The sequence below is a fragment of the Peribacillus simplex genome (assembly GCF_030123325.1).
Taxonomy (GTDB): Bacteria; Bacillota; Bacilli; order Bacillales; family DSM-1321; genus Peribacillus; species Peribacillus simplex_D.
Window position 1 is genome coordinate 4465994 of the sequence record NZ_CP126106.1, and the last position, 115343, is coordinate 4581336.

Annotated in this window: 111 protein-coding genes, 4 pseudogenes, 1 riboswitch and 3 other annotated features (2 of these 119 running past the window's edge); of the genes and pseudogenes, 32 read left to right on the forward strand and 83 right to left on the reverse strand. The window is 40.8% G+C overall.

The window, feature by feature from the left end:
• The 4 genes from QNH43_RS21235 to QNH43_RS21250 form a co-directional block, all read left to right on the forward strand.
• Positions 1-837: the 3' portion of an amino acid permease gene (locus QNH43_RS21235; protein WP_283915553.1), read on the forward strand. It extends 585 nt beyond the left edge of the window; only the last 837 of its 1422 coding nucleotides appear in the window; its start codon lies off the left edge, out of view; its stop codon occupies positions 835-837.
• 58 nt (positions 838-895) lie between these two features.
• On the forward strand, positions 896-1741 hold the full coding sequence (gene kynA / locus QNH43_RS21240; protein WP_141994559.1) for a tryptophan 2,3-dioxygenase: 846 nt from the start codon (positions 896-898) through the stop codon (positions 1739-1741).
• A 40-nt stretch (positions 1742-1781) separates the two neighbouring features.
• Positions 1782-2408, forward strand: a complete 627-nt coding sequence (gene kynB / locus QNH43_RS21245; protein ID WP_283915554.1) for an arylformamidase — start codon at positions 1782-1784, stop codon at positions 2406-2408.
• Between the two features lie 436 nt (positions 2409-2844).
• Entirely contained in the window at positions 2845-3477 is a 633-nt protein-coding gene (locus tag QNH43_RS21250) for a LysE family translocator (protein WP_076364297.1), read from the forward strand.
• A 282-nt stretch (positions 3478-3759) separates the two neighbouring features.
• On the opposite strand, the gene QNH43_RS21255 is transcribed toward QNH43_RS21250, so the two are convergent.
• Both QNH43_RS21255 and QNH43_RS21260 read right to left on the reverse strand, forming a co-directional pair.
• Complete coding sequence (locus tag QNH43_RS21255; protein WP_283915555.1) at positions 3760-4611, reverse strand: MBL fold metallo-hydrolase; 852 nt, start codon at positions 4609-4611, stop codon at positions 3760-3762.
• Positions 4612-4743: 132 nt separating this feature from the next.
• Entirely contained in the window at positions 4744-6177 is a 1434-nt protein-coding gene (locus QNH43_RS21260; RefSeq protein ID WP_283915556.1) for a phospholipase D-like domain-containing protein, read from the reverse strand.
• A 215-nt stretch (positions 6178-6392) separates the two neighbouring features.
• On the opposite strand from QNH43_RS21260, the gene QNH43_RS21265 reads away from it, so the two are divergent.
• A complete protein-coding gene (locus QNH43_RS21265; RefSeq protein ID WP_283915557.1) occupies positions 6393-6839 on the forward strand; it encodes a hypothetical protein in 447 nt (148 codons plus the stop codon).
• A gap of 567 nt (positions 6840-7406) precedes the next feature.
• Here QNH43_RS21265 and QNH43_RS21270 read toward each other — a convergent pair.
• Both QNH43_RS21270 and QNH43_RS21275 read right to left on the reverse strand, forming a co-directional pair.
• Entirely contained in the window at positions 7407-7955 is a 549-nt protein-coding gene (locus QNH43_RS21270; protein WP_283915558.1) for a peptidoglycan-binding domain-containing protein, read from the reverse strand.
• A 223-nt stretch (positions 7956-8178) separates the two neighbouring features.
• Complete coding sequence (locus QNH43_RS21275; RefSeq protein ID WP_283915559.1) at positions 8179-8340, reverse strand: hypothetical protein; 162 nt, start codon at positions 8338-8340, stop codon at positions 8179-8181.
• A gap of 192 nt (positions 8341-8532) precedes the next feature.
• Between QNH43_RS21275 and QNH43_RS21280 the strand changes: the two genes are divergently transcribed.
• Positions 8533-9306, forward strand: a complete 774-nt coding sequence (locus tag QNH43_RS21280; RefSeq protein ID WP_283915560.1) for an alpha/beta fold hydrolase — start codon at positions 8533-8535, stop codon at positions 9304-9306.
• Positions 9307-9342: 36 nt separating this feature from the next.
• The gene (locus QNH43_RS21285; protein ID WP_283915561.1) at positions 9343-9990 is read left to right on the forward strand and encodes a DUF2238 domain-containing protein; all 648 of its coding nucleotides are present in this window, start codon (positions 9343-9345) and stop codon (positions 9988-9990) included.
• 27 nt (positions 9991-10017) lie between these two features.
• Here QNH43_RS21285 and QNH43_RS21290 read toward each other — a convergent pair whose 3' ends face one another.
• The 15 genes from QNH43_RS21290 to kdgD form a co-directional block, all read right to left on the reverse strand.
• Positions 10018-10167, reverse strand: a complete 150-nt coding sequence (locus QNH43_RS21290; RefSeq protein ID WP_283915562.1) for an FbpB family small basic protein — start codon at positions 10165-10167, stop codon at positions 10018-10020.
• Entirely contained in the window at positions 10160-10327 is a 168-nt protein-coding gene (locus QNH43_RS27870; protein ID WP_081395464.1) for a Fur-regulated basic protein FbpA, read from the reverse strand. Before QNH43_RS27870 ends, QNH43_RS21290 begins: the two co-directional genes overlap by 8 nt.
• Positions 10248-10859, reverse strand: a complete 612-nt coding sequence (locus QNH43_RS21295; RefSeq protein WP_283915563.1) for a flavodoxin domain-containing protein — start codon at positions 10857-10859, stop codon at positions 10248-10250. The genes QNH43_RS27870 and QNH43_RS21295 overlap by 80 nt, the downstream gene beginning before the upstream one ends.
• A gap of 249 nt (positions 10860-11108) precedes the next feature.
• A complete protein-coding gene (locus tag QNH43_RS21300; RefSeq protein ID WP_283915564.1) occupies positions 11109-11711 on the reverse strand; it encodes a nitroreductase family protein in 603 nt (200 codons plus the stop codon).
• Positions 11712-11990: 279 nt separating this feature from the next.
• On the reverse strand, positions 11991-12641 hold the full coding sequence (locus QNH43_RS21305; RefSeq protein WP_283915565.1) for a DsbA family oxidoreductase: 651 nt from the start codon (positions 12639-12641) through the stop codon (positions 11991-11993).
• A 211-nt stretch (positions 12642-12852) separates the two neighbouring features.
• On the reverse strand, positions 12853-15891 hold the full coding sequence (locus QNH43_RS21310) for an efflux RND transporter permease subunit (protein ID WP_283915566.1): 3039 nt from the start codon (positions 15889-15891) through the stop codon (positions 12853-12855).
• A gap of 1328 nt (positions 15892-17219) precedes the next feature.
• Complete coding sequence (locus QNH43_RS21315; protein ID WP_283915567.1) at positions 17220-17918, reverse strand: polysaccharide deacetylase family protein; 699 nt, start codon at positions 17916-17918, stop codon at positions 17220-17222.
• 86 nt (positions 17919-18004) lie between these two features.
• Positions 18005-18454: an ASCH domain-containing protein gene (locus QNH43_RS21320; protein WP_283915568.1), complete on the reverse strand. Its 450-nt coding sequence runs from the start codon at positions 18452-18454 to the stop codon at positions 18005-18007.
• A gap of 105 nt (positions 18455-18559) precedes the next feature.
• Positions 18560-18880, reverse strand: a complete 321-nt coding sequence (locus QNH43_RS21325) for a hypothetical protein (RefSeq protein WP_283915569.1) — start codon at positions 18878-18880, stop codon at positions 18560-18562.
• Positions 18881-18993: 113 nt separating this feature from the next.
• A complete protein-coding gene (locus QNH43_RS21330; RefSeq protein WP_076364265.1) occupies positions 18994-19446 on the reverse strand; it encodes a GNAT family N-acetyltransferase in 453 nt (150 codons plus the stop codon).
• Positions 19447-19628: 182 nt separating this feature from the next.
• Positions 19629-21164, reverse strand: coding sequence for a galactarate dehydratase (gene garD, locus QNH43_RS21335; RefSeq protein WP_283915570.1), 1536 nt, complete (start codon positions 21162-21164; stop codon positions 19629-19631).
• Positions 21165-21276: 112 nt separating this feature from the next.
• Positions 21277-22596, reverse strand: a complete 1320-nt coding sequence (locus QNH43_RS21340) for an MFS transporter (protein WP_283915571.1) — start codon at positions 22594-22596, stop codon at positions 21277-21279.
• A gap of 199 nt (positions 22597-22795) precedes the next feature.
• On the reverse strand, positions 22796-24145 hold the full coding sequence (locus QNH43_RS21345) for a glucarate dehydratase family protein (RefSeq protein WP_076364261.1): 1350 nt from the start codon (positions 24143-24145) through the stop codon (positions 22796-22798).
• Between the two features lie 88 nt (positions 24146-24233).
• Positions 24234-25697 carry an alpha-ketoglutaric semialdehyde dehydrogenase GucD gene (gene gucD, locus QNH43_RS21350; protein ID WP_283915572.1) on the reverse strand — a complete coding sequence of 488 codons (1464 nt, stop codon included), beginning with the start codon at positions 25695-25697 and terminating at the stop codon, positions 24234-24236.
• A gap of 17 nt (positions 25698-25714) precedes the next feature.
• On the reverse strand, positions 25715-26647 hold the full coding sequence (gene kdgD, locus QNH43_RS21355) for a 5-dehydro-4-deoxyglucarate dehydratase (protein ID WP_076364257.1): 933 nt from the start codon (positions 26645-26647) through the stop codon (positions 25715-25717).
• Between the two features lie 320 nt (positions 26648-26967).
• Here kdgD and QNH43_RS21360 point away from each other — a divergent pair, with 320 nt between their 5' ends.
• The 3 genes from QNH43_RS21360 (at position 26968) to QNH43_RS21370 (ending at position 30581) form a co-directional block, all read left to right on the forward strand.
• On the forward strand, positions 26968-28329 hold the full coding sequence (locus QNH43_RS21360; RefSeq protein WP_283915573.1) for an MFS transporter: 1362 nt from the start codon (positions 26968-26970) through the stop codon (positions 28327-28329).
• 31 nt (positions 28330-28360) lie between these two features.
• Complete coding sequence (gene gudD / locus QNH43_RS21365) at positions 28361-29719, forward strand: glucarate dehydratase (protein WP_179891116.1); 1359 nt, start codon at positions 28361-28363, stop codon at positions 29717-29719.
• A 160-nt stretch (positions 29720-29879) separates the two neighbouring features.
• Entirely contained in the window at positions 29880-30581 is a 702-nt protein-coding gene (locus tag QNH43_RS21370; RefSeq protein ID WP_063232459.1) for a FadR/GntR family transcriptional regulator, read from the forward strand.
• A gap of 379 nt (positions 30582-30960) precedes the next feature.
• Here the strand turns inward: QNH43_RS21370 and QNH43_RS21375 are convergent, their stop codons facing one another.
• On the reverse strand, positions 30961-31719 hold the full coding sequence (locus tag QNH43_RS21375; protein ID WP_101223162.1) for an SDR family oxidoreductase: 759 nt from the start codon (positions 31717-31719) through the stop codon (positions 30961-30963).
• A gap of 190 nt (positions 31720-31909) precedes the next feature.
• On the opposite strand from QNH43_RS21375, the gene QNH43_RS21380 reads away from it, so the two are divergent.
• On the forward strand, positions 31910-32527 hold the full coding sequence (locus QNH43_RS21380) for a TetR/AcrR family transcriptional regulator (RefSeq protein ID WP_283915574.1): 618 nt from the start codon (positions 31910-31912) through the stop codon (positions 32525-32527).
• A gap of 30 nt (positions 32528-32557) precedes the next feature.
• Here the strand turns inward: QNH43_RS21380 and QNH43_RS21385 are convergent, their stop codons facing one another.
• Positions 32558-33259, reverse strand: coding sequence for an alpha/beta fold hydrolase (locus QNH43_RS21385; RefSeq protein WP_283915575.1), 702 nt, complete (start codon positions 33257-33259; stop codon positions 32558-32560).
• Between the two features lie 171 nt (positions 33260-33430).
• Positions 33431-34333 (reverse strand): LysR family transcriptional regulator, encoded by a 903-nt coding sequence (locus QNH43_RS21390; protein ID WP_283915576.1) that lies wholly within the window; start codon positions 34331-34333, stop codon positions 33431-33433.
• A gap of 121 nt (positions 34334-34454) precedes the next feature.
• On the opposite strand from QNH43_RS21390, the gene QNH43_RS21395 reads away from it, so the two are divergent.
• Positions 34455-36458, forward strand: a complete 2004-nt coding sequence (locus QNH43_RS21395; protein WP_283915577.1) for a YhgE/Pip domain-containing protein — start codon at positions 34455-34457, stop codon at positions 36456-36458.
• A gap of 383 nt (positions 36459-36841) precedes the next feature.
• Here QNH43_RS21395 and QNH43_RS21400 read toward each other — a convergent pair whose 3' ends face one another.
• Positions 36842-38347 (reverse strand): DHA2 family efflux MFS transporter permease subunit, encoded by a 1506-nt coding sequence (locus QNH43_RS21400; protein WP_434060136.1) that lies wholly within the window; start codon positions 38345-38347, stop codon positions 36842-36844.
• 141 nt (positions 38348-38488) lie between these two features.
• Here QNH43_RS21400 and QNH43_RS21405 point away from each other — a divergent pair, with 141 nt between their 5' ends.
• Both QNH43_RS21405 and QNH43_RS21410 read left to right on the forward strand, forming a co-directional pair.
• Positions 38489-39442 carry a TetR/AcrR family transcriptional regulator gene (locus QNH43_RS21405; RefSeq protein WP_283915578.1) on the forward strand — a complete coding sequence of 318 codons (954 nt, stop codon included), beginning with the start codon at positions 38489-38491 and terminating at the stop codon, positions 39440-39442.
• Between the two features lie 150 nt (positions 39443-39592).
• Positions 39593-41266 (forward strand): ribonuclease J, encoded by a 1674-nt coding sequence (locus QNH43_RS21410; RefSeq protein ID WP_283915579.1) that lies wholly within the window; start codon positions 39593-39595, stop codon positions 41264-41266.
• Positions 41267-41312: 46 nt separating this feature from the next.
• Here QNH43_RS21410 and QNH43_RS21415 read toward each other — a convergent pair whose 3' ends face one another.
• The 3 genes from QNH43_RS21415 to QNH43_RS21425 form a co-directional block, all read right to left on the reverse strand.
• A complete protein-coding gene (locus QNH43_RS21415; RefSeq protein WP_283918417.1) occupies positions 41313-42650 on the reverse strand; it encodes an amino acid permease in 1338 nt (445 codons plus the stop codon).
• Positions 42651-42839: 189 nt separating this feature from the next.
• Positions 42840-43472 carry a LysE family transporter gene (locus QNH43_RS21420; protein WP_283915580.1) on the reverse strand — a complete coding sequence of 211 codons (633 nt, stop codon included), beginning with the start codon at positions 43470-43472 and terminating at the stop codon, positions 42840-42842.
• Between the two features lie 151 nt (positions 43473-43623).
• Positions 43624-44856 carry an MFS transporter gene (locus tag QNH43_RS21425; protein ID WP_283915581.1) on the reverse strand — a complete coding sequence of 411 codons (1233 nt, stop codon included), beginning with the start codon at positions 44854-44856 and terminating at the stop codon, positions 43624-43626.
• A gap of 386 nt (positions 44857-45242) precedes the next feature.
• Between QNH43_RS21425 and QNH43_RS21430 the strand changes: the two genes are divergently transcribed.
• Complete coding sequence (locus tag QNH43_RS21430; protein ID WP_283915582.1) at positions 45243-45869, forward strand: LysE family transporter; 627 nt, start codon at positions 45243-45245, stop codon at positions 45867-45869.
• A 224-nt stretch (positions 45870-46093) separates the two neighbouring features.
• Here the strand turns inward: QNH43_RS21430 and thrS are convergent, their stop codons facing one another.
• Positions 46094-48001, reverse strand: a complete 1908-nt coding sequence (gene thrS / locus QNH43_RS21435; RefSeq protein ID WP_434060211.1) for a threonine--tRNA ligase — start codon at positions 47999-48001, stop codon at positions 46094-46096.
• Between the two features lie 60 nt (positions 48002-48061).
• Positions 48062-48283 (reverse strand) — a binding site (T-box leader).
• Positions 48284-48314: 31 nt separating this feature from the next.
• Positions 48315-48538: a binding site (T-box leader), on the reverse strand.
• Positions 48539-48568: 30 nt separating this feature from the next.
• Positions 48569-48789, reverse strand: a binding site (T-box leader).
• 121 nt (positions 48790-48910) lie between these two features.
• On the opposite strand from thrS, the gene QNH43_RS21440 reads away from it, so the two are divergent.
• Complete coding sequence (locus QNH43_RS21440; protein ID WP_283915584.1) at positions 48911-49186, forward strand: hypothetical protein; 276 nt, start codon at positions 48911-48913, stop codon at positions 49184-49186.
• 43 nt (positions 49187-49229) lie between these two features.
• On the opposite strand, the gene QNH43_RS21445 is transcribed toward QNH43_RS21440, so the two are convergent.
• From QNH43_RS21445 to QNH43_RS21500, 12 genes are all read right to left on the reverse strand, one after another.
• On the reverse strand, positions 49230-49823 hold the full coding sequence (locus QNH43_RS21445) for a DUF7010 family protein (protein ID WP_283915585.1): 594 nt from the start codon (positions 49821-49823) through the stop codon (positions 49230-49232).
• 229 nt (positions 49824-50052) lie between these two features.
• The gene (locus QNH43_RS21450) at positions 50053-51516 is read right to left on the reverse strand and encodes an amino acid permease (RefSeq protein WP_434060137.1); all 1464 of its coding nucleotides are present in this window, start codon (positions 51514-51516) and stop codon (positions 50053-50055) included.
• 115 nt (positions 51517-51631) lie between these two features.
• Positions 51632-52957, reverse strand: a complete 1326-nt coding sequence (locus QNH43_RS21455; RefSeq protein WP_283915586.1) for a peptidase — start codon at positions 52955-52957, stop codon at positions 51632-51634.
• A gap of 11 nt (positions 52958-52968) precedes the next feature.
• Positions 52969-54150 (reverse strand): thiolase family protein, encoded by a 1182-nt coding sequence (locus QNH43_RS21460; protein ID WP_283915587.1) that lies wholly within the window; start codon positions 54148-54150, stop codon positions 52969-52971.
• 18 nt (positions 54151-54168) lie between these two features.
• Positions 54169-54831 (reverse strand): 3-oxoacid CoA-transferase subunit B, encoded by a 663-nt coding sequence (locus QNH43_RS21465; protein WP_283915588.1) that lies wholly within the window; start codon positions 54829-54831, stop codon positions 54169-54171.
• On the reverse strand, positions 54816-55514 hold the full coding sequence (locus tag QNH43_RS21470; RefSeq protein WP_283915589.1) for a CoA transferase subunit A: 699 nt from the start codon (positions 55512-55514) through the stop codon (positions 54816-54818). Before QNH43_RS21470 ends, QNH43_RS21465 begins: the two co-directional genes overlap by 16 nt.
• Positions 55515-55524: 10 nt before the next feature.
• Positions 55525-56892 carry an aspartate aminotransferase family protein gene (locus QNH43_RS21475; protein ID WP_283915590.1) on the reverse strand — a complete coding sequence of 456 codons (1368 nt, stop codon included), beginning with the start codon at positions 56890-56892 and terminating at the stop codon, positions 55525-55527.
• A 77-nt stretch (positions 56893-56969) separates the two neighbouring features.
• A complete protein-coding gene (locus tag QNH43_RS21480) occupies positions 56970-57200 on the reverse strand; it encodes a ferredoxin (RefSeq protein WP_076364212.1) in 231 nt (76 codons plus the stop codon).
• A 13-nt stretch (positions 57201-57213) separates the two neighbouring features.
• Complete coding sequence (gene ablB, locus QNH43_RS21485) at positions 57214-58077, reverse strand: putative beta-lysine N-acetyltransferase (protein ID WP_283915591.1); 864 nt, start codon at positions 58075-58077, stop codon at positions 57214-57216.
• Positions 58078-58142: 65 nt separating this feature from the next.
• Positions 58143-58409 (reverse strand): YokU family protein, encoded by a 267-nt coding sequence (locus QNH43_RS21490; RefSeq protein ID WP_283915592.1) that lies wholly within the window; start codon positions 58407-58409, stop codon positions 58143-58145.
• Positions 58410-58411: 2 nt separating this feature from the next.
• Positions 58412-59848, reverse strand: coding sequence for a lysine 2,3-aminomutase (ablA, locus tag QNH43_RS21495; RefSeq protein WP_283918419.1), 1437 nt, complete (start codon positions 59846-59848; stop codon positions 58412-58414).
• 262 nt (positions 59849-60110) lie between these two features.
• Entirely contained in the window at positions 60111-61592 is a 1482-nt protein-coding gene (locus QNH43_RS21500) for a sigma-54 interaction domain-containing protein (RefSeq protein WP_283915593.1), read from the reverse strand.
• A gap of 171 nt (positions 61593-61763) precedes the next feature.
• On the opposite strand from QNH43_RS21500, the gene QNH43_RS21505 reads away from it, so the two are divergent.
• On the forward strand, positions 61764-62276 hold the full coding sequence (locus QNH43_RS21505; RefSeq protein WP_434060212.1) for a GNAT family N-acetyltransferase: 513 nt from the start codon (positions 61764-61766) through the stop codon (positions 62274-62276).
• 249 nt (positions 62277-62525) lie between these two features.
• On the opposite strand, the gene QNH43_RS21510 is transcribed toward QNH43_RS21505, so the two are convergent.
• On the reverse strand, positions 62526-63515 hold the full coding sequence (locus tag QNH43_RS21510; RefSeq protein ID WP_283915595.1) for a LacI family DNA-binding transcriptional regulator: 990 nt from the start codon (positions 63513-63515) through the stop codon (positions 62526-62528).
• Positions 63516-63650: 135 nt separating this feature from the next.
• On the opposite strand from QNH43_RS21510, the gene QNH43_RS21515 reads away from it, so the two are divergent.
• The gene (locus QNH43_RS21515) at positions 63651-64499 is read left to right on the forward strand and encodes an HAD-IIB family hydrolase (protein WP_283915596.1); all 849 of its coding nucleotides are present in this window, start codon (positions 63651-63653) and stop codon (positions 64497-64499) included.
• A gap of 81 nt (positions 64500-64580) precedes the next feature.
• Here QNH43_RS21515 and QNH43_RS21520 read toward each other — a convergent pair whose 3' ends face one another.
• From QNH43_RS21520 to QNH43_RS21555, 8 genes are all read right to left on the reverse strand, one after another.
• A complete protein-coding gene (locus QNH43_RS21520; protein ID WP_283915597.1) occupies positions 64581-65498 on the reverse strand; it encodes a peptidoglycan-binding protein in 918 nt (305 codons plus the stop codon).
• 404 nt (positions 65499-65902) lie between these two features.
• Complete coding sequence (locus tag QNH43_RS21525; protein ID WP_179085981.1) at positions 65903-66550, reverse strand: 3-oxoacid CoA-transferase subunit B; 648 nt, start codon at positions 66548-66550, stop codon at positions 65903-65905.
• Between the two features lie 17 nt (positions 66551-66567).
• Complete coding sequence (locus QNH43_RS21530; protein ID WP_034309718.1) at positions 66568-67263, reverse strand: CoA transferase subunit A; 696 nt, start codon at positions 67261-67263, stop codon at positions 66568-66570.
• A gap of 32 nt (positions 67264-67295) precedes the next feature.
• Positions 67296-68681, reverse strand: a complete 1386-nt coding sequence (locus QNH43_RS21535) for a GntP family permease (RefSeq protein ID WP_283915598.1) — start codon at positions 68679-68681, stop codon at positions 67296-67298.
• Positions 68675-68875 (reverse strand): hypothetical protein, encoded by a 201-nt coding sequence (locus tag QNH43_RS21540; RefSeq protein ID WP_283915599.1) that lies wholly within the window; start codon positions 68873-68875, stop codon positions 68675-68677. Before QNH43_RS21540 ends, QNH43_RS21535 begins: the two co-directional genes overlap by 7 nt.
• 640 nt (positions 68876-69515) lie before the next feature.
• A complete protein-coding gene (locus QNH43_RS21545; RefSeq protein ID WP_283915600.1) occupies positions 69516-71186 on the reverse strand; it encodes a sigma-54 interaction domain-containing protein in 1671 nt (556 codons plus the stop codon).
• Positions 71187-71250: 64 nt separating this feature from the next.
• The gene (locus tag QNH43_RS21550; RefSeq protein WP_283915601.1) at positions 71251-72426 is read right to left on the reverse strand and encodes an acetyl-CoA C-acetyltransferase; all 1176 of its coding nucleotides are present in this window, start codon (positions 72424-72426) and stop codon (positions 71251-71253) included.
• A complete protein-coding gene (locus QNH43_RS21555) occupies positions 72426-73370 on the reverse strand; it encodes a 3-hydroxyacyl-CoA dehydrogenase family protein (RefSeq protein ID WP_283915602.1) in 945 nt (314 codons plus the stop codon). The genes QNH43_RS21550 and QNH43_RS21555 overlap by 1 nt, the downstream gene beginning before the upstream one ends.
• Before the next feature lie 258 nt (positions 73371-73628).
• Here QNH43_RS21555 and QNH43_RS21560 point away from each other — a divergent pair, with 258 nt between their 5' ends.
• Positions 73629-74405 (forward strand): 3-hydroxybutyrate dehydrogenase, encoded by a 777-nt coding sequence (locus QNH43_RS21560; RefSeq protein WP_283915603.1) that lies wholly within the window; start codon positions 73629-73631, stop codon positions 74403-74405.
• A gap of 301 nt (positions 74406-74706) precedes the next feature.
• Complete coding sequence (locus tag QNH43_RS21565) at positions 74707-75549, forward strand: CBF family alpha/beta fold macrolide esterase (RefSeq protein WP_283915604.1); 843 nt, start codon at positions 74707-74709, stop codon at positions 75547-75549.
• 70 nt (positions 75550-75619) lie between these two features.
• Here QNH43_RS21565 and QNH43_RS21570 read toward each other — a convergent pair whose 3' ends face one another.
• Positions 75620-75787: a YjcZ family sporulation protein gene (locus QNH43_RS21570; protein WP_283915605.1), complete on the reverse strand. Its 168-nt coding sequence runs from the start codon at positions 75785-75787 to the stop codon at positions 75620-75622.
• Positions 75788-76338: 551 nt separating this feature from the next.
• Complete coding sequence (locus QNH43_RS21575; protein WP_283915606.1) at positions 76339-76518, reverse strand: DUF4083 family protein; 180 nt, start codon at positions 76516-76518, stop codon at positions 76339-76341.
• An 849-nt stretch (positions 76519-77367) separates the two neighbouring features.
• On the opposite strand from QNH43_RS21575, the gene QNH43_RS21580 reads away from it, so the two are divergent.
• Entirely contained in the window at positions 77368-78114 is a 747-nt protein-coding gene (locus tag QNH43_RS21580; protein ID WP_283915607.1) for a hypothetical protein, read from the forward strand.
• 88 nt (positions 78115-78202) lie between these two features.
• Entirely contained in the window at positions 78203-79126 is a 924-nt protein-coding gene (locus QNH43_RS21585; protein WP_283915608.1) for a hypothetical protein, read from the forward strand.
• Between the two features lie 520 nt (positions 79127-79646).
• On the opposite strand, the pseudogene QNH43_RS21590 reads toward QNH43_RS21585, so the two are convergent.
• The 3 genes and pseudogenes from QNH43_RS21590 to QNH43_RS21600 form a co-directional block, all read right to left on the reverse strand.
• A pseudogene (locus tag QNH43_RS21590) lies at positions 79647-80101 on the reverse strand (SRPBCC family protein).
• A 151-nt stretch (positions 80102-80252) separates the two neighbouring features.
• Positions 80253-81125 carry an AraC family transcriptional regulator gene (locus QNH43_RS21595; RefSeq protein ID WP_283915609.1) on the reverse strand — a complete coding sequence of 291 codons (873 nt, stop codon included), beginning with the start codon at positions 81123-81125 and terminating at the stop codon, positions 80253-80255.
• A gap of 117 nt (positions 81126-81242) precedes the next feature.
• A complete protein-coding gene (locus QNH43_RS21600; protein WP_283915610.1) occupies positions 81243-81689 on the reverse strand; it encodes a GNAT family N-acetyltransferase in 447 nt (148 codons plus the stop codon).
• A gap of 240 nt (positions 81690-81929) precedes the next feature.
• Here QNH43_RS21600 and QNH43_RS21605 point away from each other — a divergent pair, with 240 nt between their 5' ends.
• The gene (locus QNH43_RS21605) at positions 81930-82109 is read left to right on the forward strand and encodes a small acid-soluble spore protein H (RefSeq protein WP_283915611.1); all 180 of its coding nucleotides are present in this window, start codon (positions 81930-81932) and stop codon (positions 82107-82109) included.
• Positions 82110-82353: 244 nt separating this feature from the next.
• Here QNH43_RS21605 and QNH43_RS21610 read toward each other — a convergent pair whose 3' ends face one another.
• From QNH43_RS21610 to QNH43_RS21640, 7 genes and pseudogenes are all read right to left on the reverse strand, one after another.
• Positions 82354-83049, reverse strand: a complete 696-nt coding sequence (locus QNH43_RS21610; protein ID WP_283915612.1) for a hypothetical protein — start codon at positions 83047-83049, stop codon at positions 82354-82356.
• A 501-nt stretch (positions 83050-83550) separates the two neighbouring features.
• A pseudogene (locus QNH43_RS21615) lies at positions 83551-84825 on the reverse strand (IS110 family transposase).
• A gap of 733 nt (positions 84826-85558) precedes the next feature.
• On the reverse strand, positions 85559-86566 hold the full coding sequence (locus tag QNH43_RS21620; protein ID WP_283915613.1) for a ketoacyl-ACP synthase III: 1008 nt from the start codon (positions 86564-86566) through the stop codon (positions 85559-85561).
• Between the two features lie 321 nt (positions 86567-86887).
• A complete protein-coding gene (locus QNH43_RS21625; RefSeq protein WP_283915614.1) occupies positions 86888-87400 on the reverse strand; it encodes a DUF3189 family protein in 513 nt (170 codons plus the stop codon).
• A 246-nt stretch (positions 87401-87646) separates the two neighbouring features.
• Entirely contained in the window at positions 87647-88756 is a 1110-nt protein-coding gene (locus QNH43_RS21630) for a D-alanyl-D-alanine carboxypeptidase family protein (RefSeq protein ID WP_283915615.1), read from the reverse strand.
• Between the two features lie 331 nt (positions 88757-89087).
• Positions 89088-89450, reverse strand: a complete 363-nt coding sequence (locus QNH43_RS21635) for a hypothetical protein (RefSeq protein WP_283915616.1) — start codon at positions 89448-89450, stop codon at positions 89088-89090.
• A gap of 304 nt (positions 89451-89754) precedes the next feature.
• The gene (locus tag QNH43_RS21640; protein ID WP_283915617.1) at positions 89755-90726 is read right to left on the reverse strand and encodes an acyltransferase family protein; all 972 of its coding nucleotides are present in this window, start codon (positions 90724-90726) and stop codon (positions 89755-89757) included.
• Positions 90727-91111: 385 nt separating this feature from the next.
• Here QNH43_RS21640 and QNH43_RS21645 point away from each other — a divergent pair, with 385 nt between their 5' ends.
• Positions 91112-91504 carry a thiol-disulfide oxidoreductase DCC family protein gene (locus QNH43_RS21645; RefSeq protein WP_283915618.1) on the forward strand — a complete coding sequence of 131 codons (393 nt, stop codon included), beginning with the start codon at positions 91112-91114 and terminating at the stop codon, positions 91502-91504.
• 82 nt (positions 91505-91586) lie between these two features.
• Here the strand turns inward: QNH43_RS21645 and QNH43_RS21650 are convergent, their stop codons facing one another.
• The 7 genes and pseudogenes from QNH43_RS21650 to QNH43_RS21680 all read right to left on the reverse strand — a co-directional run bounded on the left by QNH43_RS21650 (position 91587) and on the right by QNH43_RS21680 (position 95238).
• Positions 91587-92933: a DUF3238 domain-containing protein gene (locus QNH43_RS21650; RefSeq protein WP_283915619.1), complete on the reverse strand. Its 1347-nt coding sequence runs from the start codon at positions 92931-92933 to the stop codon at positions 91587-91589.
• A gap of 160 nt (positions 92934-93093) precedes the next feature.
• The gene (gene gsiB, locus QNH43_RS21655; protein WP_283915620.1) at positions 93094-93540 is read right to left on the reverse strand and encodes a glucose starvation-inducible protein GsiB; all 447 of its coding nucleotides are present in this window, start codon (positions 93538-93540) and stop codon (positions 93094-93096) included.
• 182 nt (positions 93541-93722) lie between these two features.
• Positions 93723-93920: pseudogene (locus QNH43_RS21660) on the reverse strand (KGG domain-containing protein); the annotation flags it as partial.
• A gap of 155 nt (positions 93921-94075) precedes the next feature.
• Positions 94076-94231 carry a YvrJ family protein gene (locus tag QNH43_RS21665; protein ID WP_076364148.1) on the reverse strand — a complete coding sequence of 52 codons (156 nt, stop codon included), beginning with the start codon at positions 94229-94231 and terminating at the stop codon, positions 94076-94078.
• Positions 94232-94282: 51 nt separating this feature from the next.
• Positions 94283-94501: a DUF2922 domain-containing protein gene (locus QNH43_RS21670; RefSeq protein ID WP_053536155.1), complete on the reverse strand. Its 219-nt coding sequence runs from the start codon at positions 94499-94501 to the stop codon at positions 94283-94285.
• A 37-nt stretch (positions 94502-94538) separates the two neighbouring features.
• Complete coding sequence (locus tag QNH43_RS21675) at positions 94539-94757, reverse strand: DUF1659 domain-containing protein (protein WP_283915621.1); 219 nt, start codon at positions 94755-94757, stop codon at positions 94539-94541.
• Positions 94758-94956: 199 nt separating this feature from the next.
• On the reverse strand, positions 94957-95238 hold the full coding sequence (locus QNH43_RS21680; RefSeq protein ID WP_349654783.1) for a DUF2798 domain-containing protein: 282 nt from the start codon (positions 95236-95238) through the stop codon (positions 94957-94959).
• A 122-nt stretch (positions 95239-95360) separates the two neighbouring features.
• Between QNH43_RS21680 and QNH43_RS21685 the strand changes: the two genes are divergently transcribed.
• Both QNH43_RS21685 and QNH43_RS21690 read left to right on the forward strand, forming a co-directional pair.
• Complete coding sequence (locus QNH43_RS21685; RefSeq protein ID WP_283915622.1) at positions 95361-96230, forward strand: LysR family transcriptional regulator; 870 nt, start codon at positions 95361-95363, stop codon at positions 96228-96230.
• A 226-nt stretch (positions 96231-96456) separates the two neighbouring features.
• A complete protein-coding gene (locus QNH43_RS21690; RefSeq protein WP_283915623.1) occupies positions 96457-97110 on the forward strand; it encodes a hypothetical protein in 654 nt (217 codons plus the stop codon).
• A 44-nt stretch (positions 97111-97154) separates the two neighbouring features.
• Here the strand turns inward: QNH43_RS21690 and QNH43_RS21695 are convergent, their stop codons facing one another.
• The 4 genes from QNH43_RS21695 to QNH43_RS21710 all read right to left on the reverse strand — a co-directional run bounded on the left by QNH43_RS21695 (position 97155) and on the right by QNH43_RS21710 (position 99083).
• The gene (locus tag QNH43_RS21695; protein ID WP_283915624.1) at positions 97155-97454 is read right to left on the reverse strand and encodes a sigma-G-dependent sporulation-specific acid-soluble spore protein CsgA; all 300 of its coding nucleotides are present in this window, start codon (positions 97452-97454) and stop codon (positions 97155-97157) included.
• Between the two features lie 71 nt (positions 97455-97525).
• Positions 97526-97723: a helix-turn-helix transcriptional regulator gene (locus QNH43_RS21700; RefSeq protein WP_063235187.1), complete on the reverse strand. Its 198-nt coding sequence runs from the start codon at positions 97721-97723 to the stop codon at positions 97526-97528.
• Between the two features lie 10 nt (positions 97724-97733).
• Positions 97734-98246 carry a DUF6773 family protein gene (locus QNH43_RS21705; protein WP_283915625.1) on the reverse strand — a complete coding sequence of 171 codons (513 nt, stop codon included), beginning with the start codon at positions 98244-98246 and terminating at the stop codon, positions 97734-97736.
• 267 nt (positions 98247-98513) lie between these two features.
• A complete protein-coding gene (locus QNH43_RS21710; protein ID WP_283915626.1) occupies positions 98514-99083 on the reverse strand; it encodes a dihydrofolate reductase family protein in 570 nt (189 codons plus the stop codon).
• A 195-nt stretch (positions 99084-99278) separates the two neighbouring features.
• Between QNH43_RS21710 and QNH43_RS21715 the strand changes: the two genes are divergently transcribed.
• Positions 99279-100205, forward strand: coding sequence for an NAD(P)-dependent alcohol dehydrogenase (locus QNH43_RS21715; RefSeq protein ID WP_283915627.1), 927 nt, complete (start codon positions 99279-99281; stop codon positions 100203-100205).
• A gap of 643 nt (positions 100206-100848) precedes the next feature.
• On the opposite strand, the gene QNH43_RS21720 is transcribed toward QNH43_RS21715, so the two are convergent.
• The gene (locus tag QNH43_RS21720) at positions 100849-101169 is read right to left on the reverse strand and encodes a hypothetical protein (RefSeq protein ID WP_283915628.1); all 321 of its coding nucleotides are present in this window, start codon (positions 101167-101169) and stop codon (positions 100849-100851) included.
• 666 nt (positions 101170-101835) lie between these two features.
• Positions 101836-101939: riboswitch (purine riboswitch) on the forward strand.
• Positions 101940-102166: 227 nt separating this feature from the next.
• Between QNH43_RS21720 and QNH43_RS21725 the strand changes: the two genes are divergently transcribed.
• On the forward strand, positions 102167-102991 hold the full coding sequence (locus tag QNH43_RS21725) for a 5'-methylthioadenosine/S-adenosylhomocysteine nucleosidase (protein ID WP_434060213.1): 825 nt from the start codon (positions 102167-102169) through the stop codon (positions 102989-102991).
• Between the two features lie 77 nt (positions 102992-103068).
• Here the strand turns inward: QNH43_RS21725 and QNH43_RS21730 are convergent, their stop codons facing one another.
• The 3 genes from QNH43_RS21730 to QNH43_RS21740 all read right to left on the reverse strand — a co-directional run bounded on the left by QNH43_RS21730 (position 103069) and on the right by QNH43_RS21740 (position 104860).
• Positions 103069-103449 carry a hypothetical protein gene (locus QNH43_RS21730; RefSeq protein WP_283915630.1) on the reverse strand — a complete coding sequence of 127 codons (381 nt, stop codon included), beginning with the start codon at positions 103447-103449 and terminating at the stop codon, positions 103069-103071.
• Positions 103450-103623: 174 nt separating this feature from the next.
• The gene (locus tag QNH43_RS21735) at positions 103624-104349 is read right to left on the reverse strand and encodes a ZIP family metal transporter (RefSeq protein WP_283915631.1); all 726 of its coding nucleotides are present in this window, start codon (positions 104347-104349) and stop codon (positions 103624-103626) included.
• Between the two features lie 172 nt (positions 104350-104521).
• Positions 104522-104860, reverse strand: a complete 339-nt coding sequence (locus tag QNH43_RS21740; protein WP_057276953.1) for a hypothetical protein — start codon at positions 104858-104860, stop codon at positions 104522-104524.
• Positions 104861-105058: 198 nt separating this feature from the next.
• Here QNH43_RS21740 and QNH43_RS21745 point away from each other — a divergent pair, with 198 nt between their 5' ends.
• On the forward strand, positions 105059-105553 hold the full coding sequence (locus QNH43_RS21745) for a L,D-transpeptidase family protein (protein WP_283918421.1): 495 nt from the start codon (positions 105059-105061) through the stop codon (positions 105551-105553).
• Positions 105554-105624: 71 nt separating this feature from the next.
• Here the strand turns inward: QNH43_RS21745 and QNH43_RS21750 are convergent, their stop codons facing one another.
• Complete coding sequence (locus QNH43_RS21750; protein WP_283915632.1) at positions 105625-107079, reverse strand: Msr family ABC-F type ribosomal protection protein; 1455 nt, start codon at positions 107077-107079, stop codon at positions 105625-105627.
• A 639-nt stretch (positions 107080-107718) separates the two neighbouring features.
• Here QNH43_RS21750 and QNH43_RS21755 point away from each other — a divergent pair.
• The 3 genes from QNH43_RS21755 to QNH43_RS21765 all read left to right on the forward strand — a co-directional run bounded on the left by QNH43_RS21755 (position 107719) and on the right by QNH43_RS21765 (position 109038).
• Complete coding sequence (locus tag QNH43_RS21755; protein ID WP_283915633.1) at positions 107719-107946, forward strand: helix-turn-helix transcriptional regulator; 228 nt, start codon at positions 107719-107721, stop codon at positions 107944-107946.
• 17 nt (positions 107947-107963) lie between these two features.
• Entirely contained in the window at positions 107964-108362 is a 399-nt protein-coding gene (locus QNH43_RS21760) for a hypothetical protein (protein ID WP_283915634.1), read from the forward strand.
• Between the two features lie 262 nt (positions 108363-108624).
• A complete protein-coding gene (locus QNH43_RS21765; RefSeq protein ID WP_283915635.1) occupies positions 108625-109038 on the forward strand; it encodes a (deoxy)nucleoside triphosphate pyrophosphohydrolase in 414 nt (137 codons plus the stop codon).
• Between the two features lie 5 nt (positions 109039-109043).
• On the opposite strand, the gene QNH43_RS21770 is transcribed toward QNH43_RS21765, so the two are convergent.
• The 7 genes and pseudogenes from QNH43_RS21770 to QNH43_RS21800 all read right to left on the reverse strand — a co-directional run.
• On the reverse strand, positions 109044-111854 hold the full coding sequence (locus QNH43_RS21770) for a DEAD/DEAH box helicase (protein ID WP_283915636.1): 2811 nt from the start codon (positions 111852-111854) through the stop codon (positions 109044-109046).
• Between the two features lie 288 nt (positions 111855-112142).
• Positions 112143-112697 (reverse strand): hypothetical protein, encoded by a 555-nt coding sequence (locus tag QNH43_RS21775; RefSeq protein WP_283915637.1) that lies wholly within the window; start codon positions 112695-112697, stop codon positions 112143-112145.
• Between the two features lie 126 nt (positions 112698-112823).
• Positions 112824-113273 carry an SMI1/KNR4 family protein gene (locus QNH43_RS21780; RefSeq protein ID WP_283915638.1) on the reverse strand — a complete coding sequence of 150 codons (450 nt, stop codon included), beginning with the start codon at positions 113271-113273 and terminating at the stop codon, positions 112824-112826.
• Between the two features lie 236 nt (positions 113274-113509).
• Positions 113510-113965, reverse strand: coding sequence for an SMI1/KNR4 family protein (locus tag QNH43_RS21785; RefSeq protein ID WP_283915639.1), 456 nt, complete (start codon positions 113963-113965; stop codon positions 113510-113512).
• A 166-nt stretch (positions 113966-114131) separates the two neighbouring features.
• Entirely contained in the window at positions 114132-114467 is a 336-nt protein-coding gene (locus tag QNH43_RS21790; protein WP_283915640.1) for a tRNA-Val4, read from the reverse strand.
• 14 nt (positions 114468-114481) lie between these two features.
• Positions 114482-114976, reverse strand: a pseudogene (locus QNH43_RS21795) (ankyrin repeat domain-containing protein); the annotation flags it as partial.
• Positions 114977-115010: 34 nt separating this feature from the next.
• Positions 115011-115343, reverse strand: partial view of an ankyrin repeat domain-containing protein gene (locus QNH43_RS21800; protein WP_283915641.1) — the 3' portion only. Its footprint extends 177 nt past the window's final position; 333 of the gene's 510 nt are visible here — the last part of the coding sequence; its start codon lies off the right edge, out of view; its stop codon occupies positions 115011-115013.

Consider the following 115343-nt stretch of genomic DNA (forward strand, 5'->3'; position numbering starts at 1 on the left):
TTCGTAAATGAAGGCGGTTTTTTCCCATTTGGCGGATGGGGAATGTGGGTAGCCGTATTTATTTCTTTATTCAGCTTTCTTGGAACCGAAATGATAGCGGTTACATCAGGAGAGGCAAAAGATCCTGATGCAGCTGTTCCAAAAGCCTTAAAAGCGACCGTGTTCCGTTTATCCACCTTCTATGTGCTGACAATCGGCATCATGTTGATGATCGTTCCGTGGAAAACGGCTGGGATCGAGGAAAGTCCATTCGTCAAAGTAATGGAAATCTTGAACATTCCTGGTGCATCCGGGATCATGAACTTTATTATTTTAACTGCTGCATTATCTGCCATGAATGCTCAGCTCTATGCTTCAACACGTATGATGTTTTCATTGGCGCGCGGAAAACATGCACCTAGCTTTTTAGGAAAGTTAAACAAAAGGGGCGTTCCGGGAAAAGCACTTGCTGTCTCTACAACCGGGATTTTCATTGCGGCAGGCGTTCATGCGCTACTTCCAGGTTCATCCTATGCATTCATGATGGGGATCTCCATGTTCGGTGCCATGTTCACATGGCTCATGATCTTCATTTCCCATTTGTTTTTCAGGGTTAAATGGGAGAAAACCGGAGGACGCAAATTACCTGTAAGGATGATCGGTTTTCCTTATTTAACGATACTGGGAGCCGTTCTTCTATTCAGCTTAATGATTACAACATGGTTTACGGATTTCAAGATCATGCTTCAATTCGGGATACCTTGGTTACTATTTTTAGCTGTTGCTTATTTAGTTTCAAAAAGAAGAAATATTAACCATAATGTAATGGAAGAATCCCTGGAAAAGAAGATAGAATAGAATGACGGAATAAATAGTTTTGCATATGGAAAAGTGAGGAGAATGCGGAATGAAGAATATGGATAACAATGAACAAACAATAACTGGTCTAGAGAAAGAAATTCAAACCGATTTTCAAAAATCGATGTCTTACGGAGATTATCTCCACCTTGATAAGATTTTAACTAGTCAACATAGATGTTCCGATCATCATGATGAAATGCTATTCATCATTATCCATCAAGCGAGTGAGCTATGGATGAAGCTCATTTTACATGAGTTGACGGCAGCAACTGAGTCCATCCGCCAAAACAAGTTGGAACCTTCGTTTAAAATGCTGTCACGCGTTTCGAGGATCCAGCAGCAATTGATCCAGTCATGGAATGTCCTTTCAACTTTGACGCCGGCTGAATACATGGAGTTCAGGGATAAACTGGGACAATCTTCCGGATTCCAATCTTATCAGAATCGTTTGATTGAATTTGCATTAGGAAACAAAAATGTCCATACGCTATCAGTCTATCAGCACCAAACTGATTTATACGAGCAAATGCAGCAGGCCCTTCATGAGCCAAGTATTTATGACGCGGCGATCAATGCCCTTGTGGCGCGCGGATTACCTATTGATCAAGAAGCCATCAGCAGGGATTGGTCACAAAGATATGAACCAAATGCCAGTGTAGAAGAGGCGTGGCTGACAGTTTACCGCGATGTTGAGCAATATTGGGACTTATATGAGCTGGGCGAGAAGTTAGTGGACATTGGCCATCAACAGCAATTATGGCGTTTTAATCATATGACCACAGTGGAAAGAATTATTGGTAATAAACAAGGTACCGGCGGATCATCAGGTGTAACGTATTTAAAAAGAGCACTTGATCAACACTTCTTCCCGGAACTATGGAGTCTAAGAACGAAGCTATAAGATATTCAAGAAACAGCCAGAAGAGATGGAGGTAAGGTGCATGGGGACATGGATTGATATTTCACAACGTCTGGATGAAAACGTTGCAGTTTGGCCTGGAGATACACCTTTCTCATACAAAGTCAATTGGAGTAAGGAAGAAAGTGGATCTGTCAATGTAGGTCAAATCAATATGAGTATCCACACCGGTACCCATATTGATGCTCCTTTTCATTTTGATGACAATGGAAAAAGAGTGATTGATTTGGATCTCGATTTATATATGGGAAGTGCCCGAGTCATCCATTTACCTAACAAGGCAAGCATCGGTGTCAATGAATTATCCAGTATAGACCTGCAAGGCGTTACCCGTCTGCTAATTCGGACGGATGCTTGGAAGAATCGGAGTGTGTTTCCACAAACGATTCCTCATATCCAACCAGAATTAGCGGCATATCTTTCAGAACACGGCGTTCGTCTTATTGGTCTTGATTTACCTTCAGTAGATCCCTTGGATAGTAAAGAACTGTCTGCACATCATGAACTTGCCGGTCATGGAATTCACATTTTGGAAGGTCTTGTACTGGACGGTATAGGACCGGGTAATTATGAGTTGGCTGCCCTTCCTCTTCCATTAGTTGAAGCAGATGGAAGTCCGGTACGTGCTGTTTTGAAAAAGTTACCCTAACATATAACAGTGCTTGTATTAAATGAATAAAAAAACGAGCCAGATCAAAAATGATTTGGCTTGTTTTTTGTTTCATTAAGGCTGTTTTCGCTTACTTTGCTGCTATTTTCCAAGTAAAGCGGTGTGGTTGATTTCCCCTCCAGATGCTCGCTTTCCGCGGGGCGGGCGGTGAGCCTCCTCGGCGTAAACGCCTGTGGGGTCTCACCTGTCCCGCTGCTCCCGCAGGAGTCTCGCAATCCGTTCCAATCAACCTTAAATCGTTTCGTTTTAAAAACAACAATCTTTACGAAAAGAGCCTTCATTAAACACCGTATTTATAGTCACGCCGCTTTCCTCCATTGTCCTGAAATAATCATGACCATCAATTTTTTTCCCTAAACCAAGTACATCTATGTTATAATTTTCAGAATTCATCACCAAGAGTGGAGGTCCGAATATGGAAAACTTTTATTTGTTCATCATCATGTGTATCCTTCTCATCATCTTACCTGGTCCAGATACAGCAATAGCCACAAGGAATACCGTTACCGTGGGAACGTCGGGAGGTTTTAAAACGATGTTCGGCACATGCTGTGCCCTGCTTATTCATACATCAGCTGCCGTGTTCGGACTTTCAGCAATCATTGTGAAATCCGCATTACTATTTTCCATCTTCAAATATGTCGGTGCCGTTTACTTGGTATATCTAGGCTTCAAGACCCTATGGGGATTAAGGAATAAGCAAGTGGCCGCAGCGGCAGAAACGCCCGTCAAAAGTAAGTACGAAAACCAGTCTTGCTTTAAGCAAGGGTTCCTTACCAACCTGCTGAACCCTAAAGTGGCCGTCTTCTTTTTAACGTTTCTGCCTCAGTTCGTGAATCCAGGGAATGATACGTTTTTACCGTTCCTGATCATGGGCATGACGTATACCGTGTTAACTGCGTTGTGGTTTGTATTTTATATCTATCTGTTGAACCAGATCAGTGCTTTTATGAAAAAGCCTAGAACCCAAGCTATCTTCGAGGGTATAACCGGGACGGTCTTGATTGGTTTCGGGATAAAGCTAGCCCTGGAAAAAGCTCATAATTAATTTGAACTGCACCCTAATCGTTAGTCAACATCTAACAATTGGAGGTGCAGTTTTTATATTTTGGTTCTGATACAATAAAACCATAATTTGGTGTTTTTTATACAAGGAGAAAATGACATGCCAACTATTGAAGTTCGGAAATCAAAGGCCCGTTATCGATTTTTTATAGGACTGATGCGGAAAAAGGGCAAATTAAAGGGCTTGAGTCCCATAATACCGAACTCACCCCCCACCCAAACCTTTATTAAAGTGTTTACCTTGTTGTTTTCTTTAGTCCTTGTATCACTCAACATACCCATTTACGAAAAATCCAACCGTTTCGAGCTCGTCCTCCGTTAAATCCCGCTTTAATTCTTCAGCCAATTCCTGCTCCATTAAATCTCGGTTTCCCAGATGCTTGACCACGGTTCTGGCACATTCTTTCATTAGCTTTAACTCCGCCTCCATCTCCTGTCTCGAGCAAGGCCGGGCATGATGGGAGAGTATATATGTTTCGGCATCATAGGCTTCAATTTTCTTAATGAGCAGCGAAGCCTGTTCAGCCGTATAATTCCATTTTTCAGCATAAAGATTGGCATAAAGGCAGTCTCCCAGAAATAATGTTTTTTCTTCTTGTACATAAATGATGCAGGAATCCTTGGCATGGTCGCCGCCAACATGTTCAATGATACAGGTTATATTGCCGAGATCGATGGTCATCGTTTTTTCAAAGATCATATCCGGCAGGGGGAAGGTAATCTCTCTATTCGTCCCATGTTCCAATTTGATTACATCGGCGCAAAATGGAATCTCCGTCCCTTCTTCAACCCGTTGATCAAGGGCTTGATCTTCCCATGAAAGCTGCTGCATATCTTTAATGTTCGTGTATGTTATTTCCTGACAAATCACCGGAATCTCGATATTCTCCAGTCCGAATACATGGTCCCAGTGTGAATGGGTAAGAACGAGGAAATTCCCGCTTATATCGTTCCGAAGCAATTCTTCCTTAAAGAGCCTTGCATGCCTGACTGAGTTACCGGCATCGATGATGAGCGTTTTCTTATCTCCCGTCACGGCGGCAAGTACCGGGCGATCCGTTTCCTGAACTGGCGGCAGGTAGGCAATATGTTTCGATAGGTGCTGTAATGTTTGCATGTTACTGTTCTCCTTACGATAGTTGTGATTAGCTTGCTCAAGTATAGCAAATTACACATGCATTCATAAGATAATCCCCGTGAAAGGCAAAAAAGACAACAATCAATCAGATTGCTGTCTTTTCGTCATCATTCAAATGAACCTATTCAAATATACCGTAACTTTCGAGAGGGCATTTAAAAAGGTGGCTTTAAAAAAAGACTCTTCCTTTTTCTGATCTTCAGGTGGTTCTATATATTTATTATTGTCCGCAACGAGTGTACTATTTGAGATTTTCGACTCGATGGCTCCGGTCAACTTCGCTGCAAATGCTTCACTATCGATGACCACCATCGATTCTGTATTTAAAAAGGCAGATCGAGAATCCAAATTGTAGGAACCCACTGCACTTAATCGTTGATCATAGACAACGGATTTACCATGCAAAGAATAAGGCTTTGAATATTCATAAAGCCTTGCCCCCGTCTCAACGATCCTATCCCTAAGCGCCAAGTATCCGGAAAAAGCGATCACATTCGGGGTGGATGCCGTCGAGTTGGTAAGTATCGTCCAATCAGCCTTTGAATCCATCTGCTTCGGTATATATTCATTCAAGGCATCCGCAGGAACAATATAGGGACTTTGGATAAATACCGATTGATTGGCATTCGCCGCAATATCCACTAGAGATCTCCACAAAAAAGGGTATTTATTGAAACGTTCGATTGGATTATGAATGAAGGACACTTTTTTAGTAGGTGTTGAAGCCTTGCTCCAATCGACGGCCGGATTAACGAAATCGGCTTCAGTTTGCAAAGCTATCCTGTATTGATTCGCCAATGCATCTCTTTCACGTTTCCCTTTTTCCGTTTGCCTTTTCGAAAGGTCCGAAAAGACATCGCTCGTATATGGATGGGTCCATAATTCATTCAAATAGTCCTTCATTTCAACGATTACACTATCTTTTTCCTCACTAGCATTGAAAATGAGTACATCCCTGTCATAGACAAAATCCCTCGGCGGCTTACTTGCTAAATACTTATCGGCGATATTTCTCCCTCCAATGATGCCCAACTTTCCATCTACAGTGATGATTTTGTCATGAAGGCGATTATGCCAGGTCCACGGCTTAAATGGCTTAACTGTTTCGTAATATCTTAATTCAATGTTTTCATGCGAGGCCAATGCATAACGGGCATTGCTTAATTGACCTCTGAGTCCATGAGATATTCCATCCAGAAGGACTCGGACTTTGACACCTCTGTCAGCCGCTTCGATCAAGGCTCCAAGAAAAAGTTCGGTTGATTTGCCTTTTCCAAAAGCATAGTAGGCAATATCGATTGAATGCTGGGCTTCCTGGATCATACGCATCCGGGCGAGTCCCGACTCATAACCGTCTTCGAGAAGCAGGACACGATCCACGGTGGATTCCTTCTCTCCCATATATGCACTTACCTGCTTTATCGGCCTATTTTCTTCTTTTTCTGCTTTTGGGAAAAGAACCACTGCCGTCACCACTACATAAAGGAAATATAATAGAAGAATGAACAGAAATCCTTTTATTGCTTTTTTACAGTCATTGAGCACTCCCCCCATCAAGCGATATTTTATTACTATTCGTAATATGCAAAGACTCTATTCAACATCTGCATGTTTGATAAATCTGACTTGTTAGGGAGTGATGCCACGTACCCATTTTGCTTGAATATGGGTGGAACTTGGTGCACTTTTTTACCTTTTAAATGTGACAAAGTGGTGAACATGAAAGCAGTTGCATAATATGATATAGAAGGAGGGATTTCATGCTTAAACAACCTGATAGAATAAGTATCTTCAATTATTGTTTTGCATTAGGGGTATCAGAAGTTTTCTTTTTATCCAGCTTTTATCTTTCCATTCTTGACGTTTCATTATTTGCGATCGCTTTACCATTTTCCGCTTTATTTCTAATGTTCTCCTTGTACCTATTCCTTCGAACGCACAAAGCAGTAAAGACCTTACCCAACCAAGAGGAAAGAAGAAGGGAAATTCATGCATTCTATCATCAATCTTTCGGGATTTTCACGATCATTTTTTTCACTTTACTTTTTGTCGCTTTAGCCTATATTCCCTTGCTGGAAAACGGAGGGCATTTCTATCTACTTTATTGTTTACCGATGGCTTTGCTTTGTATGATCCCGTCGATTGTATCTTATAAAGGGATGAAATTATTCAAACCGGAAGCCGGCGGGAAATTAACGAAAATCTAATTTGGCACCAAAAGCTACGTTAATCAAAGAGCTCCCCAAGGAAACTCTTGAAAGTACGTAAAGGAACCAATCGATGCCCTTTCCATGTTTTTTAGTTGAATGTATAGGCAAAATGAGGATATAATAATGATAACTAACATATAAAAAAAAAAGACACTGGTTAAACCAGCGTCTTAATGAACAGCAAACTGCATAAAGAGCAGCGGCTTTCTGTGGTAAGTCAGTAGCTACTCAATCATGAAAGTAACCCTTTTCCTACATACATCTGGCCGGATGGTATGGAGGGGGTTACTTTTTTAATGTAACCGCGATTATTGCGACGATTAAAGAAGCGAATGAAATCATTAGCATCAGTCCGTCCATAATAGAAATCACCAGCGCGACACCCCCTTTCTGAAAAGGAGTGACCGCTGCCCACTATACCAAATTGCTGTCCATTTACTATTATATCTATATTTACTTGTTATTTATAGCCAAAAATGGATGTATTTAGTCTTCTTATTATTTCATGCCTTACATAAAAAAAATCCCACATAAAGTGAGAACATTCTTTGCATGTATATCCTTTTATTGTTCCACTACACGGCCATCTTTATAAATATGGAACCACCCAATCGTTCCTGTGCCGCCTTGATCGATCCAATCTTTATTAGCTGCTTTATAGTTGTAATAGGATTTTCCTTTGCCATCTTTCAGCAATCTGCCATCACCGCTGAATACGATCTTGTTACCCAGTTTCTTCTTCCCTAACGCGACCGCGTCTTTCTCCGTGAACTGTCTTCTTTCCACCTTATTTTCATCTAAAGCCGCCCATGTCAGCGGTCCGACGATACCATCTGAAGCTAAGTTATGATCCACTTGAAACTCCCTTACCACATTTTGTGTTTGCGTACCAAAAATCCCATCAACGCCTACATTATATTTAACATCTTTAAGGCTTTGCTGTAAGTCTCTTACATAACTCGAACGTGAGCCTTTCCTGAGGGTCGGGCGCGTTTCCGCCTTCTTTTCGATTTTCTCCTTTGAAGCTGCGTGGGTAATTGAAGGTCCCGCTCCTAGTGGGGCCAACATCAGGGCAACTGTTGGAATAATGACCAATAATTTTTTCTTCAACACATATAACCTCCATTCATATGAACACTCCTGCAGGTTTCTGACACTTCCCTTGGAGCCCATTCATTATAACGTATGGAGTTATTTTATTGGTGTTTTATTACTTAAATTATAAAAAATGGTAAATACGATTCATAGTGTGCATGAAGCTTATATGATGGAGGTCCCTTTTCTTGACTAAAACAAAATAATCCCCTAAAAGGGGGATTACTTTGTTTTAGTGATCTTATGGCTGTTGTTGATTCTGCCCTTGTATCCCAGTTCCCATGCCCATCAGGTTAGTGGCAAGCGGAACCATATTTTTCATTTTTCCGCCATTTCCACTCAACATTTGATAAGTAGCGATACCTACTCCGACCGAAGCGACAACTGGCAAAATTTTATTCATGTTTGCCCTCATTAACATCACCTTATTTAATATATTTTTGTTCATTTCCTGAACTCTTATATCTTGTTCAAAAAAAACCAAAAAATTCAAGATGTTTGTTACCGAAACAATTCGTAATAAAAATACGTTTTAAAGGGAAAATTCTTTCAGGAGGGATATTATGCAAGTACTCTTGGAATGAGGTGAATATTCATGCCAATGTTAGATGTGGACGGTATTAGCTTGTATTATTCCGTTAAGGGAAAAGGGGTTCCTATTGTCTTTATTCATCCTCCAGTACTGACAGGTGTTAATTTCCAATACCAAATGGAAGAACTATCGAAAGAGTTCAAAGTTATCACATTTGATATTAGGGGGCACGGAAGAAGTCAGTATTCAAGACTGCCAGTAACGTATCCCCTGATTATAGAAGATATCAAACATCTGTTGGATCATTTGAAAATAAAAAAAGCTATCATATGCGGTTACTCGACCGGCGGCTCCATCGTATTGGAATATTTGCTGACTTGTAGCGATAGGGCTCTAGGAGGCATTGTAATAAGTGGAATGTCAGAAGTGAGGGATAAATATTTAAAGCAAAAGATTTCTTTAGGCATATCACTTGCAAATAAAGACGCAGTTCCAATTCTTGCGCTTTCCATTTCATGGAGCAATTCAAATACAGGAAAGTTGTTCAACGAAATGTTTAATGACGCCCTAAAGGGAGATGCCCGAAATATCGGGCAGTATTACCATTATAGTTTGCATTATAACTGTACAAACCAGCTAGAGAAAATCAACCTGCCCATTTTACTGATCTATGGTAAAAAAGATAAACCATTGCATCATTACGCTAATTTATTGCATGAAAAATTGCCATGTACGGAATTAAAATTCATTGAACATGCCAAGCATCAGATCCCTACAAAAGCGGCTAATGGTTTAAATGAAAGCATTAAGCGTTTTATCCATACACGAACTGTTTGATTCGATCAACTGATAAATTTAATGGAGTGAAAAAAATTGGGAAGAGATAAAAGCATACTGATTCATTTATTATTACTATTGCTAGTCACTGCCGTTCTTATTTGGTCAGTCATTAAGCCTGAAGGATACTTGATATGGACAATGGAAGTCCTTCCTGCCGTTGTGTTTCTGATCTTTGTACTTGCTACATATAATAAATTCCGCCTCACTACATTATCCTATTTCATTATTGCCGTCCTTTCAATCACCATGTTCATCGGTGCCCATTATACGTACTCAAAAGTCCCTCTGTTTAATTGGCTAAAAGATCATTACGATCTAACCCGGAACCATTATGATCGGTTTGGGCATTTCCTGAAAGGTTTATTTGCGATTGTGATTAGAGAAATAGTAATACGGAAAACCCCTCTAAAAAAAGGATCGTGGTTATTTGCTGTTACATTAAGTTTTGCGCTTGCCATTGGAGCCTTATACGAAATCATCGAATGGATATCTGCCATCATTTCTAAAGGCGGAAAAGCTTCAAAAGAATTTTTAGGAACACAAGGTGATATTTGGGACGCACAATGGGATATGTCGTTAACATTAATCGGCTCCATCATTGTCTTGTTCACCTTGTCCAAACTTCATGACAAGCTGTTACGAAAAGATAAAAATCATGCAGAAAAAACCGAAATCAAATAATCGATTTCGGTTTTCATTTTTAGCCAGTCATGATTGTACTTGCTTACTTCCCTTTTTTTCTTTGATGGCTTTTTGATCGATTTTTGTATAGATGCGTTCCACTTCCATTTTGTCATGCAACAGAAGCTCGCGGTTTTCTTTTAGCAGTTCAGTATAAGATTTCCTTCTCCTAGACATTTTTTAATTCACCTCTCAAGTGATTGAATTCCTTTTGTAAAACAACTATCGGAAGCTCGTATAGTTGTTTATTATATTTTTTAAAAATCCCTAATTTCAGAAGTTCTTGTATAAGTTCCTCTTTTTTTGCTTCTCCCTTTGCACTTAATTGGGTAATCATCAAGGACCCTCCTTAACAAAAATGCTGACTTTTGGTATTTTGGGCTGCCTAGCATCCGATCCCACATGAAGAATCTCCACTTCTTCCTATTGCTTCCCCATATAAGGGCATGCTCTGCAAAGTCTTCACATTTCCTTAATCGTTCGTATGTACTGCTATCCTGGTGTATTTTCAATACCCGATCATATACATCAAATCCAACTTGCTTCATTTTATCGGAAAGAGTATCTATCGCGGCGCAAGGTTTCGAATGGGTCAAGTCGCCGGCACCAAAAAATGCGACTTTCACTCCAGCAAAGTCCACCTGGTCAATTTCTTCATAAAACTCGTGTGCTTCATACGGTAAATCTTCAAGATTCCATGTATATAAACCAATAAAGGCCAAATCAAAATCCTTTAAAGCATCAACTTCAACAGTATCCAATCTTTCCATATATACTTCACAGCCGACAGCCTTCATTCTATTCTTTATGTTTATAGCCATATTCTCGGTATTACCGGATAAACTGACATAACCAATGAATACCTTCATCTATATCACTTCCTAATTGAGAATTACTTTCATTACACATATCACTATAAATGAAAATGATTCTCATTGTCAATTATTTACCTTCACTATTATATGCAGGATGAATATCGGCAACGCACATTTTCGCTTCACCTTCCCTGTATCTGTAATGCTTCTGGAACGTTTCTTCAAATAAAAAGAGCACGTTTTACTCATTAAGAGTAAACGCGCTCTTGGTTAATCTAGTATCCCAAATCCTAAAATTTTGAATTAATAAAATTTAACAATATCCTCGAAAGGCAGGAGCGTTTTTTCTCCTGGTTGTTCATTCGGCTCACCAAATGGCATTTGAGCTATCAGCGACCATTTCCCTGGAAGATCCCAAGTCTTCATCACTTCTTCATCTATGATGGGATTATAATGTTGTAAAGATGCCCCTATACCTTCCGCTGATAAAGTCATCCATACTGCATACTGAAGCATAGCATTTCCTTGATGGGACCAATATGGAAACTGTTCTTTATAGGAGGGTGCTTTTTCTTGCATTTGTTCTATTGTTTCTTGATTTTCAAAGAATAGAAGGGTACCCACTCCATCACGGAATCCCTGTAATCGTTCTGCTGTTGCCGCAAAGCTCTCTTCCGGAACGCGGGAACGAAGTGTTTCTTTTACAATATCCCAGAACTTTTCATGCTCGTCATCCATCACTACTACCACTCGTCCACTTTGCATATTAAATGAAGTTGGTGCATGTAAAGCCGTTTTCAATACTTCAATCATTCTTTCTTTCGTAATATTTTCGTTCTTTTTCACCTTACGGATGGAACGACGATTGATAATTGCTTCTTTTAAATTTGTTGTAGTTGCTGACATTTTGATTCCTCCAAATTATGATGTTTTTAATTTTTGGCTGTTTTCGCTTACTTTGTTGCTATTTTCCAAGTAAAGCGGTGTGGTTTATTTCCCCTCCAATGCTCGCTTTCCGCGGGGCGGGCGGTGAGCCTCCTCGGCGTGAACGCCTGTGGGGTCTCACCTGTCCCGCTGCTCCCGCAGGAGTCTCGCACTTGCGCTCCAATCAACCTTAAATCGTTTCGTTTTAAAAACAACAATCTTTACGAAAAGAGCCTAATTTTTTTAATCCTCAGAAGGTTTTTAGCAATTCCCCTTGCCATCACATTGCAAGCCCTCAAATTCATTCCGTTCATTTTTTGCTTCTTCCTTCTCAATGACTTGCGCTAACCTTTCTTTGCTGGCTAGTCCTTGAATAACTTCATCACCAATAATAAACGTCGGGACAGCCCTGATATCCGCTTCTTCATAAGCATGTTTCAGTGCTTCTTGGTGCACTTCCCGATACTTTCGTGACACTAATGCTTCTCTAAAAGCATCTATAGGAAGTTCAACTTCACCCGCTAATTTTGTCAATACTTCAATATCTTCAATATTTTGTTCCTCTTGAAAAAACGCTGTAAATACTCTGTTGTGGAACTCATTCCCTTTTCCGTGCTCCTTTGCAAAATGGCAGCCTTCGAACGCCAAATGTGTATATGGATGCGGGGAGACACGGGGTAAACGCATATCCACTCCCAGTTTTTTCGCAGCAGGAAGAATGTAGGAATCCCATGAATTCAACTTATCGGGTTCATTCCACGGATCAATTTTGGAATATGGACTCGGACGCAATTCAAATGGCATCCATTCCACTTCTACATCCTTTTCCTTTACGATTTCGTCCAAAGGACCTTTACCTAAAAAACAAAATGGACATATAAAATCAGAATACGCTTTAATTTTCACTGTCATTATATATTCCCTCACTTTTCATCATTGGCTAAACTTGTAATCAAACCAGTTACAACACAAACCAAAAAAATATTTCATTAGCTGTAATCATTTTAGTTACAGGTTGAAATAAAGTCAACCATTATTTTAAAAAAACTAAAAAACATGTACCATTTTACAGAAAAAAAAGTTTGTAAAGAAAGCGTTGCTTTCTCTACAAACTTTTTTTTTATTACATCTCGATTTGTTCGTTTACGGGTTCCCTCTTTTTCTTTCTTTGTTTTTTCGATTTTTTATAGTACAGCAATTCGTATATACATGGAATGACGATAAGTGTGAGCAGGGTAGACACGGCTAACCCGCCAATGACAACGATCGCTAAACTTTGTGAAACCAAGCTTCCTGTTTCGGCCTTTTTATATAATAGGGGCAGCATGGCACAAATCGTGGCTACAGCCGTCATTATGATCGGACGGAATCTAGTGGCTGCCGCTTCGACGATCGCATCACGGATAATCATTTTTTCTTCGTTTTGTTTGACTCGATCCAGAAGCACAATCGCGTTTGTCACAACAATTCCAATTAACATGAGAGCACCCAGCAGTGCTGTAATATCGACTGGAATTCGACTGATAACCAATCCTAATACCGCTCCAATGGCAGCGAATGGCAAGGAAAATAGAATGGCGATCGGCGCTTTGATCGATTTGAATGTTATAACCATGATTAAAAAGACAATGCCGATCGATATTAACATCGTAAGGAACAAATCGGAAAAATCGTCTGTTTGCTGAGCACTGGCTCCCCCGACTACAATATCTACATCATTCGGAATATCAAGTCCTTTGTTCTTCTCTTTATCTCCAAATATCTCAAGATTTATTTTGCTTGCAATTTCGGAAAGCTTAGTCGGATCGACCGTTGCCGTCAATTGAAGATACGTTTCCCCATCTTTATGGAACTGAGTTGTTGCACTCTCTTCGCTCTTTAAAGAAGCGACCTTTGACACAGGGGCTAGACCGCCATCTGTCATGATCGGAATGCGTTTTAAATCCTCTGGTTTTTTAGGATCTAAGATTGGTTCAAGGACGACAGGTGTCTGCTTATCCTGTAAAGTTATATTGCCGATAGGCGTTTTATTAAGCATGATACCTAATTGTTGACCGATTTGTTCTGTATTGCCTTTAGCCGGATCTACCTTGAATGAATAAATGGTTTTCTTTTCGTCTTGGTTCGTTGTTACTTCTTCAATTCCTTTAATATCCTGTATACTTTCTTTGACCTTATTGGCCGTCAGTTCCAAATCTTCAACATTACTGCCGATCACATCTATCGTAATGTTCGTCTTTGATGCCCCCATCATAAATGAAGAGGCTTGGGCCGTAAGCTTCGCATCGGGATAGTTTTCTTGTTCCTTTTCCATCTTCTTTAGGATCGCATCTACATTTGCTTTATCCTTCACCAGTAGGCCGAAAATCGCTTCTGTAGGTGATGCGACTTCACCATATTGCGCCATCTCGGCAGAGTTTCCCAATTGCATGAAAATATTATCCACTTCACTCATATCCTGCATCGTTTCTTCGAGTTCAATCGCCTTTTCCTTCACTTTTTCATAGGGCTGATCATTTGGATAAGTTAATGTCACGGAAACATAGTCTGCTGAAGAATTATCAATCGCCCCTTTTGGCATGGCAAAATATGTACCAATGGAACCGACAAACAACAGCATGGCAATAATCAAGACAACCCACTTATGGTTTAGTGACCAAGTAACCAGCTTGGTAAAACGCTTGGCCGGGCGATGTTTTGGCAGCTCCGTCCTTTTCAGCAATCCTGCACTCATTAACGGAACAACTGTTAATGCCACGATTAAAGAGGCCAGCAAAGAATAAGTGACAGTCAAAGCGAAAGGAAGAAGAAACTCTTGTAGCCCTCCATTCAATAAAGCAACCGGCAAGAAAACGGCTACAGTCGTAAGGGTTGAAGCTGTTATCGCCACTCCCACTTCTTTAGTGGCACCCATCACCAATTCAATTGAAATCTTCTCCTGCTGCATTTTCCGGAAAATATTTTCAATAACAACAATGCTATCGTCCACCAAGCGCCCGATCGCTACAGCGACACCGCCCAGTGTCAAAATATTCAGCGTCACTCCCGACAATGACAGCAAAAATAACGTAAAGCCAAGAGATAGCGGTATGGATACGATTGTAATGAATGTGGATCGTACATTCCGTAAAAAGACCATGATTACTATCGTGGCGAATAGCGCACCTAGCAGAACTTCCTTTACCATCGTCTGAACGGAAGTCTCCACCATATCAGCTGTAGATAAATAAATGGTCGATTTTTGGTCACTATACTTTTCATTAATTTCCTTAGCTACTTTTTCAACCTCTTTACTAATTGTGACGGCATTTGATTGACTGTCCTTGATAATGCTTAAATCAATGCTTTCCTCCCCGTTAAAACGGCTGATGAGGTTGCCATCCTTCGTTTCTTCAACTTTTGCTATCTCTCCAAGAGTGACATTTGGAGTGACCTTTAACGCTTTTAATTTTTCAATACTCGTTAAATCCCCGATAACCTTGATGTTACTTGCCTTCCCATCAATCACTTTTTCACCTACGGCCAAAGCTGCATTCTGACCGTTAAGGACGCTCATGACATCTTGAATGGAGACTTTCTTTTTAGCCAATTCCTCATTATCCACCTTGACTGAAAGAACGGATTGGGAAACTCCAAATGTCTGTACATCCGAAACCCCTTTAATATCTTTATACAGAGGCTCTAATTCTTTCTTGGTAAAGTCTATATTTTCAGCTGTTAATCCATCCTTAAAAGTAACGGAAACAAATGAAATGGGAATCATTGATGTATTTAACTGTGTAACAGTAGGCTTTGCCATGCTTTGTGGCAATGCTACACTGCCTAAAGCCTCTTGAACATCAAGTTTCGCTTGTTTCATATCCGATCCGGCTTCAAAGAATAGATCTACTTTTGAAAATCCATCTCCCGTGGTGGAGTATATTGAACTCTTTCCCTTAACTCCAGTTACTGCCCTTTCAATCGGATCTGTAACTTGCGCTTCCATCGTTTTCGAATCGGTGCCCTGCCCCATTGTGATAATCGTAACTTGTGGATTATCAGCAGATGGTAAAAATTCCATCGGCAGTTTAAAATAACTGACAACTCCTATCAACAAAATAAAAATGGTTACCAATGATACGGCAGCCTTGTTCTTAAATGACCACTTAGTAAAAAACTCCACGTGCTAATCACCCCTGAATATAATTTAAAAGAAAATAATTCCATTTCAAATCTTACCATATATTACTAATATTGGAGTGTTAATTTTTTATTGATTTTTATTTTTTTTTATGTTTCTCAAAACAGAGCACATTTTTCCACAAAAAAAGGCTGCCGCAGCAGCACCCAGTTTTTAGACAAAAGGAGTTCTTTCTAAATGTTAAAACAAAGTTGATTGGAACGTAAGGTACGAGACTCCTGCGGGAAAAGCGTGGCCAGGGGAGACCCCGCTGGCGCGAAGCGTCGAGGAGGCTCCCGGACCGCCCGCGGAAAGCGAGTGCCTGGAGTGGAAATAAACATTTGTATTTTACAAACCCTCAAAAAAACTGCAGACAAAAGGTGTTCTATCTTACTGTTAAAACAAAGTGATTGGAACGTAAGGTACGAGACTCCTGCTTAGAAAAGCGTGGCCAGGGGAGACTCCGCTGGCGCGAAGCGTCGAGGAGGCTCCCGGACCGCCCGCGGAAAGCGAGTGCCTGGAGTGGAAATAAACATTTGTATTTTACAAACCCTCAAAAAAACTGCAGACAAAAGGTGTTCTATCTTACTGTTAAAACAAAGTGATTGGAACGTAAGGTACGAGACTCCTGCGGGAAAAGCGTGGCCAGGGGAGACCCCGCTGGCGCGAAGCGTCGAGGAGGCTCCCGGACCGCCCGCGGAAAGCGAGTGCCTGGAGTGGAAATAAACATTTGTATTTTACAAACCCTCAAAAAAACTGCAGACAAAAGGTGTTCTATCTTACTGTTAAAACAAAGTGATTGGAACGTAAGGTACGAGACTCCTGAGGGAAAAGCGTGGCCAGGGGAGACTCCGCTGGCGCGAAGCGTCGAGGAGGCTCCCGGACCGCCCGCGGAAAGGAGTGCCCTACGTTCCAATCAACGTTCAAATAGCACATAAAAAAATGTAAACAAACTCGATTATTTATATCTCTTGAAAAAAAGCATAGCGATAGCCAAAACCATTACACCGATAAGCAATAACGGGCCGATGCCCGAGCTATACACGAAGTATACCTTGATGTGGCGAAAAATGAGCACGACAAGAAATAGGAATAACAGGAAGCTCAAAAGGATGATCAGAGCGGTATTTTTATTCCGATACAAGTAACCAGCCCCATTTTGATAGCTTTATTTACACTTAGGAAAAATTCATGCGAATGCATGCCCTTAAAACGGATTCCGTTAAGAAACAATATGCAGACCACGTTTTGTACTATTCTGTATATCAATTAAAAAAGGGCTGCCGCAGCAACCCTTTTCTTCGAAAATCGTACATACGGTAAAAATGAAACTACATTTCTTGAAGTTCATTGACCGTTATAAATGTATACCCTTCGTTCGTTAACTCTTGCAAGATCCCTTCAATCGCTTGAAGTTCTTTACCCGTATCATCATACATTGGATGCATCAGGATGATCGAACCTGGTTTTATATTTTCCTTCACATACTTCACTTTGTCAGAAGCGGAAGTGTAATAGCTATCTGGTTCCAGATTCCAGGTAATGGTCTCTCTATCATTTTCATTTAAATAATAAGGCAGACCCATGATTTTTTTCCCGTTTGGTGGCCGGACGTCAATTTCACCCTTATATCCGGAGTCCTGAATTAATTTGTCCGTTTTCTCGATTTCCGCCTTGATAAAAGAAGGCGATTTAAAAACCATTCGCTTGTGGGAATACGTGTGATTCCCAATCTGATGTCCTGCTTCCGCTATTTTTCCAGCTTCCTCTGGGTATTTTTCGATTTCGTTACCAATCAGGAAGAAAGTAGCTTTTACATCGTATTTATCCAATAATGGAAGGATCTGATTCACATTCTTCGATGGGCCATCATCAAATGTCAAAGCGACCACTTTTTCATTCGTCTCGACATTATCCGTCAATCCTCCGAATACCTGATATGTTCTCGAATTCATTAATTTATACGTACCAAGCAATAGCAGGAAAACAACCACGATTCCCAATCCAATGAATGTCAGTTTCTTTTTCATGCAAATACCTATCTTTCTATAAGTTTTTTAATCCAATGACCTATTATAGCAAATCACTGAACGAAAACACTTATTGTTCCCTTCCGTCACTTTACATGTATCAATTCAATACGCTCACACACAAGCAGCATATCTTCTTTAAAGGTGTGGCCGATTTTGCCCAATTCTTCTTTCAGCCATTTTTCATGAGCATCCCACCAGTATGCATAGGTTCGATCGCCTTCCCCTTCTGCAATCGCAAACTCTTCACTCACTTCATTCATGGGCAATACTTCGACTTTCACTGTTTGGATGATGGCTAAGGGTTCATCCTCACTACTTAAAATAATGCTGTAATCACCTACGGATGGTAATGGTTCATGTTCCTCTTCATAAAAAACATAACCAGAGCACGTAGCCGTTTTTATCCCATCCATCACTAATTGAGCCAACTGATCGGGATCAGCCCCGAATTGCCATGCACTGACTGCCTGGGGTTTTTCTTCATCTTTCCCCTGCCAAAATTGATTCCAATATAATTCCGCTTTGACATTCATTCTATGATTCTCCATTCTGTTTTTAGCTGCCCGTGATGCATCACGAAAGGTCCATTTGGTTTCAATCTATCTCTACGCCCTTTTATTTCCAATGATATCCAAATACTAATTTATTCTACGGGGCAATTCTATTTCACCCGTTAACAACAAGGTGATGACGATAACCCAAAATATAAAGAATGACGAGGAAAAAACCAAAGAAATGATCGGAATCACTTTTTTCTCCGTTTTCTTCAAAATTCCTATGACAGAGAGGACGATGCCTGCAATCGTAAGGAAAAAAGTTATATAATCACCCGTCATGCTCCCGATATTTGCCATTCTAATAGGTGTAATAAAAACAGTAAAAAAGCAAATGATTCCAATGATGAATGACGTGAAACTAATTACACCGTACCTCTTCTGAATACATGCTTCGTTTTCCATCGAGCACACCCTTTCATCAGATCCTGCACATCTATTAATATCTCAAACATAATTTTAACATATAATACCAGACGAATTGTTGTGCATAGAAAAAGGGGTCAAAAGACGGTGAATCAAAGCTTCATTTTCATCCCTTCATGAGTGGCTTTAAATCCTAAACGTTCATAAAATCGCAGTGTTTCTTCCCGCTTTTTATCGGTCGTCAGCTGAATGATATGGCAGCCACGCTTCCTGGCACGGTCAATCGCATATTGAATCAACTTGCTTCCAATGCCTTTCCCCCGTTCTGAAGATGCCGTCCGAACCCCTTCGATCGTTGCTCTCCAACCGCCTTGATGGGTAATATATGGAGTGAACGTGATTTGCTGCACCCCGACGATTTCCTCACCAAGACATGCTACGATCAATTCATTATTGTCATCTGCATCAATGGATGCAAATGCTTTTAGATAGCTTTCAGGAAGGGGATTTTCATAGCGTTCCCTTTCCCTCCCCAATACATCATCCGCCAGCATCCGCACTATTTCACTTAAGTCTTTTACTGTCGCATTCCTGAATGTGACCATGATATCCCTCCTGTACAGTTTTGCCCTTTTTTCGTCATGATGGAAAACCGATCGTCCATTAATAATTTCAACTAAAAGTTAGGCTGTCCTCTTTTCTGGAGGAAAAATAATGACAGTTTTATAATTGGACCAACAAAAAAAGGATCCCTTTTAAAAGGAAGTCCTTCTTAAGTAAATCATTATTAGGTAATTGGCGCAGGATTGAACAGGGCCAAATCATTATGCAGTCCCCAATGCTCTGCCCAGGTTTTCTTTTTACCGCTGGCCACTTCCAAAATGAGGTGAAATATTTCCCATCCGACATCCTCTATGGTTGCTTCACCTGTAGCGATAGTTCCTGCATTTATATCAATCAGATCTTTCCATTGCTCGGTCAATGTATTTCGTGTAGATACTTTGATGACGGAAGCCATTGCCAGATTATAAGGTGTGCCTCTTCCAGTTGTAAAAACTTGAAGGTGCATGCCGGAAGCGAGCTGCAGCGTTCCGCAAACGAAGTCACTAGCTGGTGTAGCTGCAAAAATCAGCCCTTTTTCCGTTGCTTTTTCACCTGGGGCCAGTACGCCTGAAATGGGGCTGCCTCCGGATTTGGCAATGGAGCCTAATGATTTTTCCACTACATTGGCCAATCCGCCTTTTTTGTTTCCTGGCGACGGATTGGCACTTCGATCGGCATCACCTAAAGCAAGGTAGTTATCATACCAATCCATTTCCTTTATTAAAGCTCTCCCCACTTCTTCATTCACTGCACGGGGCGTCAATAGATGAATCGCATCCCGCACTTCTGTGACCTCAGAAAATAGAACGGTTGCCCCTGCTCTAACTAACAGATCTGTAGCATATCCTACTGCAGGGTTAGCTGTCACACCGGAAAATGCATCACTTCCTCCGCACTGCGTGCCGATGACTAATTCGGAAACCGGAAACGTCTCCCGCTGCCTGCGGTTCAACTTGATTAAGCGTTCCTCGGCCATTTCCATAATGGATTGGACCATTCCCGCAAATCCCTGCTGATCCTGAAGGGAAATGATATCTGAATCGTCCCCGCTTGGATTTATTCTCATTGGAGACAGTTTTTCACACCCCAATCCGACTACCAAGGCTTCCCCGCCGAAATTCGGGTGTTTCGCAAGGTTCTGTATCGTGCGAATGGGAATAACCGCTTCCGGTGCATTGATTGCAACTCCGCACCCATAGTTGTGATTTATGGCGACAACATCATCAACATTGTGATACTTCGGGAGAAGCTCTTTTTTTATCCGGTTCACGACGAAATCCAGCACGCCCACTACACATTGAACGCTTGTTGTAATGCCTAATATATTCTTGGTTCCAACACTGCCATCTTCATTGCGGAATCCTTGAAATGTATATCCTTCAAGCGGGGGTAAAGCTTCGGGTATATCATTCGCCACCGGCAGTTCCTTTAAATCCGGAGAAGCCGGAAGCATCACCAGTGACTCGTCAATCCAACAGCCCTTACTGATTGATTCAGCCGCATGACCGATAACTTCCCCATAGCGGATGATGGCTTCATTCTCGTCTATATCCATCAAAGCCACTTTGTGTCCTTGTGGTACTCTTTCTTTCAATTCAAGCCCACAAGGGAAAACGGTTCCTTGATCCAAGCCCCCCGTATTAACCACGATGGCGACATTGTCCGACCTATTTACCTTAATATAAAGCGGTACCTCCGTCAGTTGCGTTTTCGTATCCACTTTACCAACCCTTTCCATATAATAAAGCTAGCATGCTTGTCTGTTATGGATATACATGTTGCTTTTTAAATAAGAATCTTCATTTTTCAAAAGTTCGTTTTCTTTTCTTCTGTTAATTTTTATCTATCAATACGATTCTTTCAGGTTTATTTACTATGAAAATGTAGGATAGAGCTCCTATGAACAATACACTGGCAACAAAGATCAGGGCACCGCTAAAGGAATTTGTTTTGGCTAAAATAAAGCCGATGACAAGTGGTGTTACAATACCTGCGATATTACCAATGGTATTAAAAATACCGCCAGTTAAACCAATAAGTTCTTTTGGTGCCATATCACCGACAAGTGACCATGTGAGACCTGCCAAACCTTTTGCGAAAAAGGCAATGGACATGATTAGGATAAGAAGAAAAATATTTGAAGTGAAGTTAGCCAATACGATCGTGCTGGATAAAAGAAACCCAGTGATGATCGGTGTTTTACGTGCAACAGCGAGCGATTTTCCTTTTTTCAATAATATGTCGGAAATGATCCCGCCAACGATACCTCCAAAAAATGCCCCTATATAAGGTACCGATGCTGCAAATCCTGTTTGAATTAGAGATAAACCCTTCTCCGTTACTAGATATGTAGGGAACCACGTCAAGAAAAACCAAACAATTGTATTCAACGCATACTGGCCAATATAAATTCCGACCATTTGTCTGTTTGACAACAAAAGACGGATATCAGACCAGTTCACTTTTCTTTTTTCTTCTTTATTTGCTAACCCTCCACCAGAATTAATATAATCGATTTCAGCTTGATTTACACGTGGATGGTTGTATGGTTCACGTACAAATGCAAACCATAAAATGGCTACAAAGATACCTGCTCCTCCTGCAACAAAGAAAACATCGTGCCAGCCAAACTCTTGTAATATCCATGCCATGACTGGCGTGAAAAGTGCCAATCCAAAATATTGTGCGGAGTTATAAATCGATACCGCCCGTCCGCGTTCATGTTGTGGAAACCACATCGTCGTCAATCTGCTATTCCCTGGAAAAGATGGAGCTTCAGTAATCCCAACCAAGAATCTTAAAATGAATAATCCAAGTAAGGTGCTGATAAACCCTTGAAAAAAGGTGAATGTGGACCATAATAATAATGCAACACCATAAACTTTACGTGCTCCAAATCGATCCAGTAACCAACCTCCTGGAATGTTAAATGCAGTATATGCCCAGTTAAAGGCCGAAAAAGCAACACCTAATTTCACGGCATCGAAGGCAAGGTCTTCTTTCATTACTGGAGCAGCTATACCCAAGGCAGAACGGTCAATATAATTAATGACGGTCACGATAAATAACATGGCAAGTATCGTAAAACGCACATTGGTTTTTTTAGGAGATTCAGTCTCATTGCTGATGCGTTGAGCACCGCTGCTGTTCATAAGCTCCCTCCTTTTATTCTTAATTTTCAGGTAATGCGGTTTCAGTTTAATGCCTTTGGAATTGTAATAAAGTAAGGGCTTACAATTCATGTATTTTTAGCAACTACCATGAGTAGAATGCTAATATTTTCATCTTTAATAGATTGAGATATTCATTCTTTTACTCATGGTAATTACCCATACATTTAAATCGAAAAGTTTATCTCACCATACATGGTTTTTTAGAGTTATATTTCCACTCTTTAATTAGATACTGCATGGAAGTTGAATCATCACGATCATGATATGGCAGACTACGATATAATTCATTTGCTTTCATCACTTTATCCATATTTATTTCTACACCTAAACCAGGTTTATCAGGCAGTTTAATCATTCCATCTTTAATTTGTAATGAATCATCACATAATTCTTGGCCATCTTGCCAAATATAGTGTGTATCGATTGGTGAAATATTTCCTGGCGCAGCAGCTGCTACTTGTGTAAATGCCGCCAATGTAATATCAAAGTGGTTATTGGAATGCGACCCCCATGTTAAGCCCCAATCATTTAATACATGCGCCATACGAATACTGCCATTCAATGTCCAGAAATGCGGGTCAGCCAACACAATATCGACTGCTCTAAGTGCTGCTGCATGATGGAATTGACGCCAATTTGTCGCAATCATATTTGTAGCAACAGGCAGACCGGTTGCAATCTTGAATTCAGCCATTATTTCACGGCTGGAGAATCCCGCTTCAGGACCACACGGATCTTCAATATAGGCAAGTATATCTCCTTTACCTTTGCAAAGCTTAATGGCTTCTTCCAGTGACCAAGCACCATTTGGATCAAGATTAATTCTAGAATCAGGGAATGCTTCATGTAAAGCTTGAATCGCTTCCATTTCTTCTTCTCCACGAAGCACTCCACCTTTTAATTTGAAACTCTTGAATCCATAACGATCTTCAGCTGCTTTTGCTTGAGCGACAATTCCTTCAGCTGTTAACGTTTCAATTCGTCTAACGCGATCCCAATCATCCTTAAAATGTGTTTCACGTAAATAATCAAGATTGAGTTTTTCCATATCCGCGATATAGAATAAATAGCCTAAGAAAGGAACTTCTGTACGTTGAATACCTCCATCGCCAAGTAGCGCGGCAATTGGTTTATTAACAAATTTACCAAGCAAGTCCATCATGGCGCATTCAACAGCAGCTTCCGCTTGCACAACAAATTTTAAATTGGCTAAATTCAATCCTTGTAACCCTTCACCAGAGTCACCTTTTATATTCAAACCACCTTTACGTATTGCCGTAATACAACCTCTATAATCGGCAATCTCTTGCCCTACCACAAATGGACGATAACTTTCTATCATTCTGGTAATATCATCGCCGCCATGAATCTCACCGATACCCGTATTCCCCGTTTCATCTTCTAAAATAACAATATTACGAGTGAAATAAGGAGCATGACAGCCACTTAGTGTGAGCAGGGCACTATCATGGCCTGCCACTGGAATAACCTTCATATCTGTAATAATTGGCGATCCCTGCGATTTCATTATTTAACTTCCTTCCAGATTTATTAACTTCATAAGTTCTTTCATCATTAATTCGAAAGCGTTATCCATTGATCGCATTCACGTTATATTATTTTACAAACACCGTTTTAATGGATGTAAAAAACTCTTTTGCGGCTTCTCCTTGTTCCCTGGAGTGGGAGCTGGAGTTTTTCATGCCGCCAAATGGCGCCTGCAATTCAACGCCTGCGCTCTCAGCATTGACCCTGATCAATCCGGCTTCCATATCGTTAACAAATGATAGCAAATGTTGGATATTGGCAGTGAAAATCGAAGCACTAAGGCCATATTCGACGCTGTTCGCAAGTTGCAGGGCTTCTTCGACAGAATCAGCTTTCAATAAAGCAATCACCGGGCCAAAAATTTCTTCCTGTACAATTGCCATATCTGACGTGCAGTTATCAAAAATCGTAGGCTCTACATAAAAGCCATTAGCCTGAGTGCCTTCTTCAGCACGCTTTCCGCCAGTTAGAAGTGTAGCGCCTTCTTCGACTCCTTTTTCGATATAGGAAAGAACCGTTTTTAATTGATTTTCACTGGCGCATGGCCCCATCCATGTCCCGCTGTCCAATCCATCCCCGATGGAAATACCTTTCGTTTCTTTCACCAGCAGCTGCTTGAACTCTTCATAAACTTCAGCTGCAACGATGACGCGGCTTGTCGCGGTACATTTTTGCCCCGTCGAGCGAAACGCGCCTGTAATGACTGCTTCTACAGCCAGATTTAGATCCGCATCCGCTGCAACGATTACCGGGTTTTTCCCGCCCATTTCAAGCTGGTATTTCGCTCCGCGTGCTAACGCCGCTTGTCCAATCCTTTTGCCAACCCCGTTTGAGCCGGTAAAGGTAATGCCGTTTATATCTTCGTGATCGGCGATGCCCTGCCCGATGACACTGCCCGGCCCTGTGACCATATTGATAACACCCGCCGGTAAACCTGCTTCTTCAAAACACTCCATGATCTTCGCACAGGTGATGGCCGTCTCGGTGGCTGGCTTCACCACAATCGTATTCCCATAAACGAGAGCAGGAGCCATCTTCCAGATCGGGATGGCGATCGGGAAATTCCAAGGTGTAATGACGCCCACGACACCAAGCGGGACGCGCGTCGTGAACATAAGCGCTGAACTGTCGGTCGATGGAATGACATCCCCCACTTTACGCATTCCTTCTCCTGCATAGTATTTCAGGATCGCAATACCGCGTGCCGTTTCCCCTTTTGTTTCAGCAAAGGTCTTACCCATTTCCCGTGTTGCACATTCTGAGATTTCATCAATCCGCTTTTCAAGAATATGCGCCACTTTATATAGATACTCCCCGCGCTCTGAACCAGCTAGTTTGCGCCATTTGTCTTTCGCCTTTTTCGCCGCTTCCACAGCCAGGTTCAAATCTTCCTTGGCAGATTTCTGTACATATCCGACAACTGCCTGATTATCTGCCGGGTTTAAACTTTTTTCAACTTCATTTGAAATGGAAGCAACCCATTCACCGTTAATATAGTTAAGATACGTTTTTGTTTGAACTGTAGTTATCATATATAATCCCGCCCTTATTAGATTGATTGAATTGGTGTTTCTTTTGGAAAACGATCTAAAGCATTCTCTAATATCGTTTGCATTTCTGCATAATGTTCTTTTTCCACTGGAAGAATTGGTAATCTGACTGTTTGCCCAACCGGCATTCCCATGATCTCCATACCTGCTTTAATGAGAGAAACGGCATACCCTTTTCGCTGACGGCGAATATTGTTGATTGGCATGATGACCTGTTGGTAAATTTCTTTGACCGTTTCTTGATCTCCGCTCAAAATGCCATTATAGAATTTCCGTGAGATGTGCGGGATGTAATTGGATATCGCGGATGAGTAAGAGTCAAAGCCAAGTGGAACGTAGGCCGACATGGTAACTTCCGCAAGCGGCATTCCGTTCAGCCAGCCGAAACGCTTTCCGAAAGTTTGTGTAAGGAGTCCATTCAACTCCATATTGCCTAGACCGTCTTTGACGCCGACCACCTGCGGGACCTCCGCAAGCGCTTCCAAAGTTGAAATTGAAAGTGAAACATTATCACGCTGATATACGATGGAATTTAAGTCCGTACTCTCTGCGATAGCTTTGAAATAAGCCGCCAGACCTGCCTGTTCTCCAGTAACAAGATATGGAGGTAATATTAAATATCCGTCTGCCCCTCTATCCGCTGATATTCTGGCAAGTTCCAGGGAAGTTTGAATATTCCCGCCTACCCCTGTGTATACAGGGACTTTACCAGCCGTAACGGATACGGCTACCTCTACCATCGCTTCATATTCCTCTTTACTTAACGATGGATATTCCGCTGCTGCGCATGCTACGAAAATAGCCTCGAGTCCCTCATCCAGTAAAAATTGGATATTTTGGGCGAGTGCTTGTTCATCAAGCTTGTTACTCGTTGTAAATGGTGCTACGGGAAATCCGAGAATCCCTTTAGGCGCCTTGCGAATTTTATTCATTTTCTATTCCTCCTTGTGTATTATTGTTTTATTGTAAGACAAATATACCGTCTGGTCAATCGTATTTTTTTTATTTTCTGAAAAATCGGGCATCACCTCATCCCACAATAATTTCGCTTCTAATATATACAAAAAAACACGATAATTAAGGTGCTAAACATGAAAAACGATTTATGAAAAAAGCCATTGACAAACAATTTTATTTGTCTTACCATTGGACAAAACTAAATATTAAGAATTTTCACGAAGGGAGAAGCGGTCAACATTGTAAGCGGTATCAACTAAAAACTATAATTAAATACGTTTAAGGAAGTGAGTATATGAACGCTGAAGAAAAAGTTTTTCAAGCATCTCCTAAACTGCCAAATGCCCAGAAAAAAACACGGACACGATGGTTCATTGTCTTCATGCTCTTTTTGGTTACCGCCCTGAATTATGCAGATCGTGCGACGCTATCAATAGCAGGTACGGACATGTCTGGTCAGCTTGGTCTCGATTCAGTCATGATGGGCTATGTTTTCTCCGCTTTTGCATGGTCTTACGTAGCTGGACAAATTCCGGGCGGATGGCTTTTGGACCGTTTTGGCTCAAAAAAAGTTTACTTTTGGAGTATCACGCTATGGTCCACCTTTACGCTTTTACAAGGATTTATCGGATTTCTCGGTTCTGCCGGAACGGCTGTCATGGTATTGTTCGGACTGCGTTTTTTAGTTGGATTGGCAGAGGCTCCTTCCTTCCCGGCCAACAGCCGCATCGTTGCTACCTGGTTCCCAAGCCATGAACGCGGAACCGCGGCTGCCACTTTCAATTCAGCCCAGTATTTTGCAACCGTTCTCTTTGCACCGATCATGGGCTACATTACGTATAAATTTGGTTGGGAATACGTCTTCTTCTTTATGGGCGCTTTAGGAATCATCGTTGCTTTCTTCTGGCTGAAAACGATATATGGCCCAAAGGAACATCCGCGCATCAACAAAGCTGAGCTTGAATATATCGAAGCAGGCGGCGCTTTGATCAATATGGATCAAACCTCTAAAAATAAGGAAGAAAAGAAAGGCGTCAACTGGAATCATATTAAGCAGCTTTTATCAAACCGCATGCTGTTAGGTGTTTATCTCGGACAATATTGCATTACGACGTTAACGTACTTTTTCCTTACATGGTTTCCTGTGTACCTTGTACAAGAAAGAGGCATGACCATTCTTGAAGTTGGGCTCGTCGCTTCCCTTCCGGCCATTTGTGGATTTTTTGGCGGCATTCTCGGAGGGACATTCTCGGATTTCTTGCTACGGAAGGGATTCTCATTGACTGTCGCCCGAAAATTGCCAATTGTAGTTGGGATGCTTCTATCGATGAGCTTGGTGGCTGCAAACTATGTAGATACGGAATGGGTTATCATTTTCGTTATGGCCCTAGCGTTTTTCGGTAAAGGATTCGGGGCACTCGGCTGGGCGGTAGTGGCCGATACCTCACCAAAGGAAATGTCCGGTGTCAGTGGCGGGCTTTTCAACACATTCGGTAACATCGCAGGCATCACAACACCCATTATCATCGGATACATCATTGCCACGACAGGATCATTTAATGGGGCGCTAGTCTTCGTATGTGCCAATGCTCTTGTCGCGATTTGCAGCTATTTATTCCTTGTTGGTGAAATTAAACGTGTAGAGTTAAAATCATAGTTAACTAAATATTCTGGCAGGGGGAAGAATCATGAACAATCAAATGCTTAAGGATAATGTAAAAATCGGAACACCGGTAATTTCAGAAATGAGCGTCATTCCAGTTGCAGGCCATGACGGCATGCTGCTGAACTTGAGTGGTGCCCATGCTCCTTATTTCACCCGGAACATTGTCATTTTGAAAGATAATGCGGGTAATACGGGTGTAGGTGAAGTTCCTGGAGGCGAAAAAATTCGCCAAACACTCGAAGATGCCAAACAATTGGTTGTCGGCCAGTCCATTGGGACATACAACAACATTCTGAATACCATCCGTAAGCAGTTTGCGGACCGGGATGCTGGAGGCCGCGGCCTTCAGACGTTCGATCTCCGTATAGCCATCCATGCCGTAACAGCATTGGAAGCGGCACTTCTGGATTTAGTCGGCCAATATTTAGGTGTTCCAGTTGCAGCCCTTCTCGGAGAAGGACAGCAGCGTGATAAGGTGGAAATGCTGGGCTACTTATTTTATGTAGGTGACCGCAATAAAACGGATCTTGGTTATTTAAGCGAGCCTGAAGCGGCAGATGACTGGATTCGCCTTCGTCATGAGGAAGCGCTCACACCTGAATCGATTGTCCGCTTGGCAGAAGCCGCCCACTCTCGCTATGGATTCAATGACTTTAAACTGAAAGGCGGGGTTTTGCGCGGGGAAGAAGAAATCGAAGCGGTGACGGCACTTGCGGAACGCTTCCCTGAAGCCAGGATCACCCTTGACCCAAATGGAGGCTGGCTGCTTAAGGATGCGATTGAACTTTGCCGGGATCAACATCATGTTTTAGCCTATGCGGAAGATCCATGCGGAGCGGAAAATGGTTTTTCCGCCCGGGAAATCATGACGGAATTCAGGCGCGCAACGGGCCTTCCGACCGCTACCAATATGATTGCAACGGACTGGAGGCAAATGGGGCACTCCATTCAACTTCAATCCGTGGACATCCCACTTGCCGATCCGCATTTTTGGACGATGCAAGGCTCCGTCCGTGTCGCTCAAATGTGCAACGACTGGGGATTGACATGGGGATCACATTCGAATAATCACTTTGACATTTCACTTGCCATGTTTACACACGTTGCTGCAGCCGCACCAGGAAAAATCACTGCGATCGATACCCACTGGATTTGGCAGGATGGGCAGCGTTTGACGAAAGAACCTTTTAAAATTGTCGGCGGAATGGTCGATGTCCCTTCCAAACCAGGACTCGGAATTGAAGTGGATATGGAACAAATCGAGAAGGCACATCAGCTTTATAAACAAAAAGGACTTGGTGCCCGTGATGATTCAATGGCGATGCAATACCTGATTTCCGGATGGGAGTTCAATCCAAAATCACCTTGCCTTGTCAGATGATTTTTTCCAACTATGCGTGCGTCTCTCTCTTTAGAGCGGCGCATTTTACTTTTTTTGGGCATAGATCTTCTCTTCCTCACATGCAAATAAGTGTATTATATTATATAATTAGTCTTACAGTATGAATACATATGGGATTTAACAGAAAAGGGGTTACACAATGGAAGAATCGTCAAAGAAATTAGGCGTACAATCGGTACATCGCAACACTCTTTCACAACAAGTCGTGGATCAAATCGTGCACCTGCTCGTCAGCGGACAAATGAAAGCGGGCGACAAATTGCCTCCTGAAATGGAACTTATGAAAGAACTTGAAGTAAGCCGGCCTGTTTTACGGGAGGCGCTCAGTGCACTTGATACACTAGGTGTCATTACACGAAAAACGCGAGAAGGAACCTTTTTTAACGATAAAATCGGTACACATCCATTCTCTGTCATGCTGGCGCTGGCTACGGATAATTTACCAGCGATCATCGAAGCGCGAATGGCATTGGAGTTGGGATTGGTAACAATGGCTGCCGAGAAGATCACAGACGAACAACTGGAGAAACTGCAAGTTACGATTGACACGATTGCCAATAGTGAAGACAACGATTATGGAGAGGCCGATAAAGAATTCCACAAGATCATTGCTTTAAGTGCGAACAATCCCATTATCGAAGGCATGATCGATTCCTTATTGATTACCCATAATAAAATAAATAGCCTGATACAATTCAGGGAACGGGAACTGACTGTAAAGTATCATAAAGCCATATATGCGGCTCTTGCAGCACATGATCCACACGAAGCATTCAGCCAAATGTACAAGCACCTTGATTACGTACGTCAGAAAGTCCTTCAATATTCTCACGCAAATTAATATTTCGTTTGTGTGGAAGGTGAAAGTAATCGCAGCAAACTAATGGATCACTCAATGATCCAATTTCATAGGGAAAGTGGATTTTTTTGGGACCTATAATGCTTCCAAGATTTCAGAGTTCAACTTATCTTTTAAATCCAATTGATAGCATATTCTTTTTGAAAAAAAACTGGATAGTAGTTGAACTATCCAGCCCTCACTTATCCACTTTCGATTGAAATGAAAATGTTCCCCGCTGAAGGCGAAATCTTCCCCTTGCAAATTGTTGGCGAAGCACAATCCCCATCAATGCTCCACTCAAAAAAAAATGCATCCTGCTTGTTAGCAGGAATGCATGTGTCAGTCCCAAGTTCTTGACCATCCTCTTTTTAATTTACGCTTAATACGCACTCCAACCAGCATCTGCCGTGATGACAGTGCCATTAACAAAACTGGAATCGTCTGAAGCAAGGAACAAAGCCACTTTAGCGATTTCCTCAGGTTTGCCATTGCGTGGATTGATGGCCATACCCAATTGTTGGCGGGAGAAGCCAAACTCATTGATATTCGTCATGCTGGAACCGATATTGGTTTCAACTCCGCCTGGTGCTATTGCATTGCAGCGAATCCCTTTATTGGCATACATGAAGCCCGTGTTTTTTGTGAACCCAACCACTGCATGCTTAGAGGCAGTGTATGCTGCGCCTGCTCGGGCACCGTACAAACCGCCAGCAGAAGCAATATTGATGATGACCCCTTTTTGTTTTTCTAAAAAGATCGGCAATACCTTTCTAGTCGAACGCATGACGCTTGTCGTGTTAATGGCAAAAATCCGATCCCATCTAGAATCTTCTATGTCTCCAGCAGGTTCCATGCCATCCATGATACCCGCGTTATTCACTAAAATATCCACCGTGCCATACGTACTTACCGTGGTATCGATCAAATGTTGAATATCTTCCTCCACCGCTACGTTCGTTTTAATGGCAAAGGCCATTCCGCCATTCGCTTTTATTTCTTCCACCGTCTCGTTCGCGCCATCAAGATTCAAATCCGATACGACGACTTTAGCCCCTTCTCTAGCATAATCTATAGCAATTTGTTTCCCCATGCCAGATGCTGCGCCTGTCACTACTGCAACTTTGTCTTGTAATTTCATTTGAACTCCCCCATTCACTCTATTGAAGTGATACTTATTGTACAGATGTTCATTTACTAACTTCCTTTATAGTATAATTAGTTTCAATAGGCTTATACAATCAGCAAATGATGATCTCGATGTTGAACAATGAACAGAAAGTGTTCATTATGTTCATTAAAAGTACAATAACGAACAAAGGGTGAAGAAAATGTCCAATAATAATACTGGGATTGATAGGAGGATCAGGAAATCCAAACTGGCTTTGAAAGAATCTCTCATATCATTAATGCAACACAAGGATTTCAGGGATATATCGATTACTGACATTGTAGAACGCGCCGACCTTAATCGGGGTACATTTTACAAACACTATCAGTACAAAGAGGAACTGCTTGAAGAGGTCATGGAGGATGTAATTGCCGATTTGATCATATCTTACCGGGAACCTTATAAAAACGTTGAAACTTTCACCATCAATGAACTCACGGCTTCAGTGATCAAAATATTTGAACATGTAGCTAACTATGCAAACATTTATACCCTCATCCTAAAGTCGAATGCATGGCCTACATTACTGGAAAGGATTTGTAATGAATTAAAGAAACTTCCATTGGAAGACCTGGAAGATTACCGGCCGAATCCTAAGATCAATACAGAACTTGCCTCCAGTTATCAGGCATATGCGATCTTAGGCATGATCATCGAATGGGTCAACACCGGCTTTAAATACAGCGCTGACTATATGGCTGAACAGTTACTGGAAATCATTAATAATAAATCGGTAAATGCCGTCTATAAAATAAACCATACATTTAAGCAGAAATAAGAGGGCTGCATCGGCAACCCTCCAATCTCATTAAAGCGCCTGCCCTTTGGAAAGAAACCTTGTTACGGCAGCCAGGAAAGCTGATAAATTATCTTCATGCACAAAGTGTCCTGCATCCTCTATCGTCACCAATTCGCAATTCGGAATAAGCTCGGAGACTTCCTGCAATATATTTTGGGGTATATGGCTCGACCCGCCCCCTATAACAAGCGTCGGCATCATAATATCGGTAAGACGCGCCCACCATTCGGGATTGGGTTCATTAAGCTGCTGTATTATCGATGGCACAACCTGCCAATCAAACGGCAGAGGGCCAGAAGGTTGGGAGGGAACCTCAATTGGTTCATCCGAGAAAGGTGGAGGCGTATCTTCGACAATCAGCCTATCTATCCTCGAAGGAAAAGTTTGCGAGAAAAGATAGGAAACTGTCCCCCCCATGGAATGCCCTATTAGCGAAAATCTTCCCAAATTCAGCGCATCCGCAAAATGACGCAAATCATCGCGCATCAATTCGAATGTGTATGTATTGGTTCTCTCACTCCCACCGTGTCCCCGTTGATCTAAAGCTAATACACGATAATTTTCTCCTAATGCGGCAGCCACTTGATCCCATGATTCTGCACTTTTACCCATCGCGTGCAGAACAACAAGCGGTGGTGCAGAAACATCCCCGCTCTCCCGGTATTGAAACGTTTGTCCATTCCATTCAATTTGATTAACCCGTATTTCCATCTCCATTCATCTCCCAGGATCGGAATTGGTCAAACCCGATCTATTTAAGAAAACCTCCTAAAATACTATGTTCACGATAATTAAATTATACTTTTTATGCCTTGACCCATTCATTAGCCCTAACAGCGATTCATTCCTGTCTTAATCCGATTATTTTGACCTTTACCATATTTATTCATCCTTTGGTCTGGCGGAGTTGGCGGCAGCGAAGTAATCCATGACAAATAACCTAAATTGCTTGGCTACTGGGGTGAAGTAGCGTTTTTCTGACCAGCCGAGCCCTATTGTTCTTTGACAAGCAGGTTCGGTTATCCGGATTTTATGGGATAATGACCCGGTTTGATGGAGCCATGTCAATTCGGATACGAAGGCGACTCCCAGCCCTTTCCTGACAAGGTCCGAGATGACAGCAGGTTCATCTCCTTCAAATGCAATGTGCTGGACGAATCCCGCTTCGAGGCAAAATTGGTCGGTGAGGCTGCGGAACCCGAAGCCTGTGTTCATACTGATGAATGGTTCATCTTTCACTTCTTGAAGTGTAATGCTTTCCCTGCCTGCCAACCGGTGATCGGGAGGCACAATCAAGTATATTTCTTCGGTGATCAGCGGTTCCCACTTTAAGTCCGGGCCTTCAATCGGAACGGATGATATGCAATAATCAATTTCTCCTTCTATTAGAAGCTGCTTCATGGATGATATGGATTTTAGGAATTGTTGAAAACGGACATCCGGGTATTGAGATAAAAATGTACCCAATAAATCAGGCAGGACCCTGGGAATGGTAACGGCCAAGGTGATGTTCTTTTGGTCTTGATCTGTTAATTCCACTATTTCGCGCCTCCCTTCATTCAGTTCCGCAAAAGCGCGTTCAACACGGTTCAAGAAAATTCGTCCTGCTGCATTGAGCTTGATTTTCCGGTGTTCCCTATCGAACAGTGCGACTCCCAAATCCTCTTCAAGCCGGGATATGGTTTTACTGAGGGATGGCTGAGCAATCTGAAGTTGTTCCGCAGCCTTTGTCATATGTTCCAGCCGTGCTACGGTTTGAAAGTACTGGAGCTGTAATATTTCCATTTTCCCACTCTTTTCACATAGATTTAAATCTATTATTACATAATCAATTATGTATTATACAGTATCTAAAAAAGCCATTATGATGAAATAATCTCTTAGTCAGAAAGGGCAGGCTCAAATAATGAAAGGTTTACAACTTGTATTTCAAGATATAAAAGCGATGTGGAAACATAAACACGGGAGAATCGCCTTGATTTTCCTTTTGGTCGTTCCATTGATTTACTCAGGTTTCTTCTTGGCAGGATATTGGAACCCTTATGGAAAGTTGGATCAGCTCCCTGTGGCAGTGGTCAATCTAGATCATGGTTCAAAAATGGACGATAAGCCAGTCGAGGCTGGAGAGGATTTCGTTGAACAATTGAAAAAGCAGAAAGAATTGGATTTTCACTTTGTCACGGCAAAGGAGGCAAATACGGGTCTTAAGGAAGGTACCTATTATATGGTAGTCACGATTCCGGAAGATTTTTCGCAAAATGTCACGACTTTAATGGATAAAAAACCGGAAACGGCTAAACTTTTGTATACTGTCAATCCAGGTAAGAACTTCGTTGCCTCACAGATCAGCTCTACTGCTGTTGAAAAGATGACTGCAAAAATCAACGCAAGCATCACGAAAGTCTATTCTGAAGGCATCCTTTCGAAATTCCAGGACGTTTCTAACGGCTTGGCGGATGCCGGGGCTGGAGCGGAAACGCTTCATCAAGGAACGGCGGATGCGAAAAACGGAACTGAGAAATTGAATGATGGCATTCAGGATTTGAATGATGGCGCCCAGAAGCTGCAAACAGGAAGCACCAAACTCTTGGATGGACAAGAAGCCTTAGCGGCTGGTGCGAAAGTATTAACATCAGGTTCCCAGACCTTGCATTCCGGCATGAAGCATCTATCTGATGCACATGACTCATTGGAAAATGGGATGAATGAAGTAAGTAAGGGTGTTGAGAAATGGTCAGCCGGAAATGCAAAATTGATGCAGGGGCAAGAACAGGCTGCCGATACAGCGAATACTCTAAAAAAACAATTGGATGCCTATTTGAAAAGTCATCCTGATGCAATAAAGGATCAAGACTTCAAGCATATCGTTGCCCTTTCAGAAGGTTTATCCAAAGCAGCCGCCACTTTACATGCCGGTCAAAAGCAATTGGGCGAAGGTGCTGTCAAAGTGGCTGATGGACAAGCAACCGTTCAAACCGGGATGAATGCTTTTGGAGATAAAATGGCACAAGCTACCTCGGGTGCCAAACAATTAAACGATGGTTCTGAAGAATTGGCGAATGGATTATTTAAATGGAAAAATGGTTTCTCCACTTTACATGACGGAATCGATTCGCTAGCTGGCGGAAGCAGCAGGCTAGCCAGTGGATCGACGGAACTTCAAGACGGACTGGCTGCACTGGAAACGGGTTCAAGCAAATTATCCACCAAGCTTAATGAAGCTGCCGATAAAACGGCCAGCCTTCAGTACGACGATTCGACAACTTCAATGTTCTCTGAACCCGTCCAATTGGTCCAATCCAATTTATCTGAAGTACCTAACTACGGAACCGGGATTGCTCCTTATTTTCTGTCGTTGGCCTTTTATGTAGGCGGCATCATGGCTTCCAATATCTTGCCGCTTGGCCGCAGGCAGAATCTTAAGGTTACCGGAACCGTTCATTTCACGAATAAATTAATGCTCGTATATGTAATCGGCTTGGTTCAGGCACTTCTAGTGGATGCAGTCGTCCTTCTCGGATTCCATTTACACGTGGCCAGTGTCCCTGTATTCATTCTATCAAGCATCATCGTTTCATTTACCTTCATGACATTCATTCTAATGTTGGTGACCGTATTCGGAGTGGTGGGCAAATTCGCAGCCGTGACCCTTCTCGTGTTCCAATTGGCGACCTGCGGTGGAACATTCCCAGGCGAACTGGGCATGTCATTATTGACGAAAATCGGTCAATTTTTACCTATGGCCCACTCATTAAAGGAACTTCAAGAGGTCATCTCATTAGGCGGCTGGGAAAACTTGCGAACGCAGATTTGGATCTTACTTGCCTATCTCGTTTCTGCAGCGATCATTGGCTGGATAGCCAGTCATATCCAGCATGCAAAAGTAACTTCAGAGGAAGTGACATCTTGATGTAAAAAAGCGCAGTGCAAATGGCACTGCGCTTTTTTTATATGGCTGTTTTCGCATACTTTGTTGCTATTTACCAAGTAAAGCGGTGTGGTTGATTTCCCCTCCAGATGCTCGCGTTCCGCGGGGCGGGCGGTGAGCCTCCTCGGCGTAAACGCCTGTGGGGTCTCACCTGTCCCGCTGCTCCCGCAGGAGTCTCGCACTTGCGCTCCAATCAACCTTAAATAGTATAGTTATTAAAAACAACAATCTTTTCGAAAAGAGCCTTTTATATACAAGTGAAAATCACATGGGTGAAACATACTGATTAAGTCGACTGAACTTAAAAGAAAAAGCCCTATGCTGCCTGAACGGTTCAGGTGGCATAGGGCCTTTTATTGTCTCATTTAAGCGGTTTGATCTTTTTTCGCAGCTGGTTTTTCTTCAGCCGGCCAAGCACGCTTAAGGAATAATGCCAGAATCAGCGCCACACCGGCAATGAAGGTAGATACAAAGAAGGAGAAGTTAATTCCATCCAGCATTGCCTGCATCCCGATTTGGGCTTTCATTTGGCCCATCATCTCAGCAGTGGGCTGGCTTGTTAATTTGCTCATCGCTTTCGTCATTAAATCTTCGGCAGTAGAAGCTGCACGGTTAGACATGACCGTAACGAGCAATGCCGTACCGATCGCACCGGAAATTTGGTTCAGTGTGTTATTCATCGCTGTACCGTGCGGATTCATGCGGGCTGGCAGCGAGTTCAAGCCATTTGTCATGATCGGCATCATGGACATTGACATCCCGAAGGAACGAACGGAAAACAGGATTACAATTTCTGTATACGTAGTTTCCATTGATAATTTACTTAGCAAATACGTAGTTACCACAGTGATAAGCAAACCGATTGAAGCAAGGATGCGGGCACCGAACTTATCGAAAAGCTTACCGGTAACCGGTGACATGAGGGCCATTAATAACGCACCTGGAAGCATCAGTAATCCAGAATCGAATGGTGAAATGCCACGTACTGTTTGTGTGTACATCGGAATTAAGATCATCCCCGAGAACATCGCCATGTTCAGTACGATTGAGATCGTTGCGGATAAAGCGAACATCGGGTGCTTGAAGATCCTGAACTCAAGCATTGGCGTTTCCATTTTAAGCTGGCGGGAAATGAAAAGGATCAGGGAAATGGCACCGACAATCAGTGTTCCATATACCCACGGGCTATCCCAACCCTTGCTGCCTGCCGAACTGAATCCGTAAAGCAGGCCTCCAAAGCCCAAGCTGGATAGGGTGACCGATAATTTATCGATCTTGATATCGACTTTTTCCTTGTGGTCTTTAAGTTTAAAGAAGCCGAAAATAAGCACTAGTAAAGCTAGCGGAGTAATGAAATGGAATAGCATTCTCCAATCATAATGTTCGATGATCCAGCCTGAAAGCGTCGGCCCGATTGCAGGGGCAAACATCATGACCAAACCGAATAGTCCCATTGCCGAGCCCCGTTTTTCAACAGGGAAAGAAGTTAAAAGTACGTTCATCAATAATGGCATCATGATTGCCGAACCGGCAGCCTGAACCATACGTGCGCTCAATAATAGCGGGAATACATGCGCTACACCAGCAACGATCGTCCCGATTGAGAATAGGAGCATGGCTGTCAGGAACAGATTACGCACAGAATATTTCCTTATTAAGAAGGCTGTTGTCGGAATCATGATTCCGTTCACGAGCATGTAGCCCGTTGTCAGCCATTGGACTGTGGAAGTCTCGATTCCCAGGTCTATTTGGATCGATGGCAGTGCAATATTTAAAAGGGTTGAATTCAGTATCGCTATGAACGCCCCGACCATCAGTATGGCCAAAATGCCATACGACCCCTTTTTCTCATTTGTTTGTGCAGTACTCACTTTTTATCTATTCCTCCATTCAAACTATTGGTTCATTTTATTATACGAGCGGTATATTCCAATCTCACAAAATCAATAATATACCCCTAGTTCATTTTTTGCAATAAAAATTTACTGGTTTAAATAAGGGTTTGTGCTGTGATGAAAAATAGAGTACGATTACATTTATACAAGCAGTATAATGAAAATAAGGTGATAATGATGAATAATCGAAGGCAGAATGTCATTGATACGGCTCATAAGCTGTTTATTGACAAGGGCTACCAAGCCACGTCCATCCAGGACATTCTAGATGGCAGCGGTATATCAAAAGGTACATTCTATAATTATTTCCCTTCGAAGGGTGAATTATTTATAGCCATTTTCCGTTCCTTCTATACAAAGATTCGCCATGACAGGGAAAAACTGTTGATTGGTCAAGATTCAGCCGATATTGGAATTTTCATCCGGCAGCTCGATTTGCAGATGATGGTGAACAAGCAAAGCAAATTGCTTATCCTGATCGAAGAAGTCCGTGTTTCCAACGATGAAGAATTAAAACAATTCATCAATAAGACGGTATTGTTGAACTTACGCTGGATGTATAGCCGTTTTATCGATATATTCGGGGAAAGCAAAAAACCCTATCTTTTGGATAGCGTCATCATCTTTCATTCGATGATGACCCACATGAATCACTTTAGCTATCGTGCTAATCCCGCCGGTACACCGGACATACAAATTATCCACTATTGCATGAACCGCATTGTCCATTTAGTCAATGAGGTGGCTGAAAGCGGGGAACAGATCATTGATCCGGAACTAATGGAAAAGTGGTTTCCGAACTTTACAAACCATCTTGATTCTTGCCATAATGATTTGCTTCATTCCACCACGGAATTGAAAAAAGCGATAAACAAAGCTTTTCCTTGCGATGAAGATCGAACAAGAGCCATTGAATTGATCGACTTTATCCAAGATGAGCTGATGCAGTCCGACAAGCCGCGAAAATTCTTGATAGAAAGTTTGCTGCACACTTTGAAGACTGGATATGCATCACAGGTCCAAGCACATATTGAGACTTTTGAAGAAAGCATCAATTCTTGCTTGAGCTGATGAAGATTGGAGATGCACACACCTGCCGAAAACGGCAGGTGTTTTTTTTATGGCTTTTTGAATTTGCCCTGTTTTAAAAAAAAGATTTGGTTTTATAAAAGGGTCCTAAGGAAACACTATCCTTATCATCATAAAGGGAGGTCTATCTACTTGAGTGTGAAAGAGAATGCTTTGTCCATACTGGCTCTGGGCGGAGTGAATGAAATCGGTAAAAACATGTACGTGGTTCAATATTCCAACGATATCGTCATAATTGATTGTGGTGCAAAGTTTCCTGATGAAAGTTTATTAGGAGTCGATTTGATCATTCCCGATATTTCCTTTCTTCAGGAGAATAAGGAGAAGATCCGCGCTTTAATTGTGACTCATGGGCATGAAGATCATATTGGCGGGATACCTTATTTCTTGAAAAAATTGAATGTACCCATTTATGCCACACGTTTAACACTTGGTTTGATTGAATTGAAGTTAAAAGAACATAACCTATTGGCTGATACGGAATTAATCCAGATCGATTCTGATTCAAGGTTGGAATTCGGGGAGATGGTTCTGGACTTTTTCAAAACGAATCACAGTATACCCGATTGCCTTGGAGTCACCATGCATACGCCAGAAGGCACGGTCGTTCATACAGGGGACTTTAAGTTTGACTTGACACCCATGAATGATCAGTACCCCGATATTCATAAAATGGCCAAAATCGGGAGTGAAGGTGTACTGGTTTTATTATCTGAAAGCACAAACGCCGAACGTCCCGGCTCAAGCCCCTCGGAGCATCTGGTTGGCAGCCATATTGAAGAAGCCTTCATGCAGGCAAAGCAGAAAGTCATTCTTTCGACCTTCGCTTCAAATGTCAATCGCGTTCAACAAGTTGTGAACGCTGCACAGAAGACAAACCGGAAACTCGCCCTGATTGGAAGAAGCATGGTTAACGTCGTATCAGTTGCCATTGAACGCGGCTACCTCGAGGTTCCTGATGGGATGCTTATCCAACCGCAAGAAGTGGATAAATATGCTCCTGAAAGGGTCGCGGTTTTATGTACAGGAAGTCAAGGAGAGCCATTTGCTGCACTTTCCCGCCTTTCCAGTTCGAATTATCGGGATATGAGTATATTGCCTGATGATACAGTGATCCTTGCCTCCACTCCAATACCCGGAAATGAACGGGATGTTTCACGTATCATCGACAACCTGTTTCAACTTGGTGCCAAAGTCATTTACGGTTCTGGGACTGTAACGGGCATGCATGTTTCCGGACATGCCTATCAGGAAGAATTAAAGCTCATGCTTACCTTGATGAAACCTAAGTATTTCATACCGATTCACGGTGAGTATCGGATGTTGCACCAGCATCGATTACTAGCCGAGTCTGTCGGAGTGGAGAAGGACCATACATTCATCATCAATAACGGCGATGTGGTGGATATTGAAAACTCCGTTGCCCGTCAAACGAGAAAGGTCGCTGCAGGCAATACCTTTGTTGATGGTGTTGGCGTTGGTGATGTTGGAGAAATCGTCCTGCGGGACCGTAAGCAGCTTTCCGAAGATGGAATGCTCGTGATCGTCATAACACTAAGCAAGACGGAAAGAAAAATCGTATCAGGACCTGATACCATTTCCCGGGGGTTTGTTTATGTTCAAAATTCCGAGGACCTGCTTAGACATGTGAACCGTCTTGTCACGAAAACGGTCAACGACTTACAAAGTGAAAAAATATACCGGTGGAACGTCATCAAGCAAACCATAAAGAAGGAACTGGGGCAATATCTCTTTACTCAAACTAAGAAAAAACCAATGATCCTTCCGATCATCATTGAGGTTTAGCGCCAAATCGAAAGGAACTCGACTTCGTATAGTCGAGTTCCCTTTTTCAATCAAGCCCTGATTTACTCGCTTTTGCGGCCATCGCCTTGTTCTTATTCCAAACCTTGAACTTCATGAAAACGGCGGCAAGACCGATGATCACGATGAATAAAAGGCTGATGAAAAACCCTGGACGTATCTCTTTTTCAAGCAGGGTGCCACTTACGGCGGCCAAAATTAAAAGAAGTCCGAAAACGGCCGTAATCTTACTCCACATCTTATTTTCCAAGATTTTGAATGAAGAGAGAATGATGAATGCCCAGTTGTACAAAAGTAATATTCCAGCGGATGTTGTAATGTATTCATAAATCTTGCCTGGCAGGAGCAAGGCAGTGATGATCGATCCTAAAAGTCCCAAGGCTCCAAGACCGAGTGAGGGCAGTGGAAGGTCCTTGAATTTCTTGATCTTTTGCATGAATAATGCGGGTGCATTCCCATCATTGGAGAGCGTTACCAATAGATTGGTGACCCCAAATAGTGAAGCGGTCATCGTCGAGAAACCGGCAATGATGATCGCACCATTAAAAACGTGCGGGAAAAATGCCAGGTGATAACTGTCCAATGCCGAAACGAATGGGCTTTCTTTTTCACTGAATGCTCCTAATGAAATCATGGTCACGGCTAACCCCAATGAAACCACATATATGATGGTAAGAACCAAGAGCATGATCGTCCCTGCCTTTGGCGCATCTTCCTTTTTCTTAAGCTGCATCGCCATCAGTCCAATGACCTCGATGCCTCCAAACGCATAAAAGGCATAGATAAGGGATGTCCAAAACCCTTTTAGTCCTTTTGGAAATAATTCATTGAACTTATTTGGAAATGAGGGCGGTTTCCCTCCATCAAGTCCAAACCAGCCGCAAATTGCACATATTGCAATAATGATGAACATTACGATCGCTGCCGTCTTAATTATCGCAAGTATATTTTCCACTCTGTCGAACCCTTTTGTTCCCAGCAATACCACCACGATCGAAACAATGGCAAAACCGGAGGCAAATAGCCACAGCGGGACCTTCGGGAACCAAAATTGAGATAATAGCGAAAGCGCAGTAAGCTGGCTTCCCATGATCAATATATTGGAGGACCAATAATTCCAGCCGCAGCTAAAGCCAGCCCATCTTCCAAATGCTTTATTGGCATAATAACAAAAAGATCCCTCTTGAGGATCGGCAGCCGTCATTTTAGCAAGCAGATTATAAACGATATAAGTACCTAGTGCAGCCAATACAAATGAAAATACAATGGATGGTCCCGTCGTTTTAATCCCTATGGTCGAACCAAGGAAATACCCTGTCCCGATCGTACAGCCAACACCGACCAATGATAACTGCCACCATTTCATATCGCCTTGTTGTTCACCAGATGCTTTGGAATCTTGAGCAGCCTTCCCTTTCGCTGAACTGCAATTGGCTTTTGTTGTCATAACATTACCCCCTTCCATCATTCATAGTGTTGATAATGCCACAATGAATTATGCAAGGAAGAAGTTTTCAAATACCCTGCCTTTTGTATTAACCTGAAGCATTCTGCTTTATGATATGATGGCGGAAATGCCTTGATATGCAAAATAAACACCAAAGCCGACCAATGATAATCCAGAGATGATTGAAATGGCCATTAAGCTTCTTTCATTTAAAAACCTGCGAAATCCATTCGTTAATGCCGCTACGAAAAAATCCCAGCAGGTAAGACCAAGAAAAATCATCCCGCTATAAATGAAAAGTTGGGATGTCCCATAGGTTGAAGCCGTTTTAGCTAAAACAGACCCATATATCCCCAACCAGAATAAAATGGATAATGGACTGGTCACTGACATGATGAATCCGGTCAAAAAACAGGAAATTAAAGAATCTCTATTCCTATATTGATTTAATAGTATCGTATTAACTCGTAAAACACTTTCGACCCCAGAATAAATAAGCACAAACCCGCCAAAAAGCCATAAAAAGATCTGGACGATCGGAATTTCTAAAAACCGTACCATACCCACATACACTAAAATCATGAACAAGGCATCTGCAATCATCGACCCTGCCCCAACGATCCAGGCATGCCAAAACCCGTTCTTGATTCCTTTATCGATACGAGCGGAATTGACCGGACCGATCGGTGCTGCAAGGGTTAGTCCTAAGAAAAAGTAACTCAGCAGTAAATGTACACTCAAAAAGCATCACTCCTTCGAGCCAGTTCATGACTTGTACATTCTATGTGACAACCCCCCGCCTATAACCTCATGAAAAAAAATTTTGCGAGTTACAAAACAAAAAAAGCCGTGGGAAAGCCCGGCTTTTTCGGGGAATTTCTATTGAAGCCTATTAGGCAGCAGCTTCTTTTTTGTCTGAACTAATGAATTTCAAAACAATCAAGACGATGCCTATGCCCATGATCCCTGTAATGATATAGCTCAAATTGAGATGATTTTTCATGACAAGGGACATGACCGGAGGGCCTGCCGCAACTCCGATGAACCTGGATGACATGTAGAAGGAGGTTATCGTCCCACGCTGTTCCTTTTTTATATTTTGAGTGATGATTGCGTCGAGTGTCGGCAATAACGCACCAATTGCTATGCCCGCCAAACTTGTTACGAGTAATAAAAGGAAAACTTTGTTTTTTGTAAAACCGACAAATACAAGGCTGATTGAAAGGACAATTATACTGATCATGATGATCTTTTTCATGATTGGTAATTCGCCCTTGATTTTTTTCCCGGCAACATAGGAAGACACACAAAGGAAAAATAGCGGGATCGCTATCACTAAACCTTTTTGGATTCCATGCAAATCATGGATTTTTTCCAAATTATCAGACAAAAAGAAAAGAACACCGAACAAAACCAACATGACAAATACACCAATCAGGAAAACTGTATATAACCATTTTCCTTCCTGCTTGAATATTTTTTTCGTATCATGCCAAAATTCCTTGAATTCCTTCGGATCATCCTTTTCCTTTGGTACCTTTATAAAGAAAAAGACCAAGACAATAGATATTAAACTGAAAAATGAAATCGAGAAGAATGGTAAAAACCAGATAAATGCAGCAAACAGGGAACCCAATATTGGACTAAGCACTTTCCCGAATGTATTCGAGGTTTCTATGATACCCAGACAAGAACTCGTTTTTTCATCATCATCCTTGTATAGATCCCCTACCAGAGGCAAAATGATGGGCGAGGCACCAGACGCCCCAATCCCCTGCAATACCCTTCCGATGATGATCCATGTATAGGGATTTTCCAATTTCCATGATGCATAACCTGCGACCAAGCCACCAATGAGGGCTAGGATCAGACTTGGCAGGATCACCATCTTCCGTCCGAATCGATCTGATAAATAACCTGCTATGGGAATTAAAAAAATGGATGCAACAGAATAGCTTGTTATCACCATGCTTGATTGAAATGAAGAGATCCCCACCTTATCCTCGAAAATGGGCAAAACCGGGATAAGCATTGAATTTCCAAGTGTCATCACCAATGGAATCGATGCCATACTGATCAGGCACCACACGCTTACATCTTTATTTTGCTTCTCATGACCTTCCATACTTACACTCCTCATCCATTATAAAAGCAACTAATTGCATAAAAGGTAACCATTTGTGAAACCAAATGTTTTGCATCATTTTTTAGATGTCTTAAATTATTATGTTATAGCATTGAAAGATTTATTCAGTAGCGCTTCACCCAAAATTACCCCTTTTGACCTTTAAAACAACAAACCCATTCTTTGTAAGAATGGGTTTCCCGCTTTCGTTTTCATAAAGGAAAAAATATTCTTCTCTTTTTTATCAATTGTCACGACTAGGCAGGCGCAAACCGGACCATGATTCACCAAATGTCCACTCAAAAAAGGACTAAAAAGGTGGTACAAGTCCAATTGTTTGAATACATTCAAATAAGCGAAGATGTATTAAACGATGAGGTGATGAATTGGGTGTTTTTTTCAGCTATGTATTATTAGGTTTATCACTGGCGGCTCCTATCGGTCCCATAAACGCTGCTCAATTGGACAAAGGAATTAAGAAGGGTTTTTGGCATGCCTGGATTTTTGGCTGGGGTGCCATTTTAGCGGATTTTGTTTTTATAGCCCTCGTCTTTTTCGGTGTCGTCCACTTTTTGGACAACTCCTTCATGAAGACATTTTTATGGCTTTTTGGGTTTTTCGTCCTGACCTATACCGGGATCGAAAGTCTGCTAAGTGCAGGTAAGATTGAAGTGAATGCACGAAAAGCGAAAGATTCCCTTTTCTCTTCATTCCTGACGGGATTCATCATGTCCCTTTCGAACCCTTTATCCATTTTGTTTTGGCTGGGTATTTATGGGTCCATTCTCGCAAACTCCGCTTCAAAATATGATATGGATCAGTTACTTATATACAGTTCAGGAATCCTTATCGGCCTCATAATCTGGGATTTCGCAATGGCCATCATCGCCAGCACCTTCAGACGCCTTTTATCCAAACCCATTCTAATGGGCATCTCCATCATTTCGGGTATATCCCTTATAGGGATCGGCATTTACTTTGCCATCCAAGCAGCCAAAGTTTTATTTACATAAGCATTACTCGTGAGATCGTATTAAATGGATAATCCCTGCTGTCGGCCGGGTATGGATTTGCAGATAAAACAAGACAGCCGGTTTATTCGGCTGTCTTGTTTTATCCAACCCTAATCCAATGCGCATTTACTCGTGATTTCTGCACATTTACTCGTGAATTACGCGCATTTACTCGTGAGATTCGGGCATTTACTCGTGAGTTCCGGATTAAGCTGCTTTTTTTGTTAGATGCTGCGTTCTTTTATTTGCTGGGCCATTCTCTTGATGAACGTTTCTATTGCGACATTTTCAACTTCTTGTTCCCCGTATTTCCGGACATTCACTTCATTTTCTTTCTCTTCTTTATCTCCAAGGACCAGCATATATGGAATTTTCCCCATCTGTGCTTCCCTGACTTTATACCCCAGCTTTTCATTCCGATCATCAATTTTCACTCTAATGCCTTGATTCTTCAGTTCTTTTTGAACCTTTAAACAATAATTCAAATGAACTTGTGAGACAGGGATGATCTGTGCTTGCACCGGGGCAAGCCATACCGGAAAAGCACCGGCAAAGTGTTCTATCAGGATTCCGAAAAAACGATCGATCGATCCAAAAATGGCACGATGAATGACGACCGGACGAACCTTTTCATTATTTTCATCGATGTAAGTCAGATCAAATTTGTCGGGCATTTGAAAATCAAGTTGGATTGTTGCACATTGGTGGCTCCGTTTTAATGCATCTTTAATATGAAAATCAATTTTCGGTCCATAAAATGCCCCGTCCCCTTCATTTACTTGATAATGTATCCCGATGCTTCCCAGAACATTTTTCAAGGCTGTTTCAGAAGCTTCCCATAGGGAGTCATCACCCATTGAATCCTCTGGACGCGTCGAGAGCTCCACGGAATACTCGAAACCAAAAGTACGATACACCTTATCAATCAGATGAAACACTTGTTTAATTTCACTTTCGATTTGATCCTGCCGAACATAAATGTGGGCATCATCCTGACAAAATGTACGGACACGCAGCATCCCGTTCAATGCACCGCTATATTCATGACGGTGGACTTGACCGAATTCGGCCATCCGGATGGGTAAATCCCTGTAAGAATAAAGGCTGTTTTTGAAAATAAGCATATGCCCCGGACAGTTCATTGGCTTCATCGCGAATTTTGTTTGGTCCACCTCAGTGAAGTACATATTCTCATGGTAATGATCCCAGTGACCCGATTGTTCCCATAACCGCTGGTTCATCATGAAAGGAGTCCGAACCTCGTCGTAATCAGCTTCAATCTGAAGCTCCCGCGAGAACTTCTCCAATTCATTTCTAACGATTTGCCCTTTCGGTAAATAAAATGGCATTCCAGGGGCTTCCTCCGAAAACATGAATAACTCCAGCTGTTTCCCTAATTTACGGTGATCGCGTTTGGCCGCTTCTTCCAGGAATTCAAAGTGTTCCTGTAGATCCTTCTTCTTTTGGAAAGCCACGCCATACACCCTTTGAAGAACTTCATTTTGATTGTCTCCCCGCCAATAGGCACCAGATACACGAGTCAATTTGAACGATTTTACAAATGATGTGGATGGAAGGTGCGGCCCTCTGCAAAGATCGACGAATTCCCCCTGTTTATAGAGCGTTAATTTTTCTCCATTTGGGATATTCTTTGCTATATCCAACTTGAATGACTCCCCTCTGCCCTCGAATAACTTCACAGCTTCCTCATAAGTCACTTCGCTCCTTTCGATTTCCAGATTTTCACTTATGATATGTTCCATCTCTTTTTCAATGGCTTGTAGGTCTTCTGAGCTCAAAGGATGGTCTAACTTAAAATCATAGTAAAAACCATTTTCCACGACTGGCCCCATTCCTAATTCCACATTCCGGTATAATCTTTTCACAGCCTGCGCCAAAACATGCGCCGCTGTATGTCGTAATACTTGTAATCCTTCATCCGAATCCAGAGTCAAGATCGACAATTCGGCATCCTCATTAAGCTTGTGACTTAGATCAACCAGTTGCTTATCCAGTTTGCCTGCCACTGCCTTTTTCCTTAAACTTGAGCTGATGGACCCTGCCACACTTTCCACTGTCATCCCTTGCGGATATTCCTTTTGCTGCCCATCCGGGAATTGAACTTTAATCATTTTTTCACCCATCACATAAACACCCCTTTTTTAGTAATAAAAAAACGCACTCATCCCTATATAAGGGACGAGTGCGTTTACCCGTGGTTCCACCCAATTTCCCATAAGCAAAAAACACTCATGGCTCTGGAGCTTGTAACGCAGCTTAGACGATATCAGTTACTCTTGTTCACCGATATAGCTCAAAGGCGGTAAATCAGTTTCCTAAGCCAGGAAGTTCGCAGCTGCCCTTCCCTCTCTGAAGACCGTAAAAATGATTCATGTCCTTATCATGGCAATATTTTTATATATAAAAAAACGCACCCATCCCTATATAAGGGACGAGTGCGTTTATACCCGTGGTTCCACCCAATTTCCCATAAGCAAAAAACACTCATGGCTCTGGAGCTTGTAACGCAGCTTAGACGGTACCAGTTACTCTTGTTCACCGATACAGCTCAAAGGCGGTAAATCAGTTTCCTAAGCCAGGAAGTTCGCAGCTGCCCTCCCCTCTCTGAAGACCGTAAAAATGATTCATGTCCTTATCATGGCAATAATTATAATAATAAAAAACGCACCCATCCCTAAGTAAGGGACGAGTGCGTTACCCGTGATTCCACCCAATTTCCCATAAGCAAGAAACACTTATGGCTCTGGAGCTTGTAACGCAGCTTAGACGATATCAGTTACTCTTGTTCGCCGATATAGCTCAAAGGCGGTAAATCAGTTTCCTAAGCCAGGAAGTTCGCAGCTGCCCTTCCCTCTCTGAAGACCGTAAAAATGATTCATGTCCTTATCAATGCTTCTAAAATGTAAATGGATTTTTATATTGTTATATATATTACAATATATTCCCATAAGTGACAACCTCAATTTTTTTAATTTCATTACAAACACCAAATTGGTATAATTAGTAAAAAAGGAGTCTCTATGAAAAGTTTAAGCAATTGGTCGATCGTATTTGCAGTGATTGGTATATTATCTTTTTGCTGTTCCTTTGCTTCACCAAAAGTCTCCGAGCTGCTTATGATTTCAGGATTCGGTGCGTTAGTTATTGGTATGTTATGCAGTTTCGGGGCCATATTTAAAAATGAAAAAGGAAAGTCGAAATTCTTGGCTGTTGCTGCATTCTTTCTTTTAAGTTTCATTCTCGTTTGGAATGACCCATTTCAAATTGTCAGGCTCTTGACCTGGATGAAAAATTAATCAAAATGAAAACCCGTTCGCCATGACGGGTTTTTTGAATACTTCAATCTTCCATCGTTAGACTTGAATTCTTTATTCTAAGCCATAGCGTAAGTCCAGTAATCCAGAGAATTAGCGCGCATCCAAAGCCGAGCAAAGATAACGGTGCAAGGATTTGATGCTCCCAAAACATGACAGTGTCTGGCACAATAAGCAATGTGATAAGCGCCAATAAACAGAGAAGCACTCCTGTTGCATAGTACACCTTGATTTGGAAAAGTGACGCCAAAGGTAAAAAATGAATCCCTACAATAATGGCGATGACTCCTGGTATAAGATCAGTCTGATTGATCAAGTTACAGATGACAATGGCAATCCCTATCAGCAACCCTTCGGCAATGAAGACCATATTAAACAAAAATCCGATACGCTTCAGACGCCTAGCCCCATCTTCTGAAACTTGATTGGACATTTTTTGTGATGCATGAATTAATGAAATACCTTCGATAACCATTATGATTCCTACGAATATGGCTGCGAGTTCCACGTAGGGAAACCCCCACCCCTGCAATCCCATTATACCGGTACCTGCCCACAGTGTACCGAAGACCGCCATGAAAATGACTCCAATTCCAGAACCGCGATACGCCTCTTTCATCCTCAGATTCCTTTCATCCACAGAATTAAAAGTACATAGATTAATAGTATTGCACACCTTCCCCAAATATTCAGTTATAAAAAATGATTTATTGCAAAAATTACCATAATGCGGATTTTAATAGATAATTACCGCTTTCGTCGATATAACTGGATTTCCGTCCGATATCGTCTAATTAGTGTCCAAAAAAAAACCTGAGTCCCCAAAGGGATCTCAGGTTTTTATCTATTCATGCCACATCCGATTTATCAAATTGACAATCTTTCAATGATATTAATTGGGTCTTGTGATAAATCTTGTATCCTAACCAGATCGCCAGGAATATCGGTAATCCGATATAGGAGACGGCGACGCCATACCAGTCGATGCTGCCGCTTAGGAATGCTTGATAGTTCTGCCCTGCTATGACACCCATGCAAAGCACGAATGAAAGAATCGGGCCGAGTGGAAACCATTTTGCTTTATATTTCAATTCGTTCAGGTCACCACCCTGTGCAACATAGGCACGTCTAAAGCGATAATGGCTGATTGCTATTCCAATCCAGGCGATGAAGCCGGTTAGCCCCGATGCATTCAATAGCCATGTAAATACATGGTCCCCCAAAATGGATGTCAAGAAGGCGAGCCCGCCAATTAATGTCGTTAGGATCAAAGCATTCATCGGGATTCCCCTGCGATTGACTTTGGCGAGGAATTGGGGAGCTTGTTTATCTTTCGCCATCGACCATAACATCCGCGTTGAAGCGTATAGTCCCGAGTTCCCGGCGGATAGTAAGGAAGTCAACACGACCGCATTCATGACGGATGCCGCGAATGCAAATCCTGCACGTTCAAACACAAGTGTGAAAGGGCTTACAGAAATGTTTTCGACATCCCCGTTCAGCAAACTTGGACTCGTGTACGGTATTAAGAGGCCGAGTATCAGGATGGCCCCGATGTAAAATAATAGGATGCGCCAAAATACTTGGCGGATCGCATTCGGAACATTTTTTTCGGGATTCTCACTTTCCCCGGCAGCAATACCAACCAGTTCCGTGCCTTGAAAAGAAAATCCCGCGATTAGAAAGATAGAGATGATCGATAAAAATCCTCCCTTGAATGGTGCCTCATCCATGGTGAAGTTTTCAAATCCGATCACCTTTCCACCAAAAATCCCCAATATGGTCAATAAACCAACAATGATGAAGCAAATGATGGCGATGACTTTTATTAAGGCAAACCAATATTCAGATTCACCATAGCTTTTAATGGAAAGGGCGTTGAGTGTGAAGACGATCCCAAGGAATAATGCACTCCATATAAGGCTGGGTACATCAGGGAGCCAGAATTTCATGATGATGGCAGCTGCAGCTACTTCCACGGCAAGGGTGACTGCCCAGTTAAACCAATAATTCCAGCCAAGTGCAAAGCCGAATGCGGGATCAACAAAGCGTGTGGCGTAGGTGGAAAATGATCCCGACACAGGCATATATGTCGCCATTTCCCCTAAGCTCGTCATAAGGAAATAAACCATGATTCCAATGCAGGCATAGGCAGCAAGGGCACCGCCTGGCCCCGCGCTCTGGATGGTTGCCCCGCTTGCCAGGAACAATCCGGTTCCTATTGAACCGCCAATGGCAATCATGGTCATATGCCTTGCTTTCAGTTTCCTTTTAACTGTCGGTTCTTGATTATCAATGAGATTCATGTCCATATGGTTCCTACCTCATTTTCTTTTAAAGTTAAAAGTTCAAGAAATAAAAGAGTTTTTAACAACCGCTTTGTGAAAGTCTTAATAGTTCGCTTCACTTGCTGGGATACTATCCAGTTTAATTGCCATTGCCTGGTATCGTCTCCTTTTTCCCGTCCTTGTTGACCCCATCTTGCTCAGGCTCCATTCCACACCATTGAATTAATGTAAGGGCAATGATTTCGGCTGTTGAGAACACGTTGTCGAGCAGGATGTATTCATTTGGATAGTGTGCAACCTCGGTCACTCCTGGCCCGAAAACGATTGCAGGCGTTTCACCGACATGTGTCAGCAATCCCCCATCCGTTCCCCAAGGGGAGGCTTCAATGACAGGGTCCTGTCCGGCAACTTGCCGATATTGATGAACAAGCGCATTCATCAGTTCATGCTCGACATCAATTGCTCCTGGAACCCAGCGTGCCCCGAACCATTCCAATACGGGCGGGTTTTCCTTGAACCATTGGTCCACTTCCCCAAGCTGCAATAACCAGGCGGCCATTTCGTCTTTCGCCTGCTCCATCGTCTCCTCCGGCGCAACGCCCATCCTTCCTTCGACTTTCACAAGGTCGGGAACGGATGACGGCCAATTGCCGCCTTCAATGACACCTAGATTGATCGGAATCGGTATAGGCGTGTTCTGATAAAGCGGATCACTGATACGTGCATTTCGCTTTTCTTCCAAGGCACGAATATGATTGATGACGGTCATGCTTTTTTCAATCGCACTAACGCCTTCATACCTTGTTCCGCCATGGGCTGACCGTCCTTTAACATGGATTCGGAACCACATCGAACCCTGCTGTTTCGGGAAGATCCTCATATTCGTCGGCTCAGGGATCAGGGCGGCATCAGCTTTATATCCCCTCAGGACGGCCGCCAATGTTCCGGCCCCGCCGCTTTCTTCTTCAATTACACTTTGAAAAATGACATCTCCCTTCAATTGGATGCCATTTTCCTTCAATGCCTGCATCGCAAGGATCAGCGATACATTTCCACCCTTCATATCGGTTACTCCGCGTCCAAACATCCTTCCATTCTTAATGGCTCCACTATATGGGTCGTCATCCCACTGATCCCGGTCCCCATCCGGAACCACATCGATGTGTCCGTTCAAAATGATGGAGCGTCCGCCTCCAGTCCCTTTCATGATACCTACCACATTGGGGCTGTTGGAAAATTCACTGCGTGGAGAATAGAAATAAGAATGTTTTTTCAGCTCGCCGCCGTCGGGTTCCCAACTATCGATCTGCAAACCCATTTCCTGCAGCTTTTGGGCGACGATGGCCTGTGCCCCTGCTTCATTTCCTTGCGTACTCGGGGCTTGTACCATTTTTTGCAATAAGTTTGTTCCTTCTTCCCGATGATCCTCTATCCATTGGTTTATCCGTTTTTGTATATCCGGCACATTTATCCTCCTTAATAACACATATTCTCATAGATTACAGAAAGCCCCATTCCACCTGCCATACACAACGTTACCATTCCGTACTTAACTTGTGAACGCAACATTTCATGCATCAGTGTGACTGTCAATTTTGCCCCTGTTGCTCCTACAGGGTGACCAAGTGCAATTGCCCCTCCATTGACATTGACAATATCCGGATTCAAATCTAACTCCTTGATCACTGCAAGTGCTTGGGCAGCAAAGGCTTCATTAAGTTCAATCAGTCCGATATCCTCTAACGATAGACCTGCTTTTGCCAATGCCTTTCGAGTCGCTGGTACGGGTCCAATCCCCATAACTCCAGGTTCAACTCCTGCACTGGCGAAAGCCTTTATTTTCAAGAGCGGTTTTAATCCCTTTTCTTCTGCTTGCTGCTTGGACATTAATAGTACAGCTGCAGCTCCATCGTTCATAGGACAGGCATTTCCTGCCGTAATGGTTCCTTCATTTTTGAATACTGCTGGAAGACTGGCTAGTTGATCTAGATGAATGTCCTCGCGTACCCCTTCGTCATGGTTGAAGATTTGAAGTCCTTTTCGATCCTTGATTTTAAGCGAAATAATTTCTCTATCAAAGCGCCCCTCTACTATAGCTTTCCAAGCCTTCTTGTGGCTTAGATAAGCAAATTGATCCTGTTCTTCACGACGGATACCGTATTTTTCAGCCAAGCGCTCGGCAGTTATTCCCATATGCTCATTTCCCAAGGAACATATTAATCCATCTGCCAGCAGGGCATCCTCCATCGTTACGTTTCCAAATTTACCGCCCCATCTATTTTTCACGATATAAGGCACATTGCTCATGCTCTCCACTCCGCCGGCAATGATTACGTCTTCTTGACCAGCAGCGATAGTTAAAGCGGCGTTGGTAATGGCCTTTAAACCTGATCCACATGCTTTGATTACAACGTGGCCTGGGACACTGTGTGGGAAACAAGCCATCTGCGACGAAATTCGCGCCGAGTTAAGTCCGCCTCCGTGGACATAGCCATGTCCGAATATCACTTCATTGACCTTTTCTTTATCTAACCCAGAATTATCCATTAAACCTTCCAATACTTGACGGCCCAATTCGGTAGCTTTAACATTCCGTAGTGATTTGCCAAAGGATCCAACTGCAGTTCGCGCCCCAGCAACGATGACAACCTCATTCATGCTTTTTCCTCCTCTTACCTATTCAATGGTGTTGACAGCAGCATGGATTTTCAACGTTGCCTCCGTATTCCTTATCACATCATCCACGGTATATGGCGCCATGACTTCCTTCAGCACCAATCCCGCTTCTGTAACTTCCATGACAGCCATATCGGTAATGATTAAATCCACACTCTGCCTTGCCGTCAATGGAAGCGTACATGACTTCAATATCTTCGATTCACCCTGCTTATTCACGTGATTCATCAGGACGATCACCTTTTTGGCCTTCTGGGCAAGCTCCATTGCCCCGCCCATACCCGGCACCCGTTTTCCTGGGACGATCCAATTCGCCAAATCCCCTTTTTCACTGACTTCCAGGGCTCCAAGGATGGTGATGTCGATATATCCTTTCCTGATCATTCCAAAGGCGGTTGCACTATCAAAATAGGAAGCTCCCATTACAGTCGTAATCGGGAACCCTCCCGCATTACAAAGGGCAGGGTCCTCTTGCCCGGGATCAGGACTTGGCCCTGTACCGAGAACTCCGTTTTCCGCATGGAACAGCACATGGATTTCTTGAGGTATATGGTCGGCCACCAAGGTAGGGATGCCGATGCCTAAATTGACGATCAATCCGTCATGGATTTCCTTGGCGGCGCGTTTCGCAATCCGATTTCGTACATCTACTGCCATGCCCATTTCCAATTCACCCCTTTTGTCGGAATCACCATATCTACATAAATGCCTGGTGTGGCAATACATTCCGGATCCAATTCGCCTACAGGGACGATTTCCTCCACTTCCGCAATCGTGAAGGTTCCAGCCATCGCTACCAGCGGATTGAAGTTACATGCAGTCTTGTCGTACACTAAATTCCCCAGCGAATCTGCCTTTTTGGCATGGACGATGCTGACTTCAGCCGTCAAAGCGGTTTCCACCAAATATTCTTTTCCTTCTATTACCATCTTGTCCTTGCCCTCTTCAGCTATCGTACCAATCCCGACATCGACAAAAATCCCGCCTAAGCCTACACCGCCAGCACGAATCCGTTCGGCTAATGTCCCTTGCGGTGAAAATTCCACTTGCAGCTTTCCTTCCGTCATGAGCCTGCCGGCATTAGGATTGGAACCGATATGCGATGCGATCACTTTCTTTGCCCTTTCAGCAGTCACAAGGCGGCCAATGCCGATGTCAGGGAATCCAGTATCATTGCCAATCAAGGTCAATTCCTTGACGCCCTTGGCAAGGATACCCTGTACGAGTGTCGGAGGAGTCCCCACCCCGCCAAATCCGCCGTACATGAGTGTGCATCCATCGGAAATATGCTCCAATGCTTCTTCCATGGTCACAATTTTGTTTTTCTTCGTAATGGCCTGCTTCATAGCGTTCCTCCTAAATAGCCTGCATGTCCTCAATCAAACCTTCCGTATGCAATTCTTGCTGCAATTCTTCAAGGGAAGCTTCCAGTATCTTGACGAGGGTATCGATTTCTTCATTAGTAATGATTAATGGCGGAGATATGATGACCGCGTCGCCAGCGATTCCTTCAATCGCACCTGCAGCAGGATAGATCAACAGCCCCTTGGCAAAAGCCTTATTGACAAGCCTTGTAGTCAGGCCGATTTGCAAGTCGAATGGCTTTTTTGAAATCCGATTGGAAACAAACTCAAGCCCAAGTAGCAGCCCTTTCCCTCTTACATCACCAATGATGTCGAATTTCTCAGCCAATCCTTCCAGCCTCTTAAACAGATATTGACCTTTCTCTTCCGCTGCCTGAACCAGTCCATTTCGCTCAATGTAAGAAAGCACTTCCAATGAAACGGCTGCAGATAGTGGGTTTGCACTATATGTGTGTCCAGCCATGATTGATTTCGAACCTTTTAAAATAGGCTCCATGACACGGTCACTAATCATCGTGGCTGCGATTGGAGTATAGCCGGCACTCATTCCTTTACCCAATGCGATGATATCCGGGGTGACTCCCCAGTGTTCCATTGCGAACATTTTTCCTGTCCTGCCGATTCCCGTCATTACTTCATCGGCGATAAAGAGAATGTCATAGGTTTCGCAGATTTCCTTAATCCTTTGATAGTAGCCATCCGGCGGTGTTACAGCACCAGCCGATGCCCCGATTATCGGTTCTGCTATGAAGGCTGCGATATTCTCGGAGCCGATCCTCTGAATAGCCGTCTCCAGTTCATCTGCACACTTAAGCTTGCATCCGGAAGTTTCATTATTATGAGGACAGCGATAGCAGTAGGGAGCAGATATGCTAGGGAAATCCTCCAATAGCGGCACAAACCGTTTTCTTCTTGGTACATGGCCTGACATCGATAAAGCGCCCATCGTGATTCCGTGATAACTCGTCCACCGGGATACGATGCGATTTTTTCGCTCAAACCCTTTTTCTTGCCAATGTTGTATCGCGATCTTCATGGCCGTTTCGGTCGCTTCCGATCCACTATTCACAAAAAACGACCAATTCAAATCCCCTGGAGCCAACTCACTTAGCTTTTTTGCCAATGCCTCTGCGGCTCCACTCGTAAAATGAGACCTATATGCAAAAGAAACTTTGCGGGCCTGCTCCGTCATTGCCTCGACAACATCCAATACACCATGACCTATACTTGCTGTGACCGCTCCTGATGAGCCGTCTATATACTGTTTTCCATCTGTATCATAAAGATAAATTCCATTCCCATGAGAGATAGTGGGATAGTGATGATCTAAAGTAGGCTTAATCAAATGATTCCGTTCCATTTCATCTCTCCTTTTTTTACGTACGTACCCATTGCTCATTATCTATTAATCAATTAAGTTCTTAAAAGAAACCGATTCTACCAACTAAAAGGTTCATCCTGAATCAGGATGGATTCGGTAGGGCAGCCTTCCATAGCATCTTGCATGTCATCATGCAGGATCTCAGGAACTTCGGCAATCCCCTGATTATCGTCCAAAATGACGAAAGCGATCCCTTGATCGTCATAGTCATAAATCTCAGGACCTGTTGCACCGCATGCCCCGCACGCAATACAGGTTTCTTTATCAACCCATGTGTATTTAGCCATAGAAACAATCCTCCTACTTGACGGATAAATCTTTACCCCAGATATTCATGTCCTCATACTTATCCCAAATATTGCAATTCTTCGTTAATCTGCCTCCATATTCATATCCCAGCTGATGGAAGACTGCGTTCATGCCCATTGACAATGATCGCGCTAATGAATAGGAGCAATAAATGTTTTTCCTGAACAATTCTTGTTCCAATGCGGAGATGAGCACCTTCATGAAACCATGCTTTCGATGTTGGGGAATCGTTGCACAGTCCGTTAATTCAGCATTGTGATACATCACATTCACTTCAGCGGATGCAGCACTCACGATGGTTCCTTCATATTCAATAACACTAAAGATCGTGCCTTCCTCCATCACTTTCTTGATATATCGCTCATCATTCATCGGTGTAGGATAGGTTTCAAAAATGGCTCCATATAACTTCGCCAGCTCTTCTGCATCTTCAACCGTAGCAAACCGGAGGATATAATCCTCAGGTACTCGCTGAGATTCCATCACCCTAGGAATCCTGCTTACATCTTGGATGACTTTATCTTCCTTGACCCAAAAGTCGCTCGTTCGCCTTTCATCCGTTAAATAGAATGCCATGCAATAGGCATCATTCCCTTTGAAATACTTGCTCAATATGCCTTCCAGCATGAATCCTTGACCCAATGCCTCTGATAAATCTTCATTCCTGGCTTTAAGTATCACTTTAGTGAAGCTCTGCTCCTTTGCGATGGCAAGGGCCCGATCGATCGCTTTTTTGATATTTCCCCGATAATCATCCATGCGTAAGCGCTGATTGGCATGATCATGATAGAGTTCCATCGTATAACAATCCCCAGTCTCCACTTGGGTGAAAAAAGGCAGCTTTTGAACAGGCATTACGTACCCCCCTTATTTAAAGAATTCGGGAGAAGAGATGCATATCATCCGCTTCTCCCGGCATTCTATTTCCAATTGAATAGTTTTTTGATAGGTGCCTGAAGAAGCTGATCATACGTAAACTCATCAGGATATTCACTCACATCATATATAGATAAGGCTTCATCCACCTTTTGATTCATCGAATCGGACACATAGATTCCACACTCAGGACAGTTCACGGCTGGAACTTGAAGGACTTTTATTGAGCGTTTCCCGTCAGGCATGATCCAGTAACAATCCTTCTTCTCACTTTCTTCCACGTTCGGGGCGTTGCACCACAAGCAATCCATCTTCATTCCTCCTTGCCTTCAGATTTAACCGAGCCACTAACGGCCATGGCTTTCTTTTTTTCTTGGGCTAGCCTTAATTTTTCCTTCATTTCATCCCGTTTATCACGGCGATCCTTCAAGGAAGCATGTTCATCAGTGCTTTCATACGCTTTTCTCTTGTCAAGACGGCGAAGGCCCTCTGGCACCAAATTGAATTTCTCGTCCGTCATGAGAGCTGAAATCCCGACGGCTTCTTTCCTATCCGCAGTGCCATACACTTCATCAAAGTATGCATCCGCACTGCCGGCAACATAATTCTTCGGCTCCGGATAGCTTGTGATAACTCCTTCAAAGTTCCGTAAAACGACTTTATCCGGACTTTGCGAAAGAAGGTAATTCGGAGTCAGGGCAATCTTTCCGCCTCCGCCAGGAGCATCCACCACAAAGGTCGGCACTGCATACCCTGATGTATGGCCGCGCAGCGCTTCAATGATTTCCAGTCCTTTTGAAACCGGCGCCCGGAAATGGCCAATCCCTTCAGATAGATCACATTGATAAATGTAATAAGGTCTTACCCTTGCTTTTACACAGTCATGCATAAGCTTTTTCATGATATGTACACTATCGTTGATTCCAGCCAGGATGACTGCCTGATTACCAAGCGGCACGCCTGCCATCGACAGCATATCACATGCTTTTTTCGCTTCATCCGTCAGTTCAAGTGAATGATTGAAATGCGTATTCAACCAAACCGGATGATATTTTTTCAGAATATTGCATAAGTTATCTGTAATCCTCTGCGGGAAAACGACCGGTGCACGTGTGCCGATCCGAATGATTTCCACATGCGGAATGGCACGTAAGTTACTCAATACATATTCAAGGATTTTATCATTGATCAACAGGCCGTCTCCGCCAGAGATCAGTACGTCCCTCACTTCCGGAGTGTTCCGGATATATTCAATCGCCCCGTCAAGCTGCTTCTTGGGAACACCCATGCCAACCTGACCTGAAAAACGGCGTCGTGTACAATATCTGCAGTACATGGAGCATTGGTTCGTTACAAGGAATAGAACGCGATCCGGGTAACGATGCGTCAATCCTGGAACAGGGGAGTCCTCATCCTCATGCAGCGGATCCTCCAAATCATATCTAGTCTTGTTCATTTCTGCCGAAAGCGGTACCGACTGTAAACGAATCGGACAGCGAGGATCATCGGGATTCATCAATGAAGCATAATAAGGCGTAATGTTCAACGGAATCGTTTGAGTCGAAATCCGGACTCCTTCCTCTTCTTCAGGTGTCAGGTTGACGACCTTTTTCAGATCATCCAGTGTTTTAATCGTGTTTGTCAATTGCCAGAGCCAATCATTCCACTGCTCTTCCGTTACATCCTTCCACAGTTCGATATCATTATAATGCCTGCGTCCACCTAGGTATTCTTTATGTTTTACATCCATTCCCATCAAATTCATTAATAATGCCCCCTTTATTATAAGAACTTATATATATACTCTCGCAAGAATGATGCCAACATGAATAACAAGGAAAACATAAGCAAAAGGAGGAAAACCGAGCTTAAAATCGCAAGAAATTTTTCAATACGCATGATTTTTTGCAGCCAGATTCTTTGCACCAAGCAAAAAATCAAAAAAAGAGGGTCCCTTTAAAAAAGAGCCCTCTTCAAGTTACACATGATCAAGAAAGTGAAAAAACCTGCATTCACTTTGATTCCTTCGATCCTGCCGTATATACTTTTTCAATGCCGTACTTGTTTAACTTATATTGCAGCCCCTGTCTTTTAATATTGAGGGCTTCTGCCGTTTTGCTGATATTCCCGTTATATTTCTCGAACATATTGATGATCATTTCCCTTTCCATTTCTTCAAGAACGACAGGTAAATCAATCTTGTTTTTCAATGGGGAAGGATGGCTCTGCGCATTTGCCGCAGCATAATTTCCTGAAGGGAAAAGATAAGCAGGAAGATGGTGTTCATCAATCATATCTTCCCCTGCGTCCATGACGTTAAAGGTCAACTCGATGGCATGTCCCAGTTCACGAATGTTCCCTGGCCATTGATATTGAAGAAGCCGCTGCATCGCCTTTTGACTGATTCCGCGCACTTCGGTAAAAAATGATTTGTTGAACTTTTGAATAAAGTGATTGACGATTTCCGGAATATCCGTTTTACGCTCCAAAAGAGAAGGCATTTGGACCGTCACGACATTCAGGCGGAAAAATAAATCCGAGCGGATGATTCCCCGCTCCAACGCCTCTTCTGGAGATATGTTCATCGCAGCGATGATCTTCACATTAACCTTCTGCTCCTTCGAACCGCCAACACGGCGCACCTCACCTTCCTGAAGCACTCGCAGCAATTTTGCCTGCAGACCGAGGTCGAGGCTATTCAGCTCATCAAGGAAAAGAGTTCCGCCATTTGCCTGTTCAAAAATGCCCATGCGATCCATCGCTCCGGTAAAAGCCCCTTTCGTCGTGCCGAACAGCAGCCCCTCCATCAATTCCTTTGGAACAGCTGCACAGTTCTGCGCGATGAAAGGCTGATTTCGCTGAGCACTTACATTATGTATACTTTGCGCGACCAGTTCCTTCCCTGTCCCGGTTGGCCCATAAATCATGACTGGGGAATGTGTACGGGCCGCTTTTTTCGCCAATGAAATCGCTTGCTGAAAAGCAGGGCTATTACCAATCAAATCGCTAAAATGATAGGTCGCCGTCCCTTCAGAGAACTTACTTTTCTTATGTGTCTCGGCCAGCTGGGAACGCAAATCGACAATTTGGTCGTACATATTCATGACCTTCGTAATATCCTTTGCGATTTCCACTGCCCCAATAATTTCACCATCCTCATACAAAGGATACGTACTATTGATAGACGTTATTTTTTTCTCCTTTAAATTGACATATGTTTGAATGGACTCAATCGTTTCATTGCCTTTTTCCAACGCTACATGCAGCGTACTGGATTCATCAGTCAATGAAGGATAAAGCTGAAAAATATTCTCCCCCAGCACCTGTTCACGATCAAGGCCGTCGATATGTGCCATCATTTCATTGTAAAAAACCGTATCCCCATCTTTATTCACAATATGGACACCCACATTGATCACATTCAATATCCATTCAAATTGAGTGGAAAACTGATTTACTGAAGATTTCATTTCTTCATCTCCGTTCTCTGCCATTTGATAGAATCACCTGTAAATTATAGCATTTAATGGGAAACATTCATCTCTTTATTCTTATTAAAATCAAACTTCAACACAAAAGCAATAGAATAATAAGGTCATATGAAGGAATCTCGCATTAAGTCAAGAAGATTATAAAAGAAAATATAAAAATTAGAGGTGAGTCGGATTTCAGAACGAAGCAAAGAAACGAAAATAGAAATTAAACCGTGGGAAGATAAAGACCTGGAATTACTGTTTCAACTAAATGCCCCAGAAATGATGGAACATCTTGGCGGACCAGAAAATAATGAACAAATCCTGAAACGCCATCAACGGTATCTGCAGATTGGGGAGAAGGGATGCATGTTTAGCATCAACACGTTTCCAGAGGCAGAGGCAGCCGGTTCCGTTGGCTACTGGCAAAAAGTGTGGAACGATGAATCTGTGTATGAAATCGGTTGGAGCGTCCTTCCTTCCTTTCAAGGAAAAGGAGTCGCCTCTCATGCCGTGAAGGCACTGATAGAGAAAATCAAAGCCGAACGAAAATACAATAGCATTCATGCATTCCCTTCGATCAATAATCCTGCATCAAACGCAATTTGCCGCAAGCTCAAATTCAACCTCATCTCCGAATGTGAATTCGAATACCCGCCGGGGAGCTTCATGCAATGCAATGATTGGTGCTTGGAACTTGAATGAATTCTTTAGATGAATAGCGGATTTGTGGAGGCAGGATTATTCCGGGGTAAGTCGAATTATGACGGGTTTAGGTGAATTATTTCCCGGGAAAGTCGAATTATTCCCGGGGGGCGGACGGCTCGCATCCTATCCGCCATCATTCATATAACTGGAACTCCTGAACTCCGCACCATTTAAATTACTTTAGCGCTTTTATTTTGTATACAAGGATAATGAACCTGAATAGGAAGTTTTATATCTTTATGAAGGTTAGGTCGATTCTCTGATTTTAAGTTTGGTAGGCAATTTAATAATGTCTCGCTTTAATTCCAAATCATTTTTTAAATATTTTATCATTTCTATTACAGTGCGTTGTCCTAGTTCCATAATCGGTATATCGATTGTGGTTATGGTGGGGGTCGTAACTTGGCAAATAGATTGATTATCATAACCAACTATAGCTAGGCATTCCGGTATTTTATAGCCCAACGTAGTTGCCTTTTTAATAATGCCTGCTGCGACCTGATCATTTCCAGTAAATAAGGCAGTAGGTTTTTCTTTTAATTTTAATATTTCATCACAAATACGGAACCCATCTTCAATATTAAATCCATGTCCAAATATCCAATCTTCATTATGTAGTAAATTATTATCCGCTAACGCTTTTATAAATCCCTCTTTTCTTTGACCCTGTGCCTGACTATAAGAAGTATCGTAGCAAAAACCTATCTTCCTATGGCCTTTTTTTATTAAATGATTAACCGCTTTGTATGTCGCTTCGAATTCATCATAACCAATAATTGGTATGGAGGCGGAATGATGGTATTCATTACACAGTAAAATTGGGCCGTATTTCAAATAAGGCTTTATTACATTCCATTCATTTTCTAACGCTCCTAAAATAACCCCATCTACTTCTCTATTCTTTAATTTCCCCATAACATCTAATTCATTTTTCGAATTATAAAAGGTTTGATAAATAAGAACTTTATAATCATTTTCCAATGCTGCTAGAGATACTCCTTTAACCAATTGAGCAAAGAATGGATGGTCGAATCTTGGTACTGATATTGCAATGGTTTTGGTTTTATTCGTCCTGAAATTCCGAGCAAGTGAACTTGGTGCATAATCAAGCTCTTCCATGACCTTTAAGATTTGTTCCCTTTTTTCTTTTGATACATATGGGTGATTATTTAAGACTCTAGATATCGTTGTTTTAGAGACATTACATATCTTGGCTATCTCGCTAATTCTCGTCATTTAATCCCATCCTTGTAATAAGTGGTTGACATGTTATCGATTTCAGAAGTTATTATAAAACCGTTCCTAATATATTAACAAAATTTTTCTGAGTTGTATTTTTAAAAAGTTATTGAAGCTAATGGAGGGATTGTTATGTTATTGAATAAAAAGGGCGGGTTTCAGTTATTGCCAAATGTTGAAGACCCAAAATACATTGTATTCTGTGATTTTGATGAAACCTATTATCCTCACTCCATGAATCACGAGAGACAGAAAGATTTATTTGAACTTGAAAATTACTTAGAGGCAAAGAGTAATGATGAAGAACTTGTCTTTGGCTGGGTCACTGGGAGTAGTATCGAATCAATATTACATAAAATGGAACAAGGTAGGTTCAGATTTTTCCCCCATTTTATTGCCAGTGACTTAGGTACCGAAATCACCTATTTCTCAGAAAATAATTTTTTGGTAAATGATCCAGATTGGCATTCACGGATTAATATCGAAGAATTTAATAAAAGGAAAGTCGATGAAATTTATAATGTTCTACATAACGGCAATATACAATTGATTCCTCAGACTCAAATGGGAAGTTCACGCTATAAAAAAAATTATTATTATCAAATACAGCATGAATCCGTCGACAAGAAGAACTTAGCCACCATCCAGAGGGTGGCCAAAGAGTACGGGATAGGGGTAAATATCAATCGTTGCAATCCCCTTGCCGGCGATCCTGAAGATAGTTATGATATAGACTTTATTCCATTAGGTACTGGAAAAAATGAGATTGTACGTTTTATGCTAGACAAATACGGGCTAAGTCTGGAGCATGCCTTTGCATTCGGGGATAGCGGCAATGATCTGCTCATGTTAAAAAGTGTTAAACATGGTTACCTGGTAGGGAATGCAACTCAAGAAGCGAAGGAAGCTCATACTAAAATAGCGACAGGTACGTACTCTAAAGGAATATTAAGAACTTTGCAATCCATCATTACTATTTAAGGGGAAGTATAAATAATGAGGAAAAGGTAGTTGGTGCGCTCTTGCCACAGCTATTCTTTCTGCAAACGTATGGTTTTTCTATCAAGCAAGCAATTCATTCCATGTTTCTTGACCTGCAAGCTTATCAGCGGAAATCTTGCTTGCCTTTTGGTATTGAAATAATGCCGCTTCGGTTTGTCCCCCGAAATCTCCGTCAAGTGGCCCGGGATTAAATCCTTCCATATATAGCGCTGCTTGCAGGATCCATGTGATATTGCCAGCAGCTCCTTTTTTTAAGGTGACGGTTGCTGTCTTGGTTTTAGGTCCCCATTTTCCATCGACAATTAGTTTTTTATTGTATTGCTTATTCAGCTCCGTTTGTAAACCTTTGATTAGGGCCGATCGAGTTTTTGGACCATAAAACCCATCAGCCTCAATATTCGTTTTATATCGGCTATTTAACGTTTTTTGTATCGAAATGATATGACCATCTCCTTTGCCGGTCTTCGGCATTTCCATTTTTTCTAGTTTGATGGTAAGGTGAGGTTCTTTTCCTGCTTGTAACTGTGTAAAAGATAACCCGCCTGTCATCTCCAAGTGGGGATAATCCTTGAATGAACTCCAATCCCCGCCCCATTTAAATCCTAAACCCTTACCTATGGCAGCCACGCGCTGCCACTTTGAATCAACTGTCCATACTGCCACCTTGCCATCATCACTCACAATGAAGAAATCAATGGCCAGTCCATAATTATGATAAGATTGCCCTGGTTTAGCGTTCGTCACAATAGGTTTAGCTAGATTGCTATAGTTTTTTCCATTGTAGCTGTAAACTCGTCCTTGACCATAAAGCGCAGCTTGTTCTTCCAAAGAGCGATGGCCTGCACTTATCAGTACAGTGATTCTTTCAGTATAAGCACGTTCCACCATTTCCAATGCTGATGCCTTCACCACAGGATTCATCCCTTTGCCCATCTTTTTCAATGATCGATCCAATAATGTTCGTAATGCTACCGTCAATGTAATCCCTCCTTTTAAATTCCCATCAGGCTTTATATAAGCCTTTTTAATGGAAAAGTAGCATGGTTGGAAAAGTTTGTTCTCATTTATTAGAGAATGGAAGTAATATGTTATTTAACAAACGTTCCAGCTGATTTCAGAAATCCGCTCCCTTTCCGCCGACTGCCTGCCAAGCCTCATCAAAGCAAGCGTCTGTGTCTAGCCAGATATTCGGCGGGAGTGTCGCGAATTTCCAGTTTTTTTTGAATATATCATCTTTCCAAGATTGATAAATGAGGGTGAAAAAGCCTGTTGTTCCTTCACATTAGAAAGGGAATTTACCCAAAAAAATTAGACTACTTCCATTCGCAAACGGGCGAACGGAAGTAGTCTATTAATGAATTTTTTTATTAATCTCTTTAAACTTACGCCCTAATTTCAATAGAGGGGCTTATTGTAAAGTCTGCCTCTGTTTTACTTTTCACTTCATCAAGTGTTATGCCATTTTGCAATTCAATCAATTCCATTCCAGCTTCTGTAAATTGAAAAACAGCCAGTTCGGTAATCAGGCAATGGACGACCTTTTCCCCCGTCAATGGCAATGTACAGCTCTTTTTCACTTTGGATTCCCCATGCTTGTTCACATGGTCCATAATGACAACAATTCGTTTTGCGCCTTGGACGAGATCCATCGCACCTCCCATTCCTTTTACCATCTTCCCTGGAATCATCCAGTTTGCCAAGTCCCCATTCTCGGAAACTTCCATCCCGCCTAAAATGGCCAGGTCGATATGGCCGCCGCGAATCATCGCGAATGATTCAGCGCTATCAAAAAATGATGCCCCTGATTTTGCCGTTACTGTTTCTTTTCCTGCATTAATCAAATCCGGATCGACTTCATCCTTTTTTGGATACGGCCCGATTCCCAGTAAGCCATTTTCCGATTGAAGCATGACATTAAAGTCATTTGGAATCATGTTGGCAATCAAGGTCGGCATTCCAATCCCTAAATTTACACACATACCATCTTGGATTTCTTTAACGGCCCGTTCTAAAATTAGTTGTCTCGTCATTCGAATACTCCTCCTTTTTATGCGTTAGCAGTTGTAAGTCTTTCAATTCGTTTTTCATAGTCATTTCCTACAAGCACTTTCTGTACATAAACCCCTGAAGTATGAATTTCATCTGGATCGAGTTCTCCTGTGCCCACAAGCTCCTCCACTTCGACAAGCGTGACTTTCCCTGCTGTGGCAACGACAGGGTTAAAATTCCTTGCCGTTTTCCGATATACAAGATTACCGAAATGATCTGCTTTCCAGGCTTTTACAAAGGCAAAATCTCCGACTATTCCTTTTTCCATAATGTATGTGCGGCCATCAAACTCTTTATGTTCTTTACCTTTCGCGACTTCCGTCCCTACTCCTGTAGCTGTATAAAAGGCAGGAATTCCCGCTCCGCCCGCTCTTAAACGCTCGGCCAGCGTTCCTTGGGGAACTAGTTCGACCTCCAGCTCGCCACTTAAAAATTGCTGTTCAAATAACTTATTTTCCCCTACATAAGAAGCGATCATTTTTTTGATTTGCTTATTTTCAAGCAAAAGACCTAGACCCCAATCGTCGACTCCACAATTGTTGCTGACAATCGTCAAATCCTTTACACCTTTGTTACGCAAAGCAATGATCAGTTTTTCTGGTATTCCGCTTAATCCGAATCCGCCAACGATAATGGTTGCCCCATCCTCGATTTGTTGAATAGCGCTATCAAAAGATGTTAATAATTTACTCATTTTCCATCATCTCCATTCTTAATACTATTCTATTAAATAAACAGTGAAGTTGCAAAAGCTATGATGAACACGGTCACTGTTTTCAAAACCGTAATCGCAAAGATATCCTTGTAAGATTGACGATGTGTTAGTCCAGTAATGGCAAGCAAGGTGATGACGGCACCATTATGCGGCAGCGTATCCATTCCGCCAGATGCCATGGATGCAATTCGATGAAGCATTTCCGGGGTGATTCCGACACTTTGGGCCACCTGCAAATAGTGATTTCCCATTACTTCTAACGCAATCGAAAGTCCACCTGACGCGGATCCGGTAATCCCTGCCAGCACATTGACGGCGATAGCTTCGGATACGAGTGGATTGCCGCTTGCATTGAACACCCAGTTTTGAATGACCGAGAATCCAGGCAGCGTTTTCACCACATTCCCAAAACCAACTTCAGATGCAGTATTGAATATGGCAAGCAATGATCCCATTGCCGCAGCCGTTAATCCACTGGCCAATTTGACCTTGATACGTCCAACATTCAGAAGCATCGCTGCAATAATGCCGATTGACAATGCAACAATCAAAGACCAGGATGAAGTGACTGTGCTTACATCGGCAATGTTGAAAGTTTCCTTCAACATCGATGCATCATACCAGTGCTTAACCGAAATGGCACTCCGGCTGAAAGCAAAATTAAACGCTACGACAAGGATGAGCGGTACGATGGACAGCCAAAAATTAGGCAGGTTTTGCTGTTCTGCACTTTCTGGTTCATTAATATGTCCTTCCCCGTAGCCTTCACCATTTGCCAACGCTTGTTTACGGCGACGCTCCAACCAGAGCATTCCCCCAGTGAATACCATGATCGCGCCAATAATCCCCATTATTGGAGCCGCATAGGTATCAGTTCCGAAATAATTCGTTGGAATGATATTTTGAATCTGAGGTGTTCCAGGAAGGGCATCCATCGTATAAGTGAAGGCGCCTAATGCTATCGTTCCTGGCAATAATCTTTTTGGAATGTCTGCTTCTTTAAAAATTGCCGCTGCAAATGGATAAACGGCGAATGCCACTACAAACAATGAAACCCCGCCATATGTCAGCGCCGAACACGCCAGCACCACGGCAAGAATAGCTTGCTTTGAGCCTAGTGACTTTACGATGGTCTTGGCAATGGATGCTGCTGCACCGCTCATTTCCATGACTTTTCCAAATACGGCTCCTAATAAGAATATCGGAAAAAACGCTTTAATATAGTTAGCCGCAAACGTCATATATGTCTCTGTATAACTCGGCAGCAAATGTCCACCGGATAAAATGACCGCCAATAAAGTAACGATCGGCGCTATGATAATGACCGGATAGCCCCGGTAGGCTAAAAAGATTAAAAGTCCCAGCGCCACAACGATGGCTAAAATTTGAATCACCAACTCAATTCCCCCTTTTCTCCCCTTGCCCCAAAGTAATTTCGGAAGCCCTTAAGCAGAACTAGTAATCTCCTAAATTCCATATTTTCAATTTTTCCGCTTTTGCCATCCAGGCCTGCCTTCCCCAAGTCAGGCTGAATGATCTTCCTAAGTGGTTTCCATTTTTTGAGAACGCTTTCAACAATCTGTTGAATCACGAAATCCCCTTTCATTTTACGTGGAAACACAATATAAAATGACAGATAGGCCATTCACCAAAGTAATTATGCAATTATTGTGCCAACTTAAGTTCAATGAAAAATCACATCTTTTAAAGCCTTTTCCAACATTTTATTTCCCTTTTTATAAATAAAATCCCTTAAAACTGTCAAGGTTTCAGTACACATAAGTATAAACTTCAAAAAAGTGTAAGCCTTTTCTTACACCATTTATATTTCCTTTCATTTTTTGTACGGATTTTCTAACACACTCAAATATTTGCTGGGGAAAAATTCTTGGGAGGTGGTTAATAAGTATAAAAAAAGTGCCCTTGGGCTAAAGGGCACTTCAGACTGTATACATACTCAATGAAAATCGAGTTGGTCTATAGTTTTTTTACGGTTCGTACAATTTGATCGTTGATTTCCTCTCCAGGCACTCGCTTTCCACTCCAATCAACTTTGTTTTAAAAGATAGAGCTACTTTTGTCTGCAAACTAGATAATCATTGTTTGCCAACAGTTTTTTTGTGAGTTTGTACAATTTGATCGCTGATTTCCTCTTCAGGCACTCGCTTTCCACCAAATCTACTATTTTTAAAATTTAGAAAGTACCCTTCGCAAAAGGACAATTTCTACAGTCATAAACCATATTTATTCATTTTTTCATACAGTGTTGTTCGGCTCACTCCGAGTCTCTTTGCCGTTTCCGATTTATTACCAGAAGTCATTTCCAAACATGAAACGATTGCAGCCCGTTCGGTTTCGTCCATTACTTCAGCTAAAGTGCGGATCGATATGGATTCTTTATGACCCGTTATTTCTTTAGGGAGATGCTTGGAACGTATCATTTCCCCTTCTTCAACAATATTCATTGCTCGTTCAATGATATTCTCCAACTCACGGATATTACCTGGCCATTTATAAAGTCGCAACAGCCGTAAAGCTTGTTCACTCATCCCCGTTAAGCGTTTTTTCATGAGGTTCTGGTACTTTTCAACAAAATGATTTACCAGTATTTCAATGTCTTCCGGTCGCTCTCTTAAGGAAGGAACCTGGATTTGCAAGACCTTCAATCGGTAATACATATCAAGTCGGAATTCCCCTTTCGAGACCATTTCCTCCAGATTACGGTTCGTTGCAGCGATTACCCGTACATCAATCGGAATGCTTCCCGTCGAACCGACCCTCTCGATCTCTTTTTCTTGTAAAACACGGAGCAGCTTAACCTGCATATGCAATGGCAGCTCACCGATTTCATCGAGAAAAATCGTTCCGCCTTCAGCCGCTTCGAACTTACCTGCTTTTCCGCCTTTTTTTGCACCAGTGAAAGAACCCTCTTCATAGCCAAATAGCTCAGACTCCAGCAGCTCTGCCGGGATGGCGGCACAGTTCACTTTGACAAAGACACCCATGGCCCTTCTGCTTTCACTATGAATGGAATGAGCAAACAGCTCCTTACCTGTTCCGCTTTCGCCCAAAATCAACACATTCGAGTCGCTTTTAGCGGCAATTTTGGCTTGACCTTTCACTTCCATGAAAGCAGGACTTCTTCCCATCAAATGATCAAACGTATATGAGGCTTTATTTCTCTCGCGAAAATCGCCTTTGTACTTTTTCAGCTCTACTTCAAGTGAATTTATCCGCTTGGAAAGAGCGGTAAATTGCCCGACATTCTTAAAAAGAATCTTACCGACCGCCCCTATTAATTTTCCTTGCTTCCTTATCGGGGAGCGGGTCGCAATTATATAATTATCTTTAATTTTTTGTAATTCAGCGACCTCTTGCTTGCCAGTTTTGGCGACCACATGCATACGGGTGTTTTCAATGACCTCCGTTACATGTTTCCCTATGGAGCTTTCCTGATCGACGCCAAGAAAGTCCGCATAAGCGTGGCTCAGCATTTGGACATACCCTTCCGTATCGACCATCACCAAGCCGTCATAGGCAAATTCGATAATATCCTTAAACAGAAGTTCTTCATGATTATCGATATTAAGAAAATCACTTTTATTATTTGTAAATAATAGGAGATAAATCTGATACTCCTCATCACCCAGTTCAATGTTGGTTTTTCTGACGATTCCATTATTATCATTCAAACGGATCGGAGTATTTACAGCTGGTACAAGATTTTTTTCAATAATCAAATTTATCTGCAGATCAAATTCATTCTCAGCAAAAGCCTCGGATAATACGCGATTGCAGAGAACGATTTCTGTTTCGTTTTTCGTTACCAAAACACCAAAAGGCAATTCTTCCAATATCGCTTTCACTAATTCCAATTGAATAGTTTTATTATCGCTGGCCATTCCTATTCTCCTTAACCCGTCTGAAGTTTCCTCCATTATATCATAGGAAAATGTGGCCAAGTCATTACCGTTCCACAATCAGCGCAGTTCCCTGTCCGCCACCGATACATAATGTGGCAAGGCCGGTTTTTGCATCCCTTCGCTTCATTTCATACAATAAAGTCACTAAGATGCGGGCACCGGAAGCACCTACCGGATGACCAAGAGCTATCGCACCGCCATTTACATTCACTTTCTCCGGATTCAGTTCAAGGTCTTTAAGCACGGCGAGTGATTGTGCCGCAAAGGCTTCATTCACTTCCATCAAATCAAGATCATCTATTGTCAATCCCGCCTTTGCCAAAGCCTTCCTTGTCGCAGGCACAGGACCGTATCCCATGATTTTCGGATCAAGCGCAGCGTTTGCATATGACTTAATTGTCGCTAATGCTTCCAGTCCCAGCCCGTCCGCTTTTTCTTTAGACATCAGGACTAACATCGCACCCCCATCATTGATTCCGGATGCATTTCCTGCCGTAACCGTTCCATTTTCCTTAAAAGCAGGACGCAGCTTCGCTAGCTGGTCGATCGTCAGCCCATGACGCGGGTGTTCATCTTGGTCCACCAAGACCGTCTTTCCTCTGCGTTTATATTCAACCGGTACGATTTCATCTGCAAATCGTCCTTCAAGCTGTGCCTTCTCAGCCTTCAGTTGGCTCTCTAAAGCAAATTCATCCTGCTTTTCACGGCTGATTTCCCACTGCTCGGCGATATTCTCCGCAGTCACGCCCATATGATATTGATTAAAAACATCCGTCAAGGCGTCATATGTCATGGAATCGACTGCTTCGGCATTCCCCATTTTCTGTCCAAAACGATAATTTGGAAGTAAATATGGAGCATTGCTCATGCTTTCAATTCCCCCGGCAAGAATCACATCAGCATCACCAAGGGCAATGAATTGCGCTCCCATTATTACCGTACGGAGGCCAGATCCGCAAAGTTTATTAATGGCCATGGCCGGCGTCGTTTCCGGAATCCCTGCATGAATCGCAACCTGACGTGCCACATTTTGCCCTAATCCAGCAGATAGAATATTCCCTACCAATACCTCATCGATCATGTCAGTCGAGATATTTGCCCGCTTAATCGCTTCCTTGGCGGCCACAACTCCCAAGTCAACCGCCGACACATTGGCAAGACTGCCTCCAAACGCACCAACTGGTGTTCTTGCTGCCCCTACAATCACTACTTCTCTCATCATACTTCCTCCTTCTCCATTTTTAATTTTCCCAGTTTAATAAAATTACGGTCCCTCTCATTGATCTTCTGAGAAACGGCAGATCCTTCATACGTAAAAATCCCTTCTCCCGACTTCGTCCCAAGTTTTCCCTTAGCCACCAAATCACGAATCAAATCAGGGGCCTCCTTACCTTGATCCAATACCGGTGCAACATTATCAAAAACGCGCTGCCATGTATCCAGTCCGCCAAAATCAGCAATCTCGATCGGTCCAGTAAATGCCCAGCGAAAACCAGGTCCAGCCGTAATCGCCGTATCGATATCCTTAGCATCGGCAACGCCCTCTTTCAATAGATAAAAGGCTTCCCGCATCAAGGCAGTCTGGAGACGATTGGCGATGAATCCCGCTATCTCTTTTTTCAAGAGAATCGGAGACTTGCCGATTTTACGCATTAAATCCATTGTTGCCTTGACGATTTCGGGCTTTGTTTCGTCATGCTGAACAATTTCAACCAACGGAACCAAATGGCCAGGATTAAAGAAATGCGTGATGACCATTCTGTCCGCAAACGAGGCCTTCTCCTTCAATTGAGAGATCGGAAAGGTCGAGGTATTGGAAGCAACAATGGCATCCGGTTTGATCATTTCCTCCATTTGCTGATATAGATTCAACTTCAGCTCGATGACTTCCGGAATCGCCTCAATGATAAAGTCAGCATCCCTTACAGCCCCTTCCAAATCTACGCTATACGTAATATTCGCTAAAGCAGCTTGCTTTTCCTGATCAGTCAAGGCCCCTTCCTCAATGAGCAGTGATAGATTCTCAGAAATTCGATTTCGGGCATGGTGTAGCAACTCTTCCTTTATATCGTTAATGGTGACGAAATACCCGTTAACTGCAAAAGACTGAGCGATCCCGCTCCCCATTACGCCTGAACCGATAATGGCTATTTTTTTAATCATCCAGCTTCCCCTTTCCGTTTTCCATTACCTTTATTTACTCATCTTTTTATCTATGCAATATTTATGCCAAAGATAGGGTGGAAATAAAATTCTTTTTTTATCTTGAAAATCATGATAGACTCTTACTCATTAACCTAAACCATATTTTTATAACCTTCCCTTTATATTTCCAATGGAGTTTACCTTGTGAAATATTCCCTATGTACGACATAAAATGACAGACCTGGACCATTACATTTTTTATTGGAGGAATGTAATATGGTTAAAGATAAAGTGGCGATCATTACCGGATCCGCTAGAGGAATCGGTTTTGAGATTGGAAAGATATTCGCTGAAAATGGCGCAAAGGTCGTTTTGTCCGACCTTGATCAAAACACAGTGGAAAAAGCTGCATTGGACCTAAGGAATCAAGGCTTGGAAGTTATCGGCTTAAAAGCGGACGTAACAAGTGAAGAGGATATCATCCAGCTAATCAAACAAGCTAAAGACAAATACGGACGAATAGATATTTTCATCAATAACGCCGGCCTTCAGCATGTTGCTCCAATCGAGGAGTTTCCAACTGAAAAATTCGAGCTGATGATCAAAATCATGCTGACCGCGCCATTCATTTCAATCAAGAATGTTTTGCCGATCATGAAAGAACAAGGCTTCGGCAGAATCATCAATATCTCTTCCATTAACGGCCTGATTGGATTTGCCAACAAAGCAGCGTACAATAGTGCCAAACACGGTGTAATCGGATTAACGAAAGTCGCCGCCTTGGAAAGCGCCTCTTTTGGCATTACCGTCAATGCCCTTTGCCCAGGATACGTAGATACACCACTCGTCCGCGGACAACTGGAGGATCTGGCGAAAACAAGACAAGTGCCTCTAGAAAGCGTTTTGGAAGAGGTCATCTATCCACTTGTCCCACAAAACCGCTTACTCGATGTAAGTGAAATTGCCGACTACGCCATTTTCCTCGCTAGCGACAAAGCACGGGGCATCACAGGCCAGGCAGTCGTGTTAGATGGCGGATATACAGCTCAATAAATGAAAAATGCATCTGCAATGAACCCCGGATAAATGACACCAAAAAAGGTGCTCTGTATTCGGGGTTTTTCTGTCTTCATGAATTGTGGAAAAATTTGGTGGTACAAAGAACTCGCTCATGTTACAGTAATATAGGGACCTTTCCCATTTTACAAATAAAAAGGAGGCCTCGTCATGATTATTAAGTGGGTTAGACTGCGATAATTAAAAGCGCAGGCCAATCATCATGCTCCGGAAAGAATTTATTGATCTGCGCCATGGTAACGGCTATTGGATAATAATTAATACGGAGGTAAAAAACATGAGTGAACAGATACTGAAAATAAATAAAGTGGATATATGTACAGAAAGTTTTGGAAACCCAAAGGACCCTGCTGTGCTTTTGATCATGGGAGCGATGTCTTCATTAGACTGGTGGGATGATGACTTCTGTCTCCGCCTCGCTGATTCGGGGAGATTTGTCATTCGGTACGATCATCGGGATCTGGGACGATCGGTCAGTTATGAACCCGGTACCTCCAACTATACAATAACGGACATGGCTGACGACGCCGCGGGTGTCCTGGACGCTTATTCCATAGAACACGCTTCTATCGTCGGGATGTCCCTAGGCGGTTTGATCGGCCAGATTCTTGCATTAAGATATCCGGAACGCGTAACTACGCTTACGCTAATAGCATCAAGTGTGTTCGGGACTGTAATGGAAAAACTGCCTCCAATGGACCAAAGCATATTGGATTATCATGCGAAGAGCGCTTCCATGGATTGGTCAAATCGGGAGGCGGCCATCGCTTATCTTGCGGATGGGTGGAAAACTTTAGCCGGCTCCAAACCTTATGAGCAGGAAAGAATGTATAAACTGGCAAAAAGAGAGGCGGACCGCGCCAAACATCTGCCGAGCAGATTTAATCATGCCTTGCTTGCTGGCGGAGACGAATATTATGATAGAATGGGTGAGATATCCGTACCCGTCCTCATTATTCATGGCACAGAAGATCCAGCCTTGCCATACGAGCACGGGCTTGCTCTTGCAAAAGCCATCCCTCATGCAGAATTAGTGACTCTTGATGGATCAGGGCATGAGATTCATAGTGAAGATTGGGATGAAATTATCGATTCAGTCATTAAGCTTACTACGCGATAAATTAGTACGAGAATAAATTAGTCATAAGAGAAGCCGACCAATAAAGGTCGGCTTTTTTTAATTACTACTTTTAGCAGAAACCGCCATATCCTTGTACGGGGCTGCAATCTCCGCCACCGCCGAAACAAGCCGCTCCAACGATGATTAAGAGTATAAACAAAACGACTATAAAAGCGAAGCCGCCACCAAATCCACCAATATCATTACAACTACTTGATTCATGACCACAATTTGACAATAGAAACATCTCCTTATTCGTTTTAGGAGGAAGAAATTAAATGGGTTAATTCAACTTATGTTCCAATTAGGATAATGACACAAAAATCTCCGGAAACTTTTTATCAACCCCACTTAGACCATTTAGGAATCCAATTATCTCGTTCAACAATATCAAGGATCCATGAACCAGCGTAAGAAGGAACAGGGGTAGCTACTTTGATTGGAAATTTCCTTTATGGCTTACCAGTATCACTAATTGCTGAATTTACATCAATGAGGTATTTCAATATTCGTTTCTGGTTATCTGGATTAATACATATTGGTTTTGGATTGGCAACATACTTTATTGACCCAGGAGGTTTCTTTATCTTTGCTGTCATTTGCTCCATAATCTTTTTTGCACTAGATGAAATCACTAAAGTATGTTCGGCTTCTTATTGGACTGACCTGCGCCGATAGTTTCATAAGAAACTCAGATCTTCAGCTAACCTGCCCAGTTTAGTTCTATAAAACTTACTTTAGAGTGACATAAACTGTGTAAGAACAAAAAAATGAAAAGGATAAAAGAAATTAATCTCTTCTATCCTTTTCAAGCAGTTCAATTACTCTATCAAGTTTTTGTTCTATGCTATTGGATTTGTTTGACCTTGTAAGGAGAGACCGAACAAAAAAGTAAACAGCAAAAATGATACCGAACAACAAAATAAATATGATAAGTTGATATACTATATCACCGGTATTGAAACCCAATGAACTCCGCCCCTATCTTTTTTGTATACTATACAGAACGTATATAAGCTTCTCAAACTATCCTCCGCCGTTCGTTGCATTAGAAAAAGGCAGCCGATCAAACTCCACTATTGAAGTAAAGCACATTTCATTAAGGATTCAAAATAATTTTATCCTTTTTTGTATAATTATAGCATATGTTTCTTGCGTAGTTCGATAACACTACGGCTGTCTTGCTACCCTGGCTATTTAGTTCTTCAAGAGAAACAACAATATATATCAGAGCTGATTTTAAAAAAAAGATATAATTTTATATTCTGATTTAGAACATCCGTTCTTTTCAAATCGCTGAAAGAGATTTGATCCGTGACCAATCAGCCGGATTAGAAAAACGGTAAAACGCACCTTGGCACACTCCTGTTTTTTAACAATATTAGTTAACCGTTGAGGTTCCCACTATAACCCTCATAGATAAACGAAACTTCGTTTAGACGCCTTAAAAAGAGCGTAGGACTTCTTGTTCACTTTCCGAAAAGTCGAGCAAAGGAGCCCTTTTTGCGTTTATCAGTATTTTCGTAGGCACCGCTTTTCAATGTTTATCTTTTTGCCTCCCTTTTGGATTCATCCATTTCTTTACCTCGTCCCATACTTCCTCAAAACCTACATTATGTACCTATAAATATTTACGGTTTGTCCAGAAAAATAGGTAACATGTCCAAGCAATTGCCTTAATTTATTAATACTATATTTTGTAACTACTACGAAAATACTTTTGGCAGTGCTTTAGTACGGTTCGATACTACACTCCATTTTATTTTCGAAAAAAAAAGAGTTACAAGAAAGGATTGTGATTTTGTGGGAAATTTCGGTATGAATAATCCGATGCACAGCAACTGGGGTTCTGCATGTTCCGACAGAGACTGGGGTTTTGGGAGTGATTCAAGATTTGATCGTCATTCAAAATCTAAAAAGCCATGTAAGGTTTGTAAGTCTGACGACGTTTCTGCTTGCGATTGCAATTTTACAGCTCCAGCTCGCCAACTTGCTGCACCATTAAACAGCGACTGTGTCCTAGTTAATTCAGTTGTAGGCTCAAAAGCGGTACAAAAGGTTGCAGAAGCAACATTTCCTTTTACCGCGTTTACTCCTGCAATTCCAGCAGGATCCACTATTGTTTCGGTAGCTGTTACACCGAATCTAGCTGGTGTTACACGTAACACGACAATCATTAGGGACAAAGTCGTTAACATCGGGCTTATTCCTGTAACTATTGTGGTAACATTTACGCCACCAGGATCAACAACACCTGCAACAGCCACACTTACAACGAGTTTACCATTCCAGGAGCATACAGATTTTCCAGGTGCCTGCCCTGAGGATACAGTAATAGAACCCCCATTAGTAGTAGAAGGAATCTTTGCCCAACCAGGCGTTCCAGTCATCGGCACAACGGGCCTTGTTACTGCCAATGCCATTTTAGTCAAGATTGTACTACGTACTACAATTACAGTTGTTCGACCAGTTATTGTAGATAAACACGGTGGTATTTGCGACGTAAATGAACGTCGTTGTGAAACTACAACTACTCCAACAACTAATACTCTTGCTGCTCCGTAAATGACTGTGTTGAGTAATTTTTAATCTTGACTAGCAAAGCCCTCTCTAAATCGAGAAGGCTTTGCCTTTATTTATAGGGTAGAAAGGAGTGACATTTCAATGTCTTATCACGAGGATTGTTGGAAGAAAAATCACTGCGATAATGAACATCACCACGATTGGTGGAAGAAAAAATGCTGTGATGAGGACCATCACCATGATTGGTGTAAGAAAGAATGCTGCGATGAGGACCATCACCATGATTGGTGGAAGAAAAAATGCTGCGATAATGAACAGCACGATTGTTGCAAGAAGAAAAAACGCTGCGATAATGAACATCATGATTGTTGCAAGAAGAAAAAACGCTGCGATAATGAACATCATGATTGTTGCAAGAAGAAAAAACACTGCGATAATGAACATCATGATTGTTGGAAAAAGAAAAAACACTGCGATAATGAACATCATGATTGTTGCAAGAAGAAAAAACACTGCGATAATGAACATCATGATTGTTGCAAGAAGAAAAAACACTGCGATAATGAACATCATGATTGTTGCAAGAAGAAAAAACACTGCGATAATGAACATCATGATTGTTGCAAGAAGAAAAAACACTGCGATAATGAACATCATGATTGTTGCAAGAAGAAAAAATACTGCGATAATGAACATCATGATTGTTGGAAAAAGAAAAAATGCTGCGATGAGGACCAACACCACGATTGTTGGAAGAAGAAAAAATGCTGCGATGATGAACATCATGATTGTTGGAAGAAGAAAAAATGCTGCGATGATGAACATCATGATTGTTGCAAGAAGAAAAAACATTGCGATGAGGACCAACACCACGATTGTTGGAAGAAGAACCGCTGCGATGATGACTGTTGTGGTAATTGGTAGTTTGTTAAATGGAAAGTACTTTGATGACGTACTTGATCAAAGTACTTTTTTTAGTTCCCAAAAGATGAGTTATTCAACTTCACAAATGCCTCTGAAAACAAATACATATCCTTCGTCAATCTCATTCTAATTGTCTCAAGAAAGTTGTTCACGCCCATCTTACTTCAACTACCCTGCCCCTTTATTCTTCTAGAGAATCAACAATACCCTATACGAGAGTGATTTTTAAAAAAAGTAATAATTTTACACTTTTACACTGGAACATTTGTTCTATTTATGTTATTCTTATAAAAACAAATAAAAAGATCAAATCGCTGCAAAAGATTTGATCCGTAATTATAATTAAAGGTCGGTTGTATCCGCGGGCCTTACACGGTTGTACCGCTGAGCCGAGCCATTTGCTAACGTTCAGGGTGCCGGTGATAAAGACAGCTCCGAACTTCAACTAAAGCACCCGTTCGTTCATTAAGAACCGGTAATTTTTAACAATTACAGCTATTAATCAATCATTACTCCCCATCGGTCTGTTTGCCCGCCATAAGGTTTACTTAGTCCTTTTTGTATATCAATAATATCTTCGTAATTTAAAAGCATTTATCTCTTCTGCAACAAAAAAAGACAGCAGCCCCTGATATTTTCATTAAACAAGGTTAGTGCACATTCTCGGCAATCTTTTTCAGTGCCTTTGCACGAGAAATGATAAATTCTCTCATATACTTCTCTAAAAACAACTTATCAGCTAAAACTCCAATTGGACCGAACGGTGACTTATATTGAAATTCATCTATCATTATGGTTCCGCCCGATTCTTCCATAAACTGATGTGTGTGCACGAAGGAATGGAAGGCTCCCTTCACCATAATATCCACGAACTTATTTGGCTTTTCCATTAATGTCACTTGGGCTTTCAGCCTTTGTTTAATACCAAGTGAATGGCTTCCCATGTTACAGTATCACCCTCCTCTAATAGCCCTTCTGTCACACCATCAACAGCAACTTCCTTCGTTTTCGCTGTCGTTTTGGTATGGATATCCACGCTCCTTGCAAGATCAAAACATAAGTCAACTGGTGCTTTAATAAATTGTTGATGTTCAATAACAGGCATTTCCCAATCTCCTTATACAAGCACTTTCTAACCATCATTATAGCTCGTTATAGCAAATAATACCTAGCCCTTATTCCATTATCCTGCCCTGCTTGTTCCATACAAAAAAGCTGCCTTAAGACAGCTTTTCGAATAAATCTTTCGTCCATCCTCACTTTTTCAAAACGGGGATCCATATTTCACTTCTAAATGTTGGTGAGGTTATATCTTTATTTTCGTTCCAAAGGATTTCCGGTCCTTCCCTTTGTTCATAGTTAGAGGATGGAAACCATTCGGAATAAATACGCCCCCATACATTTTGCAGTGTTTCAGGAAAGGGACCTACCGCTTCGAATACTGCCCATGTAGATGCATCAACTTCAAGCTGTGTTAAGTTATCTGGACATTCCCTCGTTGTCGCTGCACCGATATAATGATCAAGCTCCCCTTTTTCCTCCATTCGGCCTTCGGAAAAATTCGCAGATGCACTAAGCAGCCCCAATGGCTCGACATTCGATAAGTTTTTAAGTTCATTTATCGTTTTCTCGTCTAAACTTTTCCACATAGATGCAATCTCTGGATTAACCCCGTTAAAAATGATTGGAACTCTTTTTTTAATTCCAATAATGTGAAATGCCTCTTTTTCTTCAATTCGATAGTTCATTTCACTGCCTCCTTTAATGGATAATTGGAAGGACATCGGTGGATAGGCTTTAAGTGAATGGCCATTACTTCTCGCTTCTGATGGTGTGATGCCATGCAAATGCTGAAACGCTCTTGCAAAAGAATCAGGTGAGCTGTATCCGTACTTTATCGCTACATCAATGACCTTTATATTGTTATCTCTTAGTTCAAACGCCGCAAGTGTAAGTCGTCTTCGGCGGATATATTCGGATAGTGAAATACCAGCAAGGAAGGAAAACATCCTTTTAAAATGATATTCCGAGCAATAAGCTATCCTCGCAACTTCTTTAAAGTCAATTTCGTTCGTAAGATTTTCCTCAATGAAGTTAATGGCACCATTCATATTTTTTAGCAAATCCATTCAATGACCTCCTTATATCAAAAGAATAGCAGGACTTGAAACGAATCATCCGACATTCTGTGCACGATTATGCAGGGTCTAATCCCTTTCGCACCCGTTATTGAAATAAACTTATTGTTAAAATGGAGATTTACGGACTTTTTGCATAAATAGCTCTGGATTATCGATCTGATTAAAACCGTATTTTTTATATAATGAATGTGCATCATTAGTAGCTAACATAAACCTGCGAACCCCTTCCAGCTCGGAATGGTTGGTGATGACATCCATTAACCATTTTGATAATCCTAATTTACGATAGTCAGGCAATATAAACACGTCGCAAAGGTATGCATGTGTTGCTAAATCTGTTATTACCCTTGCAAATCCAACTTGTTCACTACCCTCATTACCTATTTCACCTTTATAAACCCCAAAACATAAGGTCGTATTTTCAATTGACTTCATTACTGTTTCCTTTGTTATTCCCTTTGACCAGTAAGCTTCTTGATTCAAAAAATTATGTATTAAATCTACATCTAAATACTTTTTATCAGTAGAAATCGAAAATCCTTTAATATGCATTTTTACATCCTCCAAAACTTTTTTAATTTTCTGTAATTATACCAAACAACAGATTTTAATCTTTTGAACTGGCTTGCCACGTTAGTCTAAATGATTATAAGCTGCCTTAAATATAACTCGAACTTCAGCTGACGTTAAGTAAGGGTGTAGATTCTTGGAAGAATTTTAATTACAACAAGTATATCTAAGTAATTCGGAACAAATATTATACATGTTGCAAATTCAAAGGAGGTGGCTAAAATGAACGCACAACGAGCAGAAGAAATTGCTTCTTCACCAAATATGGTTAATGTAACCTATAATGAGGAAAGTATCTACATTGAGCATGTGGATGAACAAAGTGGAGTAGCTACAATCCATCCCCTTGATGACCCAAATAAAAAACAAAGTGTTTCTGTAACCAGCTTAAAAGAACAGTAATTTCCTCGATTCAATAATAAACCTCCACTTTCGGGTGGCGGTTTATTGTTCGATTAAGTTCAATTACCATCTTATTTAACAATCTATCCCCTTGTTGAACTAAAGTTACATAAAAAAAGGCTGCCTTAAAGACAGCTCTGTTCTTCAGCTAACGCACCCGTTTAAAGAGGGTTTGTGTAAAAGAAGTTAATATATGTGTTTTTTCATGAGATGTTCAACTCTCCCTGTCTTTGTGATCTTGATTTTACTTAGATGATTTCATTCCTTTTTTCTGAGTAAAAAACATATCATCCGAAGCTACAGTAGGAGTTGGGTCTGTATTTACATCTGTAATTTGACATAATGAGATAGCTACATTGGCTGTAATGCCCACTCCGAAAAGAAATAACTGACCAAACACAATGCCAAGACCCGTCCTCTCCACGTTAAAGTTTTCAGCCACAGAACCTTGACTTAGTCTGATATCCACCGAAGATCCAACAAGGGAATCAAACAATTGCCTAAGAGGTCTTTCTCGACAGTCACATTTCCCCTGAAAATTGACCGGGCGCGTTAAGTTGATATTCGGCCCTGGGGGTATAATAGCGACCGCCACCACGTCCGCAATGCTGACTACAGAAGTTGTCATGCCATCCGTAACGGTAACCAAAAAATCATTTACATCAGTGATAGTGACAAAGAACAAAAGAGGAACAGTGTTTGGTGGGTCTGCGACAGTGAGGAGAATTACAGTTTGCCCTACCAGCTGCCGTAAGACGGACTGAAGTGGAGAAACACAACAGTCACAAAGAGTCCCACAAGGTCTTGGAGGAAAGAAGTTACACCCTTGCGGAGGTGTTAGTTTTTCTAAACAGGAGTTTAATAATTGATGTTTCTGTAATTTCGTAGTTTCTGGTTTAAATTTTGATGAAAAAAATCGATTGTTTGTTATTTCAATCACCCCTTTCTAATTCAATATATTTTCAACTTCACTAAACGCCTGTGAACTTACCCATTTTTTTGTGTTAGAGAAGAGATTCTTATTAAACTCCCTCAGTTTGATGCGAATATCTCTCGAATGCTCACTTATTCGCAGGATTTCATAACCCTTGTAATTAGACTTACGGGTAAATGAAATGAGTTCAGGTCAGTTAGGATTCGTGAAGGCATAGTTAAATAAAGGAGTCAGGCTATAACTCCATATTTTACCATATAATGTACATCTCCACGCCGCCCCTGGAGGCTTTCCCTCCCATGTCTCAACGGGTCAATTGCCCTCTCATTCCTTCGTCATGCCTATCCAAGGGGTGGAGGCCAGTTATGCTAACCTGATGGGTCACAGTGCCCTTTTGTTCAAGAAACCTGGTACTCGTACATATTTGAAATCCTACGAATAAGACAACATTCAAAATTAAAGTTAACTATTTTTAATGATACATTCTATATAACTAATGTTTTATTTCTATGCTGCTAAAGGGACTAATACTTGGACTTTATTTGGACAATAAGACTCGTTTCGTCGTGCTATTCCTACAAAAATCCTTGCTAGTTTACCTATCAGTTTCATGATTGATTTCATTTTCTTTATCTTCTTTACCTTCACATTATGGGAATGGACGGCTTTAAACTCAGGGTTATTCATCACAAGGCTCATAGTTGCTAAGTAGAGGAATCGTCGTAGTCTTGACCTTCCACGCTTTGAAATGACAATCTGACCTTTCCATTTGCCTGAACTTGCTTCAGCTAGATGTAATCCCGCATGCCGTAATAGAGAGTTTCCGTGAGAGAAACCACTTAGATCTCCTGATTCACCCAGTATCCCAGCTAATGAAACTTCACTTATTCCTTTAATCATAAGTAGTTTTTTTGAAAATGGGATTTTGTAGAGAACTTCTTTAACTTGTTGTTCAACTCTTTCGAGTTGTTTGACAGCGAGGTCATATTCCTCTAATAATTGTTCTAAATGGAATTTATAAGCATCAAGAGCTTGTCCGGTCCCAATAGAGGATTTTGCTAGATTGATTAGTAATTGAGCCTTCTTGGGTCCTGGTTGTCATTTCATTAAAGACTTCCAACCCCTCATGACATCTAGTGTTTCTAGTGAAGATATTTCATCCGGTGTAGGAAATAAACGAAGGGTTGCGATCGCCCCTTTGCACGTTACATCTTTAAACACTTGTCTGAGTTCAGGAAAGACCACATCCACCCATCGATTTACTTGATTAATAGACATCACGAGACGTTTAACAATCACATCACGATTAGACATTAGAACTCTAAGCTTCTCAAAGGATTCTGATGATGGGTGAATAAAGGAATAGTAGCCGTTTTTGACCATATCCGCGATAACGAGCGCATCTTTTTTATCACTCTTAGATTGGGTATTATCACGATTCTCTTTATTCCTTTTTACTAAGTGGGGATTGACTGTTACAACCTCAATGTTTTGGTTATATAACCATTTTGAAAGGTTAATCCAGTAATGGCCTGTAGGCTCCATACCTACTATTGCTGCATCTAAGTTTTTTAATCTTTTTAAATCATGGATCCATTTTAATAGTTTAAGGAACCCTTCTTCATTATTTTCAAATGTAAGAGGGTCTCCAACTACAATTCCACGGAAGTTAACTGCTCTTGCAACGTGTAGTTGTTGAGCGATATCCACACCAACAATAAGGTGTGTATCGGAAATTCTTTCTATTAGTTGATTTTGTTTGTCTTGCATTTTAAAATTCATAGTAGGGCTTCCTCCTTAAGACTCTGAGTTAGATTGGACTCTATACTCGTATCTTACTGAGGGGCTCTATTTTTTTCAAACCTGATATTTAACAATCTACAGGAATGCTAACCTGTCCCGTTATGCATAAAGAAAAAACTGCCTTAAAGACAGTCAATCTTAAGCAAACGCACCTGATATTCAACAAGGCTAAATAATAAGTTACTAAAGACAAGAATTTTTTAAAAATATAATACGTATTTTCCTTATACTTGCGCATATTAAAAACAATAACATTGAAAGCGAGATGGATACGTATTGTCTAAACAAGGGATGCAAAACAAGGATCAAACGAGAAAGCAAATCGAGAAACAGGATAAAAGAAATGATGTTGAACTAGGTAATGAATTTCAAATTGGGAACACAAGTTCACAGAGCCCAAAAAAAAGTGGACGTCAAGTAAATAAAAAATAACCCCGATCTTTCGGGGTTATTTTTTCTATTTTGTAAAATCGCCATTCAATTTTCTGAAATAAAGCCGACAGCACTGATCTTCAGCTAACGCACCCGTTGGTTTAAGTAGAATGTTTCACAATCCTTCTCGAGGATAAAGTTTATGCGTCATAAAATATACTCCTCCACAGAAAATTTAAAGTATTAAGTTCCTCAATAGTAGTGAAAGAAATGCAGCATTTCCATAAGTACATCCCTAACCATCAAATCACTATTTAGCTAAAAGATTACTTAGTATACATCACAACGGTTTAGGAGTATTAATTTGTTCGTCAAAATTTAATTCTAAAAGTTGTCCAGCGTGAACCAATCCCGATCCAAATCCGTACATAAGAACTCGGTCTCCATTTTTGACTTTTCCCTTACGGATTCCAAGATCAAGAGCTAAAGGAATGGTAGCAGCAGAGGTATTTCCAAAGTTGACTAAGCTATAAAGCGTTTTTTCCATTGGGTATTCTACTTTTTCGCAAATTGGCTCTATCAACCTTAAGTTAGCACTATGAGGTATAAACCAATCAACTTGATCTAAACTCGTTTGCGTTTTTTCTAATATCTGTCTTATACTCTCAGGAACATTCCTTACAACCCATCGAAAAACTTCTCTACCATTTTGTACAAGATATTGAGTATCTATTAACTCAATCCCATTGATCTTTTTTGATAATCCAGGCCGATATACATGTTGTGCTCCTCTCCCATCACTTCCTAGATGGAATCCAATGAAACTTTTTGATTGTTCATCTCTTTCAACTAATACCGCACCAGCACCATCACCAAATAAAACACATGTATTTCTATCTGTATAATCTGTAATTTTTGAGAGTGTGTCTGCTCCAATAACTAGTACCTTTTTGTGGAACCCAGAAGAAATTAAACTGTGTGCTGTATGTACTGCATAAACAAATCCTGCGCACGCTGCACTTAAATCTATGGCACCTGTTTGGGATATATTTAATTGGTCCTGTATGATACTTGAGACAGATGGGAAAGGTAAATCTGGTGTGCTTGTTGCCACAATAATCATATCAACATCTTTGACTTTTTTATTATATCTGTGCATTAAATCTTTTACTGCAGAAACGCATAAATCACTGGTAAATTCATCAGGACGAGTTATTCTTCGTTCATGAATCCCGGTTCTTTGAATAATCCATTCATTATTTGTTTCGACCATTTGCTCAAGTTCAAAGTTTGTTAATTTTTTTTCTGGAACATATGTCCCGATAGCTGTTATTCTCGCCCCTATCATATGCTCACCCCATATATTTATTAGTAGTTAGTATTAATACCTGGTACTAATTATAACAATTTATATTGTTAATAATCAATTTAAATTCCTTTTTTTTTCTAAAACAAAAAATACTTACTCCATATTGAAGTAAACTGCCCCGTTGCATAAAGAAAAGCTGCCTTAAAGACAGCTTTATCCTCAGCTAATGTACCCGTTAAATGAACAAGTACTACCTCTTCTATTGCATTTATCCATCCAGAAGCGTAACAAAAAAAAGCCAACATCAATTGTTGACTTAATATATATATCGACATTTAAGTTTATTAAAATTTATTATTATTACTTATATACCTCATTTTCCAATATAATCACTTTTTCCCCATTCGCTGCTTTCCCGATTTGTTTCGTATTTTCAACCAGCCGAAAAATATTATCACAGCATTGTTTGGCACCTATAAGCAATAATGGTACACCTATAAAATCAATTTTTAATGCTCTTGATAAAAATCCCCCTATAGACATGGCAATAGGTACGGTTGGAGATGTATTGGAGAATACTATTACTTCGTTAAAATGAAATTTCTCTTCCAGTAGTAAAGTCAATTCTTTTAATGCTGGAACCACAAGTTTTTCTCTTTTATGTCCAATTGTATAAACTGAGTTGCCATCTTCATCGATCCCGCGAAAAATTAGCTTTCCAGCATCTTCTTTCGTTAATTTATTAAAATATTTTACATTTAATATTTCTTCCGAAGTTAATTTTCTTTCCGATTGAGGTAATTGTTTTAAATGATATGCGGCAGCCAACGACGTGGTATGTGTACCCCCATAATCATTATAGATATACATCATGAAATCATCCCTAATAGTTTTATTTAACACTATTATGGTCATATACTCCATTTCCAATTCGGTTACGGTACTTTTATAAGAATATTCCTGTCCTCGGATTATAAAGGCCTAAAATCATAAAAATAAGAGTACACCTATTTGTCATTATAAGTGCACTCTCTTATTGTTTATATTACTTATAAGCTGGGTATGTATAGACAGCAACGCCTCTGATAGCCAGTCAGTGAGTTTCTTTAGTAACGAGTGCTAAAATCCTCCCAATCCTAGAAATGGGACAGAAAATTTTATTAGCTCATCATCGATTGTTTCTTTTTTAATCGGGGCAGGCAATACTGAGTTCCTGACATCAGCGACCTTTTTAAGGTCAAAGGATTCTATTGGTTCCCCTTCTTGGTTCATGATTGAAAGTATTCCATCATTACTCGTTTTAAGACTAGGTTGATCACTGATTAAATGAGTATAGTATAAGTCTTCGTTCAGCGTGTAGGAATTAGAATAGTCCGCTGAAAAAAGTTTGCTTTTTTTATCAATTTTGCCTGATTTAAAGTTGTCAAAGCCATAGTTGAATAAAAGCTCAGTATCAGAGTAGGCAACCTTGTCCGAAGGAGCTTTCAGAGTGACGGCAATCAAGTCTTGTTCTCCCCTAGTGGCCGTAGAAATCAGGGTGTAACCGGATTTACTGACAAAACCGGTTTTCCCGCCGGTTATTCCCTTATAGGGGAGTTCGCCTTTTAACATTTTATGATGGGTAACTAAAGTTGTGTCCCATGTTTCCACTTCCCATGGTAACTCCTTCTTACCAAAATACTCACGGAACGTTTCATTTTTCATTGCATATTGGGTAATTTTCGCAAGGTCACTGGCTGTCGTTACATGGTCTTTGTCAAATAATCCATGGGGGTTCGTAAAATGAGTATCGGTGACGTTCACTTCTTTTCTTAAAAACTCATTCAAATCTTCCATGAACAGTTTTTCACTGCCAGACATATGCTCGGCAATTGCGATGGCTGCATCATTTCCGGAGTTGATCAGCATTCCTGCAATTAATTTGGAAAGCTCTATTTCCTCCCCAGGTTCAATAAATACCGAAGACCCGTCTGCCTCCGCTGCTTTTTTGCTTATCGTCACCAGTTCATTCTGATCCCCGTGTTCTATAGCATATATAGCCGTGGCAACTTTCGTTAGACTGGCTGGATACATCCTTTTATTCATATTTTTTTCGTATAATACATTCCCGCTTTTCGCATCAATAATGATCCCTGCTTCACTATTGAGAGGTAAGTCAGATTCTGCACTTACAGTCGTAGAGGCGAAGGGGATTAAAGCCAAGATGAAGATGAAGAAAAACTTTCTCATATGCCTCTCCTTTAATGATAGTAAAATTCTATATAGTCATAATAAAATAAATTTGAAAGTTAAAAGATGTTTTATTGAAAGTGAAATACAAAAGTAATTACCCTTTAATAATTTTGGAAACATTTCGGTTAATGACCTTCATTTTCTTTCCTGAAATAACTTTTTAAGGGTTGTAACCCTTTTAGTGGCGCCTCCATTTAATCCTGATTAAATGGATTTTTTTGTAAATCACTAAGTATCTGGCAATTTCTTTTCATGAAAAAAACCCTTCAAACCGAAGGGCTCAGACTGTAGACAAACTCTAAGAAAAGCGAGTTTAACTGCCGTTTTTTTATTTAAAAAACGTCCAGATGATTTCAGGAATCCGCTCCCTTTCCGCCGACTGTATGCCAAGCCGCACCAAAGCAAGCGGCTGCGGGGTCTTGGCAAGCCAGTAATTCGGCAGGAGTGTCGCAAATTTCTTCAATCCAATAAGGATTACAGTAAAAAACGATAAATACCGGAGCACTTTATTCGACCAGCTGCACTGTCTTGGGCCATTGACGCAGTTTATCGACCTAAACCACACAATATTCGGCCGTTCACGCACAGTATTCTGCCTACCCCACATAGTATTCGACCGTTGAGGCACTATATTCGACCGTTCCTGTTCGACCTTCATCACTATTCGGGCTCTGACCTCTTTTATATTCAAACAGAAGTCCGCCATTTACAGCGGACTTTTAGTTTGTAGACAAAAGGGGTTCTATCTAAATTTTAAAAACAAAGTTGATTGGAACGGAAGGTGCGAGACTCCTGCGGGAAAAGCGAGTCCAGGGGAGACCCCACAGGCGCAAAAGCGACGAGGAGGCTCCCGGACCGCCTGCGGAAAGCGAGTGCCCTACGTTCCAATCGACGTTCGAGGTTTTATAAACCTAAATAAAAAAAATTTAGACAAACTTGTTTTTATCAAGTTTGTCTACAGTCCCAACCCTTCAATCTGAAGGGCTAGTTATTTGTCATGTTTTCATTTTCATTCCTAATAACATACATTCGACTTTTACAATCGGTTTTCTTGATAATATAAATATAATCGTTACAGATATGACTAATAAAACATAATATTGGCCACTTTCTTTGACCCAATCATAAATAAATGAGTTATAAACATATTCCAGAATAAACATATGAAACAGATAAATAACTAAAGTAATCGATCCTATTTCAGTAAAAAATGTATGCTTTTTAGGAACAATACAAAGAAAACAATAAGTTGCCGCTCCCATGATTAAATAAACGATCAACTTATATATAAAACCGAGGGCAATGGGACCTTCCATTAATTCCTTATAACCTAAACGGCCATAAAACCATTCCCTCCAAGTAATTTCACCATAGAAATAAATGCCGGCAAAGATTAACCCAAGTAGACCCCAGCCTATTAGGGCATTACTTTTCTTTTTAACCCATTCAAAATGATCTTTTTCTAAAAAATGTCCAATTAAAAAGAAAGGAAAGAAAAAGAACGTTCTCGACAAACTTAACCATTCATTTACTTCACCGATGTAACCGATTATTAGAGATACAATTATCGAAAAAACGATACCATATTTCCTTGAGGTAAATATTGACAATAATATATTCCAACAGAATAAGCTTATTAAGAACCATAAGGCCCATCTTGGAGTCAATATTGTGAATTCAATCGGTTCATCAAATAACTTCTGATAATAGAAGGTATAAATCACCTGGAATATTACATAGGGAATTAAGATTTTCTTTATTAGCACCCAGAGGTCCTTTTTACTTTTTATCTTTCTTGAAAAATAGCCGGACACTAAAATAAAAGCTGGCATATGGAATGAAAAAACAAACAAATAAATAGTTAAAATCCATTCGTTTTCTTCTACCATTCGAGCTAATGTATGTCCCAAAACCACTAGTACGATTAAAACAGCTTTCGCATTATCAAAATAAGGATCACGTTTCATTAAATCTTACCTCCTCTAAAGAAACTGCTCGTTATATTTCCTAAACCTTAATTATTGTTTGAATGAAAAAACCGGCTTTCCTCTAAAAAAGGATTGCCGGCTTTTTTACTAAAGGAAATTCATTGGAGTATCTACCATACCATAGCTTGTTTACAGGATAGTTAATGGAAAATAACAGTTTGATAACAGAGACTTAAACCAGGGTGCTAACCGCCAATTGCGGCCTTCTTATGGCACACGCTCCCATTTAGTGACTTGCCGGAACGAGCAAGAACTTCCAAAATTTCAAAACTCCAAGCAGTTCCATACGTTTTCGCCTTACCAGAACGGGTAGTGTATTATAGAAGCATGAGTATGATAACGTCTCTCTATAGGAGGAATGTTCATGAATCCGGTCATTTTATTTGATGGTGAATGCAACTTTTGCGATTCGAGTGTCCAGTTCATCATAAAGCGGGACCCGCAGGGGCTTTTTCATTACGCTTCACTTCAAAGTGAGGCGGGACAAGAGTTGCTGAAGAAGTATGATGTACCTGCAGATATAGATAGCATGGTGCTGATTGAAAGGGATAAGGCCTACTATAAATCGTCTGCAGCCTTGAGGATTTGCCGCCGCTTGCAAGGGGCGTGGAAATTGCTTTACGGTTTCATCATCGTTCCAAGCCTCATCCGGAACTTCGTTTATGATTTCATTGCCAGGAACCGTTACAAATGGTTCGGAAAGAAAGAAGAAAGCTGTATGCTGCCGTCGCCAAGTGTTCGAAAGCGATTTTTATAAAAAAGGCCACATCAACAAGCAAAAAGGACTTCAAGTATTCGAGGTCCTTTTTGTTTTTTGTTTTAGAATGCTTTTCGTCCTTTCATTGTGTAAATGTGGAGTATCTCCATAAATGATTGGCCGTTGGATGTGCCATCATTTCGAGCCCTTTGTTTTCCGCTAGGTGCAGGGGTTCCCAGTTTTGTTCATCTGCCTCCTTTAGGTAGACTTCGTGATGCGGTGCCTGATCATGATACCCGGCTATGTTGATTTCGCCATTTCGGTAAAAGGTCCCGATCACTTTATAATCCACTGCAGGAGAAATGATGATTGGGTTGCCTACAGAGTGTGTCAGCTGAATCGTCGTTTTCTCATGATTGGATAATACATGCTTCACTACAATGTCTTCATCCGAGGCCACTCCTTCTTCGAGGAAATCCCCATCATGGTTGTAGGCCTCACTTTTCCCGACTGCTTTGGTACATTCAATCTCGGCTTCACTTTCCTTTTCGTGAATGTACACATCGACCCTTGTCCTGTATCGGGGTGATTCAGGATCAAACCCGCGGTTGTCTCCTTTAAAATAGGGAACCTTTGAGGCAAGATTGGGGTTTTTCAGCCACTCTTCCGGTAGAAAGGTGGAATAGCGCAGCTGCCAATTTCTTTTCTTTTTACCATCCACATCGTTTCCAACTGGCTGCAAAAGCTGTTTTACAGGTCCTATCTTTTTCGTATTCGTTATTTCCTCGATCGCTGCCTGTGCTTGGGATGAACCTTTTTTTACGGCTCCGACAATACTCGCTACAAGGGATTTCACGGCATAGGACTCCTGCTCTGAACGCGGAAGGGGCCGCTTGGCTTTAATGGTATATGTGTATTCCTGATCCTCACTAATACTCCGATCACTGAAGGAACATCCGCCCACTTTCCCAATATCCACGCCGTTTCGGTAAACCCGATACTCTTTTATTCCTTTAATGGGCTCCCATTCAAGGCTGGCTTGGCCTTTTGCGACAATCGTGGTGAATACCAAATCCAAAAGGATATTATCCTCTTTTTTATTCTCGGCGGTTGTTGATGTCTGTATTTTCATCCTGTTCACTGCCTGTTCTTTTTCATTCAGGCTATCTATCGTGTACGTATAGATGGTTCCTGGAGTCAGTCCCCGATCTGCCATCCTTGGCTCCGGGCCGCTGTAAATCAGCTCTTGCCCCCTGAATACCCGATAGAAACCACCTTCATCAGGCCACATAAGCTTAATGGTATCTTCTTTCCGTTCGATCTTACACATCAAGGAAGCCGTGTTGAATACCGCTTGATGCGTCCTCTTATTGGAAATGAGATAAGCGATGCCCGCAAGACCAAGAGCAAGCAATGAATGCCGTGCAGTGAATGTAACTCCGCCTACTTTTAAACGGGGAAATGAATAATGGACGATCAACTTCTTCATCACCTCTTTCTTTTCTAGGTGTTATTTCTTTACCCACTTTAATTTCCAAGCACACTTTGTAATGTGCTGAGAAGGTTATTTCCATTGGGATGGCATAAAAAAACCGAGGGAATGTTCACTTCCCTCGGTCGGTCATTCATGAGTTTTCCTGGATTATATTTTAACGGCGGCTTTTTTCCCCGCCTTTGCGTCCTGCTTCTTCACGGCTCATTTTTCCATCATCGGAACCATCTCGTTGATTGGCCCGTGCCTCTCCGCCTTTTTCGCCGATTTCCTGATAGAATTCCTTATCATGATTTTCGGATGTCGCTTCTCCGCCTTTTTGGCCAATCTTCTGATAGAATTCCTTATCATGATTTTCGGATGTTGCTTCTCCGCCTTTTTGGCCAATCTCTTGATAGAATTCCTTATCATGATTTTCAGATGTCGCTTCTCCGCCTTTTTGACCAATCTCTTGATAGAATTCCTTATCATGATTTTCGGATGTCGCTTCTCCGCCTTTTTGGCCAATCTCTTGATAGAATTCCTTATCATGATTTTTCGCTGTTGTTTCTCCACCCTTACGGCCTGCTTCTTCACGACTCATTTTATCATTGTTGTTAGTCATTAAAAATTCCTCCTTATTATTTGGATTTTCATTGAACTAGCTACATATGACATGTACCCGCTTGAACAGCTATAAAACTAGAATCAGCTAAATACTTCAGGTCGCTTCTTTTATTTAGCGGCGACTTTTTCCCCGCCATTAAGTCCTGTTTCTTCCTTGCTCATTTTTCAATCATCGGAACCATCACGTTGATCGGCTCGAGCCTCTCCGCCTTTTTTGCCAATCTCCTGATAGAATTCCTTATCATGATTTTCGGAAGTGGCCTCTCCGCCTTTTTTACCGATCTCTTGGAAAAATTCCTTATCATGATTTTTTGCTGTCGTTTCCCCGCCTTTGCGGCCAGCTTCTTCCCTGCTCATTTTTTCATTGTTGTTAGTCATTAAAACTCCTCCTTATTGTTTGGATTTTTGATGAACTAGCTACAGTTTTATGTATACCCGATAGTTTTGATATGAAACTAGAATCTATTAAAACTTTACCATTTAAAAGGAAAAGCATCATGAATGATATCACCCATGATGCTCCCCGCTTATCCTTAACCTGACTTGGGAATCCCTTCTCGCAGGCGATCTGGCAGCTCTACAATGGTTTCATTCAAAGTATCCAATTTCTTTTCAATCCTATGAAGCAAATAGAGGGTAACAATGATCGGGAACCCAATATCACTGACAAATGGCAGGATTTGATCCATTTTCATTCACCTCACTTCAAGTTTGCCCGACATTGATGACTCTCCCGTTCGTCAGATAAGTTCCACTTCCTCGACATTCCGCTCGACAAGGCGTGCCGCCTTCAAATCGACGAAATCCCCGGAAGATGTAACGAACACGTTCCCCGCAATGATTTTTTCCATTGCCAGTTTAACCGTATTTACCTCGACCGGCTCCTTCGGATTATCAACGGAAATCGTCGCTGACTTTCCTTCCTCCGTAACGAAAATCAATTCCAGTACTTTAGCCAATTCAAATCACCTCCCCCTCGTACGACATCAAAACCGTTTAGCCAATCAATGAATACGCATCCACCCGGGTCACTTCACCCATTGGATGATTCTGCACACTTGCGATTGCAACAGCTGATGAAAACAGTTGATCCGCTGTCGCCTCGACCTTGATGTTCGAAAATGCCCTCCGCTTGAAAACGAGAGCCCCTTTTTCATTTAACCCCGTCTCAAAATCGATCCGCAACGTACTTGATACTGGAATCTGACTTGCCATATCACTCACCCCCTTTCACACTCTATATAAACTTTTATGGGATGAAAGTAGCATGGCCTTAATATTTTTCAGGGGAAACGCATAAAAAGCTCCCCATCATTTGGGCAGCTCTATAAATCCATATTTTTTTACTATTTTTCAGGAGTTCTTTAAAACAATAACCACATTTGTTACCGAAATTTTAATTCTTTATTGGCCATTATCCATTGTCTTCTTCTCTCACTAAAAAATCTTTCTCGATTATTGGCGGTTTTTCTACAAAATTAATTCTTCTCATTATTTGCTGTATTACTCTCGGAAAAAAGTAAGCTCCAAAGAAAGCACAGATAAAAGCCTGTGACCAAGTTTTCATCCATGTAGATAAGAATATATGATCGTAACCACTATTTATTGAGACTAATATAAATGAAATAAAAAAGGACATACTAAAAGCCATAAAAAAGGCATAAATAATATTTCGGTATTTAACATTAATCCTCATTATTTTTCTACTTCAACTCCTGACCAAATATTTCTTCACAACTATATTTTATTTCTGCCATTTACATTAGTAAAACCAATTTTTATAATAGTTCTATTACAATTGCTAATGCAAAGGGGTTAGTGGGGTTGAATTCGTATTATGCTTTTATCAAAACCGTAGAAACAGGCAGTTTCACAAAAGCTGCCGAAGAACTTGGCTATACTCAGTCCGCCATTAGCCAAATGGTGCATTCATTGGAGGAAGAACTTTCCACCACTCTTATTTTACGTTCTCGAAAGGGCATTACACTGACACCAGATGGCGAGGAATTTTTGCCATTTATCAGGAAGATTTGTCATTCACATAGGGAACTGACCGAAAAGCACAAAGAGATGGAGGGACTGCAAAGCGGCCTTATTCGAATTGGCACCTTTTCCAGTGTTACATGTCATTGGATACCGGGAATGATCAAAGATTTTAAGGAACTTTACCCAACTGTCCATTTCGAATTACATCAAGGAAATTATACGGAAATCTCAAATTGGATTAAAGAAGGAAGCGTGGACTTTGGCTTTGTGAATTCAAATGTTTCGGATCTAACTACGATACCCCTGCAGGAAGATGAAATGCTGGCTGTATTGCCAGTGAATCATCCTTTAGCATCCTCCACAAAAGTATCATTGAAGGATTTGCTAAAAGATCCTTATATCCTGTTGGATGAGGGAGTTATAAATGAACCATTAATAGGTTTTAAACAGGATAATTTTGAACCTGATACCCAATACCGGGTATTTGATCCCTATGCGATTATGTCGATGATTGAACAAGAGCTTGGCATTTCGATTTTACCGAAACTTCTCTTAAATAAATGTCCCTATAATATTGTAACGAAAACTATCTCTCCCTCCATTATTCGGACAATTACTTTGGCATACAAGGATAAAAGGGTACTGCCAATAGCAAGCAGGTATTTTATTGGCTTCATTATTGAAAGGTATAGGGAAGATTAAAGTAGCCAATTCGTTGTTGCAGCAATTCCTGAGCCTAAAGCCCGTCCGGTTGTTTGTTTCATGAAATAAATCCAAATACCGTTTTTGCTATTCAGCTTATTTTCCCTTTGAATTAGTTTTTTATTACTGACATTTTTGATGCGTAGATAAATGGCATTTGGCTTTAAATGGCACGTCATGTTCGTGTTTTCTGGGAAATAATAATCACGAAAGGATGTGGATGTTAATGTCATTAGAATGGTTTGACAGAGTTAGCGGGGAATTGCAGGATCATCTTGTATCAATTTGTGAAAAATACGACCGTAATGGCAGTATGATCGTGGAGCGCGGGTCGAAGCATCCACGGATCGAGTTTTATACAGAGCTGGATGACAATGAGAGGGATTATTTTTCCACGCTGTTTTTTGATCCGTATAATGAAGAATTTTATATGGAATCGTTCGAGCCTGATTTAGGGCAGATCAGCAAGGTCATCCTTACAGACATTGAAGATATCGTCGATGCTGTCCACGAGAGCTTCCATAACTATTTGGAAGAGGATGATGCCGATTACGAATATGATATGGATATGGATATGGATGATGAAAATGATGATTTGTATGATCCAGACGGCAAAGATTCCGATATATACGAAATCGATGTAGATTGGGAAACGCCTGAAGTGACCGCCTATATCCAGGATAATGAAGTGGAGGTCACGTATCAATTCGGTATCGTTCAGGAAACAGGTGATGGTGTGCTGAAAAGGATCAACCGGATTCGGACAGCGGATGATGACCTGATAAAGGATGAAACGAACTTCATTTTCAGCAAGGAAGAAGCAAGCACGATCATCGCCATGATAGCCAGTCACATGGATTCACTTAGTGAAATGGAATAAAAAACAACAAAACCTTGTCCATGATCATCATGGACAAGGTTTTATCATATAAGAATCAGTTCATATACCTCTGATAATTGCGTGACCCGTTCCGTATCACTCGCTTCCTTCGCATGCTTGATTTCCTGAGGAAGAATATGGTTAAGGAGTCTGGCTTCTTTACCGGATAGCTTATTGACTAGTTCTTCTTCAGAATGAAAATGTCCGCTTTTGATTTTATTATAAATTTCCTGTGCTTCAGGATATTGGTCCGTATAGTTAGATATTATCTCACGTAAGTAACCAATCGTACGATCCATCAAACCATCCCTCTCGAATGTTAGATTTTTGCTTACATGCTCCATCTATACCTTCCCCCATTTTTTGATGATAAATTCCTGAAAAAAAAGATATCCAAGTCAATGGATACCCCCAATCAGTCTTCCTCCCAAAACAAATCATCCAATGTTCGCGATAATGCTTTACAAATACCGACACACAAACTTAATGAGGGATTATACTTTCCGGATTCAATCAATCCTATCGTTTGCCTGGAAACGCCGACAATCTTGGCCAGTTCATCTTGTGACAAGTCCTTTTCTACTCTCGCAAGCTTCAGTTTTATATTTTTCAAGGGAAGCCACCTACAATTTCTTATTATCTTCGCTATTTTTCATTCCGATTTTCTTCGCCAGCAAGTATATACCACCAAAAAACAAAAGTAAAATCGGCAAATAGATCATAACGGATACAAACGATACCAATACAAAATACCATACGCCCTGGGAACTGCCATCCGCATAGGCTACAGCACTATTCACCCCCATGATTATAGCGATGATCAATGCTAAAGCAACCGAACCAAGAATCGTCTTCCTGCTCATCGGTGTTTTGCTGGTGCGGTCATGCATTTCCACTTCATCCCAGAAAACACCTAAGAAAATGGAACGAGCCAAGTAGTATAGCCCTCCTGCAACGATTATCACGAATTCCAGATATAGCTCCCCGCTGCCTGCACCATATTTATATAGTTTGAAAAGTGCACTCACCAGGCAAATGGCCAAAATGACGTGATACATTTCTTTATAAATTTTATTTCTTACATGCTCAACCCGCTCATCCGTGATCTTTTTCGTTCGTTTAAATAAATCCATCATCGATCGACCTCCATTTAATTCCATCACTTACTCCATTATATGATTTATTTAACTTTTTGCAACATATATATTACATTTTATAATTTATAAATGTCAATATACATAAAAAAAGGTATCCACATATCAAGTGTGGATACCTTTTTTTTGTTTTACTCGTGAGTTTTGGGGATTTACTCGTGAATTCTAAGCATTTACTCGTGAGTTTTGCGGTTTTACTCGTGAATTCATCATTTTTTTAAAATGGAGTTAAAATTTTGATCATTTAAATTACCCTTCATTAAGATGATAGCAAAGTTGAACAACGCCAGAGGAAAATCTTTTTGTATCAACCAGTTTTAGATTCAATCTCTCCTTCATGTCAATAAACAAAGGTTTCCCTTCCCCTAAAACAACAGGGTGAACAGATAACCTAAATTCATCAACCAGCCCAAATCTTATAAAAGTTGTAATAAGACTTGCCCCGCCATAAAGCCAGATGTCTTTTCCAGGCTTTTTCTTTAATTCATTTACTTCTTCAACAATATGATCATTTATGATTGTCACTTTATCATCAGTGCTTTTTTTTGTTCTGGAAAACATGAATTTATCTTTGCCATGAACTAATTTCCACATTTCTTTTTCAGTATCAGATACCTCATTTTCCGGAGTATACTGTCCCCATAAATCATAGCTTTTTCTTCCATAAAAAATGGTATCAATTTGATTTAAGAAATCCGTGAACCCCATTTCGGGATCCATAATGCACCAGTCAATTTCTCCTTTTGGCCCTTCAATAAAGCCATCTAAAGTAACTGCTAAATCTAAAATTATTCTTCTCGGTCTTTCGTTAATTGTCATACTTTCATCTCCTTTTGTCTTATAGAATGTCCCCTAAAGATTCGCCCGCTCAGCGAGACACTTGCCCCTGACCGATGCCGGACAAATACCTGCTGCTTTTAAGCATTCATTCTTCCTTTTCGCTTATATGTAGTTTTATATTACAGCTTCTATCATAGTATTAAAAGATTGTATCAAAAACGAAGGAGACACGCGATGAAAGCAATGATATGCACCAAATACGGTTCACCCGATGTACTGGAACTCAAAGAGGTAGCAAAACCAACACCCAAGGATAACGAAGTTTTGGTTAAGGTTCATGCGGCAACAGTGGCTTCAGGGGACATAAGAGTCCGGAGCTTCAAGAGCCCCTTCTTATTATGGCTGCCGATGCGGATCTTCCTGGGTCTTAGAAAACCGCGAAAACCAATACTTGGAGTGGAACTGGCCGGGGAAATAGAGGAAACGGGCAGGGATGTGACAAAATTCAAAATAGGCGACCGGATTTTTGCCATGACTGGAATGAATTTCGGGGCTCATGCCGAATACACCTGTTTACCTGAAGACGGGCCAATCGCAATGAAGCCTGCCAACGTTACCTATGAGGAGGCCGCCGCCGTTTCTTTTGGAGGAACGACAGCCCTTCATTTTTTCAGAAAAGGCAAGATCCAGGAGGGACAAAAAGCCCTCATCTACGGTGCATCCGGTTCGGTAGGGACTTCAGCCGTGCAGCTGGCCAAATACTTTGGAACAGAAGTTACCGGAGTATGCAGTGCCGCTAATTTTGAATTGGTGAAATCATTGGGAGCAGATGAGGTAATTGATTATACGCAGGAGGATTTCACGGAAAGACAAGAGCGATATGACATCATCTTTGATGCAGTCGGGAAAAGCTCGAAAGCCGCCTGCAAGAAGGCACTGACCCCGAACGGGCGATACGTGTCCGTCGAAGGACAAGGAATAGCAAAGGTACTTACGGAAGATTTATTACTCCTCAAGGAGCTAATCGAAACTGAAAAAATAAAATCGGTCATTGATAAACGCTACTCGCTGGAACAGCTTCCCGAGGCTCATAGATATGTAGAACAAGGACATAAAAAGGGAAATGTAGTCATAACTTTGGTTGATCATGATAGACCCTGACAGTGCTTTGCACACCGCCGCTTTTTGCGAACTTTTTCCACCTTTGCTTCTGCTTCTGGAACTTTTTCTCCTTTTGGAGAATGCTCAGTTAACCATTATATCGAAATTAGGGATAACTTGTAATTTGAACGATGTGCTCCACTCCAGGCACACGCTGTCCCGCTCATATTCGGATGTCCTAAGTTTCCAATGGGTTGCATTGGTTGAGAAGAGACAACAATTCTATTGACCATTTAATTATCCCTTCTCTCCATTCACGATCGCGAGAGAGTCCGAAACAAATTTTTTGAACACGGAACAGAATTGCAGATAATTGAAAAACCCAACCCCATACTCCTATGGATTTTTCCATAGGAGTTTTAAACACAAATATTATTTACACTATCTAGGTATTTTTAACTAAAAAACTTTTATTTTTAATTGCTTTAATGCAAAATGGTAAACACATCCTGTTTTTCCAGTGAAAACACACTGCCAAGGGGGGAGAATGTTGAATAAAAAAGTTTTTCTACATGCAGGGGTCTGGTAGTATTCGAATTTTGGCGGTGCTTGCATTTTACCAACCGGCGTATCTAAAACAATGAGGAAGACCAAAAAAAATAGCCCACTTATAGGGCGGCAATCTCCAATATGTATTGATTATTTATATCTCTCCTTTTTCTAGTTTTTCATTTAAAAGTATATAATCATTTTTGTTAAAGGTTATCGCTACTCTATCTAATCTATCTCCATTTGGATATAAATATAACTGTTGATTGAATTTTATACCTAAAGGTACGACTGTTTGATAAATAAGATTTAAAATTTTAAAACATTCTAAATCCACCCCTTCTTTCAAATGATTTTTAACATGAATAATTACTAGATCTTCAATATTTTCAAACCTAGGTTTTCGAGGAGAAATATTATCAGCTTTACAAAGTCTTTTTAATAGATTTTGATAATAATCATGATTTTGTTTCAAATTAACCACCTCATATTTTATTTATTATATAACTAAAATACAAATCATAGAAGATGAGGTAAACTTTGTGAAAAAGATCGTTTTACCCATAGTTTTCATGCTGTTTTCTTTAGTATTAGCTACCCGCCATCTATCCCTATATGGTTCGAGATGAGGCCATTCCGCCCCTCTCCAGACTATAGTCAAATTCGAGAAAAAGTCAGTTTGCCTATAGTCTTTTTATTAACAAAAAGTTCCAGTTTGATTTCAGAAATCCGTTCTCTTTACGCCGACTGTCTGCCAAGCCTCCTCGGCTAGCAAGTTATTCGCCAGGAGTGTCGCAAATTTCCTCCATCCAATATAGGTTTCATCCAATATAAAAAGTAAACCATGAAGGATAAGCAAGTCTTGTTTTAAAAACACTGTTCGGCTACAGTCTTTTCATTTAAAAAGGTCCAGTTGATTAAAGCGGGTGTTCGAGACTCCTGCGGGAAATGCGCGTCTAGGGGAGACCCAAAAGGCGCAAGCCGAGGAGGCTCCACGACCATCCGAGGAAAGCCAGTGCCCTACGTTCCAATCAACGTTTCAAACAAATCACAACCCTATAAAACACGAACATTAAATTATTTTTATATTTTAACGTTCACTTTTTTATTGATTATCTATCATTCGTTTGTTATATTAGCAAAGTAATAATCGTAATTTACTCGTATATGCTCGGAAATATGGTCTGAGCGTTTCTACCTGGTTCCCAGTGAAAGAACTAGACTACGAGTTAAAGTATTCGGCTGCCCGCTTTCTTGAGCAGCGCATGATTTAGCTAATCATTTTGCTTAATCATCTTTACTTTGACTATCGTAGGTCTAGAAGGCAGTAATCATTCTGCCGTTCTGGACCTTTTTCTTTGACCGCAACTGCGAGTGCATCAAACAATCGGATAATATGTTTAAGGAGAAATTATATGAAAAAAAACATGTTCAAAAAGTACACGATATTAGGAATCATTACATTACTTTTCATGTCGGTGATTGCCGCATGCAGTTCTGCTTCCAAAAATGAAACGGTCGAAAAAAAGACTCAAAGGCCTATCATGATTCAAGGTCCAATGCCAATTGAAGCTGAAAATTTCGCGAAAAGGTTAAAAAATGTTAAAGAAGAAAAATCAGGGGATTTTGTATTTTACATTGGAACGTTAGACAATTATCCTGTAATCGTTGCAAAAACAGGTAAAGGGATGGAAAACACAGCTGCCGCTACAGCTTTGGCCATTGAAAGATATAACCCTATTGCCATCATCAATCAAGGGACATCAGGCGGACATGATCCAAGCTTAAACGTTTTTGATATCGTTTTAGGAAAAAGAACGGTAAACCTAGGTTCATTAAAAACGGCTGATAAAGCTGAAAAACAAGGAATCGATCCAACCATTTGGAAACCGATGGACCTAATGGCTTCTGAAGGAAGTGCAGGAGAAGATCCTAACGCTGAAAAACCACGCTTCTACGAGGGAGATAAGGATCTACTCGCAGCTGCCCATGCAGTTAAAGATACTTACACAAAAGGTAAGGTTGTCGATGGCACTATCGGTTCTGCAGACGTTTGGAATAATGAAGTGGATCGGATTAAGTGGTTCCATACGAAATATGGTACATCTGTAGAGGAAATGGAAGGAGCTGCGGCAGCGCAAATCGCCAAAGCTTACGATGTTCCCTTCTTAGGTATACGAGTGCTATCCAATAATAAGGTGAATGGCGGTAAATATAACCCGAATACAGCAGCAGCCAATCAAGAATATGTTTATGAAGTGGTCAAAAAATATATCTCCACGATGCCAAGCAAATAAGGCCGGCCCGGAAGCATACTACCCTATAATGAAATAAAGAAGAGCACATATTAGATACGATAATATGTGCTCTTCTTTTATTCGCTGAGGGCTGTGCCCGATTCTTCCTCGTTGCAAAATAATATGCTGAGGTTATTCAACGTATAGAGTCTAGCGGTAAAAATGAATAAATCGCTGTAGTTGTTTTCAACGTACTCTTCAATGATGCCCATCCCTTTCCTGAATCTATCAACCAATAAATGGGTGTAGTTTTCATCCCAGGTAAACTGATTGATTCGTTTAAGTTCATCTGCCAATACTTGAAACTTGAACTCCTCGACAAGAAGCTTCAATTGATACAATTTATCTCTATTTAAACAAAAGCAATTATTTTCATTTTCATGATTTTCCCGGACGAATGTAATGAAGCCATTTATATTATCGGCCAGCATATTCGCTATTCGCATCCCGAAGTTCATTTCTAACATCTCCTCAATGTCTAAAATCTATATGAAGAGTGTATGATTTGAAATGATATTTTAACACCAACAATTATTCTTTTAAGATAGATTTCCTTATTTCGTACTATGATAGATTTTCACAAAAAAAATTGTCCCCTTTCCTTCCAAGGGGACAATCTCACTTTATCGTTATCACATCGAATCCAGAACCAAAGAGATAAGCAGGCCGGCGGCGGTGAATATGCCCGTCACCGGTCCTCCGTCTTCATATGCTTCAGGCATCATCGTTGAGGCAATCATGGCGATGATGCCGCCGCCTGCAAATGCTGCCATCGCTGCCAGGATATAGTCCGGGGCATGATCGAGGAATAGATAGCCCGACATCGAGGATAGTGCCGAAATGAGCAATACGGAAAACCACAGCAGCATGATTTTCTTCTTCGAATAATCACTTTTGAGGAGACCAGTCGTACTTGAGAGCCCCTCCGGAATATTACTGATGAAGATGGCAATGACCAATAACCAGCTTACCGAGCCACCGCTTATTAAGCTTGCGCCAATCATGATCGACTCCGGTATGGCATCCATCACCGTCCCGATGAAAATGGCCAGGCCCGCTTCCTTCGAGGAGCTATTATTGGACCGTTTCCTTTTATCCGCACCTTTTTGGGAAATAAGAAAATCCAAGGCGGTAAATACGGCGGCCCCTGTTATGAATCCGATTGCCGTCGCCCAGATTCCTCCATCACTCACCGAATCGGCAAGCAGCTCATATGCCGCTGCACCGATCAATACACCTGTACCAAAAGCCATAATATAGCCAATGATGTTTTTCTTTATCGGGATGAAAATGGCGGCTAGTGCGCCAAGCAGGACAGCAGAACCCGAAACCCCTCCCCAAAAGACCGCATTCCACATAGAATCCCCCCATTTCCTTTTTATAGGGTAGTGTACCCTGGTAGATGTTAGGGTAAACAAGGGCCCGCTTTTTTGCCAATTCCAGCAAAAAAAAGCAGTTACATTCGCTGCCATGGTTTTTGTGTATAGAATAGTAGAGTCGCTATGCTTATCCTAGCCTTCGCTGCCTGCCTTATATGACTGATATTTGCGGTTTTCCTTCTTCTCTTTCACTGACCTTTTCAATTTTATCGACAAACATTTGAAAAACCTTTCTCTTTTCTTCCAGCTCTTTTATTGATTCTTTCAATTCGTTCAATTTTTGTTCAAAAGGTTTATGATAGAGCTCACGGATATTTCGAATGATTTCATCATTTATAGTGGATTGTACCACTTGCTTGGTAATATTGAATTTATAGGAATAAACCTGAAGATCACGCTTAACTTCTTCATACTCTTTTTCTATCCCATTTAACACATCACTGATTTCTTCATTCCATTCCACTAAAGCCTTTTTCACATGTTCCTCCACCCTTATTCCCCCTCTTTAACTAACAAAAAATCCATCTCGATAAAAACTTATTTTATCAAAAGTTCATTTCGGTTTCTTTTCGGCTAAGTTACTTAACATATTAGTTTCATTAAAAACAGATAACAGCGAGTTACGAAACACTTTTGAAAAATCACATAGAATGAAACATGACAACTATAACCTATGGAGGTGTTCAGACTGATTCATACAGTTAAACCGGGTGAAACACTGACACAGATATCCAGGGACTACCGGAAACCGCTATCGGAAATCATCAATGCTAACCCGAACATCAATCCAAATGTCATTTATCCTGGTCAGCCCATCATGATCCCTGGTTTTCCCCCTCCTGATACCATTCCATTTAGAATCGATGTGTCCGTTAACAATCGTAAGCTAAGGCTGCTAAAGAATGGAGTCCTGCAAAAACAATATCCAATTGCTGTTGGAAGAATGCTGTTCGGTACACCAGTAGGAAAATTCATCATCGTTAACAAAGCCCCAAACCCCGGAGGCCCATTCGGTACAATATGGATGAGTCTATCCAAGGAGCACTACGGCATTCATGGAACGAATGACCCCAGCTCGATCGGTAAAGCCGTCTCAAAAGGCTGTATTCGCATGCATAATCGGGACGTGGAGGAATTATCTAGGATCGTTCCAATCGGGACACCGGTTATGATTCATCCTTAATGTGTTTAGGGAATGATGATAAATAAGCCGATGGAATGGTCCCATCGGCTTATTTTGGCATGAACGTAAAATCACACTTGAACCAATTTCTTCTCCTGAATTTTATACTGAAGATCGGCTACATGGTTTATGAACGCTTGATCATGGGATACAAATATGATCGTCCCATCATATGCCGCGATAAATCGTTCTAATGCTTCAATGGCCGTAATATCCAGAAAATTGGTCGGTTCATCTAAAAGCAGAATGTTGTATTCCCCTAAGAACAAGCGACAAAGTTGGAGGCGAATCGCTTCGCCGCCACTTAATGCTTGAACACTTTTCAGTATATCCGTTCCGACAAACTGCATCGAATGAAGGACGCTTCTTAAAAATCCTTCATCATATTCTGAACGGTTTCCCAGGAATTGCAGTACCGTTTCATTTCTTGCAAATCGGTAGCTCATTTGACGGAAGTAACCAATTTTCGCTTTTGGAGAAAGCGCCAAGCCTGCACCATCATTTGCAATATGGTGAAGCAAAGTACTTTTACCGCTGCCATTTCTGCCTGTGATGGCTATTTTTTTACCGAGCGGCAGCTGGAAACTCACTTCATCCAATAATACTTTTCCCTTCACTTGAAGAGTCAATCGGTCCGCCATAATCGGGAACTTATTATGCAATTCCAATTGCTTTGACTGGCGAAATACGATTCGCCTTTCCTCTTGTACAGCATCGACTTCCTGAAGCTTTTCCGCTCGCTGCTCAATTGCCTTCGCTGCACGTTGTGCGGCTTTTTGGCTTGTGCCTTTCGATTTCGTCATGAACGTCTTATTCGGTTTTGCATTCGCCTCTTTTTTCGATAACCTTCCAGCTTGAGCAATTTTTTCAGCTTTTTTCATTTTTTCCTGCGCTGCTTTTTCAAGCCGGCTTCTTTCCTTTATGAATTGTTCATGAGCCTGCCTCTGTTGTTCACGTTGTAACTGCTTCTGTGCCATGTACTCGCTGTAATTTCCTGAATATACGTGTACCTTGCCTTCATGCACTTCCCAAATCGTTGTTACAAGTTCATCCAATAAAGCCCGGTCATGACTAATTAATACAAGCGCACCATAGTAATAGCGTAATTCATCAAGTAAAAACGAAATGCCGTCTTGGTCCAAGTTAGTTGTCGGCTCATCGATAAGTAACGCTTCAAAATAGTGGGTAAACAATTGGGCAAGCTTCAGCCTTGTTTGCTCACCGCCGCTTAGCGACCCTGAATTTCGCGGAACTGTTAATCTTCCCAGTAACGCTGGATCAGCCTCTGCAACAGCAGGCGCTTCTACTTGCTCAAAATAGCCACGATCAACGTACCCCTTTACTTTTCCGCTTGCCGGTTGAATTTTTCCAGCAAGTAACTTCAATAACGTACTTTTCCCTGCACCATTTTTCCCGACAATCCCGATGCGGTCAAATTGATGTACAGCCAATCGTTCAATCTTCAATATCTCTTTATCTAAATATGTCACTTCGACATTTTCCAATTCAAAGCATATTTGTTCCATATTCGCTACCTCCGAAATTTGTGATTTCGTATCGATAGCTTGGATCGATACGAGCTTCTATTTCAAGCTCGCATCAAAAGAATAATAGAAATTGCAATTTACATTCCCCCCACCTTCAAAGTAACCGCTGAATGACCATGTAATCGAAAAGAGCTCAACTCCCAAACTCGCATCCATAGAAAAGTAACATCATCAAGTTAAATCCCTCCAAAACAAAAAGTACACAGAAGGCTCTGTGTACTAAAAAACGGCATAGATATCCGGTAGAACGACAAAACTCCTACAACATATCCATCCTATACACACAGCAAATAACCCCTTATGCAAAGTGGTTTTTTCCATAATATGTGTGTATATCAGTATAGTTGTAAAAATGCCACGTTTATCGCTCCTTTCAATTCTTGCCCCTATTCTAACCAGGATATTTCCAATAGTCAATATTTTTTGTAATAGATGATTAAGGACTCCTGTCTGCGTTCGCCAAGAAACGGGGAGGAAGAGACATTCCTTTGGGGATGTCTCTTTTTTGATCATATAGGTTAGGCATGACTGGCTCATTTTTTTCTCCAATTCAATTCTTTTTATCCTTTAAAATGTATTCTTTTTAATCCATTTTGTATATAATACTATACATAAGAGGTGAAAAATTTGAAAAGAGGAAAAGTAAAAAACAACGTGCGGTATTTTCGAAGATTACATGATTTTACCCAAGAAGAACTTTCGGATCGAATAGGTGTACATAGACAAACCATTGTTGCTTTGGAAAAACAAAAATACGAACCCTCAATAGGAATTGTTTTAATGCTCTCTGCTGTATTAAATGAACCAATCGATAAATTATTCTTTTTAGAAGAAAAAACAGATTAAAATCAGGAGGGATATTTATGCGTTTGAAAAAGTGGATGATTTTAGTTGGTTATATATGCTTATTCTTTTCCTTTGGATATTCATGTTATTCAATTTTGGTAGATGAATCAGGAAGTAATTTCTGGGTTATGTGGGGCATAGCTTCTCTTGTTATTGGTTATCAAATAATTAATTTCTTAGTCGAGAAAAGAAATGATAAGTGGAACAGTAGTTACGTTGTTGCAGATCAACGTATTTTTCGTAAGATTCTAGTTTCCCTCTCTATATCATATGTTTTTATTCTGATTTTTTTATTGATCGGAACAATTGGATTCTATAATGATTTCATTTCAGGCTATAATATTTTGGTCGGGGCTATTATTTCAAGTTTGTTGGTTTTTATGATTTCCCAAATTGTGCAAGGTTTTGTACACTAATCCAATAAAAAACTTCATATAGGTTGTAAAAAAGTTAGTAAATCCTCCCTTATAGAATTGTAAGGTAAAAAATTATAAGGAGGATTTTACATGACAATCATTAAATCATTATCTTTAAATGCGCTAGAAAAACAATCAATTTTTCATGAGCCTTAGTGCCTTTCAATCTCACTGTTCTATTCTGATTATTCCCCTTCAGTTTCTTTTAATTATACATACCGTAATGGTATGATTACATAGAGCAAACCTATAGGAGGATAACATGAAAAAGCAAGTTAAAGTAGTTGCAGCCATCATTGAAAATGAAAAAGATGAAATACTATGTGCGTTACGCTCTCCAGTAATGAGCATCCCGAACATGTGGGAATTTCCAGGTGGAAAAGTAGAGAAAGGCGAAGATATTTTTACTGCTTTAAAAAGAGAGATTGATGAAGAATTACAATGCAAGGTTGAAACAGAGACTTCAATCTTTAATGATAATACGCATGAGTATGAAACCTTTATTATTAACTTATTGTCTATAAAATGTAGAATCATTGAAGGTACCCCAACTGCCAATGAGCATTCTAAACTGATATGGTTAAAGCGAGAGAATCTAAGCTCTCTAAAATGGGCTCCTGCTGACATTCCAGCTGTGGAGCAATTAATAAATGAAAAAAATAGTCTTCTCAAATGAGAAGACTATACTCTTTTAGTGAACTCCGTATATAAACTAGCTGGGACCTCATTCTCTAATTCCATAGTAACAGTAATTGGCTTTTCCCCTTCATATTCCACGGTGTTACCCTTCCCGATATAAATATAAGGTTCTGTCTTTCCATCTATTTCTTTATACTTTCTAATAAATAAATGTAAATGTATCCCTCTATCCTGATTGAAAACAATATTCTTTCCTCTCTCAGAACTTGGCGCTGTACTATTTGGAGTCTGCCACTGAAAAATGCGTTCGTTTATAAATTCGTCGTGATAATTAATGCTCTCTTTAATATCTTCTTCCTTGTGTAAATCAATAAATAAGAAATAGTCATTTCCATTCGAAAGTAGACCAGAACCCCTAAAGGCACTATGGCTTTTGCGATAATTTGATAGTAATGCGGCATCACCCATTTGATATTGCTCATACAACTTCAAATGTGGCAAACCATAGTAGTCTTCTTTAAATTCCTTTTCATATCTAAAGATTCCATAAATAATAAGATCTTCGATATACGTTCTATATTCTTCATTCTGTAGAACCCTATGATAAGAAGCTGTCTTAGTTAAATGGCCATCTTCAAGTGCAAATAACTTCAAGTTCCTCTTTTTCTGACCAGGATCATAAAAATCCTGATTTAGACACTGAAAGGCATGCAATACGCTATCTTCATCTACCTCTTTAACTAACTTCAATATCTCACGTTTTGCGGTTTCTAAAGAAATCTCATCATTTTCCAATAGATATTTAGCTATAGCAAATTCATACACTCGCTTTAAAGGTAGCTTACTCGATAATTCCCTTAATACTCCTTCAAAAGCCTCGTCTAGTAATAGCCTTTTCAAGGAATCCTCTTTTTCTACTTTTGCTACAAATTGCAAATATGTTTTTTCGCGATTAATAAACTTAATCGGATCTGGAGCTCCATCAAATTTCATATAATCCATTAATAAGAAAGGAATTTTTCCTTGATTCATTTTCTTAAATTCAAAGTACTCTTCCTTCAAATACTTCAAAGAATTAAAGTTTTCCTTATCAATCTGCGCCAATATCCGTTCTTCCGAGATTTTATCCATTTGAATATGTGTACAACCTGGAATATTTGCAAAACCAGTCGCTATAGCAACCTTCAAGCTCTCTTTATCATAATATCGACTACCATTCAAAGCGATGGCAATTAAGAACGTTTTACTATGATTCCCGATAAAATCAAATACCGTTAGGAAACTCTTGTCTTTATGTTTACGAAGCCCTCGTCCTAGCTGTTGAATAAAAACTATCGGAGAATTAGTTGGCCTTAACATTAATACAGTATTTACAGAAGGAATATCAACACCCTCATTAAAAATATCAACGGTGAAAATAAATTCTAAATCATCATGATCATCTTCTAATCTATTTATATAATGTGATCTCAGCTCAACTGAGTCAATTCCAGATAAACAGATACTTTGAATTCCCCTACTATTAAATTCTTGTGCCATATATTGTGCATGTTCCACGGTTACGCAAAACCCTAAACCTTTTCTTTTGTCCCCGTCATGGCCATAGAAATTCATATTCTTAATAATAAAGTCGACTCTTTCGTTAACCTTTAATCTCTTCGTTATCTCCGCTACATCGTCAATATCTACATCACTTAAATCAATTCCCTCAATGTCGGTAATACCAAAATAATGAAAGGGAATAACCAGTTCATCCTCTAAAGCCTCATGTAAACGAACCTCCAAGGCAACATTATTATCAAATAAGTCAAAGACATTTTGTTGATCGCTTCTCTCTGGAGTAGCTGTCATTCCTAATGTGAATTGTGGGTCGAAATATTCTAGTACTGCTTGATAACTAGGACTGGTTGCATGGTGGGCCTCGTCAAAAATAATATATTCAAACTCGTCTCGTTTAAATTCTTCGTAACATTTAGACACCGTTTGTATGGTAGAAAAAATATAATCAGCATTTTTTTGCTTTTGATTTCCAGTCAGTAATCCAAAAGTCAGTTTTTCATTAGGAAGGAGCTTTTCAAAGGTCTCTTTTGCTTTTTTTAATATTTCTTCTCTATGTACAATGAACAGTAATCTTTTAGGCTTGAATCCCTTTACATCAAAAGCAGACATATATGTTTTACCCGTTCCTGTTGCTGCTATAACTAAGGCCTTCTTTTCCCCAAACGACCTAATTCTCTCAAGGTTTTCAACCGCACGTTTTTGCATGTTATTTGGAATGATATATTCAGAGCTTTCATAAATAAATTGCTGAGCATTCGTATAGCCCTTTAATTTACTCAAAAACTCTTCATACTTACTAATGAAATTGTCATCCGCTACGACACTACTGTTCCATAAGCCATCATATTCCTTAAGAACATCTTTAAGAAATTGAGCATCCTCTTTAGCAATAATCTCAACATTCCATTCAATATTACTCTTAAGGGCACTTTGAGTAATATTAGAAGAACCAATAATCACCTTATAACTATCCTTAAATTCAAAAATATACGCTTTCGTATGAAAACCAATCGCCTTATCTGTTTCAAAAATCTTCAAATGGATATTACTAAACTCATTTATTTTCTTTAAAGCCTTCGCTTCAGTAAAATTCAGATAAGTAGAAGTAATAATCTTTCCCTTTACTCCCCTTTTCTCCGCGTTCTTGAAAGTATCCAACAACAGCTGAAGACCACTATAATTAATAAAGGCTACGCTGAAATAAAACTTTTCACACTCATTTATAGCAGAAATTAATTCATTTAATAAATTACCCTTGTCTGAATTGACAATTAGCTTTTTCTCGATGTTCATGATTTGCTCCTGACTGTGCTTGTATAGAATAGAATTTTTTAGATGTATTTTATCATCAATAACTTGTAGAACAATACAACATTAATGGCTGTTTCTAAAAGGCTAAGGTTTCCCTTCAACTATTTTATCAGATAGGAAAATATATTCTATTCTTACTTCATCGAGTAGTTCAAGTAAGTCTTTAACTTTTTTATTTTACATATTTCTTAATAGACCATTTTTGCTGTTATATTATTAAATATTTATAATTATGATTACTCCATAACACCAAGAGACGTAAAAAAACTCCTACACCAGACCATCTATTATCTGCTTTAATTCTTCATATGTACTTGGTTGAGCTATTTTTTTGAGTGAACTTAAAGATATTGTTTTTTGATGTGGAAAATGTATATCTAAGTCTTTAGTTAATGCAACGTAAAATTCCCATTGTGTCGTATTTAATGGTTCAATTAATTCTAAGTTTTTTTCTTTTAGTAAACAAAAGACATATATATCTGCATGCCGTTTTATGGTCGGGCTATATGTATTTGTTTCATAATCATATTCTTTTTTTGCCCCAATACTAAAACTGATGTTTGAATACTTTTCCTTATGCCATGCTTGGATATACGCAGAAGATTTCACCTCGATTTTCATGTCTTTATAAACTAAATCAAATGCGTCCCATTCAACTCGTAATTGATTTAAACAGCCAAGAGCAGTTCCAATTAAAAACTCAGCAAAAATTCCTCTTAGGTTGTTTGTTAATATTTTTGAAAATCCCCATTGCCAGAAATCTAAAATAGTATGATCTGTTCCTAATATTGGAGTTTCTGATTTAAGAGGTATATCATTATTCATTTATATTCACATCCTTTTATGCAATTTTTCGAAGCTACGGTTTCTTATATATTTTTAACTCCCCAATTAATTTCCACATAAACCTAAAAGGCATGTCCCATTTGTAATTGCTTCTATTTATCTATTTTAAAAATCTTCTTCCCATGCGTCTTTTGCATCCAATAACCTTTGTGATAAAAACTCATGAAAGTTCTTTGCTGTATTGTAGTCATCAAGTCCGCCTTGTCTATTCCACGCTATTACTGGGCACTCATTATTCTCCATTTTGCTTGTATATAGACAATAAACATATTCTCCAGCATCTTCAATAACTACTAAATCCTTATCCAATCCTAGATCTCTATAACTCTTCGTGTTAACAACAACAGGAGCTCTATTTGACTTAGCCACTCCTAAAATATCCACACCAAATGATCCACCAGAACCATAGGTCGTTAAAAACCACTTATAACTTTCTGGTAATTCCACCCCTAACTCATTTTGGACGACATTGATTTGTCTTTCATCTACTCCACCTGTAAAGTCATCTGATTCCTTATTTTCATTAATAAAATTTGTTAATACCTCTTTATTCATTCAGTAATCCCCCTTCAAACAATAGTTGGCGTTTTAGGATTGTAAGGCAAAAGGTTAGAAATTGAGACTAATTCTTTTTCCTAGCTGTTTTGTTCCTTTTTTGGTGTACCATAGCTCCAAATGAACAAAAAAATGGATAGTTCCTTTGATTTTCGAAAGGCTCTATCCACTTCTTCTTATATAAAAACATTTCTTACTTTATAGCAGATCATGATAAATAACTATACCCTCAGCTTTTACCAATCTTCTTCATCTTCATCCCAGTTTTCTTTTGCCTCTTCAAGGCTTTCGATCAAATAATCTAGGAAGTTATCAGCAGTTGTAAAACCATATCCTTCTTGGTTATCCCAAAGGATCACTGGGCATTCTCCATTTTTCATTTTATTAGTATCGAGACAGTAAGCAAATTCATCAACACTTTCTATAACCACTATCCCGTCAATTAATTTATAATACTTCTGATAATCTTTAGTGGCATCTACTACTGCTGGACCCGTAAAACCATATCCAATAATCTCCACACCAAAAAGTCCACCATAACCATAATTTCTTAAAAACCACTTGTAACTTTCCGGTAATGAGACTTGTAATTTTTGTTCAGTTTCTTTTACTTTGTCTTCACTTACTCCACCTGTAAAATCATCGCCTTGACCATATTCCTTTATAAATTCTTGTAACTTAGAATAATTCAACTAAATCACCCTTCTAATCTTAGATATCCTATTGCAAGGCTCTCCACCTAAATCCTTGAGATGATGATATTTATACTGTTTCATTCATTCCTTTCGGGTAACTTTACAACTCTATATTAGTTATAAAAAAACCTCGACTGACTTTATCAATCGAGGTCCGCAAAATTTATCCTTTAAATATTTCTGGAATTTTATCTCGCCATACTAATAGTAATTCTATAAATTGCTTTGTTTCTATCGTATTTTCATGAGGCTTTTCAATTCTATAAAAGTTTTCAACAATTGTTACATCTTTTTTTATGAGTACACTTGTAGCATTTAATTCAATTTCAAAGTCCTCATATGTTCCGTTTAAAACCTTTTCGATATATTCTATATATTCATCGACTTGTTCTACTGTTGCTATATTTTCAATAAAATCTGAGAAAAGACAAATTTCTTCCGGCAAAATTATTCCTAAATCGCCAAATGGATCTTTCTTAAACTCATATGAATATTTCATACGAGTTGATCCCCTTTTTGGTTTTCTAACAACTTAACGATTTCCTCTTGCCCTTGTTCCCTTGCAAAAATTAATGCGTCCATATCTTTCATAAATTCACCACTATATTTAACTTCTGTATCTATGCCACTTTCAATTAATAGTTTTGCAATATCAACATGTCCATTACTAATTGCACCAAACAATGGGTTTCTTTCTGGTTCACTTACGTCCATATCAGCTCTACAAGATAACAAATAGCTTACTATATCAATATGCCCTGCAGAAGCGGTTTCGTTCAATGCTCCACCACCGTATACTCCACCTAGCATATTAATATTTGAACCAAGTTCTATTAGTTTTTTAACTATATTTAACTCTCCTCTATAAGCTGCGACATGAAGCCACGTACCAAAAGGAGTCATCATATTTAAATGTTCAGCATTAGAGCCGATTAATTCAACTACTTTTTCAATATTGCCTTTTTTTATAGCCGAACGAATTTCTTTTGCAACTTGTTTATTTTCCATCCCTTAACTATTTCCTCCTTTTCAGTTCTCTTTTCTATTCTTTTTCATCCATCTTCTGCTTTAAATATTCAGCAATTTCTGTTTGTCCTCTATCAATGGCAAATGCATAAGCATCCATATCTATCATGTTGTCACCAGAGTATTTTATAGATATATCTATATTTTTCTCAACTACCAATTTAACAATCTCAAAATGACCACCATATATTGCAGCAAACAGAGGATTTCTATCTGGTTCGCTTGTATCAATCTCAATATTCTGATTAATGAGATATTCGACAATATTTAAATGCCCTTTTGTAGCTGCTCTTTCGAGGGCATTTGTAGAAAAAGTTCCCCCCTGTACATTAGTTTCTATCCCGGCATT

Excerpts from the sequence above, each read along its gene's own strand:
- kynA (WP_141994559.1), top strand. The coding sequence starts at position 896 with ATGGATAACAATGAACAAACAATAACTGGTCTAGAGAAAGAAATTCAA.
- kynB (WP_283915554.1), top strand. The coding sequence starts at position 1,782 with ATGGGGACATGGATTGATATTTCACAACGTCTGGATGAAAACGTTGCA.
- QNH43_RS21250 (WP_076364297.1), top strand. The coding sequence starts at position 2,845 with ATGGAAAACTTTTATTTGTTCATCATCATGTGTATCCTTCTCATCATC.
- QNH43_RS21255 (WP_283915555.1), bottom strand. The coding sequence starts at position 4,611 with ATGCAAACATTACAGCACCTATCGAAACATATTGCCTACCTGCCGCCA.
- QNH43_RS21265 (WP_283915557.1), top strand. The coding sequence starts at position 6,393 with ATGCTTAAACAACCTGATAGAATAAGTATCTTCAATTATTGTTTTGCA.
- QNH43_RS21275 (WP_283915559.1), bottom strand. The coding sequence starts at position 8,340 with ATGAATAAAATTTTGCCAGTTGTCGCTTCGGTCGGAGTAGGTATCGCT.
- QNH43_RS21280 (WP_283915560.1), top strand. The coding sequence starts at position 8,533 with ATGCCAATGTTAGATGTGGACGGTATTAGCTTGTATTATTCCGTTAAG.
- QNH43_RS21290 (WP_283915562.1), bottom strand. The coding sequence starts at position 10,167 with ATGTCTAGGAGAAGGAAATCTTATACTGAACTGCTAAAAGAAAACCGC.
- QNH43_RS27870 (WP_081395464.1), bottom strand. The coding sequence starts at position 10,327 with ATGATTACCCAATTAAGTGCAAAGGGAGAAGCAAAAAAAGAGGAACTT.
- QNH43_RS21295 (WP_283915563.1), bottom strand. The coding sequence starts at position 10,859 with ATGAAGGTATTCATTGGTTATGTCAGTTTATCCGGTAATACCGAGAAT.
- QNH43_RS21300 (WP_283915564.1), bottom strand. The coding sequence starts at position 11,711 with ATGTCAGCAACTACAACAAATTTAAAAGAAGCAATTATCAATCGTCGT.
- QNH43_RS21305 (WP_283915565.1), bottom strand. The coding sequence starts at position 12,641 with ATGACAGTGAAAATTAAAGCGTATTCTGATTTTATATGTCCATTTTGT.
- QNH43_RS21315 (WP_283915567.1), bottom strand. The coding sequence starts at position 17,918 with ATGAAAAAGAAACTGACATTCATTGGATTGGGAATCGTGGTTGTTTTC.
- QNH43_RS21320 (WP_283915568.1), bottom strand. The coding sequence starts at position 18,454 with ATGAATGTCAAAGCGGAATTATATTGGAATCAATTTTGGCAGGGGAAA.
- QNH43_RS21325 (WP_283915569.1), bottom strand. The coding sequence starts at position 18,880 with ATGGAAAACGAAGCATGTATTCAGAAGAGGTACGGTGTAATTAGTTTC.
- QNH43_RS21330 (WP_076364265.1), bottom strand. The coding sequence starts at position 19,446 with ATGGTCACATTCAGGAATGCGACAGTAAAAGACTTAAGTGAAATAGTG.
- QNH43_RS21340 (WP_283915571.1), bottom strand. The coding sequence starts at position 22,596 with ATGAACAGCAGCGGTGCTCAACGCATCAGCAATGAGACTGAATCTCCT.
- QNH43_RS21345 (WP_076364261.1), bottom strand. The coding sequence starts at position 24,145 with ATGAAATCGCAGGGATCGCCAATTATTACAGATATGAAGGTTATTCCA.
- gucD (WP_283915572.1), bottom strand. The coding sequence starts at position 25,697 with ATGATAACTACAGTTCAAACAAAAACGTATCTTAACTATATTAACGGT.
- kdgD (WP_076364257.1), bottom strand. The coding sequence starts at position 26,647 with ATGAATAAAATTCGCAAGGCGCCTAAAGGGATTCTCGGATTTCCCGTA.
- QNH43_RS21360 (WP_283915573.1), top strand. The coding sequence starts at position 26,968 with ATGAACGCTGAAGAAAAAGTTTTTCAAGCATCTCCTAAACTGCCAAAT.
- gudD (WP_179891116.1), top strand. The coding sequence starts at position 28,361 with ATGAACAATCAAATGCTTAAGGATAATGTAAAAATCGGAACACCGGTA.
- QNH43_RS21370 (WP_063232459.1), top strand. The coding sequence starts at position 29,880 with ATGGAAGAATCGTCAAAGAAATTAGGCGTACAATCGGTACATCGCAAC.
- QNH43_RS21375 (WP_101223162.1), bottom strand. The coding sequence starts at position 31,719 with ATGAAATTACAAGACAAAGTTGCAGTAGTGACAGGCGCAGCATCTGGC.
- QNH43_RS21380 (WP_283915574.1), top strand. The coding sequence starts at position 31,910 with ATGTCCAATAATAATACTGGGATTGATAGGAGGATCAGGAAATCCAAA.
- QNH43_RS21385 (WP_283915575.1), bottom strand. The coding sequence starts at position 33,259 with ATGGAAATACGGGTTAATCAAATTGAATGGAATGGACAAACGTTTCAA.
- QNH43_RS21390 (WP_283915576.1), bottom strand. The coding sequence starts at position 34,333 with ATGGAAATATTACAGCTCCAGTACTTTCAAACCGTAGCACGGCTGGAA.
- QNH43_RS21395 (WP_283915577.1), top strand. The coding sequence starts at position 34,455 with ATGAAAGGTTTACAACTTGTATTTCAAGATATAAAAGCGATGTGGAAA.
- QNH43_RS21405 (WP_283915578.1), top strand. The coding sequence starts at position 38,489 with ATGAAAAATAGAGTACGATTACATTTATACAAGCAGTATAATGAAAAT.
- QNH43_RS21415 (WP_283918417.1), bottom strand. The coding sequence starts at position 42,650 with ATGAAATGGTGGCAGTTATCATTGGTCGGTGTTGGCTGTACGATCGGG.
- QNH43_RS21425 (WP_283915581.1), bottom strand. The coding sequence starts at position 44,856 with ATGGAAGGTCATGAGAAGCAAAATAAAGATGTAAGCGTGTGGTGCCTG.
- thrS (WP_434060211.1), bottom strand. The coding sequence starts at position 48,001 with ATGATTAAAGTTCAATTCCCGGATGGGCAGCAAAAGGAATATCCGCAA.
- QNH43_RS21440 (WP_283915584.1), top strand. The coding sequence starts at position 48,911 with ATGAAAAGTTTAAGCAATTGGTCGATCGTATTTGCAGTGATTGGTATA.
- QNH43_RS21445 (WP_283915585.1), bottom strand. The coding sequence starts at position 49,823 with ATGAAAGAGGCGTATCGCGGTTCTGGAATTGGAGTCATTTTCATGGCG.
- QNH43_RS21450 (WP_434060137.1), bottom strand. The coding sequence starts at position 51,516 with ATGGACATGAATCTCATTGATAATCAAGAACCGACAGTTAAAAGGAAA.
- QNH43_RS21460 (WP_283915587.1), bottom strand. The coding sequence starts at position 54,150 with ATGAATGAGGTTGTCATCGTTGCTGGGGCGCGAACTGCAGTTGGATCC.
- QNH43_RS21465 (WP_283915588.1), bottom strand. The coding sequence starts at position 54,831 with ATGGGCATGGCAGTAGATGTACGAAATCGGATTGCGAAACGCGCCGCC.
- QNH43_RS21470 (WP_283915589.1), bottom strand. The coding sequence starts at position 55,514 with ATGAAGCAGGCCATTACGAAGAAAAACAAAATTGTGACCATGGAAGAA.
- QNH43_RS21475 (WP_283915590.1), bottom strand. The coding sequence starts at position 56,892 with ATGGAACGGAATCATTTGATTAAGCCTACTTTAGATCATCACTATCCC.
- QNH43_RS21480 (WP_076364212.1), bottom strand. The coding sequence starts at position 57,200 with ATGGCTAAATACACATGGGTTGATAAAGAAACCTGTATTGCGTGCGGG.
- ablB (WP_283915591.1), bottom strand. The coding sequence starts at position 58,077 with ATGCCTGTTCAAAAGCTGCCTTTTTTCACCCAAGTGGAGACTGGGGAT.
- QNH43_RS21490 (WP_283915592.1), bottom strand. The coding sequence starts at position 58,409 with ATGGATTGCTTGTGGTGCAACGCCCCGAACGTGGAAGAAAGTGAGAAG.
- ablA (WP_283918419.1), bottom strand. The coding sequence starts at position 59,848 with ATGGATGTAAAACATAAAGAATACCTAGGTGGACGCAGGCATTATAAT.
- QNH43_RS21500 (WP_283915593.1), bottom strand. The coding sequence starts at position 61,592 with ATGGCAGAGAACGGAGATGAAGAAATGAAATCTTCAGTAAATCAGTTT.
- QNH43_RS21510 (WP_283915595.1), bottom strand. The coding sequence starts at position 63,515 with ATGACGAGAATTAGCGAGATAGCCAAGATATGTAATGTCTCTAAAACA.
- QNH43_RS21515 (WP_283915596.1), top strand. The coding sequence starts at position 63,651 with ATGTTATTGAATAAAAAGGGCGGGTTTCAGTTATTGCCAAATGTTGAA.
- QNH43_RS21525 (WP_179085981.1), bottom strand. The coding sequence starts at position 66,550 with ATGACGAGACAACTAATTTTAGAACGGGCCGTTAAAGAAATCCAAGAT.
- QNH43_RS21530 (WP_034309718.1), bottom strand. The coding sequence starts at position 67,263 with ATGAGTAAATTATTAACATCTTTTGATAGCGCTATTCAACAAATCGAG.
- QNH43_RS21545 (WP_283915600.1), bottom strand. The coding sequence starts at position 71,186 with ATGGCCAGCGATAATAAAACTATTCAATTGGAATTAGTGAAAGCGATA.
- QNH43_RS21550 (WP_283915601.1), bottom strand. The coding sequence starts at position 72,426 with ATGAGAGAAGTAGTGATTGTAGGGGCAGCAAGAACACCAGTTGGTGCG.
- QNH43_RS21555 (WP_283915602.1), bottom strand. The coding sequence starts at position 73,370 with ATGATTAAAAAAATAGCCATTATCGGTTCAGGCGTAATGGGGAGCGGG.
- QNH43_RS21560 (WP_283915603.1), top strand. The coding sequence starts at position 73,629 with ATGGTTAAAGATAAAGTGGCGATCATTACCGGATCCGCTAGAGGAATC.
- QNH43_RS21565 (WP_283915604.1), top strand. The coding sequence starts at position 74,707 with ATGAGTGAACAGATACTGAAAATAAATAAAGTGGATATATGTACAGAA.
- QNH43_RS21580 (WP_283915607.1), top strand. The coding sequence starts at position 77,368 with ATGAATAATCCGATGCACAGCAACTGGGGTTCTGCATGTTCCGACAGA.
- QNH43_RS21595 (WP_283915609.1), bottom strand. The coding sequence starts at position 81,125 with ATGGATTTGCTAAAAAATATGAATGGTGCCATTAACTTCATTGAGGAA.
- QNH43_RS21600 (WP_283915610.1), bottom strand. The coding sequence starts at position 81,689 with ATGCATATTAAAGGATTTTCGATTTCTACTGATAAAAAGTATTTAGAT.
- QNH43_RS21605 (WP_283915611.1), top strand. The coding sequence starts at position 81,930 with ATGAACGCACAACGAGCAGAAGAAATTGCTTCTTCACCAAATATGGTT.
- QNH43_RS21620 (WP_283915613.1), bottom strand. The coding sequence starts at position 86,566 with ATGATAGGGGCGAGAATAACAGCTATCGGGACATATGTTCCAGAAAAA.
- QNH43_RS21625 (WP_283915614.1), bottom strand. The coding sequence starts at position 87,400 with ATGATGTATATCTATAATGATTATGGGGGTACACATACCACGTCGTTG.
- QNH43_RS21630 (WP_283915615.1), bottom strand. The coding sequence starts at position 88,756 with ATGAGAAAGTTTTTCTTCATCTTCATCTTGGCTTTAATCCCCTTCGCC.
- QNH43_RS21640 (WP_283915617.1), bottom strand. The coding sequence starts at position 90,726 with ATGAAACGTGATCCTTATTTTGATAATGCGAAAGCTGTTTTAATCGTA.
- QNH43_RS21645 (WP_283915618.1), top strand. The coding sequence starts at position 91,112 with ATGAATCCGGTCATTTTATTTGATGGTGAATGCAACTTTTGCGATTCG.
- QNH43_RS21650 (WP_283915619.1), bottom strand. The coding sequence starts at position 92,933 with ATGAAGAAGTTGATCGTCCATTATTCATTTCCCCGTTTAAAAGTAGGC.
- gsiB (WP_283915620.1), bottom strand. The coding sequence starts at position 93,540 with ATGACTAACAACAATGATAAAATGAGTCGTGAAGAAGCAGGCCGTAAG.
- QNH43_RS21665 (WP_076364148.1), bottom strand. The coding sequence starts at position 94,231 with ATGGATCAAATCCTGCCATTTGTCAGTGATATTGGGTTCCCGATCATT.
- QNH43_RS21675 (WP_283915621.1), bottom strand. The coding sequence starts at position 94,757 with ATGGCAAGTCAGATTCCAGTATCAAGTACGTTGCGGATCGATTTTGAG.
- QNH43_RS21680 (WP_349654783.1), bottom strand. The coding sequence starts at position 95,238 with ATGAGGATTAATGTTAAATACCGAAATATTATTTATGCCTTTTTTATG.
- QNH43_RS21690 (WP_283915623.1), top strand. The coding sequence starts at position 96,457 with ATGTCATTAGAATGGTTTGACAGAGTTAGCGGGGAATTGCAGGATCAT.
- QNH43_RS21695 (WP_283915624.1), bottom strand. The coding sequence starts at position 97,454 with ATGGAGCATGTAAGCAAAAATCTAACATTCGAGAGGGATGGTTTGATG.
- QNH43_RS21705 (WP_283915625.1), bottom strand. The coding sequence starts at position 98,246 with ATGATGGATTTATTTAAACGAACGAAAAAGATCACGGATGAGCGGGTT.
- QNH43_RS21710 (WP_283915626.1), bottom strand. The coding sequence starts at position 99,083 with ATGACAATTAACGAAAGACCGAGAAGAATAATTTTAGATTTAGCAGTT.
- QNH43_RS21715 (WP_283915627.1), top strand. The coding sequence starts at position 99,279 with ATGAAAGCAATGATATGCACCAAATACGGTTCACCCGATGTACTGGAA.
- QNH43_RS21725 (WP_434060213.1), top strand. The coding sequence starts at position 102,167 with ATGTCGGTGATTGCCGCATGCAGTTCTGCTTCCAAAAATGAAACGGTC.
- QNH43_RS21730 (WP_283915630.1), bottom strand. The coding sequence starts at position 103,449 with ATGAACTTCGGGATGCGAATAGCGAATATGCTGGCCGATAATATAAAT.
- QNH43_RS21735 (WP_283915631.1), bottom strand. The coding sequence starts at position 104,349 with ATGTGGAATGCGGTCTTTTGGGGAGGGGTTTCGGGTTCTGCTGTCCTG.
- QNH43_RS21750 (WP_283915632.1), bottom strand. The coding sequence starts at position 107,079 with ATGGAACAAATATGCTTTGAATTGGAAAATGTCGAAGTGACATATTTA.
- QNH43_RS21760 (WP_283915634.1), top strand. The coding sequence starts at position 107,964 with ATGCGTTTGAAAAAGTGGATGATTTTAGTTGGTTATATATGCTTATTC.
- QNH43_RS21765 (WP_283915635.1), top strand. The coding sequence starts at position 108,625 with ATGAAAAAGCAAGTTAAAGTAGTTGCAGCCATCATTGAAAATGAAAAA.
- QNH43_RS21770 (WP_283915636.1), bottom strand. The coding sequence starts at position 111,854 with ATGAACATCGAGAAAAAGCTAATTGTCAATTCAGACAAGGGTAATTTA.
- QNH43_RS21775 (WP_283915637.1), bottom strand. The coding sequence starts at position 112,697 with ATGAATAATGATATACCTCTTAAATCAGAAACTCCAATATTAGGAACA.
- QNH43_RS21780 (WP_283915638.1), bottom strand. The coding sequence starts at position 113,273 with ATGAATAAAGAGGTATTAACAAATTTTATTAATGAAAATAAGGAATCA.
- QNH43_RS21790 (WP_283915640.1), bottom strand. The coding sequence starts at position 114,467 with ATGAAATATTCATATGAGTTTAAGAAAGATCCATTTGGCGATTTAGGA.